This window comes from Dechloromonas sp. ARDL1 (assembly GCF_051122455.1).
Taxonomy (GTDB): domain Bacteria; phylum Pseudomonadota; class Gammaproteobacteria; order Burkholderiales; family Rhodocyclaceae; genus Azonexus.
In genome coordinates this window covers 3,148,516-3,258,840 of sequence record NZ_CP168939.1, presented here as the reverse complement: position 1 = coordinate 3,258,840, position 110,325 = coordinate 3,148,516, and the positions used below count along the sequence as shown (strand labels likewise).

Annotated in this window: 122 protein-coding genes and 6 tRNA genes (2 of these 128 cut by a window edge); 94 read left to right on the top strand and 34 right to left on the bottom strand. The window is 60.8% G+C overall.

The window, feature by feature from the left end:
- Positions 1-484, top strand: the 3' portion of a protein-coding gene (locus tag AB6Q56_RS16245; protein WP_434514093.1) for a PAS domain S-box protein. It extends 440 nt beyond the left edge of the window; 484 of the gene's 924 nt are visible here — the last part of the coding sequence; its start codon lies beyond the left edge, outside the window; the stop codon is at positions 482-484.
- On the opposite strand, the gene AB6Q56_RS16240 is transcribed toward AB6Q56_RS16245, so the two are convergent.
- The 3 genes from AB6Q56_RS16240 to lgt are packed head-to-tail and all read right to left on the bottom strand — an operon-like array spanning position 481 to position 2,548.
- Positions 481-1,233, bottom strand: a complete 753-nt coding sequence (locus AB6Q56_RS16240; protein ID WP_434514092.1) for a hypothetical protein — start codon at positions 1,231-1,233, stop codon at positions 481-483. The two genes, AB6Q56_RS16245 and AB6Q56_RS16240, sit on opposite strands and share 4 nt — an antisense overlap.
- A 6-nt stretch (positions 1,234-1,239) precedes the next feature.
- Positions 1,240-1,716, bottom strand: coding sequence for a VOC family protein (locus AB6Q56_RS16235; protein WP_434514091.1), 477 nt, complete (start codon positions 1,714-1,716; stop codon positions 1,240-1,242).
- 40 nt (positions 1,717-1,756) lie between these two features.
- Complete coding sequence (gene lgt, locus AB6Q56_RS16230) at positions 1,757-2,548, bottom strand: prolipoprotein diacylglyceryl transferase (protein WP_434514090.1); 792 nt, start codon at positions 2,546-2,548, stop codon at positions 1,757-1,759.
- A gap of 87 nt (positions 2,549-2,635) precedes the next feature.
- On the opposite strand from lgt, the gene ilvD reads away from it, so the two are divergent.
- From ilvD to istB, 51 genes are all read left to right on the top strand, one after another.
- Positions 2,636-4,492 carry a dihydroxy-acid dehydratase gene (ilvD, locus tag AB6Q56_RS16225; RefSeq protein ID WP_434514089.1) on the top strand — a complete coding sequence of 619 codons (1,857 nt, stop codon included), beginning with the start codon at positions 2,636-2,638 and terminating at the stop codon, positions 4,490-4,492.
- Positions 4,489-5,109, top strand: coding sequence for a homoserine/homoserine lactone efflux protein (gene rhtB / locus AB6Q56_RS16220; protein ID WP_434514088.1), 621 nt, complete (start codon positions 4,489-4,491; stop codon positions 5,107-5,109). Before ilvD ends, rhtB begins: the two co-directional genes overlap by 4 nt.
- A gap of 147 nt (positions 5,110-5,256) precedes the next feature.
- The gene (locus tag AB6Q56_RS16215) at positions 5,257-5,565 is read left to right on the top strand and encodes a c-type cytochrome (protein WP_434514087.1); all 309 of its coding nucleotides are present in this window, start codon (positions 5,257-5,259) and stop codon (positions 5,563-5,565) included.
- A gap of 98 nt (positions 5,566-5,663) precedes the next feature.
- Positions 5,664-5,748, top strand: a tRNA-Tyr gene (locus tag AB6Q56_RS16210).
- Between the two features lie 42 nt (positions 5,749-5,790).
- Positions 5,791-5,864: transfer RNA gene (locus tag AB6Q56_RS16205), tRNA-Gly, on the top strand.
- A gap of 30 nt (positions 5,865-5,894) precedes the next feature.
- A tRNA-Thr gene (locus AB6Q56_RS16200) sits at positions 5,895-5,969 on the top strand.
- Between the two features lie 52 nt (positions 5,970-6,021).
- On the top strand, positions 6,022-7,212 hold the full coding sequence (gene tuf, locus AB6Q56_RS16195) for an elongation factor Tu (protein ID WP_275707748.1): 1,191 nt from the start codon (positions 6,022-6,024) through the stop codon (positions 7,210-7,212).
- 63 nt (positions 7,213-7,275) lie between these two features.
- Positions 7,276-7,351: transfer RNA gene (locus AB6Q56_RS16190), tRNA-Trp, on the top strand.
- 24 nt (positions 7,352-7,375) lie between these two features.
- Entirely contained in the window at positions 7,376-7,729 is a 354-nt protein-coding gene (secE, locus tag AB6Q56_RS16185) for a preprotein translocase subunit SecE (RefSeq protein WP_434514086.1), read from the top strand.
- Positions 7,726-8,259 (top strand): transcription termination/antitermination protein NusG, encoded by a 534-nt coding sequence (nusG, locus tag AB6Q56_RS16180; protein ID WP_434514085.1) that lies wholly within the window; start codon positions 7,726-7,728, stop codon positions 8,257-8,259. Before secE ends, nusG begins: the two co-directional genes overlap by 4 nt.
- Before the next feature lie 105 nt (positions 8,260-8,364).
- Complete coding sequence (gene rplK, locus AB6Q56_RS16175; protein ID WP_434514084.1) at positions 8,365-8,796, top strand: 50S ribosomal protein L11; 432 nt, start codon at positions 8,365-8,367, stop codon at positions 8,794-8,796.
- 2 nt (positions 8,797-8,798) lie between these two features.
- A complete protein-coding gene (rplA, locus tag AB6Q56_RS16170) occupies positions 8,799-9,494 on the top strand; it encodes a 50S ribosomal protein L1 (protein ID WP_434514083.1) in 696 nt (231 codons plus the stop codon).
- A 223-nt stretch (positions 9,495-9,717) separates the two neighbouring features.
- The gene (gene rplJ, locus AB6Q56_RS16165) at positions 9,718-10,215 is read left to right on the top strand and encodes a 50S ribosomal protein L10 (RefSeq protein ID WP_150429703.1); all 498 of its coding nucleotides are present in this window, start codon (positions 9,718-9,720) and stop codon (positions 10,213-10,215) included.
- Between the two features lie 37 nt (positions 10,216-10,252).
- Positions 10,253-10,627 carry a 50S ribosomal protein L7/L12 gene (rplL, locus tag AB6Q56_RS16160; RefSeq protein ID WP_434514082.1) on the top strand — a complete coding sequence of 125 codons (375 nt, stop codon included), beginning with the start codon at positions 10,253-10,255 and terminating at the stop codon, positions 10,625-10,627.
- A gap of 209 nt (positions 10,628-10,836) precedes the next feature.
- Positions 10,837-15,120 (top strand): DNA-directed RNA polymerase subunit beta, encoded by a 4,284-nt coding sequence (rpoB, locus tag AB6Q56_RS16155; RefSeq protein ID WP_434514081.1) that lies wholly within the window; start codon positions 10,837-10,839, stop codon positions 15,118-15,120.
- A gap of 22 nt (positions 15,121-15,142) precedes the next feature.
- Positions 15,143-19,354, top strand: coding sequence for a DNA-directed RNA polymerase subunit beta' (rpoC, locus tag AB6Q56_RS16150; RefSeq protein ID WP_434514080.1), 4,212 nt, complete (start codon positions 15,143-15,145; stop codon positions 19,352-19,354).
- A 157-nt stretch (positions 19,355-19,511) separates the two neighbouring features.
- Positions 19,512-19,889 (top strand): 30S ribosomal protein S12, encoded by a 378-nt coding sequence (rpsL, locus tag AB6Q56_RS16145; RefSeq protein ID WP_011286083.1) that lies wholly within the window; start codon positions 19,512-19,514, stop codon positions 19,887-19,889.
- Positions 19,890-19,999: 110 nt separating this feature from the next.
- Positions 20,000-20,470: a 30S ribosomal protein S7 gene (gene rpsG, locus AB6Q56_RS16140; protein ID WP_434514079.1), complete on the top strand. Its 471-nt coding sequence runs from the start codon at positions 20,000-20,002 to the stop codon at positions 20,468-20,470.
- Between the two features lie 17 nt (positions 20,471-20,487).
- Positions 20,488-22,581, top strand: a complete 2,094-nt coding sequence (gene fusA, locus AB6Q56_RS16135; RefSeq protein ID WP_434514078.1) for an elongation factor G — start codon at positions 20,488-20,490, stop codon at positions 22,579-22,581.
- A 21-nt stretch (positions 22,582-22,602) separates the two neighbouring features.
- Complete coding sequence (gene tuf / locus AB6Q56_RS16130; protein WP_275707748.1) at positions 22,603-23,793, top strand: elongation factor Tu; 1,191 nt, start codon at positions 22,603-22,605, stop codon at positions 23,791-23,793.
- A 62-nt stretch (positions 23,794-23,855) separates the two neighbouring features.
- Positions 23,856-24,167, top strand: a complete 312-nt coding sequence (rpsJ, locus tag AB6Q56_RS16125) for a 30S ribosomal protein S10 (protein WP_028994183.1) — start codon at positions 23,856-23,858, stop codon at positions 24,165-24,167.
- A 110-nt stretch (positions 24,168-24,277) separates the two neighbouring features.
- Positions 24,278-24,916: a 50S ribosomal protein L3 gene (gene rplC / locus AB6Q56_RS16120; protein WP_434514077.1), complete on the top strand. Its 639-nt coding sequence runs from the start codon at positions 24,278-24,280 to the stop codon at positions 24,914-24,916.
- 9 nt (positions 24,917-24,925) lie between these two features.
- A complete protein-coding gene (gene rplD / locus AB6Q56_RS16115; RefSeq protein ID WP_434514076.1) occupies positions 24,926-25,549 on the top strand; it encodes a 50S ribosomal protein L4 in 624 nt (207 codons plus the stop codon).
- A complete protein-coding gene (gene rplW, locus AB6Q56_RS16110; protein ID WP_150429711.1) occupies positions 25,546-25,848 on the top strand; it encodes a 50S ribosomal protein L23 in 303 nt (100 codons plus the stop codon). Before rplD ends, rplW begins: the two co-directional genes overlap by 4 nt.
- On the top strand, positions 25,848-26,675 hold the full coding sequence (gene rplB / locus AB6Q56_RS16105) for a 50S ribosomal protein L2 (protein WP_434514075.1): 828 nt from the start codon (positions 25,848-25,850) through the stop codon (positions 26,673-26,675). Before rplW ends, rplB begins: the two co-directional genes overlap by 1 nt.
- Before the next feature lie 10 nt (positions 26,676-26,685).
- Positions 26,686-26,961: a 30S ribosomal protein S19 gene (gene rpsS, locus AB6Q56_RS16100; protein WP_076091637.1), complete on the top strand. Its 276-nt coding sequence runs from the start codon at positions 26,686-26,688 to the stop codon at positions 26,959-26,961.
- 9 nt (positions 26,962-26,970) lie between these two features.
- Positions 26,971-27,300 carry a 50S ribosomal protein L22 gene (rplV, locus tag AB6Q56_RS16095; RefSeq protein WP_150429713.1) on the top strand — a complete coding sequence of 110 codons (330 nt, stop codon included), beginning with the start codon at positions 26,971-26,973 and terminating at the stop codon, positions 27,298-27,300.
- A gap of 9 nt (positions 27,301-27,309) precedes the next feature.
- Positions 27,310-28,095, top strand: a complete 786-nt coding sequence (gene rpsC / locus AB6Q56_RS16090) for a 30S ribosomal protein S3 (protein ID WP_434514074.1) — start codon at positions 27,310-27,312, stop codon at positions 28,093-28,095.
- Positions 28,096-28,509 (top strand): 50S ribosomal protein L16, encoded by a 414-nt coding sequence (rplP, locus tag AB6Q56_RS16085; protein ID WP_150429715.1) that lies wholly within the window; start codon positions 28,096-28,098, stop codon positions 28,507-28,509.
- Between the two features lie 2 nt (positions 28,510-28,511).
- On the top strand, positions 28,512-28,706 hold the full coding sequence (gene rpmC, locus AB6Q56_RS16080) for a 50S ribosomal protein L29 (RefSeq protein WP_027456670.1): 195 nt from the start codon (positions 28,512-28,514) through the stop codon (positions 28,704-28,706).
- On the top strand, positions 28,703-28,969 hold the full coding sequence (gene rpsQ, locus AB6Q56_RS16075; protein ID WP_434514073.1) for a 30S ribosomal protein S17: 267 nt from the start codon (positions 28,703-28,705) through the stop codon (positions 28,967-28,969). Before rpmC ends, rpsQ begins: the two co-directional genes overlap by 4 nt.
- 152 nt (positions 28,970-29,121) lie before the next feature.
- On the top strand, positions 29,122-29,490 hold the full coding sequence (gene rplN, locus AB6Q56_RS16070) for a 50S ribosomal protein L14 (RefSeq protein WP_027456668.1): 369 nt from the start codon (positions 29,122-29,124) through the stop codon (positions 29,488-29,490).
- Between the two features lie 10 nt (positions 29,491-29,500).
- Positions 29,501-29,818, top strand: coding sequence for a 50S ribosomal protein L24 (gene rplX, locus AB6Q56_RS16065; RefSeq protein ID WP_434517170.1), 318 nt, complete (start codon positions 29,501-29,503; stop codon positions 29,816-29,818).
- Between the two features lie 9 nt (positions 29,819-29,827).
- Positions 29,828-30,367, top strand: coding sequence for a 50S ribosomal protein L5 (rplE, locus tag AB6Q56_RS16060; RefSeq protein WP_434514072.1), 540 nt, complete (start codon positions 29,828-29,830; stop codon positions 30,365-30,367).
- A 7-nt stretch (positions 30,368-30,374) separates the two neighbouring features.
- A complete protein-coding gene (gene rpsN / locus AB6Q56_RS16055) occupies positions 30,375-30,680 on the top strand; it encodes a 30S ribosomal protein S14 (RefSeq protein ID WP_150429719.1) in 306 nt (101 codons plus the stop codon).
- A 15-nt stretch (positions 30,681-30,695) separates the two neighbouring features.
- Complete coding sequence (rpsH, locus tag AB6Q56_RS16050) at positions 30,696-31,091, top strand: 30S ribosomal protein S8 (RefSeq protein ID WP_434514071.1); 396 nt, start codon at positions 30,696-30,698, stop codon at positions 31,089-31,091.
- Between the two features lie 14 nt (positions 31,092-31,105).
- Positions 31,106-31,636 carry a 50S ribosomal protein L6 gene (gene rplF / locus AB6Q56_RS16045; protein ID WP_434514070.1) on the top strand — a complete coding sequence of 177 codons (531 nt, stop codon included), beginning with the start codon at positions 31,106-31,108 and terminating at the stop codon, positions 31,634-31,636.
- A gap of 9 nt (positions 31,637-31,645) precedes the next feature.
- Entirely contained in the window at positions 31,646-32,002 is a 357-nt protein-coding gene (rplR, locus tag AB6Q56_RS16040) for a 50S ribosomal protein L18 (protein WP_434514069.1), read from the top strand.
- Between the two features lie 27 nt (positions 32,003-32,029).
- Positions 32,030-32,557 (top strand): 30S ribosomal protein S5, encoded by a 528-nt coding sequence (rpsE, locus tag AB6Q56_RS16035; RefSeq protein WP_150429723.1) that lies wholly within the window; start codon positions 32,030-32,032, stop codon positions 32,555-32,557.
- Between the two features lie 3 nt (positions 32,558-32,560).
- On the top strand, positions 32,561-32,743 hold the full coding sequence (rpmD, locus tag AB6Q56_RS16030; RefSeq protein WP_434514068.1) for a 50S ribosomal protein L30: 183 nt from the start codon (positions 32,561-32,563) through the stop codon (positions 32,741-32,743).
- A gap of 3 nt (positions 32,744-32,746) precedes the next feature.
- A complete protein-coding gene (gene rplO, locus AB6Q56_RS16025; RefSeq protein WP_434514067.1) occupies positions 32,747-33,181 on the top strand; it encodes a 50S ribosomal protein L15 in 435 nt (144 codons plus the stop codon).
- Between the two features lie 20 nt (positions 33,182-33,201).
- Positions 33,202-34,524, top strand: a complete 1,323-nt coding sequence (gene secY / locus AB6Q56_RS16020) for a preprotein translocase subunit SecY (RefSeq protein WP_434514066.1) — start codon at positions 33,202-33,204, stop codon at positions 34,522-34,524.
- A gap of 9 nt (positions 34,525-34,533) precedes the next feature.
- Positions 34,534-34,752, top strand: coding sequence for a translation initiation factor IF-1 (gene infA, locus AB6Q56_RS16015; protein WP_027456657.1), 219 nt, complete (start codon positions 34,534-34,536; stop codon positions 34,750-34,752).
- Between the two features lie 74 nt (positions 34,753-34,826).
- Entirely contained in the window at positions 34,827-34,940 is a 114-nt protein-coding gene (gene rpmJ / locus AB6Q56_RS16010; protein WP_011286109.1) for a 50S ribosomal protein L36, read from the top strand.
- A 49-nt stretch (positions 34,941-34,989) separates the two neighbouring features.
- The gene (gene rpsM, locus AB6Q56_RS16005) at positions 34,990-35,352 is read left to right on the top strand and encodes a 30S ribosomal protein S13 (RefSeq protein ID WP_150429727.1); all 363 of its coding nucleotides are present in this window, start codon (positions 34,990-34,992) and stop codon (positions 35,350-35,352) included.
- A gap of 12 nt (positions 35,353-35,364) precedes the next feature.
- On the top strand, positions 35,365-35,754 hold the full coding sequence (gene rpsK / locus AB6Q56_RS16000) for a 30S ribosomal protein S11 (RefSeq protein WP_027456655.1): 390 nt from the start codon (positions 35,365-35,367) through the stop codon (positions 35,752-35,754).
- Positions 35,755-35,766: 12 nt separating this feature from the next.
- A complete protein-coding gene (rpsD, locus tag AB6Q56_RS15995; protein WP_150429729.1) occupies positions 35,767-36,396 on the top strand; it encodes a 30S ribosomal protein S4 in 630 nt (209 codons plus the stop codon).
- A 23-nt stretch (positions 36,397-36,419) separates the two neighbouring features.
- On the top strand, positions 36,420-37,394 hold the full coding sequence (locus tag AB6Q56_RS15990) for a DNA-directed RNA polymerase subunit alpha (protein ID WP_150429730.1): 975 nt from the start codon (positions 36,420-36,422) through the stop codon (positions 37,392-37,394).
- Between the two features lie 56 nt (positions 37,395-37,450).
- Positions 37,451-37,852 carry a 50S ribosomal protein L17 gene (gene rplQ, locus AB6Q56_RS15985; RefSeq protein WP_275707796.1) on the top strand — a complete coding sequence of 134 codons (402 nt, stop codon included), beginning with the start codon at positions 37,451-37,453 and terminating at the stop codon, positions 37,850-37,852.
- 289 nt (positions 37,853-38,141) lie between these two features.
- On the top strand, positions 38,142-39,638 hold the full coding sequence (gene istA, locus AB6Q56_RS15980; protein WP_434517118.1) for an IS21 family transposase: 1,497 nt from the start codon (positions 38,142-38,144) through the stop codon (positions 39,636-39,638).
- Positions 39,628-40,428 carry an IS21-like element helper ATPase IstB gene (istB, locus tag AB6Q56_RS15975; RefSeq protein ID WP_434517117.1) on the top strand — a complete coding sequence of 267 codons (801 nt, stop codon included), beginning with the start codon at positions 39,628-39,630 and terminating at the stop codon, positions 40,426-40,428. The genes istA and istB overlap by 11 nt, the downstream gene beginning before the upstream one ends.
- A 168-nt stretch (positions 40,429-40,596) precedes the next feature.
- On the opposite strand, the gene AB6Q56_RS15970 is transcribed toward istB, so the two are convergent.
- Positions 40,597-40,935, bottom strand: coding sequence for a hypothetical protein (locus AB6Q56_RS15970; protein WP_434514065.1), 339 nt, complete (start codon positions 40,933-40,935; stop codon positions 40,597-40,599).
- A gap of 323 nt (positions 40,936-41,258) precedes the next feature.
- On the opposite strand from AB6Q56_RS15970, the gene AB6Q56_RS15965 reads away from it, so the two are divergent.
- The 7 genes from AB6Q56_RS15965 (at position 41,259) to AB6Q56_RS15935 (ending at position 49,631) form a co-directional block, all read left to right on the top strand.
- Complete coding sequence (locus AB6Q56_RS15965; protein WP_434514064.1) at positions 41,259-42,701, top strand: tyrosine-type recombinase/integrase; 1,443 nt, start codon at positions 41,259-41,261, stop codon at positions 42,699-42,701.
- 281 nt (positions 42,702-42,982) lie between these two features.
- The gene (locus AB6Q56_RS15960) at positions 42,983-43,327 is read left to right on the top strand and encodes a hypothetical protein (RefSeq protein WP_434514063.1); all 345 of its coding nucleotides are present in this window, start codon (positions 42,983-42,985) and stop codon (positions 43,325-43,327) included.
- An 89-nt stretch (positions 43,328-43,416) separates the two neighbouring features.
- On the top strand, positions 43,417-46,335 hold the full coding sequence (locus tag AB6Q56_RS15955) for a hypothetical protein (RefSeq protein ID WP_434514062.1): 2,919 nt from the start codon (positions 43,417-43,419) through the stop codon (positions 46,333-46,335).
- 271 nt (positions 46,336-46,606) lie between these two features.
- Entirely contained in the window at positions 46,607-47,005 is a 399-nt protein-coding gene (locus AB6Q56_RS15950) for an acyl-CoA thioesterase (protein ID WP_434514061.1), read from the top strand.
- A gap of 59 nt (positions 47,006-47,064) precedes the next feature.
- Positions 47,065-48,276, top strand: coding sequence for an OmpP1/FadL family transporter (locus AB6Q56_RS15945; protein WP_434514060.1), 1,212 nt, complete (start codon positions 47,065-47,067; stop codon positions 48,274-48,276).
- Between the two features lie 21 nt (positions 48,277-48,297).
- Positions 48,298-48,831, top strand: coding sequence for a DUF2802 domain-containing protein (locus AB6Q56_RS15940; RefSeq protein WP_434514059.1), 534 nt, complete (start codon positions 48,298-48,300; stop codon positions 48,829-48,831).
- 8 nt (positions 48,832-48,839) lie between these two features.
- Positions 48,840-49,631, top strand: a complete 792-nt coding sequence (locus AB6Q56_RS15935) for an SPOR domain-containing protein (RefSeq protein ID WP_434514058.1) — start codon at positions 48,840-48,842, stop codon at positions 49,629-49,631.
- Positions 49,632-49,714: 83 nt separating this feature from the next.
- Here AB6Q56_RS15935 and AB6Q56_RS15930 read toward each other — a convergent pair whose 3' ends face one another.
- A complete protein-coding gene (locus AB6Q56_RS15930) occupies positions 49,715-50,044 on the bottom strand; it encodes a hypothetical protein (protein ID WP_434514057.1) in 330 nt (109 codons plus the stop codon).
- An 88-nt stretch (positions 50,045-50,132) separates the two neighbouring features.
- Positions 50,133-50,477, bottom strand: coding sequence for a BTAD domain-containing putative transcriptional regulator (locus AB6Q56_RS15925; RefSeq protein WP_434514056.1), 345 nt, complete (start codon positions 50,475-50,477; stop codon positions 50,133-50,135).
- A 52-nt stretch (positions 50,478-50,529) separates the two neighbouring features.
- On the opposite strand from AB6Q56_RS15925, the gene AB6Q56_RS15920 reads away from it, so the two are divergent.
- A complete protein-coding gene (locus AB6Q56_RS15920) occupies positions 50,530-50,910 on the top strand; it encodes a RidA family protein (RefSeq protein ID WP_434514055.1) in 381 nt (126 codons plus the stop codon).
- A 9-nt stretch (positions 50,911-50,919) separates the two neighbouring features.
- Positions 50,920-52,959, top strand: coding sequence for an ATP-dependent DNA helicase RecG (gene recG / locus AB6Q56_RS15915; RefSeq protein ID WP_434514054.1), 2,040 nt, complete (start codon positions 50,920-50,922; stop codon positions 52,957-52,959).
- Between the two features lies 1 nt (position 52,960).
- On the opposite strand, the gene AB6Q56_RS15910 is transcribed toward recG, so the two are convergent.
- Positions 52,961-53,824, bottom strand: coding sequence for a LysR family transcriptional regulator (locus tag AB6Q56_RS15910; protein WP_434514053.1), 864 nt, complete (start codon positions 53,822-53,824; stop codon positions 52,961-52,963).
- A gap of 100 nt (positions 53,825-53,924) precedes the next feature.
- Between AB6Q56_RS15910 and AB6Q56_RS15905 the strand changes: the two genes are divergently transcribed.
- The 5 genes from AB6Q56_RS15905 (at position 53,925) to ppk2 (ending at position 58,406) form a co-directional block, all read left to right on the top strand.
- Positions 53,925-55,127, top strand: a complete 1,203-nt coding sequence (locus AB6Q56_RS15905) for a YbfB/YjiJ family MFS transporter (protein WP_434514052.1) — start codon at positions 53,925-53,927, stop codon at positions 55,125-55,127.
- Positions 55,128-55,142: 15 nt separating this feature from the next.
- A complete protein-coding gene (acuI, locus tag AB6Q56_RS15900; protein ID WP_434514051.1) occupies positions 55,143-56,126 on the top strand; it encodes an acrylyl-CoA reductase (NADPH) in 984 nt (327 codons plus the stop codon).
- Between the two features lie 11 nt (positions 56,127-56,137).
- On the top strand, positions 56,138-56,341 hold the full coding sequence (locus tag AB6Q56_RS15895) for a tautomerase family protein (RefSeq protein WP_150429745.1): 204 nt from the start codon (positions 56,138-56,140) through the stop codon (positions 56,339-56,341).
- 433 nt (positions 56,342-56,774) lie between these two features.
- Entirely contained in the window at positions 56,775-57,230 is a 456-nt protein-coding gene (locus AB6Q56_RS15890; RefSeq protein WP_434514050.1) for a SixA phosphatase family protein, read from the top strand.
- A 57-nt stretch (positions 57,231-57,287) separates the two neighbouring features.
- Positions 57,288-58,406, top strand: coding sequence for a polyphosphate kinase 2 (gene ppk2 / locus AB6Q56_RS15885; RefSeq protein ID WP_434514049.1), 1,119 nt, complete (start codon positions 57,288-57,290; stop codon positions 58,404-58,406).
- 81 nt (positions 58,407-58,487) lie between these two features.
- Here ppk2 and AB6Q56_RS15880 read toward each other — a convergent pair whose 3' ends face one another.
- Complete coding sequence (locus tag AB6Q56_RS15880) at positions 58,488-58,979, bottom strand: thioesterase family protein (RefSeq protein ID WP_434514048.1); 492 nt, start codon at positions 58,977-58,979, stop codon at positions 58,488-58,490.
- 328 nt (positions 58,980-59,307) lie between these two features.
- On the opposite strand from AB6Q56_RS15880, the gene AB6Q56_RS15875 reads away from it, so the two are divergent.
- Positions 59,308-60,939: a methyl-accepting chemotaxis protein gene (locus AB6Q56_RS15875; RefSeq protein ID WP_434514047.1), complete on the top strand. Its 1,632-nt coding sequence runs from the start codon at positions 59,308-59,310 to the stop codon at positions 60,937-60,939.
- 92 nt (positions 60,940-61,031) lie between these two features.
- Here AB6Q56_RS15875 and AB6Q56_RS15870 read toward each other — a convergent pair whose 3' ends face one another.
- Complete coding sequence (locus AB6Q56_RS15870) at positions 61,032-61,919, bottom strand: alpha/beta fold hydrolase (protein ID WP_434514046.1); 888 nt, start codon at positions 61,917-61,919, stop codon at positions 61,032-61,034.
- A gap of 6 nt (positions 61,920-61,925) precedes the next feature.
- Entirely contained in the window at positions 61,926-62,291 is a 366-nt protein-coding gene (locus AB6Q56_RS15865; RefSeq protein ID WP_434514045.1) for a response regulator, read from the bottom strand.
- 236 nt (positions 62,292-62,527) lie between these two features.
- Here AB6Q56_RS15865 and AB6Q56_RS15860 point away from each other — a divergent pair, with 236 nt between their 5' ends.
- From AB6Q56_RS15860 to AB6Q56_RS15825, 8 genes are all read left to right on the top strand, one after another.
- On the top strand, positions 62,528-63,454 hold the full coding sequence (locus tag AB6Q56_RS15860) for a VTT domain-containing protein (RefSeq protein ID WP_434514044.1): 927 nt from the start codon (positions 62,528-62,530) through the stop codon (positions 63,452-63,454).
- A gap of 532 nt (positions 63,455-63,986) precedes the next feature.
- Entirely contained in the window at positions 63,987-64,610 is a 624-nt protein-coding gene (locus tag AB6Q56_RS15855) for a hypothetical protein (RefSeq protein WP_434514043.1), read from the top strand.
- A gap of 380 nt (positions 64,611-64,990) precedes the next feature.
- Positions 64,991-65,302, top strand: coding sequence for an ArsR/SmtB family transcription factor (locus AB6Q56_RS15850; protein ID WP_434514042.1), 312 nt, complete (start codon positions 64,991-64,993; stop codon positions 65,300-65,302).
- The gene (gene aas, locus AB6Q56_RS15845) at positions 65,302-67,446 is read left to right on the top strand and encodes a bifunctional acyl-ACP--phospholipid O-acyltransferase/long-chain-fatty-acid--ACP ligase (protein WP_434514041.1); all 2,145 of its coding nucleotides are present in this window, start codon (positions 65,302-65,304) and stop codon (positions 67,444-67,446) included. The genes AB6Q56_RS15850 and aas overlap by 1 nt, the downstream gene beginning before the upstream one ends.
- Positions 67,446-68,666 (top strand): amidohydrolase family protein, encoded by a 1,221-nt coding sequence (locus AB6Q56_RS15840; protein ID WP_434514040.1) that lies wholly within the window; start codon positions 67,446-67,448, stop codon positions 68,664-68,666. The genes aas and AB6Q56_RS15840 overlap by 1 nt, the downstream gene beginning before the upstream one ends.
- Positions 68,663-70,543 carry an MFS transporter gene (locus AB6Q56_RS15835; protein ID WP_434514039.1) on the top strand — a complete coding sequence of 627 codons (1,881 nt, stop codon included), beginning with the start codon at positions 68,663-68,665 and terminating at the stop codon, positions 70,541-70,543. Before AB6Q56_RS15840 ends, AB6Q56_RS15835 begins: the two co-directional genes overlap by 4 nt.
- A 12-nt stretch (positions 70,544-70,555) precedes the next feature.
- Entirely contained in the window at positions 70,556-70,696 is a 141-nt protein-coding gene (locus tag AB6Q56_RS15830; protein WP_434514038.1) for a hypothetical protein, read from the top strand.
- A gap of 605 nt (positions 70,697-71,301) precedes the next feature.
- On the top strand, positions 71,302-71,520 hold the full coding sequence (locus AB6Q56_RS15825) for a hypothetical protein (RefSeq protein ID WP_434514037.1): 219 nt from the start codon (positions 71,302-71,304) through the stop codon (positions 71,518-71,520).
- A 23-nt stretch (positions 71,521-71,543) separates the two neighbouring features.
- Here the strand turns inward: AB6Q56_RS15825 and AB6Q56_RS15820 are convergent, their stop codons facing one another.
- Positions 71,544-71,699: a hypothetical protein gene (locus tag AB6Q56_RS15820; protein ID WP_434514036.1), complete on the bottom strand. Its 156-nt coding sequence runs from the start codon at positions 71,697-71,699 to the stop codon at positions 71,544-71,546.
- A 101-nt stretch (positions 71,700-71,800) separates the two neighbouring features.
- Here AB6Q56_RS15820 and flgB point away from each other — a divergent pair, with 101 nt between their 5' ends.
- Both flgB and gluQRS read left to right on the top strand, forming a co-directional pair.
- The gene (flgB, locus tag AB6Q56_RS15815) at positions 71,801-72,442 is read left to right on the top strand and encodes a flagellar basal body rod protein FlgB (protein ID WP_434514035.1); all 642 of its coding nucleotides are present in this window, start codon (positions 71,801-71,803) and stop codon (positions 72,440-72,442) included.
- A 205-nt stretch (positions 72,443-72,647) separates the two neighbouring features.
- On the top strand, positions 72,648-73,550 hold the full coding sequence (gluQRS, locus tag AB6Q56_RS15810; RefSeq protein ID WP_434514034.1) for a tRNA glutamyl-Q(34) synthetase GluQRS: 903 nt from the start codon (positions 72,648-72,650) through the stop codon (positions 73,548-73,550).
- On the opposite strand, the gene clsB is transcribed toward gluQRS, so the two are convergent.
- Genes clsB through AB6Q56_RS15790 form a run of 4 tightly spaced genes read right to left on the bottom strand, consistent with a single transcriptional unit; the run spans position 73,540 to position 77,072 of the window.
- Positions 73,540-74,724, bottom strand: coding sequence for a cardiolipin synthase ClsB (gene clsB / locus AB6Q56_RS15805; RefSeq protein WP_434514033.1), 1,185 nt, complete (start codon positions 74,722-74,724; stop codon positions 73,540-73,542). The two genes, gluQRS and clsB, sit on opposite strands and share 11 nt — an antisense overlap.
- On the bottom strand, positions 74,714-75,472 hold the full coding sequence (locus AB6Q56_RS15800; RefSeq protein ID WP_434517169.1) for an endonuclease/exonuclease/phosphatase family protein: 759 nt from the start codon (positions 75,470-75,472) through the stop codon (positions 74,714-74,716). Before AB6Q56_RS15800 ends, clsB begins: the two co-directional genes overlap by 11 nt.
- A 7-nt stretch (positions 75,473-75,479) precedes the next feature.
- A complete protein-coding gene (gene nadA / locus AB6Q56_RS15795; protein WP_434514032.1) occupies positions 75,480-76,577 on the bottom strand; it encodes a quinolinate synthase NadA in 1,098 nt (365 codons plus the stop codon).
- Between the two features lie 42 nt (positions 76,578-76,619).
- On the bottom strand, positions 76,620-77,072 hold the full coding sequence (locus AB6Q56_RS15790; protein WP_434514031.1) for a rhodanese-like domain-containing protein: 453 nt from the start codon (positions 77,070-77,072) through the stop codon (positions 76,620-76,622).
- Positions 77,073-77,119: 47 nt separating this feature from the next.
- On the opposite strand from AB6Q56_RS15790, the gene AB6Q56_RS15785 reads away from it, so the two are divergent.
- The 3 genes from AB6Q56_RS15785 to AB6Q56_RS15775 all read left to right on the top strand — a co-directional run bounded on the left by AB6Q56_RS15785 (position 77,120) and on the right by AB6Q56_RS15775 (position 80,446).
- On the top strand, positions 77,120-78,289 hold the full coding sequence (locus AB6Q56_RS15785) for a cation diffusion facilitator family transporter (RefSeq protein ID WP_434514030.1): 1,170 nt from the start codon (positions 77,120-77,122) through the stop codon (positions 78,287-78,289).
- Positions 78,290-78,474: 185 nt separating this feature from the next.
- The gene (gene glnA / locus AB6Q56_RS15780) at positions 78,475-79,890 is read left to right on the top strand and encodes a type I glutamate--ammonia ligase (RefSeq protein WP_434514029.1); all 1,416 of its coding nucleotides are present in this window, start codon (positions 78,475-78,477) and stop codon (positions 79,888-79,890) included.
- 106 nt (positions 79,891-79,996) lie between these two features.
- Positions 79,997-80,446: a DUF4124 domain-containing protein gene (locus AB6Q56_RS15775; protein WP_434514028.1), complete on the top strand. Its 450-nt coding sequence runs from the start codon at positions 79,997-79,999 to the stop codon at positions 80,444-80,446.
- An 87-nt stretch (positions 80,447-80,533) separates the two neighbouring features.
- Here AB6Q56_RS15775 and AB6Q56_RS15770 read toward each other — a convergent pair whose 3' ends face one another.
- A complete protein-coding gene (locus AB6Q56_RS15770; protein WP_434514027.1) occupies positions 80,534-83,677 on the bottom strand; it encodes an efflux RND transporter permease subunit in 3,144 nt (1,047 codons plus the stop codon).
- 9 nt (positions 83,678-83,686) lie between these two features.
- Positions 83,687-84,775, bottom strand: a complete 1,089-nt coding sequence (locus AB6Q56_RS15765) for an efflux RND transporter periplasmic adaptor subunit (RefSeq protein ID WP_434514026.1) — start codon at positions 84,773-84,775, stop codon at positions 83,687-83,689.
- Between the two features lie 108 nt (positions 84,776-84,883).
- Between AB6Q56_RS15765 and glnL the strand changes: the two genes are divergently transcribed.
- The 11 genes from glnL to AB6Q56_RS15710 are packed head-to-tail and all read left to right on the top strand — an operon-like array spanning position 84,884 to position 95,527.
- Positions 84,884-85,957: a nitrogen regulation protein NR(II) gene (gene glnL, locus AB6Q56_RS15760; protein ID WP_434514025.1), complete on the top strand. Its 1,074-nt coding sequence runs from the start codon at positions 84,884-84,886 to the stop codon at positions 85,955-85,957.
- A gap of 49 nt (positions 85,958-86,006) precedes the next feature.
- A complete protein-coding gene (gene ntrC / locus AB6Q56_RS15755; protein WP_434514024.1) occupies positions 86,007-87,419 on the top strand; it encodes a nitrogen regulation protein NR(I) in 1,413 nt (470 codons plus the stop codon).
- Between the two features lie 10 nt (positions 87,420-87,429).
- On the top strand, positions 87,430-88,245 hold the full coding sequence (locus tag AB6Q56_RS15750; RefSeq protein WP_434514023.1) for a biotin--[acetyl-CoA-carboxylase] ligase: 816 nt from the start codon (positions 87,430-87,432) through the stop codon (positions 88,243-88,245).
- The gene (locus AB6Q56_RS15745) at positions 88,242-88,958 is read left to right on the top strand and encodes a type III pantothenate kinase (RefSeq protein WP_434514022.1); all 717 of its coding nucleotides are present in this window, start codon (positions 88,242-88,244) and stop codon (positions 88,956-88,958) included. Before AB6Q56_RS15750 ends, AB6Q56_RS15745 begins: the two co-directional genes overlap by 4 nt.
- Positions 88,959-88,976: 18 nt before the next feature.
- Positions 88,977-89,411, top strand: a complete 435-nt coding sequence (locus tag AB6Q56_RS15740; protein ID WP_434514021.1) for a DUF3391 domain-containing protein — start codon at positions 88,977-88,979, stop codon at positions 89,409-89,411.
- A gap of 40 nt (positions 89,412-89,451) precedes the next feature.
- Positions 89,452-90,279 carry an HD-GYP domain-containing protein gene (locus tag AB6Q56_RS15735; protein ID WP_434514020.1) on the top strand — a complete coding sequence of 276 codons (828 nt, stop codon included), beginning with the start codon at positions 89,452-89,454 and terminating at the stop codon, positions 90,277-90,279.
- Positions 90,263-91,951: a putative bifunctional diguanylate cyclase/phosphodiesterase gene (locus AB6Q56_RS15730; RefSeq protein WP_434514019.1), complete on the top strand. Its 1,689-nt coding sequence runs from the start codon at positions 90,263-90,265 to the stop codon at positions 91,949-91,951. Before AB6Q56_RS15735 ends, AB6Q56_RS15730 begins: the two co-directional genes overlap by 17 nt.
- Positions 91,952-92,008: 57 nt before the next feature.
- The gene (locus AB6Q56_RS15725) at positions 92,009-92,410 is read left to right on the top strand and encodes a DUF350 domain-containing protein (RefSeq protein ID WP_434514018.1); all 402 of its coding nucleotides are present in this window, start codon (positions 92,009-92,011) and stop codon (positions 92,408-92,410) included.
- A gap of 18 nt (positions 92,411-92,428) precedes the next feature.
- Positions 92,429-93,442: an SPFH domain-containing protein gene (locus AB6Q56_RS15720; protein WP_434514017.1), complete on the top strand. Its 1,014-nt coding sequence runs from the start codon at positions 92,429-92,431 to the stop codon at positions 93,440-93,442.
- Positions 93,443-93,452: 10 nt separating this feature from the next.
- Positions 93,453-95,384 carry a DUF4178 domain-containing protein gene (locus AB6Q56_RS15715; protein WP_434514016.1) on the top strand — a complete coding sequence of 644 codons (1,932 nt, stop codon included), beginning with the start codon at positions 93,453-93,455 and terminating at the stop codon, positions 95,382-95,384.
- A complete protein-coding gene (locus tag AB6Q56_RS15710) occupies positions 95,384-95,527 on the top strand; it encodes a hypothetical protein (protein ID WP_434514015.1) in 144 nt (47 codons plus the stop codon). Before AB6Q56_RS15715 ends, AB6Q56_RS15710 begins: the two co-directional genes overlap by 1 nt.
- 27 nt (positions 95,528-95,554) lie before the next feature.
- On the opposite strand, the gene AB6Q56_RS15705 is transcribed toward AB6Q56_RS15710, so the two are convergent.
- Positions 95,555-96,202, bottom strand: coding sequence for a glycine-rich domain-containing protein (locus AB6Q56_RS15705; RefSeq protein ID WP_434514014.1), 648 nt, complete (start codon positions 96,200-96,202; stop codon positions 95,555-95,557).
- 138 nt (positions 96,203-96,340) lie between these two features.
- On the opposite strand from AB6Q56_RS15705, the gene AB6Q56_RS15700 reads away from it, so the two are divergent.
- Together AB6Q56_RS15700 and AB6Q56_RS15695 are read left to right on the top strand one after the other, a co-directional pair.
- Positions 96,341-96,841 carry a C40 family peptidase gene (locus AB6Q56_RS15700; RefSeq protein WP_434514013.1) on the top strand — a complete coding sequence of 167 codons (501 nt, stop codon included), beginning with the start codon at positions 96,341-96,343 and terminating at the stop codon, positions 96,839-96,841.
- A 99-nt stretch (positions 96,842-96,940) separates the two neighbouring features.
- Positions 96,941-97,017: transfer RNA gene (locus AB6Q56_RS15695), tRNA-Arg, on the top strand.
- Positions 97,018-97,083: 66 nt separating this feature from the next.
- Here the strand turns inward: AB6Q56_RS15695 and AB6Q56_RS15690 are convergent.
- From AB6Q56_RS15690 to AB6Q56_RS15660, 7 genes are all read right to left on the bottom strand, one after another.
- On the bottom strand, positions 97,084-97,362 hold the full coding sequence (locus tag AB6Q56_RS15690) for a type II toxin-antitoxin system HicA family toxin (RefSeq protein ID WP_434514012.1): 279 nt from the start codon (positions 97,360-97,362) through the stop codon (positions 97,084-97,086).
- 55 nt (positions 97,363-97,417) lie between these two features.
- The gene (locus AB6Q56_RS15685) at positions 97,418-97,903 is read right to left on the bottom strand and encodes a phosphatidylglycerophosphatase A family protein (RefSeq protein WP_434514011.1); all 486 of its coding nucleotides are present in this window, start codon (positions 97,901-97,903) and stop codon (positions 97,418-97,420) included.
- Positions 97,893-98,864 carry a thiamine-phosphate kinase gene (gene thiL, locus AB6Q56_RS15680; protein ID WP_434514010.1) on the bottom strand — a complete coding sequence of 324 codons (972 nt, stop codon included), beginning with the start codon at positions 98,862-98,864 and terminating at the stop codon, positions 97,893-97,895. Before thiL ends, AB6Q56_RS15685 begins: the two co-directional genes overlap by 11 nt.
- A 4-nt stretch (positions 98,865-98,868) precedes the next feature.
- Entirely contained in the window at positions 98,869-99,360 is a 492-nt protein-coding gene (gene nusB, locus AB6Q56_RS15675) for a transcription antitermination factor NusB (RefSeq protein WP_434514009.1), read from the bottom strand.
- Positions 99,357-99,830, bottom strand: coding sequence for a 6,7-dimethyl-8-ribityllumazine synthase (ribH, locus tag AB6Q56_RS15670; protein ID WP_434514008.1), 474 nt, complete (start codon positions 99,828-99,830; stop codon positions 99,357-99,359). Before ribH ends, nusB begins: the two co-directional genes overlap by 4 nt.
- A gap of 3 nt (positions 99,831-99,833) precedes the next feature.
- Positions 99,834-100,943: a bifunctional 3,4-dihydroxy-2-butanone-4-phosphate synthase/GTP cyclohydrolase II gene (gene ribBA, locus AB6Q56_RS15665; RefSeq protein ID WP_434514007.1), complete on the bottom strand. Its 1,110-nt coding sequence runs from the start codon at positions 100,941-100,943 to the stop codon at positions 99,834-99,836.
- A gap of 84 nt (positions 100,944-101,027) precedes the next feature.
- Positions 101,028-101,594, bottom strand: a complete 567-nt coding sequence (locus tag AB6Q56_RS15660; RefSeq protein ID WP_434514006.1) for a YceI family protein — start codon at positions 101,592-101,594, stop codon at positions 101,028-101,030.
- Positions 101,595-101,838: 244 nt separating this feature from the next.
- On the opposite strand from AB6Q56_RS15660, the gene AB6Q56_RS15655 reads away from it, so the two are divergent.
- Complete coding sequence (locus tag AB6Q56_RS15655) at positions 101,839-103,338, top strand: polyamine aminopropyltransferase (RefSeq protein ID WP_434514005.1); 1,500 nt, start codon at positions 101,839-101,841, stop codon at positions 103,336-103,338.
- Here AB6Q56_RS15655 and AB6Q56_RS15650 read toward each other — a convergent pair.
- From AB6Q56_RS15650 to AB6Q56_RS15610, 9 genes are all read right to left on the bottom strand, one after another.
- Entirely contained in the window at positions 103,328-105,073 is a 1,746-nt protein-coding gene (locus AB6Q56_RS15650; RefSeq protein ID WP_434514004.1) for a putative bifunctional diguanylate cyclase/phosphodiesterase, read from the bottom strand. The two genes, AB6Q56_RS15655 and AB6Q56_RS15650, sit on opposite strands and share 11 nt — an antisense overlap.
- Before the next feature lie 14 nt (positions 105,074-105,087).
- Complete coding sequence (ychF, locus tag AB6Q56_RS15645) at positions 105,088-106,179, bottom strand: redox-regulated ATPase YchF (protein ID WP_434514003.1); 1,092 nt, start codon at positions 106,177-106,179, stop codon at positions 105,088-105,090.
- An 8-nt stretch (positions 106,180-106,187) separates the two neighbouring features.
- Complete coding sequence (gene pth / locus AB6Q56_RS15640) at positions 106,188-106,766, bottom strand: aminoacyl-tRNA hydrolase (protein WP_434514002.1); 579 nt, start codon at positions 106,764-106,766, stop codon at positions 106,188-106,190.
- Positions 106,767-106,835: 69 nt separating this feature from the next.
- A complete protein-coding gene (locus AB6Q56_RS15635) occupies positions 106,836-107,438 on the bottom strand; it encodes a 50S ribosomal protein L25/general stress protein Ctc (protein ID WP_434514001.1) in 603 nt (200 codons plus the stop codon).
- 57 nt (positions 107,439-107,495) lie between these two features.
- Positions 107,496-108,446 carry a ribose-phosphate pyrophosphokinase gene (locus tag AB6Q56_RS15630; protein ID WP_434514000.1) on the bottom strand — a complete coding sequence of 317 codons (951 nt, stop codon included), beginning with the start codon at positions 108,444-108,446 and terminating at the stop codon, positions 107,496-107,498.
- A 90-nt stretch (positions 108,447-108,536) separates the two neighbouring features.
- A tRNA-Gln gene (locus tag AB6Q56_RS15625) sits at positions 108,537-108,613 on the bottom strand.
- A 74-nt stretch (positions 108,614-108,687) separates the two neighbouring features.
- Positions 108,688-109,536 (bottom strand): 4-(cytidine 5'-diphospho)-2-C-methyl-D-erythritol kinase, encoded by an 849-nt coding sequence (ispE, locus tag AB6Q56_RS15620; RefSeq protein ID WP_434513999.1) that lies wholly within the window; start codon positions 109,534-109,536, stop codon positions 108,688-108,690.
- Positions 109,533-110,105 carry a lipoprotein insertase outer membrane protein LolB gene (gene lolB / locus AB6Q56_RS15615; protein WP_434513998.1) on the bottom strand — a complete coding sequence of 191 codons (573 nt, stop codon included), beginning with the start codon at positions 110,103-110,105 and terminating at the stop codon, positions 109,533-109,535. The genes ispE and lolB overlap by 4 nt, the downstream gene beginning before the upstream one ends.
- 8 nt (positions 110,106-110,113) lie before the next feature.
- Positions 110,114-110,325: the end of a tetratricopeptide repeat protein gene (locus AB6Q56_RS15610; RefSeq protein WP_434513997.1), read on the bottom strand. It continues 1,504 nt past the right edge of the window; only the last 212 of its 1,716 coding nucleotides appear in the window; the start codon falls outside the window, past its right edge; its stop codon occupies positions 110,114-110,116.

Below are 110,325 nucleotides of genomic sequence, written 5' to 3'. Positions count from 1 at the left end.
TCTGTGCCTGGAGCAGGTCGGTACCAGGCAAGCTTGGGCTGCGGCGCATCAGATTTTTGCCCAAGCCGTGGCTAATCTGGTGACCCTGGCTCTGGTCGAATACGAGGCTGGGGAGGCCAGGCGGGAGGCGTGCGCGGCGGTCGAGCAGTTGCGAGCGGTTATCAATGCTTCGCAGGATGCCGTGTTGCTTGCCGACGCTCAGAGCGGCGAAATACTCGACGTCAATCGTCAGGCGGAGGCACTGACCGGTCGTTCGCGTGCCGAGTTGCTCGGGCGTCACCATGTCAGCCTCTATTCCGTTGAGCAGCAGTCAACCGTCACTGGCGAGGTCCGCCGAATGTTGGAAGGAGGGGGGGCAGCGGGGCGTCTGGCAGCAGAGGTTCAGCGCAGCGACGGGCAGCGGATTCCGGTTAGCGTATCGGCCGCGAGAACAGATCTCAGCGATGGCCGTCGTTTGGCACTCAGCATTCTTCGGGCCGCCTAGGCCGCCACTGCGTCAATCGTTCTTTCCAGTGTATCGAGCAGAGCTAGGAGGTCTTCCCTGGCTGCACGTTCGTCAAGTTCGTTGGCACCCTGCCTGACGGCGTTGGCAAATTGGCGGGCGAGGTGCATGACGCCCCAGATCTCCAGATTTTCAGCATCCTGCGCCAGCTTGAGCGCCTCGCTGGTCAGGACATAGGCATCGGGCGGCAAAGTTGCCAGGGCGTCGCGCAGTAGATCCAATTGTTCGTGCGCCTCGCTCACGAACAGGCGATCGAGGACAGGTGATCGCTGGCTGATATCGCTGCTGCTTGCGGCAGTTTCGAGTCGCTTGGCAAAGTGTCGGGCACGCTCGGCGAATGCATCGTGTTCCAAACCAAGCGGATCGCGTAGGCACTCGATGGTGCCGGTTAGCGCGGCGATCAGGCGGGCAGGAGGGTCCCCTTCTTCCAGTCGATCCACTGCGCCGGCCAGTGCCTCGCCAAGGCGTAGGCAATCGCTGTCGACGATTTCCAGGGCGATGGTATAGAGATTGAATACGGCAGGCCGAACGCCGTCGTCAACGGAGTCGTGCCGCTGTGACCAAGCTTCTTCCAGTCGCTTGCAGGCTTCGAGCCAGCGCTCATTCAGTTGGGTAGCGAAGCGAGGTGGGCGGGATTTCTCCACCCAGGGCAGCAGGGCGGCAGTCGCATCCAGCGTTGGCGCGAGTGCAGCCCGGGATTCCTCGAGATCGTCCTCGGGAATGTCGCCCATTTTTCCTTAGTTGCCGGCCAGTTTGGAGAAGGCCGCAACGACCTCGGGCGGGGCCTGGACCAGTTCGATCAGCACGCCTTCACCGCCGATCGGGAATTCCTCGTTCCCCTTGGGATGCAGGAAGGTGATGTCGAAGCCGGCCGCACCCTTGCGGATGCCACCCGGGGCGAAGCGCACACCGTTGGCCGACAGCCATTCAACGGCCTTGGGCAGGTCGTCGATCCACAGGCCGACGTGGTTGAGCGGGGTGGCATGCACGGCCGGCTTTTTCTCCGGATCGAGCGGCTGCATCAGGTCGACCTCGACCTTGAACGGACCGCTGCCCATGGCGCAGATGTCCTCATCGACGTTCTCGCGCTCGGAAACGAAGGTGCTGGTGATTTCCAGGCCGAATTTCTCGACCCACAACGTGCGCAGTTTTTCCTTGGAAGGGCCGCCGATGGCGATTTGCTGGATACCAAGAACCTTGAACGGGCGTGTCATGACGGGATTCCTATGGTGGATTGGATGATGTAATCCATAATTATAGGGGTTTCTTACGGTAGGCAAAGACCAGCATCGCGACGCCGGCCAGGATCATCGGCAGCGACAGCCACTGCCCCATGCTGATGATGTACGATTGCCCGAATATGCCGTGATCCGGCTCGCGGAAAAACTCGGTGATGAAGCGGAAGGCCCCGTAGCCGATCAGGAAAATGCCGGAAACCGCTGCCCGCGGCTTTGGTTGACGGCTGTACAGCCACAGGATCACGAACAGTACGACGCCTTCAAGTCCGACATGATAGAGCTGTGATGGGTGGCGCGGCTGCATGTCGCCCGACTGCGGGAAGACCATTGCCCAGGGCAGGCTCGGATCGGCTACGCGGCCCCAAAGTTCGCCGTTGATGAAATTGCCGATGCGCCCTGCGGCCAGACCCAGCGGCACCAGTGGCGCGACGAAGTCCATCACGTCGAACCAATGTTTGCCATGCTTGCGCGTCCATAAGCCCATGGCGACAAGTACGCCGAGGAAGCCGCCATGAAAGCTCATGCCGCCCTTCCAGACGGCAAGAATTTCCAGCGGATTGGCCAGGTAATAGCCGGGTTCGTAGAACAGGACCTGCCCCAGTCGGCCCCCGAGAATGACCCCCAGCATGCCGTAGAACAGGAGATCGTCGAGTTGCTCCGTGCTCAGGAAGCCGGAGCGATTCTTGATGCGTAGCCGCCCGAGCAAAATAAATTGAACGAAGGCGACCAGATACATCAAACCGTACCAGCGCACGGAGAGTGGGCCGAAAGAAAAGGCGATGGGGTCGAACTGCGGGTGTAGAAGCATTGCAGGCACAGAGTGGGCTAGAATTGCCCGATTATAGTTCGCGCCCGTGACAACACCGTGGCGTTCAGTTTCGACGGAGAGAGAGTCATGCCGCAATATCGTTCCCATACCTCCACCCACGGCCGCAACATGGCGGGTGCGCGCTCCCTGTGGCGTGCCACCGGCATGAAGGATGGCGACTTCGGCAAGCCGATTATCGCCGTGGTCAACAGCTTCACCCAATTCGTACCCGGTCATGTGCACCTCAAGGATCTAGGCCAGATGGTGGCGCGTGAGATCGAGGCGGCCGGCGGCGTGGCCAAGGAATTCAATACCATCGCTATCGACGATGGCATCGCCATGGGCCACAGCGGCATGCTCTACTCGCTGCCCAGCCGCGATCTGATCGCCGACTCGGTGGAGTACATGGTCAATGCGCACTGCGCCGATGCCATGGTCTGCATCTCCAACTGCGACAAGATCACCCCGGGCATGCTGATGGCCGCCATGCGCCTGAATATTCCCGTCGTTTTTGTTTCCGGTGGTCCGATGGAGGCTGGCAAGGTCAAGCTGCAGGACAAGATCGTACACCTCGATCTGGTCGATGCCATGGTTAAGGCGGCCGATGCCTCCGTCTCGCAGGCCGATCTCGACGAAATCGAGCGTTCCGCTTGCCCGACTTGTGGTTCGTGTTCCGGCATGTTTACCGCAAACTCGATGAACTGCCTGACCGAGGCGCTCGGTCTCAGCCTACCCGGCAATGGTACCGTCGTCGCTACACATGCCGACCGCAAGCAATTGTTCCTGCGTGCCGGCCGCCTGGCCGTCGAGCTTTGCAAGCGCTATTACGAACAGGATGACGCCTCTGTCCTGCCGCGTTCGATTGCCACCCGTGGCGCCTTCGAAAACGCCATGACGCTGGATGTTGCCATGGGCGGCTCGACTAATACCGTGCTGCACATCCTGGCTGCTGCCCAGGAAGCCGGTGTCGATTTCACGATGGCCGACATCGACCGCATTTCGCGTTCCGTGCCCTGTCTGTGCAAGGTGGCGCCGATGACTGACAAGTACCACATCGAGGATGTTCACCGCGCGGGCGGCATCATGGGCATCCTTGGCGAACTCGACCGCGCCGGCCTGTTGCATCGCGATGCGCCGACCGTTCATGCCAGGACCTTGGGCGAGGCCATCGATCGTTGGGATGTCGTGCGCGAACACGACGTAAAGGTGCACGATTTCTTCAAGGCTGCGCCGGGCGGCGTGCCGACCCAGGTTGCCTTCTCTCAGGATCGTCGTTTCAACGAACTCGATCTTGATCGTACCCAGGGCTGTATCCGCAACAAGGCCAACGCCTATTCCAAGGATGGTGGCCTTGCCGTTCTCTCTGGAAACATCGCGCTCGACGGTTGCATCGTCAAGACGGCCGGCGTCGATGAGTCGATCTGGAAATTCACCGGCCGCGCTCGCGTCTTCGAAAGCCAGGATTCGGCGGTGGAGGGCATCCTCGGTGGCCAGATCGTCGCCGGCGATGTCGTTGTCATCCGTTACGAAGGCCCGAAGGGCGGCCCTGGTATGCAGGAAATGCTCTACCCGACCTCCTACTTGAAGTCGATGGGCTTGGGGAAGGCATGCGCCCTGCTCACCGACGGCCGCTTCTCCGGTGGTACCTCTGGCCTGTCCATCGGCCATGCCTCGCCGGAAGCGGCGGACGGTGGTGCCATCGGCCTGGTCGAGGAGGGCGATACCATCGAGATCGACATCCCGAATCGTCGCATCCATCTTGCCGTCTCCGATGACGTTCTCGCCAAGCGCCGCGCCGCGATGGACGCCAAGGGGGATGCCGCCTGGAAGCCGGTCGATCGCCAGCGCACGGTTTCCGCCGCGCTGCAAGCCTACGCCCTGATGGCCACCTCGGCCGACAAGGGGGCGGTGCGCGACGTTACGCAGATCCAGCGCCGCAAATGACACTGACCGTCTGGCTCGGGTTCCTGCTGGCGGCGATCCTGATCGCCGTCACGCCCGGGCCGGGGGCCGTGATCAGTATGAGCACCGGTGTGCGGCACGGCTATGCTGCGGCTCTGGTCGTCATCCTGGGCTTGCAAGCCGCATTGCTCCTCCAGTTGTTGGTTGTTGCCCTTGGCTTAGGGGCTTTACTCGCCGCATCGGAGGCCGCCTTCTCGGTCATCAAGTTTCTCGGTGCGGCCTATTTGCTTTGGCTCGGCATTCAGAAATGGCGAGCTCCTGTGCTTCCCGTGGATAGCAAGCTGCCGGCGATTCCTCGAAAGGGATTGTTTATCCAAGGGGTGTTGGTCAACTTGACCAATCCGAAGGCGATCATCTTTATTGGTGCATTGGTCCCACAGTTTGTCGATCCGGCTTTGCCGCAGGTGGCGCAATACGGAGAGATCGCTGCTACTCTCTGCCTTACGGACGTGGTGGTGATGTCGGGATATGCCCTGGCCGCGGAACGTCTTGGTCGCTGGCTGCACGATCCGCGCAGCATACGTCTGCAAAACAGGTTTTTCGGTGGTCTGTTTGTTTCTGCTGGCGCGTTGCTGGCCATCTCTTCCCGCCCCTCTTGAGGCAGCTGTCAACCTGGTGGCGAGCGAATCGTTATCTCCCCACGGGTGTCCGAACGGCGTAGCTCTTCTCCCTGTTTGCCAGGGGCCGAAAAGGGTTTTATCATCCGATGCTGTTATTTCCACCAACCCGATGAACGGAGCGAGAGAATGAAAGCTGTTTACATTGCCATGATGGCAGCCGCAGGTGTCGTGATGGCCGGTCAGGCGCACGCCGATGAGGCGCTGGCCAAGGCCAAGAACTGCATGTCCTGCCACGCAGTCGACAAGAAGCTGGTTGGCCCGGCGTACAAGGACGTTGCCGCCAAGTACAAGGGTGATGCCAAGGCTCCGGCTGCTTTGGCTGCCAAGATCAAGGCGGGCGGCAAGGGTGCATGGGGCGAAATCCCGATGCCGCCGAATAACGTTACCGAAGACGAAGCCAAGAAACTGGCTGCCTGGGTTCTGTCCCAGAAGTAATTCAGTTTCAAATTCGCGAAAAGCCGGCTATATGCCGGCTTTTATGTTTTTGGGTGTTGACAGGGTGAGGCGTCGTCTGGATAATCTCGGGTTCTTCCGGAGGGATACCCAAGCGGTCAACGGGAACAGACTGTAAATCTGTCGGCTCAGCCTTCGAAGGTTCGAATCCTTCTCCCTCCACCAGATTTAATGCTGTAGCGGCCTGTGCTGCGGGCGTAGGGTTTTGCGGGTGTAGCTCAATGGTAGAGCTGAAGCCTTCCAAGCTTAAGACGAGGGTTCGATTCCCTTCACCCGCTCCACGACACGGTACGGCTGGAGTTTTAAGGTAGGCCCATGTGGCTCAGTGGTAGAGCACTCCCTTGGTAAGGGAGAGGTCGGCAGTTCGATCCTGCCCATGGGCACCACCGATTAGCTTGGATTCTGGATTTTTATTTATCTGATTATTGAGGAACTGGAATGGCTAAGGAAAAATTCGAGCGTACGAAACCGCACGTGAACGTTGGCACGATTGGTCACGTTGACCACGGCAAGACCACGCTGACCGCTGCGATCACGACTGTGCTGTCGGCCAAGTTTGGCGGCGCCGCCAAGAAGTACGATGAAATCGACGCTGCCCCGGAAGAAAAGGCGCGCGGCATCACCATCAACACCGCCCACGTCGAATACGAAACCGCCAACCGTCACTACGCCCACGTTGACTGCCCGGGCCACGCTGACTACGTCAAGAACATGATTACCGGTGCCGCCCAGATGGACGGCGCCATTCTGGTCTGTTCCGCCGCTGACGGCCCGATGCCGCAAACCCGTGAGCACATCCTGCTGGCTCGCCAAGTTGGCGTGCCGTACGTTCTCGTGTTCATGAACAAGTGCGACATGGTTGACGACGCCGAGCTGCTCGAGCTGGTCGAAATGGAACTGCGCGAACTGCTCTCCAAGTACGACTTCCCGGGCGACGACACCCCGATCATCCATGGCTCCGCTCTGAAGGCCCTGGAAGGCGACCAGTCCGAAATCGGCGAACCGTCCATCTTCCGCCTGGCTGATGCCCTGGACTCCTACATCCCGACCCCGGAGCGCGCAGTCGACATGCCGTTCCTGATGCCGGTCGAAGACGTCTTCTCCATCTCTGGTCGCGGCACCGTTGTGACCGGTCGTGTTGAGCGCGGCATCGTCAAGGTTGGCGAAGAAATCGAAATCGTCGGTATCCGTCCGACCCAGAAGACTACCTGTACCGGTGTGGAAATGTTCCGCAAGCTGCTCGACCAAGGTCAAGCTGGCGACAACATCGGCGCCCTGCTGCGTGGCACCAAGCGTGAAGACGTCGAGCGTGGTCAAGTCCTGTGCAAGCCGGGCTCCATCACCCCGCACACCCACTTCACGGGCGAAGTGTACGTTCTGTCCAAGGACGAAGGTGGTCGTCACACCCCGTTCTTCAACAACTACCGTCCGCAGTTCTACTTCCGTACGACCGACGTGACCGGTGCGATCTCGCTGCCGGAGGGCGTTGAAATGGTCATGCCGGGTGACAACATCCAGATGACGGTCAAGCTGATTGCACCGATCGCCATGGAAGAAGGTCTGCGCTTCGCCATCCGCGAAGGCGGTCGTACCGTCGGCGCCGGCGTCGTCGCCAAAATCATCGAGTAATCGATTGTAGTAATAGTTGCAAGAGCGCTCTGGGAAACCGGGGCGCTTTAGTGTCTCTGCAGCAGGGGTGTAGCTCAATTGGTAGAGCGCCGGTTTCCAAAACCGAAGGTCGGGGGTTCGATTCCCTCCGCCCCTGCCACTCTCTTTAAAGATCGCGAACGTCATGGCTAACAAGATCAAGTTTGCGCTAGCGCTGGTTATTCTGGCTGCTGGCGTGGCTGGCTTCTACCTGCTCTCGGAGCAGGCAATGATTTTGCGCGTCCTGGCGGTCCTCGTTGGGTTGGCGCTGGCAGTTGTCGTGGCTTGGAAAACCGAGCCGGGTCAGCGCTTTTTTGTTTTTGGCAACGAGGCGGTCGTCGAGGCCAAGAAGGTTGTCTGGCCGACGCGCAAGGAAACCATGCAAACCACCGGGGCGGTGTTCGCCTTCGTTGTGGTCATGGCGATCTTCCTGTATCTGACTGATAAGAGCCTTGAGGTTGTCCTGTACGACTGGGTGCTGGGCTGGAAGAAATCATGAGCAAACGTTGGTACGTCGTACATGCCTACTCCGGCTTCGAAAAGAGTGTGATGCGCGCCATTCAGGAGCGCATTACCCGCTTGGGTATGCAGGATAAATTTGGCCGGATTCTCGTTCCGGTTGAAGAAGTGGTTGAAATGAAGGGTGGCCAGAAGGCTATTTCCGAGCGCAAGTTCTTTCCGGGCTATGTGCTGTGCGAAATGGAGATGGATGACGATTCCTGGCATTTGGTAAAAAACACTCCGAAGGTTACGGGCTTTGTGGGCGGTACGGCCACCAAGCCGACACCGATTTCCCAGAAGGAAGTCGACAAGATCATGCAGCAGATGCAGGAGGGGGTCGAGAAGCCCCGTCCTAAGGTGCTGTTCGAAGTGGGCGAGGTCGTTCGCGTCAAGGAGGGGCCGTTTACCGACTTCCATGGCTCGGTCGAAGACGTCAACTACGAAAAGAATCGCCTGCGCGTGTCGGTGACCATTTTTGGTCGCGCTACGCCGGTCGAGCTCGAATTCGGTCAGGTTGAAAAAGCCTGATACAGGTTTAGGGTCCGCCGGAAACCTCGATTTCGGCAAGAGGAGCGTTAGTAGTCGATTGTCCTGTGATCAAAGCGCGCTACCACTCATAATTTAGGAGTAATCATGGCCAAGAAAATTGTCGGCTTTATCAAGCTGCAAGTGCCGGCCGGCAAGGCGAATCCGTCGCCCCCGATCGGTCCCGCGCTGGGTCAGCGCGGTCTGAACATCATGGAATTCTGCAAGGCGTTCAACGCCCAGACCCAAGGCGTCGAGCCGGGCCTGCCGATTCCGGTTGTCATTACCGCCTACGCGGACAAGTCCTTCACCTTCGTGATGAAGACGCCGCCGGCAACCATCCTGATCAAGAAGGCTGCCGGTATCAAGTCCGGTTCGGCTAAGCCGCATACCGACAAGGTCGGCAAGATCACCCGCGCCCAATGCGAAGAGATCGCCAAGGCCAAGATGCCTGACCTGACCGCTGCCGACATGGAAGCAGCTATTCGCACCATCGCCGGCTCCGCCCGCTCGATGGGCATCACGGTGGAGGGTCTGTAATCATGGCCAAGCTCACGAAGAAACAAAAGGCTCTGGCCGAGAAGGTTGTCGCCCAGAAGCTGTATCCGCTGCAGGAAGCTCTGACCCTGGCCAAGGAAACCGCTACCGCCAAGTTTGACGAGTCGATCGATGTCGCCGTCAATCTCGGTGTTGATGCGCGTAAATCCGACCAGGTCGTTCGCGGCTCCGTTGTTCTGCCGGCTGGTACCGGCAAGTCTGTTCGTGTTGCCGTGTTCGCCCAGGGCGACAAGGCTGAAGCTGCCAAGGCAGCAGGCGCCGAAGTTGTCGGGTTCGACGATCTGGCCGCCGAAGTCAAGGCCGGCAATCTGAACTTCGACGTCGTCATCGCTACGCCGGACGCCATGAAGGTCGTTGGTCAATTGGGCCAAATCCTCGGTCCGCGCGGTTTGATGCCGAACCCGAAGGTCGGTACGGTGACCATGGATGTCGCCACCGCCGTCAAGAACGCCAAGGCCGGTCAGGTTCAGTACCGCACCGACAAGGCCGGTATCGTTCACGCCACCATCGGTCGTGCTTCCTTCTCTGTCGAGAATCTGGAAACCAACCTGAAGGCGCTGATCGACGCATTGCAAAAGGCCAAGCCGGCTTCTTCCAAGGGTCAGTACCTGAAGAAGATCGCCGTTTCCGCCACGATGGGCCCCGGCGTTCGCGTCGATCAGGCTTCTCTGGCTGGCTAAAAGTACTTTGGGTCATGGCGGATGCTCCGGTATTCGCCATGGATCGTCAAAGACCGCAGGCGCCCCGGTAACGGGGCTTAATCGCGAAAGCACCCTGCGCAGACGGTGTCCCCGAACAAGATTTTCTGCTGACCGGTAACGGGCAGCATAGCTTCTGGTTCAGGTCGCCGTAAGGGCGATGGAATTTTTCCATCGTGTTATGACTTGAAAGGAGGAAAGACCTGTGGGTCTCAATCTGAACGACAAAAAAGCGGTTGTAGCTGAGGTGTCGGCACAAGTGGCCAACGCTCAGACCATCGTGGTCGCCGAATATCGTGGCATCGAGGTTACCGACCTCACCGTGCTGCGCAAGAAGGCACGCGAGTCTGGCGTTTACCTGCGTGTGTTGAAGAACACCCTGGTGCGTCGCGCGGTCGCGGGCACCGAGTTCGCTGGCCTGGCTGACCAAATGGTCGGACCGCTGATTTACAGCGTTTCCGCCGACCCGGTGGCCGCTGCGAAGGTCCTCGCTGACTTCGCCAAAACCAACGACAAGCTCGTCCTCAAGGCCGGTTCCTATGCCGGCAAGGTGCTCGACAAGGCTGGCGTGCAAGCGCTCGCTTCTGTACCGAGCCGCGAAGAGCTGCTCTCCAAGCTGCTGTACGTCATGCAAGCTCCGGTTGCCGGCTTCGTCCGCGGCCTGGCTGCCCTGGCTACCCAGCGCGAAGAAGCTGCCGCTTAACCGTACCGCTTACGAACTGATTTAGGAGTTATTTGAAATGGCAATTAGCAAAGAAGACATCCTGGAAGCCGTTGGCTCCCTGACCGTTATGGAACTGAATGACCTGGTCAAGGCATTCGAAGAGAAGTTTGGCGTTTCCGCCGCTGCCGTCGCCGTTGCCGGCCCGGCCGGTGGTGGCGCTGCCGCTGCTGCTGAAGAACAGACCGAATTCACCGTTGTCCTGGCTGGCGCCGGCGACAAGAAGGTTGAAGTCATTAAGGTCGTTCGTGCGGCTACCGGCTTGGGCCTGAAGGAAGCCAAGGATCTGGTTGATGGCGCTCCGAAGCCGGTCAAGGAAGGCATTGCCAAGGCCGACGCCGAAGCCCTCAAGAAGCAACTGGAAGACGCTGGCGCCAAGGTCGAAATCAAGTAATCGACTTTTGCCCTGTGGGCTGGCGGTTTTTGCCGCCAGCCCTTTTGTGTTTTGTAAAACAGCTTAGACCGAATTGCTGAAATAAGCTTGAGTACCGCCAGCCGGCAAACGCAAACCGAACTTTTCTCTTTCTGCCAAGAGAGGGGAGTCTGTTTGCGTTTGCCTGTTTCCACAAGTTTTATGTTTGATTTCATCCTCACGGAGTTACCATGACTTACTCCTTCACCGAGAAGAAACGCATCCGCAAGAGCTTCGCCAAGCGCGCGAGCGTGCTGGACGTTCCCTACTTGTTGGCGACCCAACTGCAGTCTTTCAAGGATTTCCTGCAAGACGAAGTGGCGCCCGAGAAGCGGAAGAACGAAGGCCTGCAGGCAGCGTTCACCTCGATTTTCCCGATCGTTTCGCATTCCGGCAATGCTCGTCTGGAATTCGTCAGCTACATGCTGGGCGAGCCGGCCTTCGACGTGACCGAGTGTCACCAGCGGGGCCTGACCTTCGCTTCGTCGCTGCGCGCCAAGGTCCGCCTGGTCATCATGGATCGCGAAGCGCCGGATACTGTGAAGGAAGTGAAGGAGCAGGAAGTCTACATGGGTGAAATTCCCTTGATGACGACCAATGGTTCTTTCGTGATCAACGGTACCGAACGAGTCATCGTTTCCCAGTTGCACCGCTCGCCGGGTGTGTTCTTTGAGCACGACCGCGGCAAGACTCACAGCTCGGGCAAGCTGCTCTTCTCGGCACGGGTCATTCCCTACCGCGGTTCCTGGCTGGACTTCGAGTTCGATCCGAAGGACACCCTGTTCTTCCGTGTTGACCGTCGCCGCAAGATGCCGGTCACGACGCTGCTCAAGGCCATCGGCATGTCGTCCGAGGAAATCCTGGCCCAGTTCTTCGAATTCGATACCTTCCTGCTTGCTAAGGACAAGGTCGAATTCACGCTGGTTCCGGAGCGTCTGCGCGGCGAAGTTGCGCGCTTCGACTTCGTTGCCCCGGACGGCAAGCTGATCGTTGCCAAGGACAAGCGCATCACCGCCAAGCACATTCGTGAAATTGGTGCTGCCGGCATCAAGCAGATCGCCGTGCCGGACGAGTTCCTGGTAGGCCGCGTTGTCGCCAAGAACATCATCGACAAGGCCACTGGTGAAGTGGTTGCCAACGCCAACGACGAAATCACCGAGACCCTGCTCGCCAAGCTGCGCGAAGCCGATATCTTGACCGTTGAAACGCTGTACACCAACGATCTCGACCGGGGCGCTTTCATCTCGAACACGCTGCGTGCCGATGAAACAGCTACCCGGCAGGCTGCCCGCATCGCCATCTACCGCATGATGCGTCCGGGCGAGCCGCCGACGGAAGAAGCTGTCGAAATCCTGTTCAACGGCTTGTTCTATTCCGACGAGCGCTACGACCTGTCGGGCGTCGGCCGCATGAAGTTTAACCGTCGCCTGTCGCGCCAGGACGTCATCGAGTACAAGGTGATGGTCAAGGGCCTGGCTTCCAAGGCCGAAGCCGCCCTCAAGAACCTGGCCGAAGCTTCCGGTTTCGCCCTGTCCGCGATTCAGGACCTGGTTGGTCTGCTGCCGTTCGGCGCTCGCGCCATGATCGAGAACTCGACGCAAGCCGAGGCCGAGGCGCTGGCCGCCAAGTTGAAGCCGCTGGGCGCCAACGTCGAAGTGCGCGAGCAACTGACCCTGTCGCCGCGCGATATCGTCGACGTGATCCGCATCCTGGTCGAGCTGCGCAACGGTCGCGGTGAAATCGACGATATCGACCACCTCGGTAACCGCCGCGTGCGTTCGGTTGGCGAACTGGCCGAAAACCAGTTCCGCGCTGGTTTGGTGCGTGTCGAGCGTGCCGTCAAGGAGCGTCTGTCGCAAGCTGAATCCGACAACCTGATGCCGCACGACCTGATCAACGCCAAGCCGATCAGCGCCGCGATCAAGGAATTCTTCGGCTCCAGCCAGCTGTCGCAGTTTATGGACCAGACTAACCCGCTGTCGGAAATTACCCATAAGCGCCGTGTCTCGGCTCTTGGCCCGGGTGGTCTGACCCGCGAACGCGCCGGCTTCGAAGTCCGCGACGTGCATCCGACCCACTACGGTCGTGTCTGCCCGATCGAAACACCGGAAGGCCCGAACATCGGCCTGATCAACTCCCTGGCTCTGTTCGCCCGCGTGAACAGCTATGGCTTCATCGAAACTGCCTACCGCAAGGTTGCCGACGGCAAGGTCACCAACGACATCGAATACCTGTCGGCCATCGAAGAGGGCAACTACGTCGTCGCCCAGGCCAACGCGGCTCTGGATGGCGAAGGCCGCTTGTCCGACGACCTCGTTACCTGCCGCGAGAAGGGCGAAACCATTCTCGCCGAGCCGGGCCGTGTCCAGTACATGGACGTTGCGCCGGGCCAGATTGTTTCCGTTGCTGCCTCGCTGATTCCGTTCCTTGAGCACGACGACGCGAACCGTGCCTTGATGGGCGCCAACATGCAACGCCAGGCCGTCCCCTGTCTGCGTCCGGAAAAGCCGCTGGTCGGAACCGGCATCGAACGCACTGTGGCGGTCGACTCGGGTACCGCTGTCGTTGCCCTGCGCGGCGGTAAGGTCGACTACGTCGATGCTGGCCGTGTCGTGGTCCGTGTCAATGACGACGAAACCATTGCTGGTGAAGTCGGTGTCGACATCTACAACCTGGTCAAGTACACCCGTTCCAACCAGAACACCAACATCAACCAGCGTCCGATGGTCAAGGTTGGCGACGTGATCGCGAAGGGCGACGTGGTCGCCGACGGTGCCTCCACCGACAAGGGCGAACTCGCCCTCGGCCAGAACATGCTGATCGCCTTCATGCCTTGGAACGGCTACAACTTCGAAGACTCGATCCTGATCTCCGAGCGCGTCGTCGCCGAAGACCGCTACACCTCGATCCACATCGAGGAATTGACGGTCGTTGCCCGCGATACCAAGCTCGGCCCTGAAGAAATCACGCGCGACATCGCCTCCCTTGGCGAAGCCCAGCTGTCCCGTCTGGACGATTCCGGCATCGTGTACATCGGTGCCGAAGTCGAAGCCGGCGACGTGCTGGTCGGTAAGGTTACGCCGAAGGGCGAAACCCAGCTGACGCCGGAAGAAAAGCTGCTGCGCGCCATCTTCGGCGAGAAGGCTTCCGACGTGAAGGACACCTCGCTGCGTGTGCCGTCGGGCATTGCCGGTACCGTCATCGATGTCCAGGTGTTCACCCGCGAGGGGATCGAGCGCGACAAGCGTGCCCAGTCGATCATCGACGAGCACCTGCGTCACTACAAGCTGGACCTCGCCGACCAGATGCGTATCGTCGAACGCGATGCCTTCGAGCGTGTCGGTCGCCTGATCATTGGCAAGAAGGCCAACGGCGGTCCGAAGAAGCTGGCTAAGGGCACGGTCATCGAGCAGTCCTACCTGGACGGCATGGATCCGCACCACTGGTTCGATATCCGCCTGTCCGACGACGAAGCTGCCCAGCAGCTTGAGCAGGTCAAGGAAGGCTTGGAGCAGGCTCGCAAGGACTTCGACGTCGCGTTTGAAGCGAAGCGCAAGAAGCTGACCCAGGGCGACGAACTGCCGCCGGGTGTGCAGAAGATGGTCAAGGTCTACGTGGCCGTCAAGCGCCGCCTGCAACCGGGCGACAAGATGGCCGGTCGTCACGGTAACAAGGGCGTCGTTTCGCGCATCTTGCCGGTCGAGGACATGCCGCACATGGAAGACGGCAGCCCGGTCGACATCGTGCTGAACCCGCTCGGCGTGCCGTCCCGGATGAACGTCGGTCAGATTCTCGAAGTCCACCTCGGCCTCGCCGCCAAGGGCCTCGGCCACAAGATCGGCGCCATGCTGCGCGCCCAGGCCAGCGTCAAGGAGGTCCGTGGCTTCCTCGACAAGGTCTATAACTCGAACGGCAAGGTCGAGGATCTCGACCAGCTGAACGACGGCGAAGTCATGGAAATGGCCGGCAACCTGACTTCCGGTGTGCCGTTCGCCACCCCGGTGTTCGATGGTGCCAAGGAAGAGGAAATCAAGGCCATGCTGGCCCTTGCAGGCATGCCGTCCTCGGGCCAGATGACCCTGTTCGACGGTCGTACTGGGGAAGCTTTCGAGCGCCAGGTTACGGTCGGCTACATGCATTACCTGAAGCTGCATCACTTGGTCGATGACAAGATGCACGCCCGTTCGACCGGTCCGTACTCCCTCGTTACACAGCAGCCGCTGGGTGGCAAGGCGCAGTTTGGTGGTCAGCGCTTCGGTGAAATGGAAGTGTGGGCACTCGAAGCCTACGGCGCATCCTACGTGCTGCAGGAAATGCTCACCGTCAAGTCCGATGACGTGAATGGCCGTACCAAGGTGTACGAAAACATCGTCAAGGGCGAGCACAAGATCGATGCCGGCATGCCGGAATCCTTCAACGTGCTGGTCAAGGAAATCCGTTCGCTGGCGATCGACATCGATCTGGAACGTTACTGATTCAGGGCTTAGGAGTTAAACGATGAAAGCATTGCTCGATCTGTTCAAGCAGGTAACCGCCGAGGAGGAATTCGACGCGATTACCATTGGCCTCGCCTCGCCCGAGAAGATCCGTTCCTGGTCCTACGGTGAAGTCAAGAAGCCGGAAACCATCAACTACCGTACCTTCAAGCCGGAACGCGACGGCCTGTTCTGCGCCAAGATCTTCGGCCCGATCAAGGACTATGAGTGCCTGTGCGGCAAGTACAAGCGCCTGAAGCATCGCGGCGTCATCTGCGAGAAGTGCGGCGTCGAAGTGACGCTGGCCAAGGTTCGTCGCGACCGCATGGGTCACATCGAACTGGCTTCGCCGACCGCCCACATCTGGTTCCTGAAGTCGCTGCCGTCCCGTCTGGGCATGGTGCTCGACATGACGCTGCGCGATATCGAGCGCGTCCTGTACTTCGAAGCCTATGTCGTTACCGACCCGGGCATGGTCTCCAACCTGCAGCGCAGCCAACTACTGACCGAAGACCAGTACCTGGAAATGGTCGAGGAGCATGGTGACGACTTCCAGGCCCTGATGGGCGCCGAGGGTATCCGCGAACTGCTGCGTAACCTCGAACTCAACAGCGAAGTCGAGTCCCTGCGTGCCGAACTGGAAGTGACCGGTTCCGAAGCCAAGAACAAGAAGCTGGCCAAGCGCCTGAAGATTCTCGAAGGCTTCCAGAAGTCCGGCATCAAGCCAGACTGGATGATCCTCGAAGTGCTGCCCGTCCTGCCGCCGGACCTGCGTCCGCTGGTGCCGCTCGATGGCGGCCGCTTCGCGACCTCCGACCTGAACGACCTGTATCGTCGCGTCATCAACCGTAACAACCGTCTGAAGCGTCTGCTCGAGCTCAAGGCCCCGGAAATCATCGTGCGCAACGAAAAGCGCATGCTGCAGGAAGCCGTCGACTCGCTGCTCGACAACGGCCGTCGCGGCAAGGCGATGACTGGCGCCAACAAGCGTCCGCTCAAATCGCTGGCCGACATGATCAAGGGCAAGGGCGGTCGTTTCCGTCAGAACCTGCTCGGCAAGCGCGTCGACTACTCTGGTCGTTCGGTCATCGTGGTCGGTCCGCAGCTCAAGCTGCATCAGTGCGGTCTGCCCAAGCTGATGGCGCTGGAACTGTTCAAGCCCTTCATTTTCCACAAGCTGGAAGTGCTCGGCTACGCCACGACCATCAAGCAAGCCAAGAAGATGGTCGAAGGACAGGAGCCGGTGGTGTGGGACATCCTGGAAGATGTCATCCGCGAACACCCGGTCATGCTGAACCGTGCGCCGACCCTGCACCGTCTGGGTATCCAGGCTTTCGAGCCGACCCTGATCGAAGGCAAGGCCATCCAGCTCCATCCGCTCGTCTGCGCCGCGTTCAACGCCGACTTCGACGGTGACCAGATGGCTGTTCACGTCCCGCTGTCGCTCGAAGCCCAGATGGAAGCACGAACACTGATGCTGGCCTCCAACAACGTGCTGTCGCCCGCCAACGGCGCGCCGATCATCGTGCCGTCGCAGGATATCGTTCTCGGTCTGTACTACGCGACCCGCGAAAAGATCAACGGCAAGGGTGAAGGTATGTACTTCGCCGACGTCGCCGAAGTCGAGCGTGCGCTCGCTTCCAAGGAGCTCGATATCCATTCGCGCATCTCGGTTCGCCTGCCGCAATACGAAGCCGGTGCCGTCGAGGGCGAATGGATCGAGAAGATTGTCCGTATCGAAACCACCGTCGGTCGCGCCATCCTGTCCAAGATTCTGCCCAAGGGCCTACCCTTCAAGGTCATCGACAAGGCGCTGAAGAAGAAGGAAATCTCCAAACTGATCGACGAATCGTTCCGTCGTTGCGGCCTGAAGGAAACGGTCGTCTTCGCCGACAAGCTGATGCAGAACGGCTACGCCCTCGCTACCCGCGCCGGCATCTCCTTCTGCTCGGACGACATGCGCGTCCCGGCCAAGAAATACGAAATCATCGCCGAAGCCGAAGCTGAAGTGAAGGAAATTGAGACCCAGTACACGAACGGTCTGGTCACCCAGGGAGAGCGTTACAACAAGGTCGTCGACATCTGGGGCCGTACCGGTGACCAGGTCGCCAAGGTCATGATGGACGAACTCGGCCACGAGGAAGTCGTCGACCGCCATGGCAAGAAGGTCAAGCAGGACTCCTTCAACTCCATCTATATGATGGCCGACTCCGGCGCCCGCGGTTCCGCCGCCCAGATCCGTCAGCTGGCCGGTATGCGCGGCCTGATGGCGAAGCCGGACGGCTCGATTATCGAAACGCCGATCACGACCAACTTCCGCGAAGGTCTGAACGTTCTCCAGTACTTCATTTCGACCCACGGTGCCCGTAAGGGTCTGGCCGACACCGCGCTGAAGACCGCCAACTCCGGTTACCTGACGCGCCGTCTGGTCGACGTGACCCAGGATCTGGTTATCACCGAAGACGACTGCGGTACCAAGAACGGTTTCGCCGTCAAGGCGCTGGTCGAAGGCGGTGAAGTCATCGAGCCGTTGCGCGAGCGTATCCTCGGTCGCGTGACCGTCGATGACCTGGTCGATCCGGAAACCCAGGAAACCGTCATCTTTGCCGGCACCATGCTCGACGAAGACCTGGTCGATCTGATCGATAAGCTGGGTATCGACGAAGTCAAGGTCCGCACCCCGCTGACCTGTGATACGCGTTACGGCCTGTGCGCCAAGTGCTACGGTCGTGACCTCGGTCGCGGCACCATGGTCAATGCCGGTGAATCGGTCGGCGTCATTGCCGCCCAGTCCATCGGTGAGCCGGGTACCCAGCTCACCATGCGTACCTTCCACGTCGGTGGTGCCGCTTCCCGCGCTGCCGTCGCCGACAAGATCGAAGGCAAGTCGGCCGGTACCGTCCGTTACACCTCGAACATGCGCTACGTGACCAGCGCCAAGGGCGAGAAGGTCGTCATCTCCCGCTCCGGCGAGGTGCTGATTACCGACGACCACGGTCGCGAACGCGAGCGTCACAAGGTACCGTACGGTGCCATCCTGTCCGCCGACGAAGGCAAGGCCGTCAAGGCCGGTGCCAAGCTGGCAACCTGGGATCCGCACACCCGTCCGATCATTACCGAATACGCCGGTATCGTGCGTTTCGAGAACGTCGAAGAGGGCGTTACCGTCGCCAAGCAGGTCGACGACGTGACCGGCTTGTCCACGCTGGTCGTTATCGACCACAAGCGTGGCGGCAAGGCGGCAACCAAGGGCGTTCGTCCGGTGGTCAAGCTGCTCGACGAGAGCGGCCAGGAAGTCAAGATCCACGGCAGCGATCATGCCGTTTCCATCGCCTTCCAGGTCGGCTCGATCATTTCCGTGGTCGACGGCCAACAGGTCGGCGTCGGTGATGTGCTGGCCCGTATGCCGCAGGAATCTGCGAAGACTCGCGACATTACCGGCGGTCTGCCGCGTGTTGCCGAGCTGTTCGAAGCCCGTACCCCGAAAGATGCATCCGTCCTGGCGGAAGTTACCGGGACCATCAGCTTCGGTAAGGACACCAAGGGCAAACAGCGTCTGGTCATTACCGACCTCGATGGCAATGTCCATGAGTTCCTGATCTCCAAGGACAAGCACGTTTTGGTGCACGACGGCCAAGTGGTGAACAAGGGCGAGAAGATCGTCGAAGGCGAGCCGGATCCGCACGATATCCTGCGTCTGCAGGGTGTCGAGGCGCTGGCCCGCTACATCACCGACGAAGTGCAGGACGTGTATCGTCTGCAGGGCGTCAAGATCAACGACAAGCACATCGAAGTGATCGTCCGTCAGATGCTGCGTCGCGTGACCATCGTTGAACCGGGTGACACCAAGTTCATCAAGTCCGAGCAGGTCGAGCGTGCCGAACTGCTGGCCGAAAACGATCGTGCCAATGCTGAAGGCAAGCTGCCGGCGACCTTCGACCACATGCTGCTCGGTATCACCAAGGCTTCGTTGTCGACCGATTCGTTCATCTCGGCGGCGTCGTTCCAGGAAACCACCCGCGTTCTGACCGAAGCCGCCATCATGGGCAAGCGCGACGAATTGCGTGGTCTCAAGGAAAACGTCATTGTCGGTCGTCTCATCCCGGCAGGTACCGGTCTGGCCTACCACCGCAGCCGCAAGGCCCAGGCGGCAGGCGAAGACCAGGCAGCCAATCGCCCGATCGAAGAAGCTGCTGCGGAAAATGCAACGCAGGAAGCAGATCAGGGCCTGTAAATCGTTGGGCAACCCCTGGGTCACGTTGACACGGGGGTTGATCGGCCATAGAATTTATGGTCTTTGTCGGCGGAGGCTAATCATTGTCTCCGCTTTGGATAACAAAATTGCCGTCGTGCACCCCGTTTCGGTGCCCGGCCGTTGAAGGAAGTTTGATATGCCGACCATCAACCAGCTCGTGCGCAAGCCGCGCGTCGCGGAAAAGGCCAAGAGCAAGGTTCCTGCTCTGGAAAAGTGCCCGCAGAAGCGTGGCGTTTGCACCCGCGTTTACACCACTACCCCGAAAAAACCGAACTCCGCTCTGCGTAAGGTTTGCAAGGTTCGTCTGACGAATGGCTTCGAAGTCATTTCGTATATCGGCGGTGAAGGCCACAACCTGCAGGAGCACTCTGTTGTTCTGATCCGCGGTGGTCGTGTCAAGGACTTGCCGGGTGTGCGTTACCACACCGTGCGCGGTTCCCTGGATACGCAGGGCGTCAAAGATCGTAAGCAGTCCCGTTCCAAGTACGGGGCCAAGCGTCCGAAGGCTGCCTGATCATTTAGGTGGCTTGAGTAAGTGGCCGCTCTTTTGGGCGGTCGAGAGAGCCGGGTGGGTGAAAACCCATTCCCGGCTTTTCAACTGAATCGTGTTTAATTGAGGTTAATATGCCCCGTCGTCGCGAAGTACCGAAACGTGACATTCTGCCGGATCCGAAGTTCGGCAATGTCGAAGTCTCCAAGTTCATCAACGCCATCATGCAAAGCGGCAAGAAGTCTGTCGCTGAGCGCATCGTCTATGGCGCGTTTGACATCATTACCACCAAGTCCGGCAAGGATCCGCTGGAAGTTTTTGGCTCTGCCATGGGTAACGTCAAGCCGATGGTCGAAGTGAAGTCCCGTCGTGTTGGCGGTGCCAACTACCAGGTGCCTGTTGAAGTGCGTCCGGCTCGTCGCGCTGCGCTGGCTATGCGCTGGCTGCGTGAGTCTGCCCGCAAGCGTTCCGAGAAGTCCATGGGTCAGCGTCTGGCTGCCGAAATGCTGGAAGCCGCTGAAAACCGCGGTGGCGCAGTCAAGAAGCGTGATGAAGTTCACCGCATGGCCGAAGCCAACAAGGCCTTCGCTCACTTCCGCTTCTAATTCTCAAAGGGCTTAACGTGGCACGTAAAACTCCCATCGAGCGCTACCGCAATATCGGTATCAGCGCCCACATCGACGCCGGCAAGACCACCACGACCGAGCGCATCCTGTACTACACCGGTGTTAACCACAAGATCGGTGAAGTGCACGACGGCGCCGCCACTATGGACTGGATGGAGCAGGAGCAGGAGCGTGGCATCACCATCACCTCTGCTGCTACCACCTGCTTCTGGAAGGGCATGGATAGCTCTTTCCCTGAGCATCGTTTCAATATCATCGACACTCCGGGGCACGTCGACTTCACGATCGAAGTCGAGCGCTCTATGCGCGTCCTGGACGGTGCCTGCATGGTTTACTGTGCGGTCGGTGGAGTTCAGCCTCAGTCGGAAACCGTTTGGCGTCAGGCTACTAAGTACAAGGTGCCGCGTCTCGCCTTCGTGAACAAGATGGACCGCTCTGGTGCCAACTTCTTCAAGGTCGTGGACCAGATGCGTACGCGTCTGAAGGCAAACCCGGTTCCCATCGTTATCCCCATTGGCGCCGAAGATACCTTCTCCGGCGTGGTTGACCTGCTCAAGATGAAGGCCATCATTTGGGACGAGGCTTCCCAGGGCATGAAGTTCGACTACGTCGACGTGCCGGCCGACCTGGTCGAAACCGCCCAGACCTGGCGTGAGCAGATGATCGAAGCGGCTGCCGAAGCCTCTGAAGATCTGATGAATGAATATCTGGAAAACGGTGAGCTGTCCGAGGCCAAGATCAAGGAAGGTCTGCGCCTGCGTACTTTGGCTTGCGAAATCCAGCCGATGCTGTGCGGTACTGCATTCAAGAACAAGGGTGTGCAGCGCATGCTGGATGCTGTCATCGAGTTGCTGCCGTCGCCGGTCGACATTCCGCCGGTCACAGGTGTCGATGAGCGCGAGCAGCCGGCATCCCGCAAGGCGGACGACGCCGAGAAGTTCTCGGCGCTGGCATTCAAGCTGATGACCGACCCGTTTGTCGGCCAGCTGACCTTCATTCGTGTTTACTCCGGTGTGCTCAACTCGGGCGCCACCGTGTACAACTCGGTCAAGGGCAAGAAGGAGCGTATCGGCCGTATTCTGCAGATGCACGCCAACAACCGTGAAGAAATCAAGGAGGTTCTGGCGGGTGATATTGCTGCTTGCGTCGGCCTGAAGGAAGTGACCACGGGTGAAACCCTGTGTGATCCGGATGCGCCGATCATCCTCGAACGCATGGTGTTCCCGGACCCGGTTATTCACGTTGCCGTCGAGCCGAAGACCAAGGCCGACCAGGAAAAGATGGGCATCGCGCTGGGTCGTCTGGCTGCCGAGGATCCGTCCTTCCGCGTTCGTACCGATGAAGAGTCCGGTCAGACCATCATCTCCGGTATGGGCGAGTTGCACCTCGACATCATCGTCGATCGCATGCGTCGCGAATTCAACGTCGAAGCTGCAGTTGGTGCCCCGCAAGTTGCCTACCGTGAATGCATCAAGAAGGCTGTCGAACAGGAAGGCAAGTTCGTCAAGCAGTCCGGTGGTCGCGGTCAGTTCGGTCACGTCTGGCTCAAGATTGAGCCGAACGAGCCGGGCGCTGGCTATACCTTCGTTGATGCCATCAAGGGCGGTGTCGTTCCGCGCGAATTCATTCCGGCGGTCGACAAGGGCTTGCAGGATGCCATCACGAGCGGCGTGCTGGCCGGCTTCCCGGTCGTGGACATCAAGTTCACCCTGTTCGATGGTTCCTACCACGACGTTGACTCGAACGAAAACGCGTTCCGCATGGCTGCTTCCATGGCTTTCAAGGAGGGCATGAAGAAGGCCAGCCCGACGCTGCTCGAGCCGATGATGGCCGTTGAAGTCGAGACCCCGGAAGACTACATGGGTAACGTGATGGGCGATCTCTCCTCCCGCCGTGGCATCGTCCAGGGTATGGAAGATCAGGCTGGCGGCATCAAGGTTGTCAAGGCGGAAGTGCCGCTGTCCGAAATGTTCGGCTACGCCACCTCGCTGCGCTCCTTGTCGCAAGGTCGTGCCACCTACTCGATGGAATTCAAGCACTACACGGAAGCGCCGAAGAACGTCGCTGACGCTGTCATCAACAAAAAGTAACACCTTATTGGAGAACCGATAATGGCTAAGGAAAAATTCGAGCGTACGAAACCGCACGTGAACGTTGGCACGATTGGTCACGTTGACCACGGCAAGACCACGCTGACCGCTGCGATCACGACTGTGCTGTCGGCCAAGTTTGGCGGCGCCGCCAAGAAGTACGATGAAATCGACGCTGCCCCGGAAGAAAAGGCGCGCGGCATCACCATCAACACCGCCCACGTCGAATACGAAACCGCCAACCGTCACTACGCCCACGTTGACTGCCCGGGCCACGCTGACTACGTCAAGAACATGATTACCGGTGCCGCCCAGATGGACGGCGCCATTCTGGTCTGTTCCGCCGCTGACGGCCCGATGCCGCAAACCCGTGAGCACATCCTGCTGGCTCGCCAAGTTGGCGTGCCGTACGTTCTCGTGTTCATGAACAAGTGCGACATGGTTGACGACGCCGAGCTGCTCGAGCTGGTCGAAATGGAACTGCGCGAACTGCTCTCCAAGTACGACTTCCCGGGCGACGACACCCCGATCATCCATGGCTCCGCTCTGAAGGCCCTGGAAGGCGACCAGTCCGAAATCGGCGAACCGTCCATCTTCCGCCTGGCTGATGCCCTGGACTCCTACATCCCGACCCCGGAGCGCGCAGTTGACATGCCGTTCCTGATGCCGGTCGAAGACGTCTTCTCCATCTCTGGTCGCGGCACCGTTGTGACCGGTCGTGTTGAGCGCGGCATCGTCAAGGTTGGCGAAGAAATCGAAATCGTCGGTATCCGTCCGACCCAGAAGACTACCTGTACCGGTGTGGAAATGTTCCGCAAGCTGCTCGACCAAGGTCAAGCTGGCGACAACATCGGCGCCCTGCTGCGTGGCACCAAGCGTGAAGACGTCGAGCGTGGTCAAGTCCTGTGCAAGCCGGGCTCCATCACCCCGCACACCCACTTCACGGGCGAAGTGTACGTTCTGTCCAAGGACGAAGGTGGTCGTCACACCCCGTTCTTCAACAACTACCGTCCGCAGTTCTACTTCCGTACGACCGACGTGACCGGTGCGATCTCGCTGCCGGAGGGCGTTGAAATGGTCATGCCGGGTGACAACATCCAGATGACGGTCAAGCTGATTGCACCGATCGCCATGGAAGAAGGTCTGCGCTTCGCCATCCGCGAAGGCGGTCGTACCGTCGGCGCCGGCGTCGTCGCCAAAATCATCGAGTAATCGTTCTTTTTGAAAACCGGGGTGGGTGACACTCACCCCATCGTTCTTTGGAAGCCAAGAAAATGCAAAGCCAAAAAATCCGTATCCGTCTGAAGGCCTTCGACTATCGCCTGATCGATCAATCCGCCCAGGAAATCGTCGAGACCGCCAAGCGTACCGGCGCTGTCGTTCGTGGTCCCGTTCCGCTGCCGACCCGCAAGCAGCGTTTCGACATCCTGCGTTCGCCGCACGTGAACAAGGCTTCCCGCGATCAGCTCGAGATTCGTACCCATCTACGTCTGATGGATATCGTCGATCCGACCGACAAGACTGTTGATGCCTTGATGAAGCTGGATCTGCCGGCTGGCGTCGACGTCGAGATCAAGTTGCAGTAATTGTAGTTTTGCGGATATAATCCGCGCCTTTCGGGGGTGGCCGGCAACGGCTGCCCATTTGTTGTTTTACATCGACCGGCCAATCGCAGCCGGCGATGAGGAGAATAACCATGAGTCTAGGCCTTGTTGGTCGCAAGGTTGGCATGACTCGCATTTTTGCCGAGGATGGTGCGTCCATTCCGGTAACTGTGCTTGACGTGTCCAATAACCGCGTGACCCAAGTCAAAACGCCGGAGATCGATGGCTACGCAGCCATTCAGGTCGCATTCGGCAAGCGCCGTGCCTCGCGTGTTTCCAAGCCCCTTGCTGGCCATCTGGCCAAAGCGGGCGTGGAAGCCGGGCATGTGCTCAAGGAATTCCGTATCGAAGCTGATCAGTTGGCCAATTTCAAGGCCGGCGATCAGGTCGCTGTCACTATTTTTGCCGAAGGGCAAAAGGTTGATGTGACCGGCACCTCGATCGGTAAGGGTTTCCAGGGTGGTATCAAGCGCCACAACTTCAGCTCCAACCGTGCGTCCCACGGTAACTCGGTGTCGCACAACGCGCCGGGTTCCATTGGTATGGCGCAGGATCCGGGTCGTGTTTTCCCGGGTAAGCGCATGGCCGGCCATCTGGGCGACGTGCAGTCGACCCTGCAGAGCCTGACCATCGTCCGTGTCGATGCCGATCGCCAGCTGCTGCTGGTCAAGGGCGCTGTTCCGGGTGCCAAGGGTTCTGACGTCGTCGTGCGTCCGGCAGTCAAGGCTTAAGGGGGCGACATGGAACTGAAGGTTATTAACGAACAAGGTCAGGAAGCAGCCAAGCTGCAGGCTTCCGACGTGCTGTTCGGTCGCGAATTCAATGAGGCGCTGGTGCACCAAATCGTCGTTGCCTATCAGGCGAATGCGCGTTCCGGTGACAGCAAGCAGAAGGATCGCTCCGAAGTCCGTCATACCACCACCAAGCCGTGGCGTCAGAAGGGTACCGGTCGTGCTCGCGCTGGCTCTAACGGTAGCCCGCTGTGGCGCGGAGGTGGTCGGATTTTCCCGAACTCTCCAGACCAAAATTATTCCCAGAAGGTTAACAAGAAGATGTTCCGCGCCGGCATGGCTGCGATCCTCTCCGAGTTGGCCCGTCAGGATCGTCTGGTCGTGATCGACGATCTGTCCGTCGATGCGCCGAAGACCAAGCTGTTTGCTCAGAAGTTGAAGGGCATGGGCCTGGAAGGCAATCTTCTGGTTGTTACCGACGAGCTGAACGAGAATCTCTATCTGTCGTCGCGCAACCTGCCCAATGTTCTGGTTCTGGAAGCTCAGGAGGCCGACCCGGTTTCTCTGGTTCGCTTCAACAAGGTTCTGGTGACCAAGAACGCCGTGGCCAAGTTCGAGGAGATGTGGGGATGAATCAAGAGCGTCTGATGCAGGTGCTGCTGGCACCGCAAATCTCCGAGAAGGCTACCTACGTTGCCGACAAGCATGAGCAAGTGGTTTTCCGTGTCGCATCCGATGCGACCAAGCCGGAAATCAAGGCCGCTGTCGAGCTGCTGTTCAAGGTTGAGGTTGAGGCTGTTCAGGTCGCCAACGTCAAGGGCAAGGTCAAGCGCTTCAAGGGTGCAACCGGCCGTCGCAAGGGCTGGAAAAAGGCCTATGTGAGCCTGAAGCCGGGCCAGGAAATCAATTTCGTTGAAGGGGGCAATGCATAATGGCTCTCGTTAAAGTCAAGCCGACCTCTCCGGGGCGTCGTGGCGTTGTTCAGGTTGTTAATGCCAACCTGCACAAAGGCAAGCCGTTCGCCGGTCTGGTCGAGTCGCAGTCCAAGAATTCCGGCCGCAACAACAACGGTCGTATCACCGTTCGCCATCAGGGCGGTGGTCACAAGCAGGCTTATCGGGTTGTCGATTTCAAGCGCAACAAAGATGGCATTCCGGCCAAGGTTGAGCGTCTGGAATATGATCCGAACCGCACGGCGAATATTGCCTTGGTTTGCTACGCCGACGGCGAACGCCGTTACATCATTGCCAACAAGGGCATGGTGGTCGGTCAGCAGATCATGAGCGGCTCCGAGGCTCCGATTAAGTCGGGTAACGCCTTGCCGATCCGTAACATTCCGGTTGGTACAACTATCTGCTGCGTCGAGATGATGCCGGGCAAGGGCGCACAAATCGCTCGTTCCGCTGGTACATCCGTTCAGTTGCTGGCTCGTGAAGGTTCCTATGCCCAGATTCGTCTGCGCTCCGGCGAAGTTCGCCGCGTGCACGTCGAATGCCGCGCCACCGTTGGTGAGGTCGGCAATGAGGAAAACAACCTGCGCAAGATCGGCAAGGCTGGTGCTCAGCGCTGGCGTGGTATTCGTCCGACCGTCCGTGGTACCGCGATGAACCCGATCGACCACCCGCACGGTGGTGGTGAAGGCAAGACCGGTGAAGGCCGTGTTCCGGTCAACCCGTGGGGTCAGCCCACCAAGGGTTACCGTACCCGCAGCAACAAGCGCACGAACAGCATGATCGTTCAGCGCCGTCATAAGCGTTAAGGGGTAGGAAATGGGACGTTCTCTCAAAAAGGGCCCGTTTATTGATGCGCACCTGATCGACAAGGTCGAAGCAGTTCGCGCCACCAATGACAAGCGCCCGATCAAGACCTGGTCGCGTCGTTCGACGATCCTCCCCGAGTTCATCGGCCTGACGATCGCGGTCCACAATGGTAAGCAGCATATTCCGGTGTTCGTCACCGAGAATATGGTCGGTCACAAGCTTGGCGAGTTTTCGCTGACCCGTACGTTCAAGGGTCACACCGCCGGCAAGAAGGCCAAGAAGTAAGGAGCTGACATGGAAACTCGTGCAAGTCTGCGGGGCGTACGCCTCTCTGCGCAAAAAGGCCGCCTAGTGGCGGATCTCGTGCGCGGCAAGCCGGTTGGTCAGGCTCTCAACATCCTGGCCTTTAGCCCGACTAAGGGTGCCGGTATCATCAAAAAGGTGCTGGAGTCGGCTATCGCCAACGCCGAGCACAACGACGGCGCCGATATCGACGAACTTAAGGTCAAGGTCATCTACGTCGAAAAAGGTATGGTGCTGAAGCGCTTCACGGCGCGCGCCAAGGGTCGTGGCAATCGGATCAGCAAGCCGACCTGCCATATTTATCTGACCGTTGGTAACTAAGGAAGAGCCATGGGACAGAAAATTCATCCGACTGGCTTCCGTCTGGCCGTCACCAAGAACTGGAGTTCGCGCTGGTACGCCAACAGCAAGGACTTCCCGGGCATGCTGCAAGAAGACGTCAAGGTGCGCGAGTACCTGAAGCGTAAGCTTGCGCATGCCTCGGTCGGTCGCGTTCTGATCGAACGTCCGGCCAAGAACGCCCGCGTCACCGTTTATTCCGCTCGTCCGGGCGTGGTCATCGGCAAGAAGGGCGAAGATATCGAACAGCTGCGTACGGATCTTCAGCGCATCATGGGCGTTCCCGTCCATGTGTCGATCGAAGAAATTCGCAAGCCGGAAATCGATGCCCAGCTGATCGCCGATTCGATCGCCCAGCAGCTCGAGAAACGCATCATGTTCCGTCGTGCCATGAAGCGCGCGATGCAGAACGCTATGCGCCTCGGTGCCCAGGGTATCAAGGTGATGAGCGCCGGACGTCTGAACGGTGCAGAAATCGCCCGTAGCGAGTGGTATCGCGAAGGTCGTGTGCCCCTGCACACCCTGCGCGCCGACATCGACTACGCAACTTCCGAAGCGCTGACCACCTACGGCATCATCGGTATCAAGGTCTGGGTTTACAAGGGCGACATGCTCGACCGTAACGCCCAGCCGGTCGCCGAAGAGCTGGCAGCCGAAGAGCGTCGTCCGCGTCGCGCCCCGGGTAAGCCGGAAGGCGATAAGCCGCGTACCCGTACTGTCAAGAAGGCTGACGGCGATGCTGGTGCCAAGCGCGGTGTCAGAAAGGCAGGTGCCTAAATGTTGCAACCTAATCGTCGCAAGTTCCGCAAGGAGCACAAGGGCCGCAATGAGGGTCTGGCGACTCGCGGTACGAAGGTTTCCTTCGGTGAGTGGGGTCTCAAGGCGATCGGTCGCGGTCGTCTGACGGCTCGTCAGATCGAAGCTGCCCGTCGCGCCATGACTCGTCATATCAAGCGCGGTGGCCGCATCTGGATCCGTATCTTCCCGGACAAGCCGATTTCCAAGAAGCCGGCCGAAGTTCGTATGGGTAACGGTAAGGGTAATCCGGAGTACTGGGTCGCCGAAATCCAGCCGGGCAAAGTGCTCTATGAAATGGATGGTGTCAACGAAGCGCTGGCTCGCGAGGCGTTTGCTCTCGCTGCTGCCAAGCTGCCGATTGCTACCACCTTCGTGACTCGTCATCTGGGGTAATCATGAAAGCTAGTGAATTGAGAACCAAGAGCGTGGACGAGCTCAACAAGGAATTGCTGGACCTCTTGAAGGCCCAGTTCGGTCTGCGTATGCAGCTTGCTACCCAGCAGCTGTCCAATACCAGCCAAATGTCCAAGGTGCGTCGCGATATCGCTCGCGTTCGCACGCTTATCCGTGAAAAGGCGGTGCAGCAATGAGCGAAACCACCAGCATCAAGCGCACTCTGATCGGTCGCGTTGTCAGCGACAAGATGGACAAGACGGTTACCGTCCTGGTCGAACGTAAGGTCAAGCACCCGATGTACGGCAAGGTGATGGTTCGTTCGAAAAAGTATCACGCCCATAACGAAGGCAACACCGCCAAGGCCGGCGATCTCGTCGAGATCGTCGAAACCCGCCCGGTTTCCCGCACCAAGACTTGGGCTGTGACCAGTGTTCTGGAAAAGGCGATCGTTGTATAACGAAAGTTTTTAAAAACGCTTGCGCAGTATTAAAAGAAGCCGGTATAATCCGGCTTCTTTTTTGCGGGCGCCGTCCTGGACCCGTAAAGTTGTTCGACCCGTACGGGTTCCAAGACTGACCGCGCAAGCGGATTAAGTTGGAGTTAATTTAAATGATTCAGATGCAGACGATTCTGGACGTCGCCGATAACACCGGTGCGCGTTCGGTAATGTGTATCAAAGTGCTGGGTGGCTCTAAGCGCCGCTATGCTGGTATTGGCGACATCGTCAAGGTCAGCATCAAGGACGCTGCGCCGCGCGGTCGCGTGAAGAAGGGTGATGTTTACAATGCCGTGGTGGTTCGTACCGCCAAGGGTGTGCGTCGCCCCGATGGCTCGCTGGTACGCTTTGACGGCAATGCCGCTGTCCTCCTCAACAACAAGCTCGAGCCGATCGGCACGCGCATCTTTGGCCCGGTGACCCGCGAACTGCGTACCGAGCGCTTCATGAAGATCGTGTCCCTGGCTCCAGAAGTTCTGTAAGGAGCGGATGATGGAAAAGATTCGCAAGGGCGACGAAGTCGTCGTCATTACTGGCAAGGACAAGGGCAAGCGCGGCACCGTCGTGCTCCGTGTCGATGGCGAGCATGTGGTTGTCGAAGGTGTCAATCGTGCCAAGAAGCACGTCAAGCCGAACCCGATCAAGGGTGTGGCGGGTGGCATCGTTGATAAGGACATGCCGATTCATATCTCCAATGTTGCGCTGTTCAATGCGGCAACCAAGAAGGCTGACCGTGTCGGCATCAAGGTGCTCGAAGACGGCCGCAAGGTTCGCGTGTTCAAGTCGAACGGCGAACTGGTGAACGCATAAGGAGTCGACATGGCGCGTTTGCAACAGTTTTACAAGGACACCGTTGTTTCTGATCTGGCCAAGCAGTTCGGTTACAAGTCCGTGATGGAAGTGCCCCGTATTACCAAGATCACCCTGAACATGGGTGTGGGTGAGGCGGTTGCCGATAAGAAGGTTCTGGAAAACGCCGTTGGCGACATGCAGAAGATTGCTGGTCAAAAGCCGGTTACCACGAAGGCCCGTAAGTCGATTGCCGGCTTCAAGATTCGTGATGGCTACCCGATCGGTTGCATGGTCACCTTGCGTGGTCCGCGTATGTTCGAGTTCCTTGATCGCCTGGTCACTATTGCGCTGCCGCGCGTTCGTGACTTCCGTGGTATCTCTGGCAAGGGTTTTGACGGCCAGGGCAACTACAACATGGGTGTCAAGGAACAGATTATTTTCCCGGAAATCGAGTACGACAAGATCGATGCTCTGCGGGGTATGAACATCAGCATCACCACGACCGCGAAGACCGATGCAGAAGCCAAGGCTCTGCTGGCGTCCTTCAAGTTCCCGTTCAAGAATTGAGGCAATCATGGCAAAACTTGCTCTGATCAACCGTGAAGAAAAGCGCCGCAAGCTGGTGGCTCAATACGCCAAGAAGCGCGCTGCCCTCGAGGCCATCTTCAACAACGTGAGCCTGTCGGACGAGGAGCGTTACGAAGCCCGTCTGAAGCTGCAGGCCCTGCCGCGTAACTCCAGCCCGTCGCGTCTGCGCAATCGTTGCCAGCTGACCGGCCGTCCGCGTGGCGTTTTCCGTAAATTCGGTCTGTGTCGTAACAAGATCCGTGAGCTGGCCTTCAATGGCGAGATTCCGGGTGTTGTTAAGGCTAGCTGGTAATCAGGAGATACAGAAATGGCTATGAGCGATCCGATCGCGGACATGCTGACCCGCATCCGCAACGCCCAGCTCGCCGAAAAGGCGTCTGTGTCCATGCCGTCGTCCAAGATCAAGGCTGCCATCGCTGCAGTCCTGAAGGATGAAGGCTATGTCGAAGATTTCGCTGTTCGTCAGAACGACGGCAAGGCTACCCTCGAAATCGCCCTCAAGTATTACGCTGGCCGTCCGGTCATTGAGCGTATCGAGCGCGTTTCCAAGCCTGGCCTGCGTATCTACAAGGGCTGCGAAGATATTCCGCGCGTCATGAACGGCCTGGGTGTGGCGATTGTCTCCACTCCGAAGGGTGTCATGACCGACCGCAAGGCTCGCGCTACCAAGGTTGGTGGCGAAGTCCTCTGCATCGTGGCGTAAGGAGCTGACCGATCATGTCTCGTATTGGTAAGAATCCCGTAGTGCTGCCGGCTGGCGTCGAAGTCAGCGTCGGCGAGCAAATCGTCGTCAAGGGCCCGTTGGGTACCCTGAAGACCGCTGCTCACCCGGCCGTCACCGTCGCCGTCGAAGGCCAGAGCGTTGTTGTTTCCAAGGTTGCTGGTGCCGTGAATGCGGGCGCCATGTGGGGCACCATGCGTGCCAACCTGAACAACATGGTGACTGGCGTTTCCAAGGGCTTCGAGCGCAAGCTGCAGCTGGTCGGCGTGGGCTACCGTGCCCAGGCTGCCGGCGATACGCTGAATCTCTCCCTCGGCTTTTCTCATCCGGTCGCGCACAAGATGCCGGCTGGCGTAAAGGTTGAATGCCCGACCCAGACGGAAATCGTCCTCAAGGGTGCGGACAAGCAACAAGTCGGACAGGTGGCTGCCGAAGTTCGTGCGTATCGCAAGCCGGAGCCCTACAAGGGCAAGGGCGTTCGTTACTCGGACGAAGTGGTGGTTATCAAGGAAACCAAGAAGAAGTAAGGGTGGCATATGTTTAACAAGAAGCAAGCGCGTTTGCGCCGTGCCCGCAAAACCCGGGCCAAAATCGCCGAACTCAAAGCTGTGCGTCTGTGCGTTAACCGCACGAACTGCCACATTTACGCCCAGATCATTTCGCCCTGTGGCGGCAAGGTTCTGGCTTCGGCTTCCACGCTGGACAAGAACGTTCGCGGCGATGTCGCGAATGGCGGTAACAAGGCTGCTGCCACGGCTGTTGGCAAGCTGATCGCCGAGCGCGCCAAGGCCGCCGGCATTGAGCAGGTGGCTTTTGATCGCTCCGGTCTCCAGTACCACGGTCGCATTCAGGCGTTGGCTGAAGCCGCGCGTGAAGGCGGCCTGAAGTTCTAACCGACCGCGAAAGGACGAGGTTAAGAAATGGCTAAACCTGAAAGAAACAAGAAGCCGCAGCAGGCTGAAGAGCGCGACGACGGTCTGCGCGAAAAGATGGTTGCGGTTAACCGCGTCACCAAGGTGGTGAAGGGCGGCCGTATCCTCGGCTTCGCTGCACTGACCGTGGTTGGCGACGGTGATGGCGCGATCGGCATGGGCAAGGGCAAGTCCCGCGAAGTGCCGGTTGCCGTGCAAAAGGCAATGGAAGAGGCGCGTCGCAAGATGGCCAAGGTCAGCCTGCGCAACGGTACCGTTCATCACACCGTGATGGGCCGTCATGGCGCGACTACCGTGATGATCCAGCCGGCTCCCGAAGGTACGGGCATCATCGCCGGCGGCGCCATGCGTGCCGTCTTCGAAGTTGTCGGCGTGACCAACGTTGTGGCCAAGGCTCACGGCTCCACCAATCCTTACAACATCGTGCGTGCCACCATCGACGGTCTGTCGAAGGTCAACACGCCGGCAGAAATCGCTGCCAAGCGTGGCCTGTCTGTTGATCAGATCCTGGGGTAAGTCATGGCTGACAAGAAAATCACTGTGAAGCTCGTCAAGAGCGTCATCGGCACCAAGCAGGACCATCGCGCTACCGTGCGCGGCCTGGGCCTGCGCAAGCTGAACAGCACTTCCGTTCTGGAAGACACGCCGGCTGTCCGCGGCATGATCCAGAAGGTGCAGTATCTCGTAAAGGTTGAGGGTTAAGCCATGCGTCTGAATACCATCAAACCGGGCGAAGGCTCGAAGAAGGCCGCCAAGCGCGTCGGTCGCGGTATCGGTTCCGGCCTGGGCAAAACCTGCGGTCGTGGTCACAAGGGTCAGAAGTCCCGCTCCGGCGGCTTCCACAAGGTTGGCTTCGAGGGCGGTCAAATGCCGCTGCAGCGTCGTCTGCCGAAGCGCGGTTTCAACTCGCTGACCCGCGCCCGCAACTACGAGGTTCGCCTGACTGATCTGGATCGTCTGCCGGTTGACGAAATTGACCTGCTTGCCCTGCAAGCGGCCGGTATCGTTCCGGGCGACGCACTGTCGGCCAAGGTCATCCTGTCCGGCACTATTGGCCGCAAGGTTGTCCTGAAGGGCGTTGGCGCCACCAAGGGTGCCAAGGCTGCGATCGAAGCCGCTGGCGGCTCCGTCGCTGAGTAATACAGGGAAAGGTTAGAACGTTGGCAGCAAATCCCAATACCGTAGGCAAGGGTGGCAAGTTCGGCGATCTCAAGCGCCGTCTTTGGTTCCTGCTGGGCGCTCTCGTGGTCTACCGCATCGGCGCGCACATTCCGGTTCCGGGGATTGACCCCAACGTTCTGGCTGACCTCTTCAATTCGCAACAGGGTGGCATCCTCGGCATGTTCAACATGTTCTCGGGGGGCGCCTTGTCGCGTTTCACGATTTTTGCGCTGGGGATCATGCCGTATATTTCGGCGTCGATCATCATGCAGTTGATGAGTGTTGCGAGCCCGCAGCTGGAAGCCTTGAAAAAGGAAGGTGAAGCCGGTCGCCGCAAGATCACGCAATACACTCGTTACGGCACCGTGGTTCTTGCCTTGTTCCAGGGCTTGGGTATTGCCGTCGCGCTGGAAGCTCAGGCTGGCCTGGTTAACGATCCCGGCTTCATGTTCCGCCTGACCACCGTTTCCACCCTTCTTACCGGGACCATGTTCTTGATGTGGTTGGGCGAGCAGATCACCGAGCGCGGTCTGGGTAACGGCATCTCGATCATCATCTTTGCGGGTATTGCGGCCGGTCTGCCGAACGCCATTGGCGGCCTGCTGGAATTGGTTCGTACCGGCGCCATGCACCCGCTGACGGCGCTGATCATCTGCGTTCTCGTGGTGGCAGTTACCGGTTTTGTCGTCTTCGTCGAGCGTGGCCAGCGCAAGATTCTGGTTAATTACGCCAAGCGACAGGTCGGCAACAAGATTTATGGTGGGCAGAGCTCGCATCTGCCGCTAAAGTTGAACATGTCGGGCGTTATCCCGCCGATTTTTGCATCGTCGATCATTCTTTTCCCGGCTACTGTGGCCAACTGGTTCGGTTCGAGCGAGTCGATGCTGTGGTTGAAGGACGTCGCCGCCACCTTGTCGCCGGGGCAGCCGATCTACGTCATGCTCTACGCTGCTGCAATCGTGTTTTTCTGTTTCTTCTATACCGCGCTGGTTTTCAATTCCAAGGAAACCGCCGACAACCTGAAGAAGAGCGGTGCCTTCGTCCCGGGTATCCGCCCTGGCGAGCAGACTGCGCGCTACATCGACAAGATCCTGATGCGCCTGACACTGATCGGTGCAGCCTACATCACGGTTGTTTGTCTGCTGCCCGAATTCCTGATTTTGAAGTGGAACGTGCCGTTCTACTTCGGTGGTACGTCGCTGTTGATTATCGTGGTCGTGACCATGGACTTCATGTCTCAGGTGCAGGCTTACGTAATGTCGCACCAGTATGAAAGTCTCTTGAAGAAGGCAAACTTCAAGGGTTCGCCGATGATCAAGTAATAGTTACTCATGGCAAAAGAAGATTACATCGAGATGCAGGGCGAGGTTGTCGAAAACCTCCCCAATGCGACCTTCAAGGTCAAGTTGGAAAATGGACACATCGTCCATGGCTTTATCTCCGGCAAGATGCGCATGCACTACATCCGCATCCTTCCTGGAGACAAAGTGACAGTTCAGCTGACGCCATATGATTTATCGAAAGCCCGGATCGTTTTCCGGGCCAAGTAAAAGTTCTCTACGCAATAAACCGCAGGGCAAGGAATCACGGCTGCTTCCAAGCTCTCGCAGACGAGGAGTAAAACATGAAAGTTCAACCTTCAGTGAAGCGCATCTGCCGCAACTGCAAAGTTATCCGCCGCAAGGGTGTCGTGCGCATCATTTGCAAGGATCCGCGTCACAAGCAGCGCCAGGGCTAAGCCCTGTCGAGTCGGCATTCGTTAATTTTCGAAATATTGGAGCGATAGAATGGCCCGTATTGCAGGGGTAAACATTCCGAACCATCAGCATGCTGAAATCGCGCTGACCGCGATTTACGGCATCGGCCGCACCCGCGCACAGAAAATCTGTGATGCAGCCGGCATTGGTCGTACTACCAAAATGAAGGACCTGTCCGATTCGGACATGGACCGTCTGCGTGATGAAGTGGGCAAGTTCACCGTCGAAGGTGACCTGCGCCGTGAAGTCACCATGAACATCAAGCGCCTGATGGACCTCGGTTGCTACCGTGGTCTGCGCCATCGCAAGGGTTTGCCTTGCCGCGGTCAGCGCACCCGTACCAATGCACGTACCCGTAAGGGCCCGCGCAAGGCCATCGCTGGCAAGAAGTAATAGGGACTGAACATGGCAAAGACTGCACCTAAAGTTCGCAAAAAGGTCAAGAAGAACGTAGCCGAGGGCATCGCCCACATTCACGCGTCGTTCAACAACACCATCATCACCATTACCGATCGCATGGGCAACGCGCTGTCCTGGGCGACTTCCGGTGGCGCCGGTTTCCGCGGCTCCCGCAAGTCCACCCCGTTCGCTGCCCAGGTTGCTGCCGAAGCCGCCGGCAAGGCTGCTCAAGAATGCGGTGTCAAGAATCTGGAAGTCCGCATCAAGGGCCCCGGTCCTGGCCGCGAATCTTCTGTCCGCGCCTTGAACGCGCTGGGTATCAAGATCACCGCCATTTCCGACGTGACGCCGGTGCCGCACAACGGCTGCCGTCCGCCCAAGAAGCGCCGCATCTAAGGAGAATCACACGTGGCTCGTAATCTCGATCCGAAATGCCGTCAGTGCCGCCGCGAAGGCGAAAAGCTGTTCCTGAAGGGCGAAAAGTGCTTCACCGACAAGTGCGCCATTGAGCGTCGTTCATACGCTCCGGGCCAGCACGGTCAGAAGTCTGGTGCCCGCCTGTCCGACTACGGCGTCCACCTGCGCGCAAAGCAGAAAATCCGTCGCGTTTATGGCGTCCTGGAAGGCCAGTTCCGCAAGACCTTTGCTGAAGCTGACCGCCGCAAGGGCCAGACCGGCGAAAACCTGCTGCAATTGCTGGAAGCTCGTCTGGACTCTGTCGCCTACCGCATGGGCTTTGGTGCTTCCCGCACCGAGTCGCGCCAGATCGTCCGTCACAACGGCGTTCTGGTTAACGGCAAGCGCGTCAATATCCCGTCCTACCTTGTGAAGCCGGGCGATGTTGTCCAATTGACCGACCGTGCACGCGCTTCCCTGCGCTGCAAGGCCGCTCTCGAGGCCGCCGAATCCCGCGGGTTCCCGGAGTGGATTTCGGTTGACGTCAAGGAAGGCAAGGGCACGTTCAAGGCCATGCCGCAACGTTCCGAACTGCCGGCGACCCTGAACGAAGGTCTCGTCATCGAACTTTACTCGAAGTAAGCACCGAGCAGAGGATTTAGCCCATGCAAAGTAGTGGACTTCTGAAACCCCGCATCATCGACGTGCAGAGCGTTTCGCCCGTGCAGGCCAAGGTGGTCATGGAGCCGTTCGAACGCGGCTATGGCCACACCTTGGGTAATGCACTGCGTCGCATTCTGTTGTCGTCCATGGTTGGTTACGCGCCGACCGAAGTCGGCATCGATGGCGTACTCCATGAGTACTCCACCGTTGATGGCGTGCAGGAAGATGTGGTCGATATCCTTCTGAATCTGAAGGGCATCGTCTTCAAGCTGCACAACCGCGACGTTGTCAACCTCAAGCTGGTCAAGGAAGGTGAGGGCGCCGTTCGTGCTGCTGACATCGAGTTGCCGCACGACGTCGAAATCATCAATCCGGAGCACGTGATCGCTCACCTTTCCCCTGGCGGTAAGCTCGCCATGGAAATCAAGGTTGAGAAGGGGCGCGGCTATGTGCCGGGTAACGTGCGTAATCTCGGCGATGCCAAGACCATCGGCAAGCTCGTTCTGGACGCTTCGTTCAGCCCGATTCGCCGCGTGGCCTATGCAGTCGAAAGCGCCCGTGTCGAACAGCGTACCGACCTCGACAAGCTGATCGTCGATATCGAAACCAACGGCGTCGTCGAGCCTGAAGAAGCCATTCGCTACGCTGCCCGCGTGCTGATGGAACAGCTCTCCGTCTTCGCCGATCTGGAAGGCACGGCCCCGGTGGCCGAGGCTTCCAAGCCCGCCCAAGTCGATCCGGTTCTCCTACGCCCGGTCGATGATCTCGAACTGACGGTTCGTTCCGCGAACTGCCTGAAGGCCGAGAACATCTACTATATCGGCGATCTGATTCAGCGTACCGAGAATGAACTTCTCAAGACCCCGAACCTGGGTCGTAAGTCGCTGAACGAGATCAAGGAAGTGTTGGCCGCACGCGGCTTGACGCTGGGCATGAAACTGGAAAATTGGCCGCCCGCCGGTCTGGAAAAGGCGTAAGCCTTTTCCGATCAGGGCAGTCAAGGGACGCCTGCAGAACATAGAAAGGATTAACCATGCGTCACCGCAATGGACTTCGCAAACTGAACCGCACCAGCAGCCATCGCCTGGCGATGCTGCGCAACATGACTGTTTCCCTGCTCCGCCACGAGGCCATCAAGACCACGTTGCCGAAGGCCAAGGAGCTGCGTCGTGTCGTCGAACCGATGATCACCCTCGGCAAGAACCCGACTCTCGCCAACAAGCGTCTGGCATTCGACCGCCTGCGCGACCGTGAGATCGTGGTCAAGCTGTTCGCCGAAATCGGCCCGCGCTACGCTACCCGTCCGGGTGGCTACCTGCGTATCCTGAAGTGCGGCTTCCGCGTCGGCGACAATGCGCCGATGGCGTTCGTCGAGCTGCTGGATCGCCCGGAACCGACCGAAGCCGTTGAAGTTGAGGAATCGGCTGGCGAATAAGTCAGTATTGCTTAAAAAAAAGGCCGGATGTCCCGGCCTTTTTCTTTGTCTGTCTGTCGTTTCAAGGGCAGTCTATCAACATCAGTGAAACGTCGTCGCTGGCAGGGGTTCCGGCTTGGTGTGCCTGCAGAGCGGACTCGATCTTGGCGAATCGGTCGCTCGGTGAGGTGTTGGCTGTTGACGCTCGTTGAAAACTGACCAGAAAAGTGGGGGTGTGCGCGCTGAAAATTGACCAGGGTGATTAACTCGTCCGCTCATTTTTTGAGCAGGATTTTAGGAGATGATCACCATGAAGGATCTGGGAAGGATTCGGCGGTTGTTTTATCGGGATGGCCTATCGCTGTCCGAGATTTCGCGGAAGACGGGGTATAGCCGGAACACCGTCAAACGTTGGTTACGGACACCGGAAGGGGCGGAGCCGAAGTACGAACGGCAGAACCCGAACATCAAGATTGCCCCGTATGCGGCGCGCCTGATCAAGGCACTGGAGGCGGATGCCCGCCGTCCGAAACGGGATCGGCGCACAGCACTGAAACTGTTTGGCGAATTGCAGGCCGCCGGATTCACCGGTACCTACTGCCGGGTCACCGAATTCATCCGGCGCTGGCGGGCCGATGGCGGTGCAGCCGTCAGTAAAGCCTTCGTTCCGCTCCACTTCGAGTTGGGCGAAGCCTTCCAGTTCGACTGGAGCGAAGAGCATCTGGTCATTGGCGGGGTCTGGCGCAAGATTCTCGCCTCACATCTGAAACTCTGCGCCAGTCGGGCCTTTGTCGTTCAAGCCTATCCGACGCAAGGTCACGAGATGCTGTTCGATGCCCATACCCGCTCGTTTGCGGCGCTGGGTGGCATTCCCCGGCGCGGCATCTACGACAATATGAAGACGGCCGTGGATAAGGTGCAGAAAGGCAAATCCCGCATCGTCAATTCGCGCTTCTCGGCGATGGCCTCCCACTACCTGTTTGATCCGGATTTCTGCAATGTCGCCAGCGGCTGGGAGAAAGGCGTCGTCGAGAAGAACGTCCAGGATAGTCGGCTCCGTCTCTGGCAGGATGCCGGCAAGGAGCGATTCAGTTCATTCACCGAACTGAACGTCTGGCTGCTCGAGCGCTGCCGGGGGCTGTGGCAGGAATTGCGTCATCCCGAGTACGCTGACCTGACAGTGGCCGAGATGCTCGAACACGAACAACCGAGCCTGATGCCGATGGTCGCATCCTTCGATGGCTACGTCGAAACCTTGGGCAAGGTATCGAGCACCTGCCTGGTGACGCTGGATCGCAACCGCTACTCGGTACCGTGCGAACTGGTGGGCCAAGCCGTCAGCCTGCGTCTTTATCCGGAACGGATCGACATTGTGGCGCACGATACTCGGGTGGCCAGTCATCCCCGCAACTTCAGTCGGCAGCAAACCCTCTACGACTGGCAGCACTACATCCCGCTGATCGAACGCAAGCCAGGGGCCTTGAGAAATGGCGCGCCGTTTGCCGACATGCCGGAGCCATTGCAACGATTACGCAGCTTGCTCCTGCGCCGGGAAGGTGGTGATCGGGTGATGGCCAAAGTGCTATCGGCAATTTCGCAGTTTGATCTGGAAGCGGTGCTGGTTGCCGTCGATCTGGTGCTGGAGTCCGGCCTACCCAGTGCCGAGCACATCGAGAACATGCTCAACCGCCTGAAGTCGGGTCCCATGCCGCCACCGGTGGAAACGCCACTCACCCTCAGCGAAGTACCGATTGCCGATACCGGCCGCTATGACCGCTTGCGTACCGAGGTGACTGATCATGCGTGAGCTGATGAGCGAGTTCAAGGAACTGCGTTTGCACGGCATGGCCGGTGCCTGGGAGGAGCTGACAGCCAACGGTAGCAGCCGTGTCGAAGCCTCACGTTGGCTGATCGAACATCTACTGCAAGCCGAGCATACTGATCGAGTGATGCGTTCGATTGGCTATCAGATGCATGCGGCCCGCTTCCCGGTACATCGTGATCTGGCCGGATTCGACTTCGAACAATCGAAGGTGGATCAGAAGCTGATCCGGCAACTGGCCGACCTCTCCTTTGCCGAGGAAGCCCAGAACGTCGTGTTCATTGGTGGCACGGGCACTGGCAAGACCCACCTCGCGACGGCGCTGGGTGTCTCGGGCATTACCCATCACAGCAAGCGGGTGCGTTTCTTCTCGACGGTTGATCTGGTCAATGCGCTGGAACAGGAGAAGGCTGCTGGCAAAGCCGGGCGGATTGCCTTGGGGCTGCTGCGCATGGATCTGGTCATCCTCGATGAGTTGGGCTATTTGCCGTTCAGTCAGGCCGGTGGCGCCTTGCTGTTCCACTTGCTGTCGAAACTCTACGAGCACACCAGTGTGATGATCACGACCAATCTGACCTTCGCCGAATGGCCGAGCGTCTTTGGCGATGCCAAGATGACCACTGCCTTGCTCGACCGGCTGACGCATCACTGCCATATCGTCGAGACCGGGAATGAGTCGTTTCGCTTCCGGCACAGCACGGCAACGGCCAAGTCGAGGATCAAGGCGCGGGAGCAGAGCAAGCGGGGAAATCCACCCGAAGCAGATCCGTTCTGATCGAGGCCGCGTTGGGAAATCCGTTCCGGACTCCGTCCTCCACGGCTTTCCCAACGCATTCGTCGTGGCTCGGAAATCAGTTGTTCTGAGCTACACTTATCCACAAGCCCACCTATGTCAGGTGGCTATCACACCTGGTCAAAATTCAACGCGCACAGGTGGTCAAATTTAAACGCGCGCCGACAGGTGATAGGCCTCACCGCGCAACGCCAGCACCTGCTTGCGTAAGCGTTTCCGTTCCGCCGTTGTGGCAACGTCGGCCGATGCCTGCTTTCCTTGTGCACGCCGTGATAACCACTCGTCGTAGATTGACTTGGGCAGGACTTCGCGGAATCCGAGCGCTTTTCCATAGGCAAGCAGCACCTTGGCCAGGTCGCGATTCGACATGAGCGTTAGCGCCAGAAACTCCTGAATGACCAGGGACAGCATTCTGGCCCTGGATGGTGCGTTTTTACCCGTGAGTAACTCAAGAGAAAAGTATTCACGGTTTTTATCTATGGCATTCATCTAATCGGCCTATCCATAGTCATTTTGCGAGTGTAGATCACGAACGCTGTTATTGCGATGCTCCTTGATGGTCTCCGCGGGGCGATGGCGGTTTTCGATGCGGTCCTCCGTGGGCGTAATGTCACATCGAAAATGTGCTAGCAACCCCGTTCCAGAAATTTATACACAATAAAATCATCGACTTACAAGCGAAAAAATTCAAAATCGCTGTTTTCGATGGAGGAGAAATCGGTCATCATGGCTGCCATCGATTCCTTCTTTTTTCTCCTCGATAGTCTTCATTCCTCGCCATGACATCAAGTAAACAGCTCAGCGACAGTGACGTGCTCCGCGTCGATAGCGTAAGCCGCCCTTCGGCCTCCGTGATCGATCTGGCGAGCTATCGCCAGGGGGAGAGCGGCCGTGGTGTCTCGGGCAATGTGAACACGGTTTCGGCAATGTCTAGCCGCCAACGTGCAAAGCAGCCGGCCAGCCTTCGGATCGAAAACGCGTTCCAGCACGTTACGCAATTGCCCTCTACCGTCGCTGAACAGCTTAGGGCGTACCAGTTGTCCTGGGCACGGTTTGAATCGGGGTTGGGACCAAGGCCCCAACCCCAGATTCAGATCTGCATTCCCGGCGCCCCTGACTTGGCGATCCAGGCGTACTACACGGGGGCGCTCAATTGGCGGGGGCGTCACCCCCATCCGCTGACGGGCAACTGGACAAGTTCGATTCTCGGCTCGTTGCCTGAAATGTCTTTTGCTGGGGCTGCCGCTGCGCATGCGAAGAGGCTCGACGATGTTGTCATGGGTGTTCTGCCCGGCATTGGCAATCGGATGACCCTCGATCAGGCGGTCATTGAACATGTCTTCCCGAATTGCGAACGCAACGGGAAAAAATCGCTGCGCAACGACCGTTACCGCTACACCAAGCACGTGAAACGGTTGTGGGGCTCCATGTTGTTGAATGAATTGAATGAGCGGGTCATTCGGCGTGGCGTCGATGAGATTCGCAGCCTTGAAACGCTGGCCGGCGCCGAGAAACATGTAGCCTTGATCAAGTTTATCTGCCGAGATCTGGAAGCCCTGCGCTTGCTGGCTTACAACCCCGCGGCCCGGATAAAGATGCGCCGGGTTGAAAACCCTGTTCTCGTCATCCCATCGGACGAGCAGTTGGCGAAGCTCGGCCGTGTGCTGATGTCAGGACCACCGAACATCAACAACGACTTTTTCCTGGTCCAAGCGCTCACCGGTACGCGCAGCCGGGAACTCCAGTACGCCCTGGTCAGCGACCTCGACGTCAACCGGAAAGTGTTGATCGTTCGTGAAACGAAAAGCGGCCGGATCGAAGAAGTGCACCTGTGTGATGCCGCCTTGACGGTGCTGATCCGGCGCAAGTCGCTGGCAACCGGGCGCTATCTGTTTGGCTCAAAGCGCGGTGATCGTCCGATCGGGTACCCCCGGCATGCGTTTCTCAAGCTATGCGGGCGGGCCGGTGTTACCGGCATCACGTCGCATGCATTTCGCCGAGGTTTCGCTACCGCTGTTGTTCAAGCGCCAGGCGGAACCAGCCATGACGCCAGCAAGCTGTTGCGGCATTCCAGCGTACGGACGACGGAAAAGTTCTATCTGGTGGCAACCGACAACCGCTTGCAACAGGCTGCCAACGCGGCAGGGCAGGCCATTGCGCATCGCCTTGGCCTCGACCCGAAAGGGCGGCCCTACCTCCGTCCTTCCGTGCGCAGTCTGGTGGTACCGGATCATATTCGGCTGGTGGCGGCCTGATGCTTGCCACGCGCCCATTCAGTTTTTTCAACCCGATCGAGAGGAGATCGACCATGGAGCAGGAGCTGTTCTACGACGAGCGCGACTATGAAGCCGCGAACATGGACTACTACGCCGTCATCGATGATGACGAGGACCAGGAGGTGTACGAGCACGACCAGGAAAACAACTAACCCGCGCTGATTACTCAGTTTGGTGTGGCGGGCAGCATCGGCAAGCTTCCCGGCAAGAACGGTGCCGCCGCCACGTTACAGCAAGCCATATCTTAAAGGAGATTCACCATGGCTAAACACATCCGCAGCCTGATGCTGCCCAACTACTCTGCTCTTCTCGTCATGCTGATGGCGCGTATCGCCATCTACGAAGATGGCATCGGGATTCAAAACGCCGGCGGCAAGACCATCGGCTGGATCGACATTTTGGCCGAAGATGAAGCCGTCCGTACCGAGCATTTCATGCGTACTGCAACGATCCTGAACGACATCATCAACGATCCCAAGCATGCCGTTCAGCCGGACTGGAGCTACCTGGATCAGGTCCAATCCGCTGAACCGGCTGCAACGGCAACGCAGCCTACCCGCTCGATGAAGAAGGTCGATGCCGGCGGCGAGGTGAAGTCGGCCTGATCCCCTGCAGCTGATGTAAACAAGAGCCGCCCCGTGCGGCTCTTTCTTTTTGTGACCTGGTTTCAATTCCTATACGGGGGATATGAAGCATGAAAAATGAAACCACCGTGGCTGATTCGGAGAATCCGAAGCGGGCCAGCGACGATGCGTTGCTGGCCTACTGCGACGGCTACTTTGCCGAGTTGATGGAGAACTCGCTGACCGATGAAGCACGTCAAAAACGCGGTCTGGCGCCGAAACCGGCAGCGCAGCTGACCGAGAAAGAGCGCTACCTGAAGGCCCGTCAGACGGGCAAGTTCAACCTCAACCGCGCCATGCGCCGGCGCGTCGACCGCAAGCTGGGGCCAGAACGCGGCCTCGGGGCACGGGTATTCATCGGCTTCGACGCCGAGTGGACTCGCTCACGCAAGGGGCGCAATCGCATTCTAAGCGTCCAGTTCTACCTGATCGGCCCGACCGGCGAAGTCCTGACCCTGGTCATTTACATCGAAAACGGAGACATCCTTAGCCAGCGTCCGCTCCTGGGCGACGTCATCAACGAGCTGCTGGAAGCCGCCCTGGATGATGGCACCATCGAGGAATGGCCTGCCGAGGTGGTGCTGTGCGGGTTTTTCACGAGAGCGGACATCACCGTATTCTCAGACTTCAAGCACCTGCGCCCGCAGCTCGACGGCGTGGGCGGGACGCTGGTCACCGTCGGCAAGGCTGCCAAGTTCGAGTTGCCGATGTCGGCCACGCGGCGTGCTGTGTTGAAACAGCGTTACCAGTCCGTTGTCGGTGACGAATTCGAGCCGCATCTGCTGAGTCTTCGCCTGATCGACGCCAGCCGCCTGGCACCACCCGGCAAGTCGCTGGCCAACATTGGACACTGGTTGGGGATACCCAAGATCGACTTGCCGGCTGGCTATGACAAGTCGGACATGACCCGCTTTCAGCGTGAACGGCGCGAGGAATTCGAAGCCTACGGCCTGCGCGATGCTGAAATTGCCGTCATGTACGTGCTGTGGGTCATCTGGTTCTCGACGCGCCATCTTGGCCTCGACATGCGGCACCTCTCCGCCACGGCCAGTGGCTTGGCGGTACGCATCGGCGAAAGTTGCATCCGGCGAGATGGCGTGGCGCTCAACGTGGCCTTGAATTACGAGGTCAAGCAGATCACCCGCTGGGACAACACCCGCGGTGTTCCTTACTCCCAGAAAAAGCGCATCCCGAAACAGGCCCGACGCTGGCTGGAGCCCTTCCTGGCCGATGTTTTTATTGGTGGCCACAATCAGTGTTTCGTCTATGGCCCGACGGACCGCCGGCGCTTCTACGATCCCGACCTTTCCGGCGCTTATCTGACGGCCTTGGCCTACCTGTTCGTGCTGGACTACGACGCCGTGCGCTGGACGACGAATATCGACGATTTTATCGGCCATGTCGCCGGTTTTGCCTTGGTCGAATTCGAGTTCCCTGAGGATGTGGCTTACCCCTGTCTGCCGGTATCCACGGAAGATCGTGGCCTGCTGTTTCCTCGTCGCGGCCAATCGCTTTGCACCGCCCCTGAAATCGAATTGGCGAAAGCAATGGGGGCCACGAAGCTAATCATTAAGCACGGGCTGGTCATTCCCTGGATGGCGCGCGATACGGTGTTTGCGCGTAGTGCAGACGCACCCGGTAAGCATCGTTCCAAAACCAAAGAGACACCGGGTAACGACGCGCCACAGGACGGCCTGTTGGCGACCGACAAGCAGGCGTTTCCGCCCGAGCATTACGGTGACGATGGCTATCGGCTGTTTGAAAGCTTTGCGATCTTCATCCGCGACATGCGTAGCCCGTATGCCCGTAAAACGCTGCCTTTCGAGTTCGTCAAGTTGCTCGGCAACAGCCTTTACGGCAAGACTGGCCAGGGCTTCAAGCGCAAACGCGCCTTCGGCGTTCGCGAAATGGATAGCGTTGTCGTCGGCACGTCGCGAGTGTCCGAAGCAGCTGTTGCCGCGCTGGTCTGCGGCTTCATCCGTGCTGTCATCGGTGAAATTTTGTGGAAACTCCCCAAGGGTGCGACATTAGTCAGCGCAACGACGGACGGTTTCCTCGTGGACTGCCCGATCGATCAACTGGACTTGACCGGGACGCTGTGCCGGCGCTTCCAGGCGTTGGTGGATCGCGTATCACCGGGATCGCACATGCTGGAAAACAAGCATCAGGTGATGCAACTGTTTGCCGGCCGGACGCGCCTGCAATTCACGGTCGAAGCCGATGGCGATCACAAGACGGTCACCGCCAAGGGTGGCATCAAGCCCGGGCCGGACGTGAAGGACGAAAACGCCTTCATGCTCGACTTGACCCTCAATCGCCAACCTGGCCAGAAGCTGACCTACGAGTCGTTCATGTCGATGCGCGACCAACTGCCGCTGGAACTCGATCTGCAAACGGAAACGCGGGAAACCCGGATCAACCTTGAGTACGATTTCAAGCGTCGGCCGATTCCCAGTAGCGCGCGCATGATCCCCATGGCCGGAACCGGTCAAAGCCATCTGGCATTCGATACGGAGCCCTGGAACACCGTCGACGAGGCGCTGGCGACCCGCCTGATCTTCGATGCCTGGCGGGACGATCACTGCCTGAAAACCCTCGAAGACTTCCAGGCCTGGGAGTACTACCGGGCGTTCAAGATGGCGAACCTGAAGGGGGCCAAACCGGCGGCGCCGAGTAGTGCTGAATCTGGGCCCCGGACGGGGCGGAAGAACCTGACGAAGGGGGGTTACCTAGCCGTCGCCAAGCAGCTTTTTCTGGGCGCATACCAGAAGAAGATGTGGGGGCTGGATGGTGCCGACCTCAGCCAGCGCAAACTGGCGGAATGGCTGACATTGCAGGGGTATAAGACCTCAGTTTCGGCAGTGAAGAACGGGACGCGGGAACAGCCGGTCGAGCATCTGGTGCCGGCGACAGATGAGGTTGTCGCCTTCCTGGCCAAGATGAAGGAACGTTTCCCGGGGCTGGAAGCCGCGAAATTCTTGATCCGCTAAACCTGTCAAGGATGGCTATGCGCACGTGCGCATAGCCATAAATCCTGCATTCCTCTGGTCCATTTCCGGTTTTTTTGCGCCTCCATTTCGCCATCTGGTGCTTATCTGGTCAGCCTGAATGTGGAATCTTTGAAAGCGTAATCTGTGGCAAGTAACTGATTATGCTTGGCTTGCAGGTGTGATGTGGCCACCAAAAAGTTTCCTTTCTGTAGGATATGAAAAGCACCCGCTTTACGGGAAAATCCCGCTGTATCTTCGCTATGGATAAATCATGACTTCCGCTTCCCTTGCGCTTCCCGCCAAGCACTGCACGCTGCGAGTCGTGCCGATGCCGGCAGATCTCAATCAGAACGGCGACGTATTCGGCGGCTGGGTCATGGCCCAGGTCGACGTGGCTGGCGCCATACCCGCCATGCATCGTGCCAAGGGGCGGGTGGCAACCGTTTCGGTCAATTCCTTCGTGTTCAAGCAGGCAATCTCGGTCGGCGATATCGTCAGCTTCTATGCTGATATCGTGCGTGTCGGGACGACCTCGGTCACGGTTCGCGTCGAAGTGTACGCCGAACGCAATTATGCCGAGCCGATCATCGTCAAGGTTACCGAGGCCGAACTGACTTACGTGGCAATTGACGGCAATGGCACGAAACGGAACGTTCCGCCCGAAAACTGAGCGGAAATGGTCTAAAATCCGACGGTTAATCTATCACCCGCCCGCTAGCGAGCCTCCCAATGAATAAATTCACCTTGCGTACCGCGCCGGCCTTGATGCTGCTGGCCTTTTCAAGCATGGCTTCCGCCGCTGCATTCCAGCTCTGGGAGCAAAATGCCAGTGGCCTGGGCAATGCCTACGCGGGTTCGGCGGCCGTGGCCGACAACGCCAGCACCGTCTTCTTCAATCCGGCTGGCCTGTCGCAATTGACGGGGTTCCAGTTCTCAGCCGGGGTGGCCGGGGTCGGGCCGAGCTACGAGTTTCGTGACAGCGGCACCTCGGGGGCTTTCAAGGGGAGCGGTAACGGCGGCGATGCCGGAGGCTGGCACGCGGTTCCCAATCTCTATGTGTCCGGTCGGCTGACCGATAGCCTGTCGCTCGGCTTTGGTGTTTCTGCCCCATTTGGGCTGGCGACCGAATACGACAGTGGCTGGGTTGGGCGAGTGCAGGCGATCAAATCCGAGATCAAGACGATCAATTACAACCCCTCGCTGGCCTATCGTATCAACGACAAGCTGGCTCTCGGCTTCGGTCTCAACTATCAGACCATCGATGCCGAAATGACGAGTTACACGCCGCTGGGTCTATATCGGGTCAAAGGCGACGATGCGGCATGGGGCTGGAATGCCGGGGCCCTGTTTACCCTGTCTCCGGCCATGCGTGTCGGCGTTTCCTATCGCTCGGCGATCAAATATACCCTGGAAGGGACCCGCTCGGTAGGAAGTGACTCCCGCTCGGCAACGGCTGAGATCAAGATGCCGGATACCTTCATTTTGTCCGTGTGGCAGCAGGTATCCGATCGTTGGGAAGCAATGGGCGATCTCTCTTATACCCGCTGGAGTGTGCTCGACAAACTGGATATTCGCAGTTCGGCCGGCGTCGATACCGAACTGTTCAAATACGAGAATTCGTGGCGTATTGCTTGGGGCGCAGCCTACAAGGCGAGCGATGCGCTCAAACTGAAGTTTGGCCTCGCTTATGACCGAACGCCCGTCAAGGACGATTACCGTTCCGCACGCGTACCCGACAACGACCGCTTGTGGCTGTCTCTTGGCGGTCAGTGGAATGGCGGACGTTACGGTAAGGTTGATGTGGGTTACAGCTATCTGTACGTACGGGACACCCCAATCAATCAGACCAAAGTATTGAACGGCGTTTTCAGCCACACCCTGCGCGGTGACTACACGGCGAATGCCCACATCGTCGGCGTTCAGTACTCGGTAGGCTTCTAAGCCAGAGCGGAAGCGTTCGGGGTGCCGACACTGGAGCTGGCGGGTGTGAGCTTGGGGATGCGCGAGGCGCTGATCGTCCTTATCGCACTGGTTGCCGTCTACATGCTCTTTGTGGTGCTCCGCATGCGTCATTTGCGGCGCTCGGTGCCATCAGCGCAGGCAGCGTCGGCACCGATCCTGGACGAGCTCTCCGGGAAAAAGGATGACAGCGGTCTTTCGGCCTTTCGGGATGAAGCCGCGGCTGAGGTGGATACCGATCTGCCCGAGGTGTCGCGGCATCTGGCCGAAGAGGTTCTGCGTTCCGGACTTGAGCAGGAACTGGCCCAGCTGCGCGACGAGGTGGATGCGATGCGGGGTGAGCTGGCGGCATTGCGCACCGATATGCATCAGGAACTGGCATCCTTGCGTGCCAGCCAGACGGTGTCGCCGATCTACGGCGATGCCATGCAACTGGCGGTTTCCGGGTACGATGCGGCGGCGATCGCCGAACGCTGCGGCATTGCACGCGCCGAGGCCGATCTGGTCGTGGCGCTGGCCAAGAGTCAGGCACGTTGAGGGCAGGCATGACAGAACAATCGACAGGACCGGATAACGACAACAACGCGGGCGAACTGCGTGGTCAACTGGCCAAGCGTCTCGCGGTGGCTGGCGTGCTAGTCGCCATGCTGCTGGGCGTCCTGGCCTTCTTCGATTACCTCGCCAGTCCGCCCGAGGATGCGGAGCCGGTGGTGTTTACCCGTCCAGTCCCGGTGGCCCCGCAGAAAGCGGTATCGCAGCCGGTCACCCCGGCGGAAAACCTTCCCGAGCCCCCCGCTCCCGAAAAAACCGAGGCCGCCGCCGAGCCGCCGCCGCCCAAGGTCGAGGCACAACCCGTAGTGCCGGTCGATAGCAAAACGGAGGCACGCCCCGATCAACGACCTGCGCTCCCTGTCCCTGCTCAGAAGCCGGCACCGGCGCACCACCCGGTAACGGCGACCCCGGCCCCATCCAAGTCGATTCCGGAGGGTACGGCCGAGCCATCCGCTCCGTTGCCGCGCCCGACGGCACCGCTGGAAGAGCCCCCAGCCAAGCCGCCTGCACGCCTCGTCGAGCCTCGGTCGAGTGCGCCCATCCTGCCGCCAACGGTATCCCGGCTGTTTTCCGGCTTCGTTCTGCAGGCCGGCGTGTTTTCCAGTGCCCAGCGAGCCGAGGAACTGCACGCCAAGCTGACATTGAGCGGGGTGCCATCAACGCTGGAAACCCGCGTTCAGGTCGGTCCATTCCGTACCAAACAGGAGGCGGAAGCTGCGCAGGCCAAATTGAGGGAACTCGGCGTCGAGACTATCCTGGTTCCGCCTCGGGGAAAAAACCCGTAATCTGTCCGACCGGCGAAAGCGGCGAATAAACATCCGTTTTCTTTTGCCGATGCGTGCAGCCTGTCGGGAGCACTCTTTTCCGCTCAGGGCATGCCGGGCAAGCGGGGCAGGCCGAGACTGCGGCGCACGTCGCGATGCAGTTGCAATGGCGGTGGCAACGGTGCCCCGTGGCCGCGCCGGTCGTCGTAGCCGCGATGATCGTGATGGCGATCTCCGTAACCGTCGTAGTAGCGATATCCCGATTGGTAATAGATGCTGGTCGTCGGGTAGCGGTAGACTGGATAGCTTTCAACATAGGTCGGAGGCGGCCGTTGGTAGCCAACCGGGTAGGTCGGCACGACGGTGCAGGCGCTCAGGCCGCCCAACAACAGGGTGGCGAGGCTGAGGCGGGGGATGAGCAACTTGAGTTTCATGGTGCGATATTCCGTGCATGGGTAAGGGAATAACGCAGGAGCGCCTTGTCTAGCCTACGCAAATGGCTGGCGAGCTTGTAACAATTCGTTAGGGGGCCGGGATGTCGGGTATCTCGTGCGCCTTGCGGATACGCCGGGCAAAAACCTGCATTTCCTTTGCGGCCTGGACATCCCCTTTGGCTTCGGCGACGGCAATACCCCGTTCATAGGCCGCCAGCGCGGAAAGATCGTCGCCTGACTCGGCGCGTGCCTTACCGAGCGCTTTCCAGGCCGCCGAGTAGGCAGGGTCGCGGTCCACGGCGGCCTGGAAGTTCGCGGCCGCCTTGTCCGGCGCCCCGGCCTTGAGATACTCGTTGCCGAGAGAGAAGCGGAGCAGGGCGCCGTCGCGCGGGCCATTGAGCATTTTTTCCAGGGATTCGATGCGTGGGTTCATGTCGGGTCGGGTCTAAAATAATGTTTTCGCAAAACAGGACAGGAAGTCTCTCATGGCCAAGACCATCATCGCCACGCCTCACGCTCCGGCCGCCATCGGCACCTATTCGCAAGCCGTGCGCGTCGGCGACACCGTATACCTGTCGGGGCAGATCGGCCTCGATCCGGCGTCCATGCAGATGGTAGACGGCATCGACGCGCAAATCGTTCGCGTCTTCGACAATCTCAAGGCTGTGGCCGAAGCCGCCGGTGGATCGCTGGCCGATGTCGTCAAGCTGAATGTCTTCCTGACCGATCTGGCTAACTTCGCCAAGGTCAATGAAACGATGGCCAAGTATTTCAGCGAGCCGTTCCCGGCCCGCGCTGCCGTCGGCGTCAAGGAACTACCGCGCGGCGCGCTGGTTGAGGCCGATGCCGTGATGTTCATCGGCTGATCATCGCGGATGACGACGGACGGAGCGTTGGCTCCGATTCGCGCTTCCGATGCCCTGCTGAAGAAGCTCGCCAAGATCGGCCTCCACAGCGAGGCCGATTTGCTGGTTCATCTGCCGTTGCGCTACGAGGACGAAACGCGCATCACTCCGTTGAATCGGGCATTTGGCGGCGAGCCTGTGCAGATCGAGGTCGTTGTGCACAGTAATGAAGTGCAGTTTCGCCCGCGCCGGCAGATGGTGGTGCGGGCCGGCGACGACAGCGGCGAGATCACGCTGCGCTTTTTCAGCTTCTACCCCAGCCAGCAGTCGGTGCTCAGCGAAGGTTCGCGCATCCGGGCCTTTGGCGAGGTACGTGGCGGTTTCTTCGGGGCCGAGATGGTGCATCCGCGTTTTCGCAAGGTGGCCGATGACGAGCCGCTGCCGAGCGCGTTGACGCCGATTTATCCGACCACGGCAGGGCTGGCCAATTCGGCCCTGCAAAAGCTGGTCGGTCGGGCACTGGTCGACGGCGATCTGTCGGAAACGCTACCTGACAATCTCCGCCAGCGCCTGAAGCTGCCTACTCTGGCGCGCAGCCTCAAGTTTCTGCACACCCCGCCGCCGGGAACCGACCTCGATACGCTGCATGCGCGCAATCACCCGGCGTGGCGGCGGGTCAAGTTCGACGAGGTGCTGGCGCAGCAGCTGTCCTTGCGGCGGGCTTACCTGGCCCGGCGCGAACAGGGCGCACCCGTGCTGCGGGCCCAGGATGACCTGGGAGCGCGCCTGCTCGACAGCCTGCCCTTCGGTCTGACTGGCGCGCAGGTACGGGCGATGGCGGAGATCGGCGCCGATCTGGCGCAGCCCTATCCGATGCAGCGCCTGCTGCAGGGCGACGTTGGTGCCGGCAAGACCATCGTCGCCGCGCTGGCCGCCTGCCAGGCGATCTCGGCGGGGTGGCAAGCGGCGTTCATGGCGCCGACCGAAATCCTCGCCGAGCAGCATTACCTCAAGCTGAGAGATTGGCTGGAGCCGCTCGGCGTGCGTGTCGCCTGGCTGTCGGGCAGCCTGAAGACCAAGGCGAAAAGGGCGCAGCTGGCGGCGACGGCAGCCGATGCGCAACTGGTGGTCGGCACCCACGCCCTGATCCAGGATGGCGTCGATTTCGCAAAACTGGGTCTGGCCATTGTCGACGAACAGCATCGCTTCGGCGTCGCCCAGCGCCTGGCCCTGCGCAAGAAGGGCAACAACCCGCACCAGCTGATGATGTCGGCGACGCCGATTCCCCGCACGCTGGCCATGAGCTATTACGCCGACCTCGACGTAACGGTCCTCGACGAGCTGCCGCCTGGGCGGACGCCGATCAAGACCCGGCTGGTCGCCGATAACCGGCGCAGCGACGTGGTTGGTTTCGTTCAAAAGCATGTCGAGGAAGGACGGCAGGCTTATTGGGTCTGTCCGCTGATCGAGGAGTCGGAAGCCCTGCAACTGCAGACGGCGCAGGATACCTACGAGCAGCTGTCGGCCGATTTGCCGGACCTGTGCATCGGTCTGGTGCATGGGCGGCTCAAGGCCGACGAAAAGCAGGCGGTGATGGCTGCCTTCGCCGCCGGCGACATCGATGTACTGGTGGCGACGACGGTGATCGAGGTCGGCGTCGACGTGCCGAACGCCAGCCTGATGGTCATCGAGCATGCCGAACGTTTCGGGCTGTCGCAGCTGCACCAGTTGCGCGGCCGCGTCGGGCGCGGGCAGTACGAATCGAGCTGCGTGCTGATCTATGCCGGTCCGCTTGGCGAAATCGCCCGGCAGCGGCTGAAAATCATCTTCGAGAATACCGACGGTTTCGAGATCGCGCGCCAGGATCTGGAGATACGCGGTCCCGGTGAATTTGTCGGCAGTCGGCAGAGCGGAGTGCCGCTCCTGCGCTATGCCGATCTGGAAATGGATGCCGACCTGATCGACATGGCGCGCGAGGTGGCCGAGGAAATGCTGACCGCGCATCCGGAACTCGCCGAGAAGCACCTGCAGCGCTGGCTCGGTTCGCGCGAGGAACTGCTCAAGTCCTGACTCAGGCAGCGAGTAGCGGACGGGCAGCGGCCGCCACGCCTTCGCTCAGTGTTCTCAGGGCTGGCATACTCGGTCCTTCGCGTAGTGAAATCATGCCGGTCGGCACCAGCGCGATATCGGGCGGCACGGTCTCGATTACCAGATCGGCTGCATGGGGGGACTGCTCGACCACCCGCCGCGGCATCAGTGTCCAGCCGAGGCCGACGGCAATGCAGCCGAGGATGCCATCCAGCGTGCCGAATTCCATGGCGTCGGAAATGGCGTGCCCCTGCTTGCGCTGCCAGGCGATGGCCCGGGTACGATAGGCGCAGCCTTCGCGGAACATGATCAAGGGCAGCAGCACCGGGTCGGTGCCGGCGGCGTGAACCTGGACCAGTTCCTCGACAACCAGTTCCTCGAAGTGCAGGTCGGGATGGATGACCGGGCCGGCGACAAAGGCGCAGTCCAGCTTGTGGTCAAGCACCTTCTCGGTCAGGGTGCTGGTGGTGTCCGTATAGACGCGTACTTCCACGCGCGGATGGCTGGCACGCACTGCCTTCAGGGCATTGGGCAGATGCAGGGCAGCAAAGGTTTCCATCGAGCCGATGCGTAGCTCGCCGACGCTTTCGCCGACCTGGCGGACGGCGTTGGCTGTCTGACGCTCCAGTTGCAGCATGCGTCGTGCGTAGTCAAGGAGCACCCGGCCCGAAGGGGCCAACTCCAGCCCGCGTCCCTTGCGGAAGAACAATTCGGCGCCGAGTTCATCTTCCAACCTGCGGATACGCCCGGTAACGTTGGACTGGACGGTGTTCAGCTTGCGTGATGCAGCGAGGATGCCGCCTTCTTCGACGACGGCTTGAAAGGTGCGGAGCGCGATAAGTTCCATGATATATCTCGATTAATGAACGAATTGTTCTCAACAAATCATTTGTGAAGATACTTTACGCTGTTTATCGTGTCTCCATCAATAGGCTAGGATGCCCGTCATGACTTCCCAGATCGAACGTCTCAAAGTGCTCTCTGCAGGCATCTTCAGCTTGCTGCTGGTGCTCGGGGTGGCCCGTTTTGCCTACACGCCGCTCCTGCCGATCATGCAGCAGCAGGCGGGCCTGGGGCTGGCCGAAGCCGGCTGGCTGGCAGCGCTCAATTACGCCGGTTACCTGAGCGGAGCCCTGATCGCCTCGCTGATCAGCGACCTGGTTCTCAAGGATCGCCTGTATCGCATCGGCATGGTGGTGGCCATTCTCAGCACGCTGATGATGGGCCTGACGACCGATCCCTGGTTGTGGATGTTGTCGCGCTTCATCGCCGGCCTGAGCAGTGCCGCCGGCATGCTGCTCGGTACCGGGCTGATCCTGAACTGGCTGATCCGTCATAACCATCGTCCTGAGCTGGGTATCCATTTCTCGGGCATCGGGCTGGGCATTGCCGGGTGTTCGGTCGCCGTCTGGATGATGGGTGACGTGCTCGACTGGCGGCAGCAGTGGTTTGTCTTCACGGCCATCGGTTGCCTGCTGATCGTGCCGGCGCTGGCCTGGCTGCCGGCACCCGACAACAGTGCCGTGACCAAGAGCGGTGCGGCGATGCATGACAATCCGCCGAGTCCATTGTTTCTCGGCATCTTCATGGCCTCGTATTTCTGTGCCGGTTTCGGTTACGTGATCGGTGCCACATTTATCGTGGCCATCGTCGATCAATTGCCGGGGCTGGCAGGGAAGGGCGCGCTGGCCTTCCTCGCCATCGGCTTGGCTGGCGCGCCATCCTGTTTCAACTGGGATTTGATTGCACGCTACATCGGCGACCTCAATGCGTTGATCCTGGCCGCTGCCTTGCAGATTGTCGGCATCATCCTGCCGGTGGCCATTGGCGGCTTGTGGGCGACGATGTTCGGCGCACTGCTGTTTGGCGGAACCTTCATCGGCATGGTCAGCCTGGTGCTGACCATGGCCGGACGCTATTACCCGACGCGCCCGGCGAAAATGATGGGCAAAATGACCATTTCCTACGGCGTGGCGCAGATCATCGGGCCGGCTGCGGTCGGCTGGCTGGCGACCCGCCTGGGCAACTATTCCATCGGCCTCTACCTGGCGGCTGGCGTGATGGTCGTCGGTGTCGTCCTGTTGGCTATACTCAAGCAGGTGGAACGCCGGGATGCCGGTTTGGCGATCAAGCCGGGATTGCAGACCTGACAAGGGAGAACACGCATGTTCAAGGGAATTCTGATCGAGAAGGATGAGGCCGGTTATCGCGCATCCGTGCAGGGCATCGACGACGCACGATTGCCGGAGGGCGATGTCACTGTGCGCGTCGATTACTCGTCGCTGAACTACAAGGATGGTTTGGCGATCACCGGCAAGGGGCCGGTCGTGCGCAAGTTTCCGATGGTGCCCGGCATCGATATCGCCGGTACGGTCGAGGCGAGCGCCAATCCGGACTACAAGGCCGGTGATCGTGTCGTACTCAACGGATGGGGTGTCGGTGAAACGCACTGGGGCGGCCTGGCACAAAAGGCCCGTCTCAGGGGTGAGTGGCTAGTGCCGCTGCCGGCAGCCTTCTCCGCACGTCAGGCGGTGGCCATTGGCACTGCCGGCTACACCGCCATGCTGTGCGTGATGGCCCTGGAGCGTCACGGCGTGAAACCCGGCGATGGTGAAATCGTCGTCACCGGCGCGGCCGGTGGCGTCGGCAGCGTGGCCATCGCCGTACTCGCCAAACTCGGCTACACCGTGGTCGCGGTCAGTGGTCGGCCGGAGGAGGGCGATTACCTGAAGCAACTCGGCGCAGCCGAAATTATCGATCGCAGTGCCTTCTCGGCCCCCGGCAAGCCGCTCGGCAAGGAGCGCTGGGCAGGGGCGGTCGACGTGGTCGGCAGCCATACCCTGGCTAACATCTGCGCGACGACCCGATATCGTGGGGTGGTGACCGCCTGCGGCCTGGCCGGCGGCATGGATTTCCCATCCAGCGTGGCGCCTTTCATCCTGCGCGGGGTAACGCTGATCGGCGTGGACAGCGTGATGTGTCCGCGTCCGGAGCGCCTGGTTGCCTGGGAACGTCTCGGGCGCGATCTGGATGTCGCCAAGCTGGATGTGATCACCCGCGAGGTGGCGCTGGCCGAGGCGATTCCAACCGCAGCACAGTTGATGGATGGCAAGGTGCGCGGCCGGGTCGTCGTCGATGTGAACCGCTGATCGGAGTCGCCATGCCTTACGTCAATATCAAGATTACCCGCGAAGGGGCCACCGCCGAGCAGAAGGCTCGCCTGATCCAGGGCGCGACGCAACTGCTGGTTGATGTGCTGGGCAAGAACCCGAAGACGACAGTGGTCGTCATCGATGAGGTAGATACCGACAACTGGGGTGTCGGCGGCGAATCGGTCACTGTACGCCGGGCGCGGGGGGAATGATTCCCCGGCCTTAAAAAGATCAAGGCGGTGCGGAACTTTTTTCGCAACCGCTGTCTACATCGCCTCAAATAAACCAAAACCCCAATCCTACAGAGGCATTCATGGACGATCTTTCCTATTTCGGCATCGGTTTTGCAGTGGTCATCTTCACCCTGGCTTGTTTCATGGCCTCCAAGCTGGCCTCGAAGAAGGCCTATCACTAGCTTGTGACCATTCGACGGGCTTGATGCTTGAGCCGAAATGACGCCCGATGAATTTCATCGGGCGTTTTCATTTGGCGCAGTCGTTTGCCCCGTATCGCACCTCGAGGCGATAGAGTCTTCAAGCAACGCAACGTCTTTCGGCTTTTGACTCTGGGTGTTTTTTCAAGGCGTATGCAATGCTGCAGTAATATTGTGCGGTCATCATGTCGGCTTTCGAAAGGGATGCGAACATGGATCTATTACTGTGGCGCCATGCCGAGGCGGAAGAGGGCGAGGATGATCTGAAGCGCGCCCTGACCGAGCGCGGCGAGAAGCAGGCGCGGGTCATGGGCGACTGGATTCGCCGGCATCAACCCAAGGATTTGCGGATCATCGTCAGTCCAGCCGTGCGTACCCGGCAGACAGCGGAAGCCTTGAAGCTGCCTTTCGAAACGATACGCAAGATCGGTCCCGAAGCCTGCGTTTCAGAGTTGATTGCCGCTTCCGGGTGGCCGCACGCCAAGGGCAGTGTGCTGATCGTCGGGCACCAGCCTTCGTTGGGACGATTGGCCTCGCTGCTGCTGGCGGGCCAGGAGTCGGAGTGGAGCATCAAGAAGGGGGCGTTGTGGTGGCTGAGCAACCGCGTGCGTCGCAACGAGACGCAGACTGTCCTGCGCGCAATGATTCCGGTGGAATTACTGGACTAGACAAGCTCCTCGCTTAGGCGTGAAATAGCTCTTTTCGCGTACAACGATGGAGAGAGCATGGTTACCAGAAAAAAAGCGAATTCCCCGCAGTCTCAGTCCGTCAAACCGCCGGCTTCGGCAACCCCGAGAGGAAGGCGGCGCAGCGTGGCTGCCGGTGATGTACCGCCGGTGCTGACCCCGGCGGCGATAGAAGGATTTACCGTGCACGCCTCGGTCGATGCCGCTCAGGGAACGAAACTGGGTGCCCTGCGCGATGTCGTCGCCGGGATGCCGCTCGAAGAGTCGGTCGCACTCCTGAAGGCAGTGCTCAAGCAGCAGCGGATGGCTGCCGGTGTGGCGTCTCCCAACCCCGATGATGAACTGATGGCGGATTGGCGCGAGGGCGGCTATCCCTACAAGAACCTGATGCAGCGTCGCAATTACGAACAGCAGAAATATCGCCTGCAGGTCGAATTGCTGAAGCTGCAGGCCTGGGTCAAGGAAACCGGGGCCAAGGTCGTCATCCTGTTCGAGGGGCGCGATGCGGCGGGCAAGGGCGGCACCATCAAGCGCTTCATGGAACACCTGAACCCACGGGGCGCACGCGTCGTTGCGCTGGAAAAACCGAGTGAAATCGAACGCGGGCAGTGGTATTTCCAGCGTTACGTGCAGCACCTGCCGACCAATGGCGAGATCGTGCTATTCGACCGCTCCTGGTACAACCGTGCCGGCGTCGAGCGGGTGATGGGCTTCTGCACCGACCATGAATACGCCGAGTTCGTTCGCCAGGCGCCCGAGTTCGAACGCATGCTGGTGCGCAATGGCACGCATGTCATCAAGTTCTGGTTCTCGGTCAGCCGGGAGGAGCAGCGCCGCCGTTTTCGCGAGCGCAAGGTGCACCCGCTCAAGCAGTGGAAGCTGTCGCCGATCGACATGGCGTCTCTGGACAAGTGGGACGATTACACCAAGGCCAAGGAGGCGATGTTCTTCCATACGGATACCGCCGATGCGCCATGGACGGTGATCAAGTCGAATTGCAAGAAGCGCGCGCGCCTCAATGCCATGCGCTACATCCTGCACAAGCTGCCTTACGCCAACAAGGACACCCAGCGCATCGGCAACCTTGATCCGCTCATCGTCGGTCGCGCCAACGTGGTCTATGAGCGCGGTGAGCACCAGGGGGTGCCGATTCTCTGAGCGCTCCGGCCAACCTCAACTCAGGAAGCGCGCCGCGGTTCGGGCGCGTTTTTCACATCATTCCCGGGCTGGCCGCCGCGCTCAGCTGACAACGTAAGCGGCGCTGCCGGTTGCGATCAGCAGTCCGCTCTCGTTCTCCAGCGACATCTGGACCGAGGCGATGCGGCCGCCGAGTCGGGTTACCCGGCCGGTGGCCGTAAATTTCTTGCCGATGCCTTGGTGCAGAAAGTCGGTACGCAGATCGATGGTGCCGATTCGCCCGAAGCGGTGGCCGACCTGTTCCGCGGTTTCATTGCAGAATTTTTCAGCGATACCGACGGTGACCGCAAAGCCACCCACCGTGTCGAGTGCGGCGGCGATCACCCCGCCGTGCAGGCGGCCGTGGAGGTAGTGGCCGATTAGTTCCGGGCGCATGGCAAAACTCAGTCGCGCGGCCTCCGGGGAAAAGGACTCGACCTTCAGCCCGAGCACCTCGTTGAAGCGTAGCTTGTGTTCGAACACATCGCGTAGCATGGCTTCGAGGCGGTTCTGTTCTTCGGGTGTGCGGCGTGCGTATTCCGGAGTGTGGGACATGGTTTTTGTTTAATTGGCGTCGAATCGGACAATGCGCTGATTCTAGGCCATACGGTGTCGTATCGCGTCAAAACTGGTGAGATACAAGCGTTCATCGTGTTTTCCGAGGGGCTTGGCTTGACGGTTTGCTGCGCAGGCTGGAGGCAAAGCTTTGGGTTCGGGGCAAGGCTGTTTTCTCTTGAAAAGCAAAGCGGCTTGCCCCGCAAAACTCCAAAGGCCTTATGTTTCTTCAGGGCTTTCCCTAAACAAAAAACTGGATTAGTATAAAAATCAACAATATTAAAACCAGTGATTCGGCTCGGCAATCAAGTCGTTTTCCGGAGGCAAAATGCGCAATACGTCTATCAAGGCCAGACTGGCCATCGGTTACGCCATTCTTTTGTTGCTGATCGTGATTGTCGGTGTAGCCGGCGTCAAGGCTCTGGGAACAATCAACGGCAAGTTGAGCGAAATCACCAGCATCAACGATGTCGAAAAAGATATGGCGCTGCGTCTGCGTATCAACGTCGATCTCCAGGCAATCGCAATTCGCGACATTGTCCTGGCGAATAACGTCGAAGAACGAAACAAGGCAATTGATCAGCTGAACCAACTGCGCAGCCAGTTTGCAGAGCGCCACGACAAGTTGCTCAAAATGTTCCAGGACTACCAAGGGCAACCGCAGGAGTTCGAGCAGATGAATCGAATGAAGGCAGAGAGCGAGGCTATCAAACCTTTCTTCGACAGCATTCGCGAACTGGCTCTGGCCGGAAAAACTTCGGATGCCATGGCCAAGGCGCCAGAAATACCAGGCAGATTGAAAGGTTTGCGGGCGGCGACCGACGATCTGGCGAAAATCGAGGATGAGTTGAACGCAAGCGCGATCAAGGAAGCCCAGTCTGCCTATGAAAGTGCGAAGGCCACGTTGCTTGGCGTAATGTTTGCCGCCGTGCTGCTGACGATTGGTGGCGCCTGGTTGTTGACCCGCTCGATCACGCTTCCCATGGCAGATCTGGAGTCCACCTTGAACAAGGTTGCCACCGGTGACGTGAGCCTGCAGGTGGTGCAGAGCGGACGTGATGAACTGACCCGGATGGAAAACTCTACCGCCCTGATGGTCAAGTCGTTGAGCGAGGCCATCGGGCAAGTGCGCAGTAACGCCGACAACGTGGCGGAAAATGCCGGGCTGCTCAGCGGTGCGGCCAAGCAGGTCAGAGCAAGCTCGGAGGCGCAGTCCGAGGCCTCGTCGGCGATGGCGGCGGCGCTGGAGGAAATGTCGGCGAGCATCAATCACGTTGCCAGTCTTTCTCAGGATGCGCGGCAAATGGCCCAAAACGCCAGTACGGGCGCGGACAGCGGTGCCCGGCAGGTGGCGGCCATGCTTGACGAGATCGGCCGGGTGGCGAAAACCATCGAGGAAAGCGCTGAGAGTTCGCGCGCGCTGGATCAGGAGTCGGAGAGGATTTCAACCATCGTGAGCGTGATCAAGGATGTGGCTGATCAGACCAACCTGCTGGCGCTGAACGCGGCCATTGAAGCGGCGCGTGCCGGCGAAACGGGCCGTGGTTTCGCTGTTGTGGCCGACGAGGTGCGTAAGCTGGCGGAGCGTACGTCGACTTCGGCTCAGGAAATCACCAATATGGTTACCGGCATCCAGGAGCGAGCCCGCCGGATGAGTGGCAGCATGGCCCATACCGTGGACCAGATGCGCGATGGTATGCAAATGGCCGAACAGGCCGGCGAGGTGATGAGCAGCATCAATGATGGCGCGAAGCAGGTTACGGCGGTTATCGACGACGTTGCGGTCGCCCTGAAGGAGCAGGCTACAGCCAGTCACGACCTGGCGAATCGCGTCGAACTCATCGTGCAGATGGTCGATGAAAACTCCTCGGCGGTTAGCTCGGTAGCCGGTTCGGCCGGCGAACTGGACCATCTGGCCGGCGATTTGCTGGGTGCCGTTTCACGCTTCAAGACAGCCTGAAGCAAGCCGGCGGAGCATAGTCGTCTGGCCGCCGGATGGTGGGCTGGCCTCGTCAAAAAGCCGCTTGGGAGCGGCTTTTTGCTTTTTCGGCCTCAGGCCATGAAGACCTCGATCAGGCGTGCTACTTCTTCTGGCTGGTCGTGGTGCAGCATGTGGTCGGCGTTCTCGATCCAATGCTCGCTCATATTGGCAAAACAGGCCTGGCGGGCCTCCCAGTCTCCGGGGCGCTGCTCAAAATCGCGTACTACCCAGGACTGGCGGCCGGCTACCCAGAGTACCGGGCAGCGCACCTCACGCCATATGGCCATCGATTCTTCCAGACGAAACAGGTAAGGCGAGAAATTCTTGTGCCAGGGGTCGCCATTCCAGATCACGCCGTGCCGGCTTTCGCCGGCCTTGTTCTGTCCTTCACCGATCTTGGCCAGGTGGCGGGACAGGTAATCGGCACGCTCGGCGCTCAGGAAGCGGTCGGTTTTCATCAGCCGGCGGGCGAAGTCGGCACGGTCCTTGTAGACATACAGTTTGGGGACTTCACGCGTCTGGTTCAGCCATTGCCGGTAGCGTTCCGGTGCCATGTCGGGCGTTGTTGGGGCGATGCCGAAGCCATCCAGCGTGATCAGACGTTCCACCCGTTCGGGGCGGATGCCGGCGTACAGGCAGGAGAGGATGCCGCCCATGCTGTGGCCAACCAGCCTGACCGGTGCTGCCGGTGCGTAATGGTCGAGGATGGCTTCCAGGTCGCCCATGTGTTCGGCGAAATAATAGGGGCGGTTCAGCCATTGCGAGGGGCCGAAGCCGCGCCAGTCGGGGGCGACAATGTTCCAGTCGCGCTGCAACGCGTCTACGACAAACTGGAAGGAGGCGGAAACGTCCATCCAGCCGTGCAACAGGAACAACATGGGGGCTTGCGGATCGCCCCAGCGCCGGATGTGCAGGCGGAGATCGGGAAGGTCAAGATAGTCGGAGCGGGAAGGGCGCATCGCGGATCAGTTGCCGAGCAGTTTGTTCAACGCCGTTTCCAGGCGTTCCGGGGTGAAGGGCTTGGACATCCAGCCGCTGGCGCCGGCAGCGCGAAAGGCAGATTTCATGTCGTCGGAGGTTTCTGTGGTCAGGACCAAAATGGGCACGTTCTGGTTCGTGCTGCCGCTTCGGATCGCCTTGACCATGCCCAATCCGTCGAGCCCCGGCATGTTCTGGTCGCAGATGACCAGGTCGAGTTGCTGATTCCTGACGATCTCCAGGCCGGCGCGGCCGCCAGAAGCTTCGAGGGTACGATAACCAGATGGTTCCAGCGTGGCCTTCAGCATATTGCGTATGGCGGTCGAGTCGTCGACCAGCAGGATGGTGGCCATGGCCAGGCTCCTATCGGTGTTGCGATAATTGGCAATTGTGCCATGCATGCCGGATGTGTCCCAAGTGGGAAGTCGGCGTTCCGACACCTAGTCCGGCCTTGCGCTAGACGGGGCGAGCGCTACAGTAATCGCCGTGTGCGTTAAAGTCCGTTTTCCATCGTGCGAAGCTGCACGGAAAGGAATCATGTTTTCGCCGCCCAACTTGCCCCCACCGGCCATCCGCCGTAGCTGACACCATGGATATTGCCCAGATTACCGAGACGCTGCGCCAAGATGCGGTCACCGTTGTCTTCTTCAACGTGCTGCTACAGCAGCTTGGCTTGCCGGTTCCCGCCGTGCCGACGCTGTTGCTGGCCGGTAGCCTGGTGGCGACATCGGGCAGCCTTGGCCAGGTGCTGGCCGCCGCCGTCATTGCGTCGGTGTTGGCCGATTGGTTGTGGTATGGGGCGGGCAGGATGTTCGGTTACCGGGTGTTGGCCGGTTTGTGCAAGCTGTCGATTAATCCCTCGTCCTGCGTTAGCCAGACCGAGGCTCGCTTCATTCGCTGGGGTGTTTCATCCCTGGTCGTCGCCAAGTTCATTCCCGGGTTCTCCACGGTGGCGCCGCCCATTGCCGGGGCTCTGCGCATGAGCCAGACCGGTTTTCTCCTGGCGGCCGGGGTGGGCGCCGCTTTGTGGGCTGGTGCGGCGATCGGTGCCGGGTGGCTGCTGCAGGATGCCGTCCAAGCGGCCATCGCCACGCTCGATCGCCATGCGGCACGGGCGCTGCTCGCCGTGCTGATCTTGCTGGCCTTCTGGCTGGGCTGGAAGCTGTGGCAGAAGTATCGTTTCCGGAAATTCTGCGCGGTTCCCCATGTGACTCCGGCCGAATTGCTGGCTGCGTTGGCGAGCGATTCCCCTCCGCTCGTCCTCGACCTGCGTGGCGCGACGATGATCGCGGAAACCGGACCGATTGTCGGTGCGCGTGTCGCCGAGCATGATTTTCTGCAGGAAGCCGTCGGCGACTGGCCCAAGGACAGGCCCATCGTGACCCTCTGCGCCTGCCCGGAGGATGCCGGTGCAGTCCAGGCGGCCAGGCATCTGCTTAATGCCGGCTATTTGTCGGTCAAGCCGCTCAGAGGGGGCTACGAGGCCTGGTTGGCCGCCCAGCCTCCGCTTCGCTAGCTACACCCTTGGTGTTTTCTGTACGGTCAGGATACACCGCTCTCATAGGCGATCCGCAATGACTGTCTCGGACGGGGCGGTGCCTGGCTTGTCCTCATCTCCTTGTCCCGTTGGTGGTGTTGAGGTGGTGCAGGCTTTGCATCCGGCGGCACGGTGCGGCTGCGGGTGAAATCGTCTATCGACAGGCAGATTTCGGCTTTGCTCGCCACGAGCGGGAAGGGTTTCGTTTTCTCGATGCCGTCGCCCAAGGTAACGAAGAGTGTTAGCGGGAGTATTGCTATAGGCCTTCAACAGTCCCGTAGGTTGACCAATAACGCCGCAGCCCTCTCCCGGAGTGAACGCGCTGCATGGATTCGTCAAAAAAGTCAGCAATTCGGAAGTGTTGTAATAGTTTGCAAATTTGCCCCATTTTCAATTTTGTGGGCCGATAATTTCCATGGATTTTGCAGATTAAACCCTTTCGGTTTTTGCCAACCTGTTTATCTGTCAGGAAAGCTTTGTTGATGAAACCTCTCAAGCAAAGGAGTAGCACATGTCAGTGACCAATATTCAAGGTAACAATTGGCTATCGCAGATCAGCAGCGTGAATGCCGGGCGCCCGCCGCGGGGCAATGATGGTGACGGGGACGACATGCGCGCATCCCAGGGGCGCGGTGGTGCTCTAATGGCCGCAATTGGCAATGCGCTTAGCCAGATCGGCGTTGGCAGCAGTTCGAGTGCGACAGATTCGTCGTCGGATAGCAGCGGTGCCAGTGCATCTCAGGATCCAGGCCAAGCGGTAAGCTCGTTTGTGCAGAGTCTGATGGCCGCCTTGCATGCGCAGAACTCTCAATCAAACGCATCACAAAACACTTCGGGCGGTGATGCAGACGGGGACAACGATGGCAGTACAAATGCGGCAAAAGGTCATCATCGGCACCATCACCTGCAATCTGATTTGCAGAGCTTGATTCAACAGTTGTCACCTTCCAGCACGAGCGAGTCGTCCTCGAGTTCGTCTTCCGTATCCAGCGATCTTCAGCAGAGCTTCAAGAAGATGCTAGCTGCTTTCGGCGATACCAATAGCAATGCGACGCTTCCCAACTTCCTGCAGGCACTGGGTAGTCAATTGGCGGGCGGAGGCAAAGCTGGAAATGCGGTTAGTACCAGCGTTTAGCTGATCGCCCGGTGGGATGAGGTACTGGTCGTCGTGCCGCCATTGCTTCGTCCCAGTCCGACTGCAGAGCAGCCCTGCAAAATCGCCTCAATTTTGCAGGAGGCTGCACAGCGAGTGAAATACTGATGCCAGGTTGTCTTGTTTAAGGGGGCGACGGTGTTTCGGATCGTTAATCCGCACAATCCAATGCTAGACCCCTGGCTGTCTTCCGGTGTAGTGAGCCTCGCGGCCTAACAGCTTGGTTTGTCTGGCCGCCTTGGCGAAGTGCGCTTGCCGCGCATGCTCTTCCTTTTTTTTCAGGTGTAAGGTTTCGCAGCAACTGTTGGCTTGGCAGTAATCCATGTTGACAAAGTCATGTCGATATATCTAAGATCATCGACATGAAATCCGACTACACCCAAACCATCCCGCCTGCCTGGCAGGCAATGTCCAAGATCTTCGTGGCGCTGGGCGACGAGCACCGGCAGCGCATCCTGCTCCTGTTCGAGCCGGGCGAGCGGCTGAACGTCGGGCAGATTGCCGAGGTGTCTACGCTGGCCCGGTCGACGGTGTCGCACCACCTGAAGATTCTTCATGAGTCCGGCGTGCTGGCTTCCGAGAAGATCGGCAAGGAAGTCTGGTTCTGGATTGACCGCGAGGCGCTGAGCGAAACCTTCGGCAATGTCCTCGATTACGTAAGGGATCACACCTGATGCTGCGTTCCATTCTGCGGCCGCTGTTGCGCGGCCTGGCCCGCCTGTTGTTCCGTGTCGAAGTCACTGCCCGGCAGGCCGATTTCAAGCACGACCGCCTGCTCGTCGTCGCCAACCACCAGTCCTTTCTGGACGGCCTGCTGCTCGGCCTGTTCCTGCCCATCGACCCGGTTTTCGTGGTGCATACCACTATTGCCAAAAGCTGGATGTTCCGCATCCTCCTGTCGCAGGTCGATTACCTGGCAGTTGATCCAACCAGCCCGATGGCCATGAAGAAGGTCATCCGACTGATCGAAACCGGCCGGCCGGTGGTCATCTTCCCGGAAGGGCGCATTACCCTGACCGGTTCGCTGATGAAGGTCTACGACGGCCCCGCCTTCGTCGCCGCCAAGACCGGCGCGACCGTGGTGCCGGTGCGTCTGGAAGGCGCCGAGCGCACCTATTTCTCACGCCTGTCCGGTCGTCATCCCAAGCAGCTTTTGCCAAAGATTCGTTTGTCGATCCTGGAGGCGCGCCACTTCCCGATGCCGGAGGGGGCGACCGCCAAGCTGCGTCGCCGCAAGTCCGGCGAGGCCATGCGCCGGCTGATGCAGGAGATGATCGTTGCCTCGCGCCCGCAGCAGACGTTGTATGCCGCGCTATGCGATGCCGTCGGCGTCTATGGTCGCAGCCGTCGCCTGCTGGAGGACGTGAAGCAGGTCGAGTATTCGTACAACGACCTGCTCAAGATGGCCCTGATGCTCGGCCGCCAGATCGAACGCCTGTCGCAACCCGCTGAGCGGGTCGGTCTGTTGCTGCCCAACCTCGTGCCGACCATCGGCCTGATCTTCGGCCTCAGCGCCCGGCGCCGCATTCCGGCCATGCTTAACTACACGGCCGGCGTCGAAGCCATGCAGGCTGCCTGCGATGCCGCCGAGGTGAAGACCATCGTCACCTCGCGCGCCTTCGTCGAGCAGGCCAAACTGGGCGACAAGCTGGCGGGGCTGAGCAAGGTGCAACTGGTCTACCTGGAGGACGTGCGCGAGCGTATCGGCCTCGGCGACAAGCTGTGGCTGATGCTGTGGGCGCTGCATTTCCCGCGCGCCTTCGAGCTGCCCGCGTCGCCGGAGGATGCGGCGGTGGTGCTGTTTACCTCGGGGTCGGAAGGCAAGCCCAAGGGCGTCGTGCTGCCGCACCGCGCCATCCTCGCCAATATCGCGCAAATCCGCTCGGTGATCGACTTCTCGGTCTACGACAAGGTGCTCAACGCGCTGCCCATCTTCCATTCCTTCGGCCTGACCGCCGGCGCGCTGCTGCCGGTGCTCAACGGGGCCAGTCTTTTCCTCTACCCGTCGCCGCTGCATTACCGGGTGATTCCGGAGCTGGCCTACGACCGGGGCTGTACCATTCTGTTCGGCACCTCGACCTTCCTCGCCAACTACGGCAAGTTCGCCAATCCGTACGATTTCTACCGCCTGCGCTATGTCGTGGCGGGTGCCGAAAAGCTCTCCGAGGCGGTACGCAGCCAGTGGTTCGAGAAATTCGGCCTGCGCATCTTCGAAGGCTACGGTGCTACCGAGACGGCGCCGGTGCTGGCGGTCAATACGCCGATGGCCTACCGGACGGGCACGGTCGGCAACCTGCTGCCGGGTATCGAGCACAAGCTGCTGCCGGTTCCGGGCATCCCGAATGGCGGCATCCTGCATGTGCGCGGCCCGAACGTCATGGCCGGCTACCTCAAGGCCGACAACCCCGGGGTGCTGCAACCGCCGGTGTCGGACGCCGGCGAGGGCTGGTACGAGACGGGCGACGTGGTCGAGCTGGACGAGGACGGTTTCGTGAAGATCGTCGGCCGCGTCAAGCGCTTCGCCAAGATCGCCGGCGAAATGGTCAGCCTGGAGGTGGTCGAGAAGCTGGCCACGGCCACTTCGCCGGCCATGCTTCACGCCGCCTCCAGCCAGCCCGACCCGGCCAAGGGCGAGGCGCTGGTGCTGTTCACCACCGACGGCCAGCTGACGCGCGAACTGCTCGCCGCCAAGGCCCGCGAAACAGGCGTCCCGGAACTGGCGGTGCCGCGCAAGATACACCGGGTCGAAGCGCTGCCGCTGTTGGGTACCGGCAAGGTCGATTACGTGACCTTGAAGCAACTGGCTGAGGCGGTGTGATGAATCGCCGCCGTTTCATCGGTCTGCTCGCCGGTGGTGCCGCCTTGTCGGCTGCCGGTTGGACATCGGCCAAACCGTTGCTGGTTAACAAGTGCCGCGTCGCCATCCCGGCTGGGCTGATCGATAGCCCATGGCTTCATCAGTCATGGGCGGGCATCGATCCGGCGCAGGTGTGGGACTGCCATGTGCATCTCGCCGGGCTGGGTGATGGCGGCAGCGGCATCGAGGTCGGGCCGCAGCTGTCGAGCTGGCTGCATCCGCTGCATTACGCCCAGCGCCTGTTCTACATGAACGCCGGCTGCGCCCACGATGCGCCGGGCAAGGTCGACGCGGCCTATGTCGCGCGCCTGCTCAACCTGTGCGAGGCGATGCCGGATGGCTTCAAGGTCATGCTCTTTGCCTTCGAGCGATTCCACGATGGCAGGGGCGATGCGCACCCGGAACATTCGGCCTTCTACGTGCCCAATGCCTGGGCAGCCAAGCTGGCGCGGGATTTTCCGGCACGCTTCGAGTGGGTCGCTTCGCTACACCCCTATCGGGCAGGGGCGACCGACGAGTTGCGCCTGGCCGTCGCCAACGGCGCACGGGCGGTGAAGTGGCTGCCGGCGGCGATGGGCATGGACCCGGCTGACGCCAAGTGCGATGCCTTCTATCGCGTGCTGGCCGAAACCGGCACGCCGTTGATCGTGCATTGCGGCGAGGAAAAGGCGGTCAAGGGCAGCGACACGCAGGCCTACGGCAACCCGTTACGCATGCGCCGGGCGCTCGATGCCGGCGTCAAGGTGGTGGTCGCCCATTGCGCCACGCTGGGCGACGATATCGATGACGACGGCAAGGTACGCAGCAGTTTCGACCTCTTCCTCAAACTGATGGGCGAGCCACGCGCCAAGGGGCTGCTGCATGGCGACATTTCCGCCATCACACAGCGCAACCGCAAGACAGCGGCGATCCGCACCTTGCTCGAACGCCGCGACCTGCACGACCGCCTGCTCCACGGCTCCGATTACCCGCTGCCCGGCATCGTGCCGCTGACTTCACCGGGCGCGCTGGCGCGGGCCGGCCTGCTGCCCAAGGGGGCGGTCGACGATCTCGACACCCTGCGCCAGCACAACCCCTTGCTCTTCGACTTTGCCCTCAAGCGCCTGCTCAACTGGCAGGGGCATTCCTTTTCTCCGGCGGTGTTCCATACCCGCCGCCTTTTCGCTGCGAGCCACGCATGAGCGGACAATTCGGACTTCTCAGGAAGAAACGCTTCGGCCCCTTCTTCGCCACCCAGTTCCTCGGTGCCTTCAACGACAACCTGTTCAAGAACGCGCTGATCGTCCTGCTCACCTTCCACGCCGCGCACTGGACGACGCTCAAACCGGAACTGCTGGCCAACCTGGCGGCCGGGGTTTTCATCCTGCCCTTCTTCCTGTTTTCGGCGACCGCCGGGCAGCTTGCCGACAAGTACGACAAGGCCATGCTGGCGCGGCTGGTCAAGGTGCTGGAGATGGCGATCATGGGTGTCGCTGCCGTTGGGTTCTTCATGACCAGCCTGTCGGTGCTGCTGGGCGCGCTGTTCCTGCTCGGTTGCCATTCGACGCTGTTCGGGCCGGTGAAGTACGCGATCATGCCGCAGCACCTGCGCGAGGACGAACTGGTCGGCGGCAATGCGTTGATCGAGGCCGGTACCTTCGTTGCCATCCTGGTCGGCACGCTGGCCGGCGGGCTGCTCGCCGGCTCCGTCGCGCATCCGGCGTGGATCGCCGTCGGCGGCTTCATCGTCGCGCTGGCCGGCTACCTGGCCAGCCGGGGCATTCCCGTCGCACCGCCGCCGGCGCCGATGCTCACGGTCAATCTCAACCCGCTGTCCGAAACCTGGCGCAACATCGCTTTCGCCCGGCAGAACCGCACGGTCTTCCTGTCCATTCTCGGCATTTCGTGGTTCTGGTTGTACGGGGCATTGTTCCTCGCCCAATTCCCGGCCTATGCCAAGTTCGTGCTCGGCGGCGGTGAGTCGTCGGTGACGCTGCTGCTCGCCACCTTCACGGTCGGCATCGGTGTCGGCTCCATGCTCTGCGAGCGCATGTCGGGCAAGCATGTCGAAATCGGCCTGGTGCCTTTCGGGTCCATCGGCCTGACGCTGTTCGGCGTCGATCTCTACTTTGCCTCGCCGGTCGGGCTGGCCGGTACGACGCCGCACGAACTGCTCGCCCTGCTCAGCATCCCGGATGTCTGGCGCGTGCTGTTCGACCTGATGATGCTCGGCGTTTTCGGCGGTTTCTTCATCGTGCCGCTCTATGCGCTGGTGCAGCTGCGCAGTTCGCCGGAACACCGGGCGCGCATCATTGCAGCCAACAACATCCTCAACGCGCTGTTCATGGTCGTTGGTGCGCTGGGGGCGGCCGCCATGCTCGGCGAAGGGCTGTCGATGCCGGCGCTGTTCGGCATCGCGGCGCTGCTCAATGCAGTCGTGGCGGTCTACATCTACGGGCTGGTGCCGGAATTCCTGCTCCGCTTCGTCGCCTGGCTGATGGTCAAGGCCGTGTATCGCCTGCGCACCAGCGGCCTGGAGAACATCCCGCACGAGGGTGCGGCGCTGCTCGTCGCCAATCATGTCAGCTTCGCCGACGCGGTGGTGATCATGGGCGCTTCGCCGCGCCCGATCCGCTTCGTGATGGACTACCGCATCTTCAAGACGCCGCTGCTCGGTTTCGTCTTCCGCCATTGTGGCGCCATTCCCATCGCCCCGACCAAGGAAGACCCGGTGATGATGGAGACGGCTTTCGCCGAAGTCGGCAGGGCGCTGGCAAATGGCGATCTGGTCGGCATTTTCCCGGAAGGCGGCATCACCCGAGATGGCGAAATCCAGCCTTTCCGGCCGGGCGTGACGCGCATCCTGCAGGCCAACCCGGTGCCAGTGGTGCCGATGGCCCTGTCCGGGCTATGGGGCAGCTTCTTTTCGCGCATCGACGGCGCGGCGATGAAGACACCTTTTCGGCGCGGCGTGTTTTCGGATATTGCGCTGAGAGTCGGTGCGCCGGTGCCGGCAGCGGCGGCGACGCCGGATCATTTGCATGCCAAGGTGCTGGCCTTGCGCGGCGAGCGGCGGTGAGCGACATGAAGGATGTCGTGGGCGCCGCTCGCCGTCGGTGGCGAACAGCTTGGGCAAGCTGCAGAGGCGAGCATGAAAGTACTGATTGTGCTGTTGAAGCTTGCCTTGCTGCTGCTCGGCGGCGAAGTGCTTGGTTTGCGCGGAGGGATCTAAGGGAGCGGTAAGGTTTTCATGATGGGTTTCCGGCCCGGCATGCTTGGCCTGATGCTGTTCATCTGGGTGGGCGGTAGCCTGAAAACCCAGCGCAACGATGAAGTTCTGGTGCCAACCCGATCGCCCCCCACGCATGCGGTGCGGACTTCTGCCAAGCCTACCCCAAGGGTATCCTTATTGTTGGCATCAATCTCTCGGGCGGCTCCGTACGTAGGGCTATGCCTTTCTCACGGGCCGACCGCCAAGACGCCTTTTTCGGCCATGCCGACCTGTGGAGCGCCAGCCCCGACAAATCTACCAACCGCTAAAGTCTTGATCCGTGCTGTCGAGCAGAAAGTGGAGCGTGTTGTTTCCACCGCGATAAGGGATGGTTGTCTGCGGATGCTTCTGACGGCTTGATTTCAGCGATTCGTTGTACGCCCTCCCGTTCTTCGTGTGGTAGCGCTTTCTGGGCGGCTTCGGAATCCGCAGGTTTTTTCGATTACCAAGCACCTTACAGTTCTGTAATCCGCAAGTCACGTTGTTGACAGCGATAGAAGCGCACACTGTGTCAGTCGATGCGATTCGGTCCATTGAATTTCCCCCAAAACTCAGGAGCCCATAACATGAAGATTGCCTCCTTCATTGCCAACGTTTGGCTTGCCGGTCCCGCCACGACGGATGTCGTCTACTCCGAAGGGAAGGCCGCCGCCAATTCGCACTCGCAAGCCAGAAAGAAGCCTGGTGTCCTGCAAGGCATCCCGGAAGCTAAGGCAGATAACCCGAATGCAGTGAAGGACCAGAGCAAGCATTTCCATCCGCGAGACATGAAGTATCTGGCCTGAGAAGCCTCGACAACAGGGTTTCGTCATTTCAGACCGTGGATATCCGCAAGCCAATAGGACATGGCAATCGGTGTGTGTGTCGCATTCTGGCGCTTGCTGTCGGTTGCGAGCCAAAACTGCTGAGCTACAACTACTGCCGGATGGTGCTGCAGAGACACTGGGTTGTCGAATGCGATCATGGTTGCCCGATCAGGCCGGTAGGGGGCTAGCTGAAATGGCATGATCTCGGCCAGATCGACGATGTGAAGGTCATCTTGATTGTGAATGAGTAATCAGTGCCATGGCCGACGTTCCTTCCGTTTTGTCCTTGCTAGGCAGCATTCCTTCGCTACCGGTTCAGTCTGAACAGGAGTTGCAAGGCGACTCTGAAGGCGACGCAAGCAATGGTACGTTTTCCCAGGCCCTGAATCAGGCGATTGCTCAGAAGATATACAATTCCGGGGCTAGCCGCGGTACTCATGGTGGCCTTGTCGCCGCGATGGCATCCGGTACGGTAGTTGCCCATCCCAATCACTTCTCAATCGGGCAAGATGCTCAAGCCGGTCATGATTTCCAGCAGCAAATGCTGGGGGTCCGTGCCTATCGGCAGCAACTTCTGGCCTCGAACATCGCGAATGCCGATACACCGGGCTATAAGGCTCTCGACATAGACATCGAAGAGGCTGCCCAAATCGTCAAGGGCCGATCGGCATCGCTACCGATGGCGATCACCGCTGCAGGTCATCTGGCTGCAACCATGCAGTCACCCCCGTTTCCATTGAAATTCCATCTTCCTTATCAAGCTACGGCCGATGGCAATACGGTGGAAATGGATGTCGAGCGGCAGAAATTTGCCGAGAATTCGCTGATGTACCAGTTTTCCATGGATCGCGTTAGCGGGCATTTCAGACACTTCACCGAACTGCTGCAAAATTTGAAGTGAGAGCCTTCGAATTTCCTGAAACACCACGGCAATCGCCATCTGATCCGACCCTGTGAAGCATGAATCGCGAACCGGTGGCATACTTGATGGGTGGGGCGTGGAAAACGACATGACCCGTTCGGAGACTTGTGCAAATAGCGTCACCCGAGGTTCGGCCGTGCGCTCCCCCTAAAATACGCGCTTCTCAATTTCTTTGCCGTTTCCCGTGTCCACTTCCTATCGCGGCCGTTTCGCCCCGTCGCCGACCGGCCCCTTGCATTTCGGCTCTCTGGTCGCCGCGCTCGGCAGCTGTCTCGATGCCCGCACGCAGGGCGGCGAGTGGCTGGTACGCATGGAGGATATCGACACGCCCCGCAATGTGCCGGGGGCGGCCGACGATATCCTGCGCACGCTGGATGCCTTCGGTTTTGAATGGGATGGCCTGGTGGTGTATCAGAGCAGCCGTCATGCGGCCTACGGCGAAGCACTGGAGAGCTTGCGGGCGGCCGGCAAGGTTTACGGTTGCGCCTGTTCGCGCAAGGAGATTGCCGATTCGGCCACTCTGGCGGCCATCGACGGCGGCATGGTGTATCCCGGAATCTGCCGTAGCGGCCTGCCGGTGGGGCGCTTGGCCCGAGCCTGGCGGCTGCGTGTCGATATGTCGGAGATGGCCTTCGACGACCGTTTGCAGGGCCATATCGCGCAGGTGCTGGAACGCGATGTCGGCGATTTCGTTCTGTTGCGTGCCGATGGCCTGTTCGCCTACCAGCTGGCGGTGGTCGTCGACGATGCCTGGCAGGGGATTACCGATATTGTGCGCGGTGCCGATCTGCTGGCCTCGACGCCACGTCAGATCTGGCTGCAGCGCTGCCTCGGCTGCGCCACACCAACCTACGCCCACTTGCCGGTGGCGACCAATGCGGCCGGGGAGAAGCTCTCCAAGCAGACACGCGCGGCACCGTTGAATGTTGCCGATGCTGCCGGCGAACTGGTCGCTGCGCTGCACTTTCTCGGCCAGCCCGTTTCGGCCGGGCTGGCGGCAGCCAGTGTGCGCGAGGTCTGGACTTGGGCGCTGGCGAACTGGTCATTCAGCGCCGTGCCGCGTCAAAGAGGTATTGTCATTCCCTGACGTCCTTGGCCTCCCAGTGCCGTTGGCCGTAGCCGGCCAGACCGACAGCGGCGCGGACGAGTCCGTAGGCCAGCCAACGGCTGAGGCGGATATGCCAGGGTAGGCGCGAGACGTCTTCGGGGACCACTTCCCGGGCACCCTCGGCCATCGCGGCATGCAGGCTGTCTTGCAGTTGTCCGGCGAAATGGCGGTCGCGCACCGCGAGGTTGGCTTCCTTTGCGAGCAGCAGGCTGAAGGGGTCGATGTTGGATGACCCGACCGTTGCCCATTCGCCATCCACCACCGCTACCTTGGCGTGCATGAAGCTCTTTTCGTATTCGAAGATGCGGATGCCGGCGCGCATCGCCTCGGCGTAGAGCGTCTGGGTGGCGTAGCGCAGCACCGGGTGGTCGCTCTTGCCCTGGAGCAGCACGGTGATGCGTACGCCGCGCCGGGCGGCGGCGTAGAGCGCACGGCCGAAACGCACCCCGGGCAGGAAATAGGCGTTGGCGATCAGGATTTCATGCCGGGCGCCGTCGATGGCGTCGAGGTAGGCATACAGGATGTCGTTGCGATGCCGGATGTTGTCGCGGATCAGGAAGGCGGCGGACTGCGTGCCGGCGGGAGAGCAGCAAGGACTGGCCACCGGGGCGAGGCGGAATCGGCGTTTGAAGTTTGCCCAGGCGACGATTTCCCACATCCGGCGCACCGCGCGGTGCATCTGGGCGAGGGTCGGACCCTCGACGCACACGGCGTAGTCGTAGCGGGGGCGCATTGTGGTGGGCGCATTGTTGTCGTCGACGATGTTGATGCCGCCGACGAAGGCGATGCGCGCATCGATCACCGCCAACTTGCGGTGCAGGCGGCGCAGGCGATGGCGCTTGAAGTGGAAACGGCCGATTTCCGGGCGATAGAACAGTGCCCGAACGCCGGCCGCCGTCAGCATGGGCAGGAAATCGGCAGCGAAGTTTCGGGCGCCGAAGCCGTCCACGGTGAGATTGACATGGACGCCGCGTTCAGCGGCCTGGCACAGGGCGCTAGCTACCTCGTGGCCGATTTCGTCGTTGGCGAAGATGTAGCTTTCGAGGTAGATCTCGACTTGCGCTTCAGCGATCGCGGCGAGCAGTGCAGGGAAGTATTCGGCACCCGAGTTGAGCAAGGTCAGCCGGTTGCCCGGCAGATACTCAGCGGCCATGCCTCGACAGGTGCGCCGAGAGCGCGGCGTGGTCGGAAATGTTGGACCACGGCAGGCCGTGATGCACTTCCGTCCGTTTGATGTCGAAGCCGCGCGTGTAGATGCGGTCGAGGCGGAACATCGGCATGGCGGCCGGGAAACTGCGCGCCGGCCTGCCCGCCGGGCCGCTGAACACTTCGTGCAGGTGCAGGCGGCGGGCGAGGTGCTCGCCGGCACGGTTGCCCCAGTCGTTGAAGTCGCCGGCGATGATCAGCGGTGCGTTCGGATCGGCGCTTTTTTCGAGATAGTCGGCGAGGGCGGCCATCTGCCGGCGGCGCGAGTAGCCGAACAGCGACAGATGCACGCACACGCAATGGGCAGCCGGCCCTTCCGGCAGCTTGATCTGGCAATGCAGCAGGCCGCGCTTCTCGAACTGCAGATGGGTGACATCCTGGTTGTGACTGTTGAGGATGGGGAAGCGCGACAGGATGGCGTTCCCGTGATGCCCATGGTCGTAGATCATGTTGCGGCCGTAGGCGCAGTCGGCCCAGACTTCTTCGGCGAGGAACTCGTGTTGCGGCGAGCTTGGCCAGTTGTCGTGGTTCTCAGCGTGGCCAAGATGCAGCCCCTGCACTTCCTGTAGGAACACGATGTCCGGGTTGAGGCCGCGCAACCGCTCGCGCAGCTCATGCACCATCATCCGCCGGTTGAACTGCGAAAAGCCCTTGTGGATGTTGAACGTCGTGATGTGCAACTCGGGCTTGTTCATCATCGCCTCAGGAAATCGCCAACATCCGGTCAAGGGCCAGTTTGGCGAGCTTCGCCTCGTGTTCGGGTACCCGGATGGCGTTAACCACCTTGCCCTCGGCCAGGTTTTCGAGTGTCCAGGCCAGGTGCTGCGGGTCGATGCGCTGCATGGTCGAGCACATGCAGATCGTGGTCGCCATGAACTGCACGATCTTGTTCTGCGGCAGTACTTCCTTGGCCAGGCGTTCGACCAGGTTGAGCTCAGTGCCGACCAGCCAGCGCGTGCCCTCCGGGGCTTCCTTGATAGTCTTGACGATGTGCTCGGTCGAGCCGACGTAGTCGGAGGCGGCGCACACCTCGAAATTGCATTCCGGGTGGGCGATGACCTGGCCGTCAGGATACTTGGCACGGAAGGCGTCGATGTGCGACTTCTGGAACATCTGGTGCACCGAGCAGTGCCCCTTCCATAGCAGGATGCGCGCCTTCTTGATCTGCGCCGGGGTCAGGCCGCCAAGTTCGAGGTCCGGGTCCCAGACGACCATCTCGTCCATGGCGAAGCCCATCTGGTGGCCGGTCCACCGACCGAGATGCTGGTCGGGGAAGAAGAGCACCTTCGGGCGGCGCTCGAAGGCCCACTTGGCGATGGTGCCGGCGTTCGACGAGGTGCACACGATGCCGCCATGCTCGCCGCAGAAGGCCTTCAGGTCGGCGGCCGAGTTGATGTAGGTGACCGGGGTGACTTCTTCCTCGGCGTTCAGCACCTCGTTCAGCTCGCGCCAGCAGCGCTCGACCTTGGCCAGGTTGGCCATGTCGGCCATCGAGCAGCCGGCAGCGAGGTCGGGCAAGATGGCTGTTTGGTTGGGCGCGGTCATGATGTCGGCGACTTCGGCCATGAAATGGACGCCGCAGAAGACGACATATTCCGAGTCGGTCTGCGAGGCGAGGCGCGACAGCTTCAGCGAGTCACCGGTCAGGTCGGCGTACTGGTAAACGTCGGCCCGCTGGTAATGGTGACAGAGGATCACGGCCTTCTTGCCGAGCTTGGCGCGGGCGGCGCGGATGCGCTCGTGACAGGCCTCGTCGGACAGGGCGTTGAACGGAGAGAAGGAAAGGGTGGCAGTCTGCATTGCTGATCTCTGAATGGCGCCGTTGAATTCGGTCGCGCGGTATTATCCCTGAATCCATGGCAAGCCGGCCTTGCGCCAGCCGCCGATGTGGCCGCGATGCCCGTTGGCATCCTTGTCGCCCTCGAAGCCTTCGAGGATGTTGTAGCAGTTGTTGTAGCCGGCCTCGGCGGCGGCCGTGGCGGCGCCGATGGAGCGCACGCCGCTGCGGCACAGGAAGACGACCAGCGCTTGCGGATCGACCTGGCGCTTCAGTTCGGCGACGAAGTTTGGGTTACGGACGCCGCCCGGGTATTGGTTCCACTCGATTTCAACAGCGCCGGGAACACGGCCTACCCAGTCCCACTCGGCGCGCGTGCGGACATCGACCAGCTTGGCACCAGGGGCCAGTTGCAATAATGTGTGGGCTTCCGCCGGTGTCAATTCGCCCTGGTAGGGACGTTCGAGTGCGCGGCCGCGTTCTGCGGCGAGGTTCAGGATTTCCGTTAACTTTCCCATAATGTCCAACTGCTAGAATCTCAGGCCGTTAGTATAGGGCACAGCACATGGCACAAGGGGAACACCCGGCAGCGGCATCGATGGCCGAGCGGGCTGCCGAAGCGCAGAGAGCAACCTGGGTCAGCGTTGCCGTCAACCTGCTGATGACCGTTGCCCAGCTTGTTGTCGGCTGGCTGGCGCATTCCCAGTCGTTGGTGGCGCACGGTCTGCACTCGTTTTCCGACCTGCTTTCCGATTTTCTAGTGATCTACGCCAGTCGTCAAAGCGCCCATCCGGCCGATGAGGCTCATCCGTATGGCCATGCGCGCATGGAAACCGGAGCAACGCTGGTGCTCGGGGCATCGCTGGCCCTGATCGGTGGCGGCATTCTTTGGGAATCCGGGATGCGCCTGCAGCATATCGATGCCCTTCCGGTCGTCGAGCTTTCCGCCCTTTGGGTGGCCATTGCCACCGTGGTTTCCAAGGAGGGGCTGTACCGTTACCTGATTCGCGTCGCCGAACGCCAGCGTTCCCAACTGCTGACGGCCAATGCGCTGCATACCCGGGCCGATGCGGCATCGGCGCTGGTCGTGGTGGTCGGTATCGGCGGCGCGCTGCTGGGCTGGTCCTTCCTCGATCTGCTGGCGGCGGCACTCATGGGCTTCATGATCTTGCGCATGGGGGCGGAATTGGCTTGGGGCGCCTTCAGGGAGCTGATCGATACCGGGCTCGATGCGGTGCAGGTCGAGGCCATCCGCCAGACTCTGGTGGCAACGCCGGGAGTTCTCGGTCTGCATGAGTTGCGTACGCGGCGCATGGCGCATCAGGCGCTGGTCGATGCCCATGTTCAGGTCGATGCGCGGATCAGTGTCTCCGAAGGGCATCGCATCGCCGAGTTGGCAAGAGCCCGCGTATTGAAGGAACATCCCGAAGTGCTGGATGTGCTGGTGCATATCGATCCCGAGGACGACATGGACCTCGACCTCCTTGCTCCCCGTCTGCCGTCGCGCGAAATTCTGCTCCATGAGTTGCGGCCCTTGCTGGCAGACCTGCCAGCGCCGGAGAAGGTCGTGCTGCATTACCTCAACGGAAAGGTCGAGGTTGAGGTTTTCCTGGAACATGCATTTTTCGAGAACGGCGAGACGCTCAGGCAGGCGGAAGCGGGGATTGCCGAGCGCCTGCGCAATCATGCCGTGGTGCGCAGCATCTCGCTTAATTGCATGGTTGCACCAAAGTAGTGCGTGCTTTGTGTTTTTTGCACGATTTTGGTGCGGCTATTCTCTGCTTATCGCCAGCATCTCATTGTGGCAGAATAGAAAAATTGACTTCGGCGCTTGGCATGCATTCTGCTAAAGGCTTGGGGCTGAATTATTGATTGTCGCCGGTCCTGCCGGCACCTTGTTTTCTTTGGAGACTGACTCTTATGGCAACCCCGCAAGACGTGATGAAGATGGTCAAGGAAAACGACGCCAAGTTCGTCGATTTCCGTTTCACTGACACCCGTGGCAAGGAACAGCACGTCACCGTGCCGGTTTCCCACTTCGACGAAGACAAGTTCGAGAGCGGCCACGCTTTCGACGGCTCGTCCATCGCTGGCTGGAAGGGTATTCAGGCTTCCGACATGCTGCTGATGCCGGATCCGGCCACCGCCTACGTCGACCCGTTCTTCGACGAAACCACCGTCGTTCTGACCTGCGACGTCGTTGACCCGACCGATGGCCGCGGCTACGACCGTGACCCGCGCTCCATCGCCAAGCGCGCCGAAGCCTACCTGAAGTCCTCCGGCCTGGGCGATACCGCCTACTTCGGTCCGGAACCTGAATTCTTCATCTTCGACGGCGTCGAATGGTCGGTCGATATGTCCGGCTGCCAGTTGAAGATTCACTCTGCCGAAGCCTCTTGGGGCGCTGGCGAGAAGAATGAAGGCCAGGGTGCCACTGGTCACCGTCCGGCCGTCAAGGGCGGTTATTTCCCGGTTCCGCCGGTCGACAGCCTGCACGACATCCGTTCGGCCATGGTCCTGACCCTGGAAGCCCTGGGCGTGCCGGTCGAAGTTCACCACCACGAAGTGGCCAATGCCGGCCAGTGCGAAATCGGTACCAAGTTCAGCACCCTGGTGCAGCGCGCCGACTGGACCCAGATCCAGAAGTACGTGACCCACAACGTGGCTCACCAGTACGGCAAGACCGCCACCTTCATGCCGAAGCCGATCGTTGGCGATAACGGTTCTGGCATGCACGTTCACCAGTCCGTCTGGAAGGATGGCAAGAACCTGTTCGCCGGTGACGGCTACGCTGGCCTGTCCGAATTCGCGATCTACTACATTGGCGGCATCATCAAGCACGCCAAGGCTCTGAACGCGATTACCAACCCGGGCACCAACTCCTACAAGCGTCTGGTTCCGCATTACGAAGCGCCGGTCAAGCTGGCTTACTCCGCCAAGAACCGTTCCGCTTCCATCCGTATCCCGTTCGTTGCCTCGACCAAGGGTCGTCGCGTCGAAGCCCGCTTCCCGGATCCCCTGTCCAACCCGTACCTGTGCTTCGCCGCGCTGTTGATGGCTGGCCTGGACGGTGTTCAGAACAAGATCCACCCGGGCGATCCGGCTTCCAAGAACCTGTACGACCTGCCGCCGGAAGAGGACGCACAGATCCCGACCGTTTGCGCCTCCCTCGAAGAAGCGCTGGAAAACCTGGACAAGGATCGCGAGTTCCTGACCCGCGGTGGCGTCTTCTCCAACGACTGGATTGATGCCTTCATCGACCTGAAGATGGAAGAAGTCAACAAGGTCCGCATGACGACCCATCCGGTCGAATTCGACCTGTACTACAGCCTGTAATCGGCACTGTTGCAAAAGGGCGGGTTTCCCGCCCTTTTTTTGTCCACTTTTTCATGGCCCTGGCGTTAAGTCCGGTACACTGAAAAGGTTACAAGGATCGATGACGATGACACGCAGTTCCCTTGCCTTGCTGTTTGCCTTGATTCCTTTTTCGGTTTCGGCGCAGAGCATTTATAAATGTACCGACGCCAATGGCAGCACGACCTATTCCAGTTCGCGGCTCGACAAGAACTGCAAGGTGATCTCCACTGGCCCGGAGAATTCACTGCCCGCCCCCAAGGCGAAGCCGGCGGGAGCGGCCGCAAATCCCTCGCCGAGTGGTTTTCCGCGCGTCGCAGAGGATGCCCAGAAGGCCCGCGATGGTGATCGTCGGCATATCCTCGAGCAGGAGTTGGCGGGCGAGCAGCGAAGCCTTGAGCAAGCCAAGAAGGAATTGGCAGAGCAGGAGGCTACGCGCGGCGGTCCGAGCGACCGAACCGCACCGTACCGCGACCGTGTCGGGCAGCACGAGCGGAATATCCAGGCAATCCAGAAAGAGCTGGGCGGCCTGAAGTAGTCGTTAGTTTGCTAGTTATTCGTTGTTAGCGAAGTTCGAGGGGCGCCGAGGCGCCCCTTGCTTTTGCTGGAAGCCAGCAGCTACTGACTAACTACTGCCTTTCACCTTGTACCAGGCTGCATACAGCGCCGGCAGGAAAAGCAGGGTCAGCGCGGTGGCAACGATCAGGCCGCCCATGATGGCGACGGCCATGGGGCCGAAGAAGTCGTTACGCGATAGTGGAATCATTGCCAGCACGGCAGCGGCGGCTGTCAGGACGATGGGGCGGAAGCGGCGGACGGTCGATTCGATAATGGCTTCCCGTCTGGCCTTGCCGGCAGCCAGGTCCTGCTCGATCTGGTCGACGAGGATGACTGAGTTGCGCATGATCATGCCGAACAACGCGATGGTGCCGAGCAGCGCCATGAAACCGAATGGCTTGTTGAAGACCAGCAGGAAGAGTGCGATGCCGATGATGCCCAGCGGTGCGGTCAGCAGCACCATGGTTACTCGCGAAATACTCTGCAACTGGATCATCAGGATGGTGACGACAGCTAGCACAAAGAGCGGGATGCCGGCCATGACTGAACTGGAGCCCTTGCTCGACTCCTCCACGGAGCCGCCGGCCGTGATGCGGTAGCCTGCGGGCAGCGTGGCCTGGATGGCATCGATATCGGGCTTGAGGCGGTCGACCAGGGTTGCCGGTTGCGTTTTGCCGTACAGATTGCCGCGCACCGTGATCGTCGGAAGGCGGTCGCGGCGCCAGATTAGGCCGGGCTCGAAGCCGTGCTTGAGGCGGGCGATCTGGCTGAGCGGGACGCTCTTGCCCGAACGTGTCGGAATCGACAGGTCGGGTAGTGCCGACAGATGATGGCGCTCATCCCGGTCGCCGCGCAGCACGACATCGATACTCTTCTCACCCTCGCGGAACGTGGTGATGGCGGCACCGTTCAGCGACATGTTCAGCAGGGCGGCGATGTCCTGGCTGGAAACGCCCAGCAGGCGGGCCTTGTCCTGATCGATTTCGATTTCGACCGATTTCGACAGTTCGCTCCAGTCCAGGTTGATATTGCTCAGTTCGGGCGCCTTGCGCATGGCCGCCGCGATATCGGCGGCTGTCTTGCGCAGTATCTCGATATCCTCGCCGGAAATCCGGTACTGGACCGGGTAGCCGACCGGCGGCCCGTTCTCGATGCGGCTGATGCTGGCGCGGGCCCCGAAAGCTTCGCTGTCGTACAGCCGGATCAGGCGTTCGCGCAAGGCTTCGCGGGATTCGACACTATTCGTCACGATGACGAACTGGCTGACGTTGTTCGAAGCCAGTTGCTGGTCGAGGCTCAGGTAATAGCGCGGCGTGCCGGAGCCGATATAGGCGATGTAATGTCCAAAATCGTCATGCTCGGCCTTGTCATGCTCCAGCCATTGTTCGAGGCGCCGGGTTTCGGCGTCGATGGCTGTGAGCGAAGCGCCTTCTGGCAGGCGTAGCTCGACGTTGAGTTCAAGGCGAGTCGAGTTCGGGAAGAACTGTTTCTGCACTTTCCCCATGCCGATGATGGAGAGAGCGAACAGCAAGACGGTAATGCCGATGACCAGCCAGCGGTGGCGCACGCACCAGGCGACCAGGGTGCGGAACCGGTTATAGAAAGGCGTGCCGTAAACGTCGTGGTCTTCAGTGTGCGCCGGGCCGTTGAGGCCGAGCCTGTCGATCAGTAAGGCCAGGCCGGGTGCCTTGCGTTGCAGTATGCCGGCCGGGCGGGTGGAGCGCGGGTCGGGGAGTAACTTGTAGCCGAGCCACGGAATGGCGATGACAGCAGCCAGCCACGAAATGAGCAGCGCCACGGCATTGATCTGGAAGAAGGCGAAGGCATACTCGCCGGTCGACGACTTGGCCAGGGCAATGGGGATGAAGCCGGCGACGGTGACCAGTGTGCCCGAAAGCATCGGTCCGGCCGTGCTGGTATAGGCGAAGGAGGCGGCCCGGGTGCGTTCCCAGCCCTGTTCCATTTTTACCCACATCATTTCGACGGCAATGATGGCATCGTCCACCAACAGGCCGAGGGCCAGCACCAGCGCGCCGAGCGATACCTTGTGCAGGCCGACGTTGAACCAGGACATGGCGAGAAAGGTTGCGGCCAGCACCAACGGAATGGAGATGGCGACGACCAGGCCGGTGCGCATGCCCAGGCTGATGAAGGTGACGGCCATGACGACCAGCACCGCCTCGGCCAGCGACTGAACGAACGCCTGCACCGAGCGCTTGACGGCGTCAGGCTGGCTGGCCGCCTCGCCGATCTCGACGCCGACCGGCAGGTTGGTCTGCAGGGTGGCGATCCGGGTGTTGAGATCCTTGCCAAGCTGGATGATGTCGCCGCCCTTGGCCATGGAAACTCCGATCGCCAGCGCCTGCTTGCCGCCAAAGCGGACCTGGGTGGCCGGTGGGTCGACGGTGCCGCGCCTGACGCTGGCGATGTCACCCAGCCTGAAGCTGCGATTGCCGGCGTGAATCAGCGTGTCGGACACCGCCTGAACGGAGTCGAAGGCGCCGCCCGGGCGAATCTGGATCCGCTCCTGCTGCGTTTCGAAGAAACCGCCGCCGATCATGGCGTTTTGTTGGGCCAGCGCCTGAACGATGATGGCTTGGTCGATACCCAGCGTCGCCAGCTTGCTGTTCGAGAGTTCGACGAAAATCTTTTCATCCTGCACGCCGAAGATGTCGACCTTGCCGACGTTGGGTACGCGCAGCAGTTCGTCGCGGATACGCTCGGCAAGATCCTTCAGTTGCGGGTAGTCGAAGCCGTCGCCGGTCAGCGCGTAGATGTTTCCGTAGACATCGCCGTACTCATCGTTGAAGAAAGGGCCCTGGACGCCGGCAGGCAAGGTGTGGCGGATGTCGCCGATTTTCTTGCGCACCTGGTAGAAGACGTCGGGGACGCTACCCGGGGGCGTGCTGTCCTTGGCAAAGAACAGCACGGTCGATTCGCCGGGCCGGGAAAAGCTTGATACGCGGTCGATGTAGGGCGTTTCCTGTAGTTTGCGCTCGATCTTGTCGGTCAATTGCTGTTCGACCTGGCGAGCCGTGGCACCCGGCCAAAAACTGCGTACCACCATCAGCTTGAAGGTGAAGGGGGGGTCTTCGGCTTGGCCCAGCTTGCCGTAGGCCATGATGCCCATCAGGGCGATGGCGAGCAGGAAAAAGCCGACCAAGGTGCGGTGGTGCAGGGTCCAGTCGGACAGGTTGAAGCGTTGGCTCACCGCAGCACCCTAGCGCTGCCTGTCCGGTGGCGTGGCAGCCCGAGCCTGCACTGCTTGTCCGTCGACCAGTTTGCCGGCACCGCTGACGATCACCGTGTCGCCACGTTCCAGTCCGCTGCTGACGGCAGCACCGTCTTCGCGGAATTTCGCAATCGTGACGGGGCGGGATGCCACCTTGCCATCCTTGACGACGCGGACGAACGGTCCTTGTCCGACATCGAGCACGGCGCTGAGCGGTACCAGAAGTTCGCCATTGGTAGTTTCGCCGAAGTGGACGCGGGCGGTCATGCCCAGCCGTACCTCGGGTGGTGGCGCGAGCAGGCGGATACGCGCCGCATAGGTACGAGTGGCCGGGTCGGCGGCCGGCGACAGTTCGCGCAATTCGCCGCGCAGCATCGTTTCAGGGGCAGCCCAGAGGCTGACCTGGATATTTCGCGCGGCCCGCAGTTCGGCAAGCCGGCTTTCGGGAATGGCGATGGCCACTTCCTTTTCCTCGGGGCGGGCGACGCGCAGCACCGGCTGGCCGGCGGCGACGACCTGTCCGGCATCGGCCAACATCGTTGTCACCACGGCTGGCGTCTCGCTGCTCAAGGTGCCGTAGGCCGCCTGGTTGCCGCTGATCTGGTTCTGGGCGCGGGCCTGTTCGAGGCGTGCCTGGGCGCTGTTGAAGGCGTTGTCCTTGGCCTCGAAGGCGGTCTGGCTGACGAATTTCTTCGCGACCAGGCCGGCGTAGCGTTCGCGTTCGGCGCGGGCGGTGGCCAGGTCGCTCTCGGCTGCGGCCAATTGGGCCCGCGCCCCGCTGGCTGCCAGCTGCAGGTCGCTGGGATCGAGGCGGGCCAGGGGCTGGCCGGCTTTTATTTCGGCGCCGGCATCGACGAGACGGGCTGTAATCTTGCCGCCCACGCGGAACGCGAGGTCCACTTCGTGGCGGGCGCGGATTTCGCCGGTATAGGCCGCGCTTTGGCTCGGCGCTCCGGTCGCCGGTTGTACGAGGACAATGGGCTGCGGGGCGGGGGGCGGATCGCCGCCTTGACAGCCGCCCAGCGCCATGCCGGCCACGAGCAATAACGGGGACAGAGAGGCGGGGAGCTTGTGCATCGTGATGGAGGCGAAACAAGGACGAGAGCGATTCGGCATGATAATGAACGATCGGTCATTAACGCAAGTTGTATGCGGCTGGAGGAATCGAGTCGCTACAATGGCTGCATGAATCCGACACATGCTTCCTTTGCCGGCCTCGATCTCCTGGCCTCGGCGGTACTGCTGATTGACGAGGGTCAGATCGTCCGCTACATCAACGCGGCAGGAGAAAATCTGCTGGCCGTGAGCAGTCGAGCGGTCATCGGCAAGGCGCTGGCCTCTTTCTGCACCTGTTCTGCAACCCTGCAGGGGGCGCTGGACAACGGCCTCAACAACAACTGGGGCTATACAGGACAGAACATCGAACTACGGCGCAGCGACGGTGAGACCTTGCATATCAATTGCACGGTGACGCCCCTGCGTCCCGATGTAGCGGCCGGTGTGCGCCTGCTGCTCGAATTGCAACCCATCGAACACCATCTGACGGCAACCCGTGAGGAACGTCTGATCGAGCAGCAGCAGGCTAGCCGCGAACTGATCCGCAATCTGGCGCACGAGATCAAGAATCCCCTGGGTGGAATTCGCGGTGCAGCACAGTTACTGGAGCACGAGCTGGCACATTTGGCTAACGCACCGTCGCTCAAGGAGTACACGCAGGTCATCATCAAGGAGGCCGACCGTTTGCAGGACTTGATGCAGCGCCTGCTGACCCCGCATCGTGCGATGTTGCCGGCGACCGTCAACATCCACGAAATCCTTGAGCGGGTACGCAGTCTGCTGCGTGCGGAATTCCCCGGGTCGTTGTCGGTTCGCCGGGACTACGACACCAGCCTGCCGGAACTGGTCGGCGACCGTGAACAATTGATCCAGGCTGTACTGAATATCGCGCGCAACGCAGCGCAGGCGATGCATGGCGAAGGCGAGATCATCCTGCGGACACGCTCGCTGCGTCAGGTCACGTTGGCCAAGAAACGCTATCGCCTGGCGATGGAGATCAAGGTCATCGACAACGGCCCCGGTATTTCGGAGGCGATTCGCGAACGGATGTTCTATCCGCTGGTTTCCGGGCGGGAAGGTGGCAGCGGCTTGGGGCTGACCATCGCCCAAAATTTCATCCAGCATCACCATGGCAGCATCGATTGCGCCAGCCGACCGGGCAATACCGTCTTCACGCTGCGCCTTCCCATGGAACAGGCCTGAGTCTTGCTTCGGGAAAGGCTATCCTGACAACGAAATGAGCCAATCAAACATGAAACCGGTCTGGATCGTAGATGACGATCGTTCCATCCGCTGGGTCCTGGAGAAGACCCTCTCCCGCGAGGGCATTCCGTTCAAGAGCTACGCCTCGGCCACCGAGGCCATCTCGCAGCTGGAACAGGGCATCGAGCCGCCGCAGGTGTTGCTGTCGGATATCCGCATGCCCGGGCAGTCGGGCCTGGAGTTGCTTCAGGAAGTGAAGACCCGCTTTCCGGCCGTTCCAGTCATCATCATGACCGCCTATTCCGATCTGGAGAGCGCCGTTGCCGCCTTTCAGGGGGGCGCCTTCGAGTATCTGCCGAAGCCTTTCGATGTCGATCAGGCGGTTGAACTGATTCGCCGCGCCATAGATGAATCGATGCACCAAAGCGGTGCGTCTGAGGAGGAGGGGCTGGTGCCGGAGATTCTGGGACAGGCACCCGCAATGCAGGAGGTCTTTCGCGCTATCGGTCGCCTGGCGCTGTCGCACGCCACCGTGCTCATCACCGGCGAATCCGGTTCCGGCAAGGAACTGGTTGCTCGCGCCCTGCACCGGCACAGCCCGCGTGCCGACAAGCCCTTCATCGCCATCAATACGGCGGCGATTCCAAAGGATCTGCTGGAGTCCGAACTGTTCGGTCACGAGCGCGGCGCTTTCACGGGCGCCCAGGCGCAGCGGCGCGGTCGTTTCGAGCAGGCCGAGGGCGGTACGCTGTTTCTCGACGAAATCGGCGACATGCCGTCCGAGCTGCAGACACGGCTGCTGCGCGTGTTATCCGACGGGCATTTCTACCGTGTCGGCGGTCATTCGCCGATCAAGGCCAATGTGCGTGTCATCGCGGCAACGCACCAGAACCTGGAAACCCGGGTCAAGGACGGCTTGTTCCGCGAGGATCTTTTCCATCGCCTGAACGTCATTCGTATCCGCCTGCCGGCCTTGCGCGAGCGGCGCGAGGACATTCCGCTGCTGACCAGACACTTCCTGCAGAAGAGCGCGCGCGAATTGGGGGTCGAGGCCAAGCGCCTCTCCGATGCGGCGATCAAGTACCTTGCCGGATTGGAGTTCCAGGGCAACGTCCGCCAGCTGGAAAACCTGTGCCACTGGCTGACCGTGATGGCGCCGGGGCAGCAGGTCGAGGTTGGGGATTTGCCTGTCGAATTGCGGGAAAGCAACTCCGTGGTGCTGGCAACTGATTGGGAGAGCGCCTTGCAGGGCGAGGTCGAGCGCCTGCTGGCGCGTGGCGTGCCCGATGTGCATGGTGTGCTGTCGCAGGTATTCGAGCGTATTCTCATCTCGCAAGCATTGGCGCACACCGGCGGTCGGCGGATCGAGGCCGCACAGGCGCTGGGCATCGGCCGCAACACCATTACCCGCAAGATCGCCGAATTGGGCATCGATGGCGGCAAGGAGCATGCGGCGGAGTAAAATCCGTGGCATGACCCTGATCGATCCTGTCTTGCTCAAATCCCGGCTCGGGCAACAGGCCGGGCGTTTCGACGTCGACGCGCTGCCCGAATGCGATTCCACCAGCAGCGAACTGATGCGTCGTGCCGAGCGCGGCGCGCCGGCCGGAACGGTGGTCGTCGCCGACAGGCAGCATGCCGGGCGCGGGCGGCGCGGACGCAGTTGGCTCTCCTCGCCGGAGGCCAGCCTGACCTTCTCCCTCCTGTGGCGGTTTCCCGGCGGTGCGACGCGGCTCAGCGGCCTGTCGTTGGCCGTTGGCGTGGCGCTGGCGCGAGCACTGGAAAGTCTGGGTGTGGCCGGTGTTCGCCTGAAGTGGCCGAACGACGTGCTGCTCGAGACAAATGGCGAATTCGCCAAGCTGGCCGGTATCCTGATCGAGCTGTCGTCGGATCGAAGGGGCGCGCAGATCATCGTCGGCATCGGCCTCAACCTACAGCCACCGCCACCGGGCGATTTGCCGCAGCCGGCCGTCGGCCTCTCATCGGCGGGCGTCGATGCGGATCGGCATACGATTCTGGCGGCCATCCTGGCGGAGCTGGCCGGCGTACTGGATCGCTTCGGCGAGACGGGGTTTGCCGGTCTGCGGAATGCCTGGCAGGCTTATCACGCCTGGCAGGGGCTGTCGGTACAGATACTCGGCGATGCGCAAATGTTGTGCGGGCGTTGTCTGGGGGTCGATGACGACGGCTCGCTGCTGCTGGAGACCGAAAGCGGCGTGGAGCGCATCATCTCCGGCGATGTCAGCCTGCGTCGAACAGGCGGTATCTTGGGGGCGAAAACGGCGTGATTGTCTGTCTTGACAGCGGCAATACCCAGATCAAGTGGGGGGTACATGACGGTATGCGCTGGCTGGCCCAGGGGGCGGCGATGCACGATCAGCCCGATGGGCTGATGCACTTGCTGGGCGACTGGCCGCAGCCGGAACGCGTGATGCTGGCTAATGTCGCCGGGGCAGAGGCCCATGCGCGGATTCGTCGGCAGCTCGCACCCTGGCATTCGGTGTGGTGTGACGTCCAATCTGCGCCGTCAGCGCTGGGTGTTACAAATCTTTACCAATCTCCAGAACGGCTGGGTGTGGACCGCTGGTGCGCCCTGATCGCTGCGTGGACACGGTACCGTTTGCCGGCCGTCGTGGTCATGGCCGGAACAGCGACAACGATCGATACCCTGGACGCCGATGGACGCTTTGTCGGCGGTTGCATCCTGCCGGGCGTTGGCCTGATGCTGCGCGCCCTGGCCAAGGGGACGGCCGGCCTTCCGTTTGCCGATGGGGAGTATTCTCCCTACCCGCGTTGTACCGACGATGCCATCGTCTCCGGCGTGCTCGAGGCGCAGGCGGGAGCCATCGAACGGGCCGTTTCGCGCCTGGCGGGCGCTTCTGGCATCTGCCTGCTGTCCGGCGGTTATGGAAACAGGATATCGCCTTGTCTTGCGATTCCTCATCAACTGGCCGACAATCTTCCTCTCGAAGGATTAATACAGATCGCACGTCAAGTGTGACAAAAGAACGGGAAGAGCGTGGAAATCATTTCAGTCAGCGAACTGAAAATCGGGATGTTCGTGAGCGAACCGGATTGCCCTTGGTCGGAGTTCTCCTTCGCCCTGCAGGGTTTTGTCGTTTCGACACCGGATCAGATCGATATTTTTCGCCGGAAATGCCGTTTCGTATCGATTGACCGCTCACGCTCCCTTGACGAGCATTACGCGGCGCCCAAGCACGGTCGGGATCGGCCGCTCAAGGCTGCGCCGCTGGTTGCCGCCGTGAGCGAAGAGCCGGCAACGACGAGGCGGCGCTTTCCGCCTCCACCCAATGCCGAGCCGTGCCAACTGCGTCGTCTGCGCTTCCTGAATTTCCTCCATGCCCAGCAGGAAAGCGAGCCAGCGAGGGAACTTGCCGAGGAAATCGCCTATATAGAGCCGCGCTACGAATTGCTGACCAATTCGCATCTTTGATGCCTTCGATGTTATTGCCCGGGGCAAGGATATCGATCTGGTGTCCATTCGTGCCGGTTTGCGCGATATTGCGGGCAGCCTGCAACGTAATCCGGATGCAGTGCTCTGGTTGTTGCGCCTGAAGCGGCGCGATGAATACAGTTTCGACCATGCCATGGATGTCGCGGTGACCATGTTGATGCTGGGGGCACATATCGGCTGGCGCGGGCCGCAATTGATTGATCTCGGCATGATCGGGATGTTCCAGGACGTGGGCAAGGTTGAACTGCCGGTCGACTTGCTCAACAAAAAAAGTGAGCTGAGCGAGGAAGAAAGGCTGCTGGTACGTTCGCACGTGGCCAGTTCGATGGAAATCCTGCTTTCCCAGACGGCCGTTGCGAACGAAGTGGTCCTGGCGGTCGCCCGGCATCATGAACGCTGGGATGGCAGCGGCTATCCGCAGGGACTGAAGTTCGAGCAGATCGGCAAGCCGGCCGAAATAGCCGGGTTGGCCGACTCGTTTTGCGCAATGCTGCGCGACAAGCCCTATCGCAGCGCACTCGGCCACCAGGAGGCGCTCGAGGAGTTGCACGGCCTGCGCGGCAAGCAGTTCAATGGCGCGCTGATCGAACAGTTTGTCCAGTGCGTGGGCCTCTACCCCATTGGTACCCTGGTTGAACTCAATAACGGCGAGGTCGGCGTGGTGATCCAGCAAAACCGGGTGCAGCGTTCGCGGCCGCGGATCGTCGTCATGCTGGATGCCGGCAAGGCGCGTGTCCGGAACTATCGCGTCGTCGACTTGCGCGCCGATGCCAGCGCCGAGTTGCGCATTGCCAAGGCCTTGCCACATAACGCCTATGGTTTGGCGGCCAATGACTACTATCTCTGACAACCCGGGCTATATCGACTACGCGGCCTTTTCGGTCAATGCCGATGATTTGACCTCGTTGCGGGCGCTGGTCGACATCTGGCGCCTGGCGATGGATCGGGCGGTCGTGCGTTATGCCCCGACCCGATTGCTTGGGGAGTTTGTCGAGCTGAGCAAAGCGCTGCCGCTCCGCATTGACGATATCCACTGGCAGCAGCAATGGATGCATGCGTGGCACAAGTTGAGCCGCGGTGGGTTTTCGTCGTCCGATCTCTTCGGGTTTTTCAACCACGCCATGGCCGAGGCGGAAATGGAGCTGTTCGATGGCTTGCCTCAGGTCGGGCGCATGCAGCTCAGGTTGTTCGGCATCCTGCGGCGCTGTGTCGTGGCGGCTGTCAGCTGTGCCATCGAAGTGGGCGAAGAGGCGCATGGAACGGATGCCGGATTGCCGGGGGAGTGGGCCGCAATGCGGGCCTTGCGCGAATTTGGGGAGAGCGGTCGGCAGGTGGCGGTATTGTCGGTGTCGATGATCAACCGCCATGCCCGATCGCACCTGACGGCCAGCGATTTGCAGAGTTTGCCCGCCCTGTTGTCCGAACAACTGGGGCGTCTGCTCCGGCCGCAGGATCTGGCCTTTGTCGGGCATGAGGGCGAGTGGCTGTTGTTGCTGACGGATGTCCATTCCATGGCTCAGCCCGCCCTGGCGGCAACGCAGATCGGCCGAGCCTTCGATCATCCCGTTCGTTTGTTGGGCGGCCGCGCAGTTGCGCTCGATACGGCCATCGGCATCGCCCTGTCCCCGGATCACGGCGACGATCCCGAGGAAATCGTCCAGGCGGCCCGTCTGGCACGTGCGAGCCTGATCGCCAGCGGTGACCCCTTCGCTCTGTTCGACTGGATGATGAAAGTCGATTGGCAGGTTCGCCATCAGTTGTCCGAGGAGCTTCGCGAAGCCTTGCGCACGGACCGCTTGCAGCTCTACCTGCAGCCGCAGATGGAAGTGGGTGCCGAAACGCGCTGCATCGGGGCAGAACTGTTGCTGCGCTGGCGGCGCGGCAACGGGGAGTGGGTACCGCCGCCGCTGGTCATCGAACTGATCGAGGAGTACGGTTGGCGCTCGCAACTCACCGACTGGCTGATCCGGGCCGCCCTGCGCTGCAGTGCGGAACTGGAAGCAGGTGGGGTCGAAATGCCGCTGTCGTTGAATCTGACGGCCGGTGATCTACTTGATAACGATTTGCCGGAGCTGGTCGGGCAGTGCCTGGAGACATGGCAGCTTCCGGCCGAGCGTTTCACCTTCGAATTGACCGAGTCAGCCATGATGTACGACCGGCAGCGCAGCCTGGATATCATGATGCGGCTACGCAACATGGGCATACGCTTCGCGCTTGACGATTTTGGCACCGGTTATTCGTCTTTGAGCTATCTGGCGACCTTGCCGGTTGACGAGGTCAAGATCGACCGCTCGTTCATCGACGGCATGCTGTCGTCGGCCGACAAGTTGCGCATCGTCAAGACCATCGTCGATCTGGCGCGCGATCTCGGCATGCAGTCCATCGCCGAAGGTGTCGAGGAAGTCGGGCAGTGCGACGAACTGCAGGCCCTCGGCTGCAACCGGGTGCAGGGCTATCTGTATGCTGTCCCCATGCCGATGACCGCGTTCATCGATTGGTATCGCGCTTTTCAGGCTTGAACAAAGCGCGCCCAGCGGAGACAATCCGCTGTCATTTCGCTCTCCCGGGGAGTTTTTATGTTCGATCCGGTCATCAACAGCTTGCCTGCATTCGCCGGCTACTTCGCTACCGCATTGGCCCTGCTTGCCTTGTTCGTCGTCCTCTATCTGTTCGCGACGCCTTATAACGAAATGGCCCTGATCCGCGAGGGTAACACGGCCGCCGCCGTCAGCCTGGGCGGCGCCATGATCGGCTATGCCTTGCCGATCGCGGTATCCGTCGCCACCAGCCACAACATCGCCAGCATGATCGGTTGGGGTGTGGTTGCCTGCGTCGTGCAGCTACTGGCGTATATCGTGGCGCGTTTGGTGCTGCCGCAAATCGTGCAGAACATCCCGCTCGGCAAGTTGGCCTCGGGAGTCTTCCTCGCTTCCCTTTCACTCGGCACCGGCATCCTGAATGCCGGCTGCATCATCTGATCACCCAAGGAGATAGTCATGGCACTGATGGATTTCATCAAGAAACAGTTTATCGACATCCTGCAGTGGACCGAGGATGGCGACGGCACGCTGGCCTGGCGTTTTCCGATGGCGGAGATGGAAATACAGAACGGCGCCAGCCTGACGGTGCGCGAGTCGCAGGTGGCGATGTTCGTCAACGAAGGCAAGGTCGCCGACGTGTTCGCTCCCGGCATGTACAAGCTGACGACGCAGACCCTGCCGGTCCTGACCTATTTGAAAAACTGGGACAAGCTGTTTGAATCCCCGTTCAAGAGCGATGTTTATTTCTTCTCGACGCGCACCCAGCTTGACCAGAAGTGGGGTACGCCCAACCCGATCACCATCCGCGACAAGGAATTCGGCATCGTCCGGATGCGCGCCTTCGGTATCTATTCCTATCACCTGACCGATCCCAAGGTTTTCTACCAGAAGATTTCCGGCACTCGCGATGTCTATACCCGCGAGGAACTGGAAGGTCAGCTGCGCAACACCATCGTCGCCGGCATGACCGATCTGTTCGGCGAGTCGGGCGGCTCCTTCGTCGACATGGCTGGCAACCAGGATGAATTCGGTCAGGCAATGATGTTCAAGATGAAGCCGGTGTTTGCCGAATACGGGCTGACGCTGGACTCCCTGGTCGTGCAGAACGTTTCCCTGCCCGAGGAACTGCAGAAAGTGCTCGACCAGAAGATTGGCATGAACATGGTTGGCGACATGCAGCGCTATACCCAGTACCAGGTCGCCAACAGCATTCCCGACGCGGCGAAGAACGAAGGTGGCATGGCCGCGATGGGGGTCGGGCTGGGTGCCGGCGTCGGCTTCGGCCAAGTCGTCGGGCAGGCGATGGCATCGGCCATGCAGCCGGCGGCTACGGCCACGGGAGGTGGCACGGTGTCGGCCGATGAGGTGGTCTCGACGTTGGAGAAACTGCACGGCCTGGTCGAAAAGGGCATCCTGAGCCAGGCCGAGTTCGATGCCAAGAAAGCGGAACTGCTCAAGAAACTGACCTGATCGGCGGCCGATGGCCCTGTCTGCCTCCTGTCCATCCTGCGGCGCGCCGATTGTATTCAAGTCGGCGTCGTCGGTGTTTGCCGTTTGCGAATATTGCCAGAGCACGCTGGTTCGCCATGACCAGGAACTGGAGGATATCGGCAAGATGGCGGTGCTGGTCGAGGACCGCTCGCCGCTGCAGTTGGGTTCGGAAGGGCGCTACAAGGGCGTGCATTTCGCCCTGATCGGGCGCATCCAGGTCAAGTACAGCCAGGGTACATGGAACGAATGGCATCTGCTGTTCGACGACATGCGAACCGGCTGGCTGTCGGAAGCCGCTGGCGAGTATGTGCTCACTTTCATGGCGCCGGTCAGTGAGCCGATCCCGGCATTTTCCGATCTGAAAATCGGTCAGCGGCTTCAGGTGGCGAGTCAGGCCTGGACGGTCAGCAATCTCGAAAATGCCGAGTGCGTGGCGGGGCAGGGCGAACTGCCGTTCAAGGTCGGTGCCGGCTATCCGGTTGCCGCCGCCGATCTGCGCAACGAAAGCCATTTCGCCACCCTGGATTATTCCGAGACGCCGCCTCTACTCTTTGTCGGCGAGGCTGTCGAGTTCAAGTCGCTGGGCATGACGAACCTGCGCGACGGGATGTTTGTCCAGCCTACCCCGGTCCCCGTGCAGGTGTTCCGTTGCCCAGGCTGCGGCGTGCCGATGCAGGCGCGCTCCAAGGATATCGTGGCCGTCGGGTGTGCCAGTTGCGGGACCGTGGTCGATACCGCCGACCGGAACTACAAGGTTCTCTCCAAGGCCGCGGCCATACGCGAGGCGCAATATGTCCCTCGCCTGCCGCTAGGTAGCAAAGGGCGTCTGGAGGGCAGGCCGGTCGAAGTGATCGGTTTTCTCGTCAAGCGCGGCGTGGAAGCGGGCATCAGTTACACGTGGCGTGAGTACCTGTTGGCCGGCGAAAATGGAACCTATCGCTGGCTGACCGAATACAACGGGCACTGGAATGTCGTCGATGTGCTGTCCAGGCCGCCGGCCACGACCAAGGTGCTTGAGGTCACCGGAGTCAGCTTCGGTGGCCGGCATTTCAAGCATTTTGCGACGACCGCACGGGCCGAGGTGGTCCAGGTCTGTGGCGAGTTCACCTGGCGGGTCCGGCGGGGAGAAACCAATCGTGTCGATGACTTCGTCGCGCCGCCCCTGATGCTGTCGCGGGAGGGCAGCGGCAAGGACTTGAGCTGGTCGCAGGGAGGGTACGTCGAGCCGGCCGTGATCACCGAGGCGTTCGCCCTGGCCGGCAGCCTGCCGGAGCCCATCGGCGTCTTTGCCAACCAGCCCAACCCCTGGGCTGACACGACCCGGCGCATCTGGTCGCTGTTTGCCAAGCTCCTGTTGGCGGCCATTCTGGTGCAGGCCTTCTTCATGATCGTCTCTACCGAGAAGGTGTTGTTGCGCCAGGACTTCACCTTCGAGCCGCGCAGCAACGAAGAGGTGCAAACCCGCGAATTCGAGATCAGCGGTAAGCCACGCAAGATCGCCGTCCGCCAATCCACGTCGCTTGATAACAACTGGATCGGCATCGACTTGCTGCTGGTCAACAAGTCCACCGGCACCGCCTGGCCGGCAGCGCGGGAGCTGTCTTATTACTGGGGCTACGACGACGGAAGTTGGACCGAGGGGAGCCGGGAGGATGAAGTCGTATTCCTGAATATCCCGGCCGGAACCTACTATCTGACGCTTGATCCGGACATGGCGCCCGACAAGTACGTTGCCGTGCGTGATCAGGTCGAGGTCCTTACCCCGCGCACCGGCTGGTCCAATTTCGTGCTGCTGACCCTGTTCCTGCTGGTTTTTCCGGTATTCGCGACCTTGCGTCGCGCCGCTTTCGAAACCCGGCGCTGGGCGGAAAGCGACCATGCGCCGACGGGCAGTGACGATTCGGGCGGAGACGACGACTGATGTTCGACAAATTCAACCTGATCGCCGGCATCTTTGCGGTATTGCTGTTCGCCTACGCACAGCAGCAGGGCTGGAGCCTGTTCGACAACGTGGCGAATTCCGGCCACGGCGGTTCGGGCAGCAGCCGCAGCTATCACAAGTAGACTTTCGCTGCGCCAGTCCGGCCGGTGTCAATCGCCGCCACCACAACCGCCACCGCACCCGCTACCCGCATCGCCCGAGCAGCCGTCGCTTCCACTGCCGCCGCCGCAGCCGATATGGCTCGCACAGTAGCCCGAAGCGTCACCGCCTTGCTGTGCCGCCATGCAGTCGAGTTGGTACACAAAACCACCGGCGATGCCGAGGCGGGCATCCAGTGCGAATAATCGGGGTAGCCGTTCCGGCTTCCGTGGATCGATGCCTTCGCGTTGACAAGCCAATCGCCAGGCCCGGCGAAGCCCTTGCGACGCCTGCGTGGACGAACTCATCGCTTCGGCCGGTGTGTGGTGCAGAAAACGGCCAAAGGCGCGGCGGCAGTATTTGTCGTATTGCCGCGTGAACAGGATGAATTCGTGCCAGGCGTCGTCGGCGGCCTGGGATGGCATGGCCACCATGCGGCGCCCGGCTTTGTTGCAGATGGCGAAATAGTCGAGCAGCGCGGCAAAGACCTCGCCGCGCTGCGCTTCGCTCAGTTCGGGGCGTCTGGCTGCCAGGCGCTGGTCGAGCATGCGCCGGTAGGGAAAGGCAGCGATGTAGATGTCACGGCGTTGGCGACTCCAATTGCGCCATAGCACGGCAGCGATCAACAGCAGAATGGCGATGACGATGATTTTGGCCATGCGGGGCGGGTAGCACTGAAAGGAAGCAACTTTACCGGATATCAGCCTGCAAACCGAATCGTCATCTGTGCGCTGCCCCTTGAAAAAATTAGTAAAAACGGTAAGTTATGGATTGTTTCAAGAAAGGGCTTTAGCTTGATGCCTGTGCCGTCCCGCATTTCCCTCTGCCTCGTCCTCGTTCTGCTTGCCGCCTGCAGCGGTCCCGAGCCGCGCTCGACTGCATCGAGCGACCTGACGGTGCCCGTAGCCCGTGCTGGCAGCGAAAAGGGTAACGAAATCGTTTTCTACGCCATGGGCCTGATCGATACCGGTTATCGTTTTGGTGGCAAGAATCCCGAAGCCGGGCTCGATTGCAGCGGCATGGTTAGCTACATCTACGGGCAGGCCGCCGGGCTGAAAGTTCAAGGCAGCGCGGCCGACATCGCACGCAACAGCAAGCCGGTGGATCGGCGTTCCCTGCGCCCCGGCGACCTTGTCTTTTTCAATACCTTGAACCGCTCGTTTTCCCACGTCGGTATTTATATCGGCGACACGCGCTTCATCCATGCCCCGTCCTCCAACGGCAAGGTGCGTATCGACCGCTTGAGCGACAGCTATTACGCCCAGCGTTTCGAAGCCGCCCGCACTTTCTTCGACTAGGCGTCCCTGTTCTGAAGCCCTGCGCAATCGGATCGAGGGTACGGAAAGATGCCGCCATGGACGCACGGCATCACAGCGGGTAGAATGCTCCCCTCCCAAGCGCCCATAGCTCAGCTGGATAGAGTACTGCCCTCCGAAGGCAGGGGTCGTGCGTTCGAATCGCGCTGGGCGCGCCAAGCATTTCCGAAACGGCACTTCGTCATGAAGTGCCGTTTTGCTTTCCGGGGGGGATTCCCTTGATCCTAGAGGTTGCCGCTCTCGTAGGCCGAGAGCGTTACGCCGGCGTGGGTCAGGACTTCACGGATGCTCTTGATGTCGGTCCGGCTGCAGGTGTTGCTGTTGTGCGGGTGGTGCAGGAAGGCTTCGACCTTGTTCAGCGTGATCTTGAAGCGGGCGCCGTGTGCTGGTTCGATGTCGGCGCCGAGGTGGTGGAGCAGGGATTCGATCTCGCGCCAGTGGATGTTCGCCGAGGGTGGGTCCTGGAAGATGCTGCGCATCAGATGGGCATGCTTGTGACTCATGATGAAGCTCCAAGCTGTTTGTGCCCCACCATTTTATGCCTTCGCCACCGGGGCGTCAGGCAAAAACGATTTTCAGCAGGGCCAGCGTGAGCAAAGTGTACCCGGCCGCAACAAGGTCGTCGGCCATCACGCCGAACCCGTTCTTGACGTGCTCGTCGAAGTAGCGCGCCGGCTGCGGTTTGGTGATGTCGAAGTAGCGGAAGAGCATGAAGGCGGCGAGTTGCCAGAAGAAGGTATCCGGCGTCATCAGCAGGACCAGCCAGAAGGGCACGATTTCGTCCCAGACGATGCTGCCGTGGTCGGGGTCGCCCAGTGCCTTGCCGGTGACGTCGATGAACCAGATGCCGCCGAGGTAGGCGGCAAGGAGCAGGCCGAGCAGCGGTAGTTCCTCGAAATGCGGGCGGAACAGCGCGAAGCTCAGCCACGCGAACAGCGTACCGAAGGTGCCCGGGGCCCTTGGGGCCAGTCCGCTGCCGCAGCCGAGCGCGAAAAAATGCGCCGGATGGGCGAGCAGGAAGGCGAGAGTCGGCTTACGCGACAAAGTGGTCGTATCCGTGGCGGTCGAAGCTGACCGGCTGGGCGTCCGGGTCGTAGACCGTGACTTCGCCGGCCGGCCCGGCGACGATCTCGCCGATGTGCCAGAGCGGCAGTTCGAGGCGGGCGGCGATTCGGGCGATATCCAGGCTGAGCGCGCCGGGGGCGGTGAAGCACAGCTCGTAATCGTCGCCGCCGGCGACCTGGCATTCCAGTGCGATGCGACGCAGGTCGGCGTCGTAAGTTTCGCCTTTGGGCAGGTGCGGCAGTTGTACCAGCTTGATGGCGGCGGCACAGCCCGAGCGTTCGCAGATATGGCCGAGATCGGCGAGCAGGCCGTCGGAGACATCGATGGCGGCGCTGGCGATGCCGAGCAGCGCTTGGCCGAGGGCGACCCGGGGGCGCGGTTTTTCCAGCGCGGCGACGCACAGGCGCGGCCAGGGCTCGGGTAGAGCGACCTTGCCCTGGAGGTGGGCGAGGCCCAGCGCGGCGAGGCCGGGGCGACCGGAAACCCAGATCTGGTCGCCGACCTGGGCGCCATCACGGCGCAGGGCGCGCCCTGGTTCAACTTCACCCAGGGCGGTAATGCAGACGTTGAGCGGTCCCTTGGTGGTGTCGCCGCCGATCACGTCGACGCCATATTCCCGGGCACAGGCGAAGAAACCGTCGGCGAAGGCGGCGATCCATGCTTCGTCGACGGCCGGCAGGGCGCCGGCCAGCGTCACCCAACGCGGCGTCGCGCCCATCGCGGCGAGGTCGGACAGGTTGACGGCGAGCGCCTTCCAGCCGAGGTTTCTGGGGTTGGTATCAGGCAGGAAGTGGGTGCCGGCGACCAGCATGTCGGTGGTCACCGCCAGTTGCCTGCCCGGTGTTGGCTGGAGCAGCGCACAGTCGTCGCCGGGGCCGAGAACGGCCGACGGGGTGGGCCGGGTGAAGTATTTGTCGATCAGCGCAAACTCGCCGGCCATGGGCTTACTTCCGTGCTTGCTTGCGAGCGGCTACCTCGTCCGGGCGCAGGATGGCCGCGATTTTGTCGAGCACGCCATTGACGTACTTGTGGCCGTCGGTGCCGCCGAAGGCCTTGGTCAGCTCGATGGCCTCGTTGATGATGACGCGGTACGGGGTTTCCGGATGGTTTTGCATCTCGAAGGTGCCGAGCATCATGACGCAGGCTTCGACCGGCGACAGTTCTGCAAAGGGGCGGTCGATGTGGGCGGAAATCCGCTCGACCAGCTTTTCCTGCTGGCCGATCACGCCGCGCAGCGTGCCGACGAAGAATTCACGGTCGGCCTTGGCGAAGCCTTCCATTTCCGGCGCGTAGGCTTCGATGGCGGCCTCGTCGGCGCCGCCGACACGCCACTGGTACAGGCCCTGCAGCACGAATTCGCGGGCCCGGCGGCGGGCCGACTTGGGCGGCGCCTTGACGTCTTTGGGATGTTCGCTATCGCTCTGGAAGGTGGTCATTGGTTCAGCGCCTTTTGCAAATTGGCCATTTCGACGGCAGCCTGGGCACAGTCGGTGCCCTTCGGCTGCATGCGGACTTCGGCCTGCTCGTCGGTGTCGCAGGTCAGGATGCCGTTGGCGATGGGGACACCGGTATCCAGTTGCACTTCCATGATGGCGCGGCAGGCGTCGTTCGAGACAATCTCGAAGTGATAGGTGTCGCCGCGAATGACGGCACCCAGCGCCACCAGCGCGTCGAAGCTGCCGCTCTGCGCCATGGTCTGCAGCACCAGCGGGGCTTCCAGCGCGCCGGGCACGGTGGCGATGGTCATGTCGGCATCGGCCACGCCGAGGCGCTTGAGTTCGGCGATGCAGGAGGAAAGCAGGCCTTCGCAGACCGGCAGGTTGAAGCGGCACATGACGACGCCGACCTTGAGGCCGGCACCGTTCAGGTTGCTGTCGAATTCGAAAACATTGTCGAAGCGGGACATGGTTCAGAGCTCCGCAGGAGAGGAAACGAAGCCGGTCACTTCGAGATCGAAGCCGGCCATGGAGGGCATCTTGCGCGGGCTGGAGAGCAGGCGCATCTTGGTGACGCCAAGGTCGCGCAGGATCTGCGCACCGATGCCGTAGCTGCGCGGGTCCCACTTGGCCGGGGTGGCCGGGGCGGTGCCGGTCAGGCGGGTCAGGATGGCCTCGCCATCTTCCGGGCGGTGCATCAGCACGATGACGCCGTGACCATTTCGGGCCAGCGCGGCTTGCGCCTGGTCGATGGAGAAGGCCTGGCGCTTGCTGGCCGGGTCGAGGAAATCGAGCACCGACAGCGGCTCATGCACCCGGACCAGGGTTTCGCCGCCGGCCGGGATGTCGCCCTTGACCAAGGCCAGGTGCGTGGCGCCGCTGGCCTGGTCGACGAAGGCGTGCAGTGTGAATTCGCCGTGCGCGGTGGCGATCGGCTTGCTGGTGACGCGCTTGACCAGGGTTTCCGACGAAGCGCGGTAGTGAATCAGGTCGGCGATGGTGCCGATCTTGATGCCGTGCTCCTTGGCGAACTCGATCAGTTCCGGCAGGCGGGCCATGGTGCCGTCGTCGTTCATGATTTCGCAGATGACCGAGGCGGGCTCCAGGCCGGCCATGCCGGCCAGGTCGCAGCCGGCTTCGGTGTGCCCGGCACGGACCAGCACGCCGCCTTCGCGGGCGGTGATCGGGAAGACGTGGCCGGGCTGCACGATGTCGTCGGCGACGGCGTTCTTGGCCACGGCGACCTGGATGGTTTTGGCGCGGTCGGCGGCGGAAATGCCGGTGGTGACGCCCTCGGCCGCTTCGATGGAGACGGTGAAGGCGGTACCGTAGACGGTGCCGTTGCTACGCGCCATCTGGGTCAGGCCCAGCTTCTTGCAGCGCTCGGCGGTCAGGGTCAGGCAGATCAGGCCGCGGCCGTACTTAGCCATGAAATTGATGGCTTCCGGCGTGATGTGCTCGGCGGCCATGACGAGGTCGCCTTCGTTCTCGCGGTCTTCTTCATCGACCAGCACGACCATGCGGCCGGCTTTGAGCTCGGCGACGATTTCGGCGGTGCTGGCAATGGCTTGATGGGGGGGCATGGGGGTATTCCGGGGGACAGCAGAAGGGGAGCTATTTTCGCAGAAACAGCGCGTTAGCACATGACTTTAGTACGGGATGAGCATTCATGGCAGATAGGCTTCAACCTGGATGCGCAGGCGGACCTCGTCGCCGATGAAAGGGAGGCCGTTGTTCAGGCCGAAGTCGGAACGCTTCAGGCTGCCCTGAGCATCGGCGCCGCAGCCGCGCTTGCGGTTGGCCAGGTTGAGGCCGCATTTGAAGCGAGTGATTTCCAGGCGCAGCGGGCGGATTTCGCCGCGCATGACCAACTGGCCGTCGACGGCGCTGAGTTTTTCGCCGTCGAAGATCAGCTTCTGGCTGCGAAACAGGATGTCGGGGAAGGATTTCGTATCGAACCATGCCTCGCCACGCAACACACTGTCGCGTGCCCCCAGTCCGGTGTCGAGCGATGCGGCGTCGATATGCACGTCGATACGGCCGGTCTTTTGTTCGGAGTCGAACTCGACGCTTCCGCTGCTGCGGTTGAATTGTCCGCGCTGTGTCGAAAAGCCGAGGTGGTCGATCTCGAAACTGGCATAGGTGTGGCCGGGGTCGATGACATATTCGGTGCCCTGGCTGCCGGCAGCGGCGGCGGTCAGCAGCAGGGCGGCGATCAGGCGACGAATGGGCATGGGCTGAGCAAGAAGACGGATTCTCTTCAGATCATACCGCCCCTCCAACGTTCCATGCGTTTCGGGTTAGCATCCGGGTGGTCTGCTTCGCAATTAACTGAATATGAAAGCTTGTCTTTGCTCCGCTGGCGGTGTTGCTCATCCTCGTGATAGCACCGGCTATCGCTGCAGTTCGCGCCTGGCCAGCGGCCCAAATCCTACGCTTTCACGCTATTCAGTTAATTGCGAAGCGGACCACTAACCGATGCGCCACGCCCTCCTCTTTTCCGTCTTCGTCATTGCCTCCTGCGGGCTGGCCTACGAGCTGATCGCCGGTGCCCTGTCGTCCTACCTGCTGGGCGATTCGGTAATGCAGTTCTCGACGGTGATCGGTACCTACCTGTTTGCCATGGGTGTCGGTTCGTGGCTCTCCAAGTACATTGTCCGCGACCTGATCGGCCGCTTCATCCAGATCGAGTTGATGGTCGGCCTGCTCGGTGGTTTTTCCGCGGTCGGGTTGTTCCTGGTGTTCACCTGGCTCTCGGCGCCGTTCAAGCTGGTGCTCTACCTCGTGGTGTTTGCCGTCGGCGTGCTGGTCGGCCTCGAAATCCCGCTGGTCATGCGCATACTCAAGCGCGAGCTGGCTTTCAAGGATCTGGTGTCGCAGGTGCTGACCTTCGATTATCTCGGCGCGCTGGCGGTGTCCATCCTGTTTCCGCTCATTCTGGCGCCGCACTTGGGCATGGTGCGCACCGGATTGCTTTTCGGCGTGCTCAATGTGGCGGTGGCGCTGTGGGCGCTGCATCTGTTCCGCGAGCAGTTGCCGGCTCGTCGCGCGCTGCTGGTGCAGAGCTGGGGCGTATTCGGCCTGCTGCTCGCCGGCTTTGCCGGAGCCGGTCAGCTGACGAGTCTGGCCGAGGCGCATGTCTATGCCGATGAAATCGTTCATGCCGAATCGACACCCTACCAGCGCATCGTGGTTACCCGTTGGCGCGACGATCTGCGCTTGTTCCTGAACAACAACCTGCAGTTTTCGTCGCACGACGAATATCGCTATCACGAGGCGCTGGTCCACCCTGGCCTGGCCAGCCTGCCCGGGGCGAGGCGCGTACTGGTGCTGGGCGGCGGCGATGGGCTGGCGGTGCGCGAAATCCTCAAGTATCCGGCAGTCGAGTCGGTCACCCTGGTCGACCTCGATCCCGCCATGACCGAGCTGTTCTCGACGGCTCCGGCGCTGGTGGCCTTGAACGAGGGGGCGCTGAAGGCGGATCGGGTGAGGGTCGTCAACGCCGATGCCCTGCAGTGGTTGGAGGAGAGCAGGGAGTATTTCGATTTCATCGTCATCGACTTTCCCGATCCGTCGAATTTCGCGCTCGGCAAGCTCTATACCTCGGCCTTCTATCGGTTGATTGAAAAGCGACTGTCGGCCAACGGTCTGCTGGTGGTCCAATCGACATCGCCGCTCTATGCCCGGCAGTCGTTCTGGTGCGTGGTGGCGACGCTGGAAAACGTTGGCTTCAAGACCGCGCCCTACCATGCGCAGGTGCCGTCATTCGGCGAGTGGGGCTACATCATCGCCGGGCGCCATTCCTTTGTTCCGGCGCCGGTGGCGACGCCCAAAACGCGTTACCTGACGCCGGAGAGCATTCCGGGGCTGTTTGTCTTTCCGGCGGATATGGGGCGGGTTCCCGCCGAAGTGAACCAGTTGAACAACCAGGTTCTGGTGCGTTATTTCGAAGCCGAGTGGCGCAAGGTCATCCGATGATCTCGGGGTGTGCCTTCAGGTAGACAACCACGTCCTCGAAGGGCATGGGTTTGCTGTACAGGTAGCCCTGTAGGACATCGCAGCCGAGCTGGGCCAGAAAGTCGCGCTGGGCCTCGGTCTCGACGCCTTCGGCAACGAGTTCCAGGCCCAGGCTGTGGCCCATGGCAATCGTTGCGGTACAAATGGCCGCATCGTTGACGTCTGTTTCGATGTCGGTGACGAATGAGCGGTCGAGCTTCAGGCGATTGATCGGCAGGTGCTTGAGGTAGGCCAGTGACGAATAGCCGGTACCGAAGTCGTCGATGGCCAGCATGATGCCCATGGCGGATAGCTGGTCGAGGATCGACAGCGTGATCTCCGGGTTCTGCATGGCCGTGCTTTCCGTGATTTCGAGTTCGATATCCCGCGGATTCAGTTCATAGCAGGCCAGGGCGCCCTGGATGAGCAGCAGCAGGTTTTCGTGGCGAAGTTGCTGTGCCGAAATGTTGATGGCCAGGCGAACGTCGTTGATGCCATGTTCGCGTAGTCGGCGCGTGAGCCGGCAGGCTTCCCAGATCACCCAGTCGCCCAGCGGCTGGATCAGGCCGGTTTCTTCGGCCATGGTTATGAAGCGCAGGGGGGAGACCATGCCGAAGGTCGGATTCTTCCAGCGCAGCAAGGCCTCGAGGCCGACGACGCGTTCGGTTGCCGTATCGATCTGCGGTTGCAGATGCAGCGAAAACTGGCAGTTTTCAGGGGATATGGTCGAGATCGCATGGCGAAGCTCGTTTTCCAGCTGCAGGCGTTCGCCGGCCGCTTCGTTCATTCGCGAGGCGTAGAACTGATGGTTGTTCCGGCCGGCATTCTTGGCGTGGTACATCGCCGAATCGGCGTTGCGCAGCAGCAGGCCCGGATCGCTGCCGTCGCCCGGGTAGAGGCTGATGCCGATGCTCGGCGTGGTGTACAGCAGGTGCTCACCGACCCAGTAGTTCTCGGCAACGGCCACCTGGATCTTGTTGGCGACGCGGGCTGCGGTCTGCGGCCCTTCGATCTCGGGCAGGACGACGACGAACTCATCGCCTCCCAGGCGGGCGACAAGATCGCTGGCGCGTACCGATTCGCGCAGGCGACGGGCAACCTGCTGCAACAATTCATCGCCGGTATGGTGGCCCAGGGTGTCGTTGATGTTCTTGAAATTGTCGAGGTCGATCAACATCAGGGCCAACTGGCGGCCTTCCCGCTCGCAGACGCGGAGGGCATGGGCGAGCTGGGATTCGAAGGCCAGGCGATTGGGCAGGTGGGTCAGGACGTCATGGTAGGCGAGCTGAGCCAGGCGGTCGGCCGCCTGTTTGCTGGCGCTGATGTCGGTGAAGTTGGCGACGTAGTTGCTGATCAGCCCCCGGTCATCGCGGACGACCGAGATGCATAGCCATTTGGGGTAGATGCTGCCGTCCTTGCGTCGGTCCCATATCTCGCCTTCCCAGGTGTCGTACTGGGACAGGCTCTCCCACATGGCGTTATAGAACTCCGGAGCGGCATTTCCGGAGGCCAGGATGCTGGGGTTCCGGCCGACCACTTCGGCGGCGGTGTAACCGGTCAGTCGCGTGAAAGCTTCATTGACCGCGATGATGCGGTTTGCGCCGTCGGAAACGAGCACCGCTTCGTGGCTTTGCTCGTAGGCACGCCACAAGACGGCCGATGACAGCGGAAAACCGTCGTCGGTATCGTTCGGCGGCGGGTTTTCCGAGGGCATCATCGACGGCGAGTAACTTAGACGTTGAACAGGAAATTGAGCACGTCGCCATCCTTGACGACATATTCCTTGCCTTCGGCGCGCATCTTTCCGGCTTCCTTGGCGCCCGTTTCACCTTTGTAGGTGATGAAGTCGTCGAAGGCGATGGTCTGGGCGCGGATGAAGCCGCGTTCGAAGTCGGTGTGGATGACGCCGGCCGCTTGCGGCGCGGTGTCGCCGGCGTGGATGGTCCACGCACGGACTTCCTTGACGCCCGCCGTGAAGTAGGTCTGCAGGCCGAGCAGCTTGTAGCCAGCGCGGATCAGGCGGTCGAGGCCGGCTTCGTGCAGGCCCATCGATTCCAGGAAGTCGACCTTGTCGGCGTCGTCGAGGTCGGCGATCTCCGCTTCGATCGAGGCGCAGAGGGCGACGACCTGCGAGCCTTCCTCGGCGGCGTGGGCTTCCACCTTGGCCAGCAGCGGATTGTCGGTGAAGCCGTCTTCGGCCACGTTGGCGGCGTAGAGCACCGGCTTGGCGGTGATCAGGCAGAAGGGCTTGAGGCTGGCCCACTCTTCCTTCGACAGGTCGAGGCCGCGCACGGCCTTGCCCTGGTCGAGCTGGGCGAAACATTTCTCGAGTACGGCGACCAGGATCTTGGCTTCCTTGTCGCCGGAGTTGGCCGGCCGCTTGTAGCGGTTGAGCGCCTTTTCGACAGTGGCCATGTCGGCCAGCGCGAGTTCGGTATCGATGACCTCGATGTCGCGCAGCGGATCGACGCTGCCGGACACGTGGATCACGTTCGGGTCGTCGAAACAGCGCACGACATGCACGATGGCGTCGGTCTCGCGGATGTTGGCCAGGAACTGGTTGCCCAGGCCTTCGCCCTTGGAGGCGCCGGCGACCAGGCCGGCGATGTCGACGAATTCGACGATGGCCGGCTGGATCTTCTGCGGCTTGACGATTTCGGACAGCTTGGCGAGGCGCGGATCGGGTACTTCGACGATGCCAACGTTCGGCTCAATGGTGCAGAAGGGATAGTTTTCAGCCGCAATGCCCGACTTGGTGAGGGCATTGAAGAGGGTGGATTTGCCGACATTGGGCAGGCCGACGATACCGCATTTCAGAGACATGTTTTTCCTTAGACGGCTTTGCCGTGCAACTGTTGCTGGGCGCCGGCAAAGTCCCCGGCGGCGAGTTTGGGCCAGGCCAGCTGGCAACGGTGCAGGGCCTGTTCGATGTCCGGCAATTCTTCCTTGCGCGGCTGGTGCAATACAAAATCGGCGACCTGCTGGGCCAGACCGAGGGTGCGCGGATGGCCGATGCCCAGGCGCAGGCGCCAGAAATCCGGTGTGCCGAGCTTGGCCTGGATGTCCTTCAGGCCGTTGTGGCCGCCATTGCCGCCGCCCTGCTTGAGGCGGATGCCGCCCGGTGGCAGGTCGAGCTCATCATGGACGACGAGAATCTCGGAAGGTTCGATTTTGTAGAAATTGGCCAATGCCGCTACCGCCTGGCCGGAGCGATTCATGAAAGTAGTCGGCTGCAGCAACCAGAGTTCACCGGCGCGGGCTGCCTTGCCGTAGAACTTGCCTTGTGGGGCGAGCGACACCTTCAGCTTGTCGGCCAATTGGTCGACGAACCAGAACCCGACGTTGTGACGGGTGGTTTCGTATTCAGGCCCGGGGTTGCCGAGGCCGACGATGAGGCGGGGAGAGGTCATGCGCGCAGTTGTGAAAAGGCCGCCGGGGCAAGATGCCTGCGGCGGCCAATTGCAACGAAGGGGCCCGAATTACTCGGCAGCCGCTTCGCCTTCGGTGGCCTGGGCGCCGCCCTTGCCGACGATGCTGACCACGATCGGGTCTTCGCTGCCATGCTGAACCAGCTTGACGCCCTTGGGCAGCTTGACTTGCGAAGCGTGGATGTTGTCGCCGACGTTCAGTGCGCCGAGATCAACTTCGATGAACTCCGGCAGATCCTTGGCCAGGCAGTGGATATCCAGCTCGGTGGTGACGTGGTTGACCAGACCACCGTTCAGCTTGACGCCCGGGCCGGCTTCTTCGTTGGTGAAGTGCAGCGGCACCTTGATGTGCAATTCGTGGGTGGCATCGACGCGCTGGAAGTCGACGTGCAGGATCAGCTGCTTGTAGGCGTGCGTCTGGAAGTCGCGCAGCAGGACTTGTTCCTTCTTGCCGTCAATGACGAGGTTGATGATGGAAGAATGGAAGGCTTCCTTCTTCATCTTCAGCAGCAGGTCGTTGTGGTGGGTTTCGATGGCGACCGGGGCGGCCTCACCACCGTAAACGATGCCAGGCACCGTGCCAGCGCGACGCAGGCGGCGGCTCGCACCCGTTCCCTGCAACGAACGCGCTTGGGCGATAACTTCGAATTGCATGTTGATACTCCAGAATGTTTCCCGATCCGCGACCAGAACGGGAAGGTTAAAAAAAACTTAGTCGATGAACAGCGACGAAACGGAGTCGTCGTTGCTGATGCGGCGAATCGTTTCGGCCATGATGCCGGCGACCGACAGCTGGCGAATGCGCGGCGAAGCGGCGGCATCGTCACGCAGCGGGATGGTGTCGGTAACAACCAGGGCATCGAGGTCGGAGGTGTTCACGCGCTCGACAGCCGGGCCGGACAGGACAGGGTGGGTGCAGTAGGCGACGACCTGCTTGGCGCCGTTGGCCTTGAGGGCGGTGGCGGCCTTGCACAGGGTGCCGGCGGTGTCGACCATGTCGTCCATGATGATGCAGGTACGGCCTTCAACTTCGCCGATAATGTTCATCACTTCCGAAACATTGGCCTTCGGGCGGCGCTTGTCGATGATGGCCAGGTCGCATTCGAGGCGCTTGGCCAGCGAGCGGGCGCGGACGACGCCGCCGTGGTCGGGCGAAACGACCATCGGGTTTTCGTAATTCTGCTTCTTGATGTCTTCGAGCAGGATGGGCAGGGCGTAGATGTTGTCGACTGGAATGTCGAAGAAGCCCTGGATCTGTTCGGCGTGCAGGTCCATGGTCAGCACGCGGTCGACGCCGGAGGCGACGAGCATGTTGGCGACCAGCTTGGCGGCGATGGGCACGCGCGAGGAACGCGAGCGGCGATCCTGGCGGGCATAGCCGAAATACGGGATGGCGGCGGTGATGCGGCCGGCCGACGCGCGTTTCAGCGAATCGACGATGACCAGCAGTTCCATCAGGTTATCGTTGGTCGGCGCGCAGGTCGATTGCAGCACGAAGATGTCGCGGCCGCGGACGTGTTCCTGGAGTTCGACGGAGACTTCGCCGTCGGAGAAGCGGCCGACATTGGCACGACCCAGGTCGACATTGAGCTGTTCAGCGACGTCGGCAGCCAGCTTGGGATTGGCGTTGCCGGTGAAGACCATCAGGCTGTTGTAGGCCATTTCAACATTCCTCCGGGTTCGTGCATGCGCATTGCATTCGCCCGCCACAATGAAAATCGGGCAGGCTTGTGACCTGCCCGAAGGAAGCTTTGGCTGGGGAAGAAGGATTCGAACCTTCGAATGCCGGAATCAAAATCCGGTGCCTTGACCAACTTGGCGACTCCCCAGCGGGTCGCTCGAACGGGTTCGCGTTCAAGCGAGGCGCGAATAATACAGGAGCTGTTTTCGGAAATCCAGCCTTTTATTGAATTTTTGCCAACGGATGTTCCGGAAGTCCATCGGCAACCCAGGCGCGCATGCCATCGTGAAGGGCTTCCAGGGCGCCTTCTGCCGCGCTGCGCCGGGGAAAGCCGGCGAATACGCAGGCGCCGGAGCCGGTCATCATGGCGTTCGGATTTATTGTCTTGAGCCAGGCCAGGGCTGCGGCGACCGGCGGGAAGTTGGCGCAGGCGATGGCTTCGAGATCATTATGGCCGCTGCCGTGGCGCCAGTCTCCGGGGCGGATGGCCGGCGTGTCGCGCTTCAGCTCGGGAGCGCCGAAGATGGCGGCGGTTGGAACGTGTGCTTCCGGATGTACGACCAGATAGCTTTCGGCCGGTAGCGTGACATCGGTGAAGGCTTCGCCGATGCCTTCGGCGAAGGTGTTACGGCCATGCACGAAGACCGGTACGTCGGCGCCCAGCGTCAGGCCGAGCTTTTCGAGTTGCGGTCGGGTGAGGCCGGTCTGCCACAGGTGGTTGAGGGCGAGCAGCACGGTGGCGGCGTCGGAGGAGCCGCCGCCGAGCCCGCCGCCCATCGGCAACTGCTTGTCGAGGTGGATGGTGGCGCCCCGGCGGCAGCCGGTGGCCTGTTGTAGCAAGCGCGCGGCGCGTACGGTCAGGTCGCCGTCGGCCGGGACGCCGGGAATGGGGTTGGCGAGCACGATATCCCCATCGCTACGGGGATCGAAGTGCAGCGTATCGTAGCGGTCGATGAAGCGGAAGACAGTCTGCAGCAGGTGGTAGCCGTCGTCGCGCCGCCCGACGACGTGCAGAAAGAGGTTCAGTTTGGCGGGGGCGGGCCAGTCGCTGTCCCAGGTCCGGCGGTTCATGGCGTTTCTCTCCAGTCCTCGATGCGCAGTTTGAGTTCGACTTCGCCGGGGCGGACGATGGTCAAGCGTGCGGGCAGGGCTGTGGCGCGCTCGTCGTCGTAGGTGTAATCCACCTGCCAGCCGGCTTCGCTCAATCGGGCTGGGCGGCCCTGTTCGTCGGGTTCGATGGTGGCCGAGTGACCGCTGCGGCCGAGTAGCCAGGCGGGCAGACGCGCTACCGGTAGTGGCAGGCCGGTGGCCGCGATCATGAGCTCTTCAGGGTCGGCTGATTCTCTCTCCTGGCCGTCGCCTGTGCGCAAGGTGGCGCGCTGCGGGGTGATATCGATTTCAGCCAGGCCGTAACCGAGCGGGCTGGCCAGCAGGACGCGGTCGCGTTGTTCTGTATGGACCCAGGTCAGGCGTCCGTTGGCGCTCTGGGGCGCTTGTCCGGAAGGGGTGGCGCGCAGGGCAAAGCGCGCCTCCAGCGCAAAGTCGCGGATGCTGTCGCGTGCAAGCGGTGCGGCGGGAGGGAGCGCGGCGCAACCGGCCAGCAGGCCGATGGCCAGTATCGCGATGGAGCGGAGAATCAAGGCCGGTGTTAAGGCAAGAGTTTCTTGACGGTACCGGCCAGTGCCTCATTCTCCGGATAGGCCTTGTAGGCGTCGCGCAGGATACGCCGGGCCTCGTCCTTGCGCTCCAGCGTCCACAGGACTTCACCCAGGTGGGCGGCGATTTCCGGGTCAGCCTTGATCCGGTAGGCACGCTCCAGCGTCTGCAAAGCCTCGTTGAGCTTGCCTTGGCGATAGAGTA

Bases quoted from the DNA above. Each gene is read 5' to 3' on its own strand.
- AB6Q56_RS15690 (WP_434514012.1), bottom strand. From the start codon at position 97,362: ATGAGTCACAAGCATGCCCATCTGATGCGCAGCATCTTCCAGGACCCA.
- nusG (WP_434514085.1), top strand. From the start codon at position 7,726: ATGAGCAAACGTTGGTACGTCGTACATGCCTACTCCGGCTTCGAAAAG.
- tuf (WP_275707748.1), top strand. From the start codon at position 6,022: ATGGCTAAGGAAAAATTCGAGCGTACGAAACCGCACGTGAACGTTGGC.
- rpsL (WP_011286083.1), top strand. From the start codon at position 19,512: ATGCCGACCATCAACCAGCTCGTGCGCAAGCCGCGCGTCGCGGAAAAG.
- rpoC (WP_434514080.1), top strand. From the start codon at position 15,143: ATGAAAGCATTGCTCGATCTGTTCAAGCAGGTAACCGCCGAGGAGGAA.
- ilvD (WP_434514089.1), top strand. From the start codon at position 2,636: ATGCCGCAATATCGTTCCCATACCTCCACCCACGGCCGCAACATGGCG.
- AB6Q56_RS15790 (WP_434514031.1), bottom strand. From the start codon at position 77,072: ATGGGAAAGTTAACGGAAATCCTGAACCTCGCCGCAGAACGCGGCCGC.
- AB6Q56_RS15835 (WP_434514039.1), top strand. From the start codon at position 68,663: ATGAGCGGACAATTCGGACTTCTCAGGAAGAAACGCTTCGGCCCCTTC.
- nadA (WP_434514032.1), bottom strand. From the start codon at position 76,577: ATGCAGACTGCCACCCTTTCCTTCTCTCCGTTCAACGCCCTGTCCGAC.
- AB6Q56_RS15910 (WP_434514053.1), bottom strand. From the start codon at position 53,824: ATGGAACTTATCGCGCTCCGCACCTTTCAAGCCGTCGTCGAAGAAGGC.
- AB6Q56_RS15925 (WP_434514056.1), bottom strand. From the start codon at position 50,477: ATGAACCCACGCATCGAATCCCTGGAAAAAATGCTCAATGGCCCGCGC.
- AB6Q56_RS15850 (WP_434514042.1), top strand. From the start codon at position 64,991: ATGAAATCCGACTACACCCAAACCATCCCGCCTGCCTGGCAGGCAATG.
- clsB (WP_434514033.1), bottom strand. From the start codon at position 74,724: ATGGCCGCTGAGTATCTGCCGGGCAACCGGCTGACCTTGCTCAACTCG.
- AB6Q56_RS15800 (WP_434517169.1), bottom strand. From the start codon at position 75,472: ATGAACAAGCCCGAGTTGCACATCACGACGTTCAACATCCACAAGGGC.
- acuI (WP_434514051.1), top strand. From the start codon at position 55,143: ATGTTCAAGGGAATTCTGATCGAGAAGGATGAGGCCGGTTATCGCGCA.
- AB6Q56_RS15935 (WP_434514058.1), top strand. From the start codon at position 48,840: ATGACAGAACAATCGACAGGACCGGATAACGACAACAACGCGGGCGAA.
- rpsQ (WP_434514073.1), top strand. From the start codon at position 28,703: ATGAGCGAAACCACCAGCATCAAGCGCACTCTGATCGGTCGCGTTGTC.
- AB6Q56_RS15950 (WP_434514061.1), top strand. From the start codon at position 46,607: ATGACTTCCGCTTCCCTTGCGCTTCCCGCCAAGCACTGCACGCTGCGA.
- rplP (WP_150429715.1), top strand. From the start codon at position 28,096: ATGTTGCAACCTAATCGTCGCAAGTTCCGCAAGGAGCACAAGGGCCGC.
- AB6Q56_RS15630 (WP_434514000.1), bottom strand. From the start codon at position 108,446: ATGGCCTACAACAGCCTGATGGTCTTCACCGGCAACGCCAATCCCAAG.
- ntrC (WP_434514024.1), top strand. From the start codon at position 86,007: ATGAAACCGGTCTGGATCGTAGATGACGATCGTTCCATCCGCTGGGTC.
- tuf (WP_275707748.1), top strand. From the start codon at position 22,603: ATGGCTAAGGAAAAATTCGAGCGTACGAAACCGCACGTGAACGTTGGC.
- rpsJ (WP_028994183.1), top strand. From the start codon at position 23,856: ATGCAAAGCCAAAAAATCCGTATCCGTCTGAAGGCCTTCGACTATCGC.
- AB6Q56_RS15960 (WP_434514063.1), top strand. From the start codon at position 42,983: ATGGCTAAACACATCCGCAGCCTGATGCTGCCCAACTACTCTGCTCTT.
- rplQ (WP_275707796.1), top strand. From the start codon at position 37,451: ATGCGTCACCGCAATGGACTTCGCAAACTGAACCGCACCAGCAGCCAT.
- rplW (WP_150429711.1), top strand. From the start codon at position 25,546: ATGAATCAAGAGCGTCTGATGCAGGTGCTGCTGGCACCGCAAATCTCC.
- istA (WP_434517118.1), top strand. From the start codon at position 38,142: ATGAAGGATCTGGGAAGGATTCGGCGGTTGTTTTATCGGGATGGCCTA.
- rpmC (WP_027456670.1), top strand. From the start codon at position 28,512: ATGAAAGCTAGTGAATTGAGAACCAAGAGCGTGGACGAGCTCAACAAG.
- AB6Q56_RS15920 (WP_434514055.1), top strand. From the start codon at position 50,530: ATGGCCAAGACCATCATCGCCACGCCTCACGCTCCGGCCGCCATCGGC.
- rplA (WP_434514083.1), top strand. From the start codon at position 8,799: ATGGCCAAGCTCACGAAGAAACAAAAGGCTCTGGCCGAGAAGGTTGTC.
- AB6Q56_RS15635 (WP_434514001.1), bottom strand. From the start codon at position 107,438: ATGCAATTCGAAGTTATCGCCCAAGCGCGTTCGTTGCAGGGAACGGGT.
- AB6Q56_RS15820 (WP_434514036.1), bottom strand. From the start codon at position 71,699: ATGATCGCATTCGACAACCCAGTGTCTCTGCAGCACCATCCGGCAGTA.
- AB6Q56_RS15880 (WP_434514048.1), bottom strand. From the start codon at position 58,979: ATGTCCCACACTCCGGAATACGCACGCCGCACACCCGAAGAACAGAAC.
- AB6Q56_RS15870 (WP_434514046.1), bottom strand. From the start codon at position 61,919: ATGCGCCCTTCCCGCTCCGACTATCTTGACCTTCCCGATCTCCGCCTG.
- AB6Q56_RS15865 (WP_434514045.1), bottom strand. From the start codon at position 62,291: ATGGCCACCATCCTGCTGGTCGACGACTCGACCGCCATACGCAATATG.
- AB6Q56_RS15990 (WP_150429730.1), top strand. From the start codon at position 36,420: ATGCAAAGTAGTGGACTTCTGAAACCCCGCATCATCGACGTGCAGAGC.
- rpsG (WP_434514079.1), top strand. From the start codon at position 20,000: ATGCCCCGTCGTCGCGAAGTACCGAAACGTGACATTCTGCCGGATCCG.
- AB6Q56_RS15655 (WP_434514005.1), top strand. From the start codon at position 101,839: ATGCGCCACGCCCTCCTCTTTTCCGTCTTCGTCATTGCCTCCTGCGGG.
- AB6Q56_RS15970 (WP_434514065.1), bottom strand. From the start codon at position 40,935: ATGAATGCCATAGATAAAAACCGTGAATACTTTTCTCTTGAGTTACTC.
- rplF (WP_434514070.1), top strand. From the start codon at position 31,106: ATGTCTCGTATTGGTAAGAATCCCGTAGTGCTGCCGGCTGGCGTCGAA.
- infA (WP_027456657.1), top strand. From the start codon at position 34,534: ATGGCAAAAGAAGATTACATCGAGATGCAGGGCGAGGTTGTCGAAAAC.
- AB6Q56_RS15660 (WP_434514006.1), bottom strand. From the start codon at position 101,594: ATGCCCATTCGTCGCCTGATCGCCGCCCTGCTGCTGACCGCCGCCGCT.
- ribBA (WP_434514007.1), bottom strand. From the start codon at position 100,943: ATGCCCCCCCATCAAGCCATTGCCAGCACCGCCGAAATCGTCGCCGAG.
- rplO (WP_434514067.1), top strand. From the start codon at position 32,747: ATGCGTCTGAATACCATCAAACCGGGCGAAGGCTCGAAGAAGGCCGCC.
- AB6Q56_RS15710 (WP_434514015.1), top strand. From the start codon at position 95,384: ATGTTCGACAAATTCAACCTGATCGCCGGCATCTTTGCGGTATTGCTG.
- AB6Q56_RS15705 (WP_434514014.1), bottom strand. From the start codon at position 96,202: ATGGCCAAAATCATCGTCATCGCCATTCTGCTGTTGATCGCTGCCGTG.
- rplR (WP_434514069.1), top strand. From the start codon at position 31,646: ATGTTTAACAAGAAGCAAGCGCGTTTGCGCCGTGCCCGCAAAACCCGG.
- AB6Q56_RS15730 (WP_434514019.1), top strand. From the start codon at position 90,263: ATGACTACTATCTCTGACAACCCGGGCTATATCGACTACGCGGCCTTT.
- rplN (WP_027456668.1), top strand. From the start codon at position 29,122: ATGATTCAGATGCAGACGATTCTGGACGTCGCCGATAACACCGGTGCG.
- rpsC (WP_434514074.1), top strand. From the start codon at position 27,310: ATGGGACAGAAAATTCATCCGACTGGCTTCCGTCTGGCCGTCACCAAG.
- ispE (WP_434513999.1), bottom strand. From the start codon at position 109,536: ATGAACCGCCGGACCTGGGACAGCGACTGGCCCGCCCCCGCCAAACTG.
- aas (WP_434514041.1), top strand. From the start codon at position 65,302: ATGCTGCGTTCCATTCTGCGGCCGCTGTTGCGCGGCCTGGCCCGCCTG.
- AB6Q56_RS15720 (WP_434514017.1), top strand. From the start codon at position 92,429: ATGGCACTGATGGATTTCATCAAGAAACAGTTTATCGACATCCTGCAG.
- rpoB (WP_434514081.1), top strand. From the start codon at position 10,837: ATGACTTACTCCTTCACCGAGAAGAAACGCATCCGCAAGAGCTTCGCC.
- rpsH (WP_434514071.1), top strand. From the start codon at position 30,696: ATGGCTATGAGCGATCCGATCGCGGACATGCTGACCCGCATCCGCAAC.
- thiL (WP_434514010.1), bottom strand. From the start codon at position 98,864: ATGGCCGGCGAGTTTGCGCTGATCGACAAATACTTCACCCGGCCCACC.
- AB6Q56_RS15905 (WP_434514052.1), top strand. From the start codon at position 53,925: ATGACTTCCCAGATCGAACGTCTCAAAGTGCTCTCTGCAGGCATCTTC.
- rplB (WP_434514075.1), top strand. From the start codon at position 25,848: ATGGCTCTCGTTAAAGTCAAGCCGACCTCTCCGGGGCGTCGTGGCGTT.
- AB6Q56_RS15895 (WP_150429745.1), top strand. From the start codon at position 56,138: ATGCCTTACGTCAATATCAAGATTACCCGCGAAGGGGCCACCGCCGAG.
- rhtB (WP_434514088.1), top strand. From the start codon at position 4,489: ATGACACTGACCGTCTGGCTCGGGTTCCTGCTGGCGGCGATCCTGATC.
- lgt (WP_434514090.1), bottom strand. From the start codon at position 2,548: ATGCTTCTACACCCGCAGTTCGACCCCATCGCCTTTTCTTTCGGCCCA.
- AB6Q56_RS15840 (WP_434514040.1), top strand. From the start codon at position 67,446: ATGAATCGCCGCCGTTTCATCGGTCTGCTCGCCGGTGGTGCCGCCTTG.
- rpmD (WP_434514068.1), top strand. From the start codon at position 32,561: ATGGCTGACAAGAAAATCACTGTGAAGCTCGTCAAGAGCGTCATCGGC.
- rpsK (WP_027456655.1), top strand. From the start codon at position 35,365: ATGGCAAAGACTGCACCTAAAGTTCGCAAAAAGGTCAAGAAGAACGTA.
- rplV (WP_150429713.1), top strand. From the start codon at position 26,971: ATGGAAACTCGTGCAAGTCTGCGGGGCGTACGCCTCTCTGCGCAAAAA.
- AB6Q56_RS15955 (WP_434514062.1), top strand. From the start codon at position 43,417: ATGAAAAATGAAACCACCGTGGCTGATTCGGAGAATCCGAAGCGGGCC.
- rplX (WP_434517170.1), top strand. From the start codon at position 29,501: ATGGAAAAGATTCGCAAGGGCGACGAAGTCGTCGTCATTACTGGCAAG.
- AB6Q56_RS15855 (WP_434514043.1), top strand. From the start codon at position 63,987: ATGTCAGTGACCAATATTCAAGGTAACAATTGGCTATCGCAGATCAGC.
- AB6Q56_RS15700 (WP_434514013.1), top strand. From the start codon at position 96,341: ATGCCTGTGCCGTCCCGCATTTCCCTCTGCCTCGTCCTCGTTCTGCTT.
- AB6Q56_RS15715 (WP_434514016.1), top strand. From the start codon at position 93,453: ATGGCCCTGTCTGCCTCCTGTCCATCCTGCGGCGCGCCGATTGTATTC.
- rpsE (WP_150429723.1), top strand. From the start codon at position 32,030: ATGGCTAAACCTGAAAGAAACAAGAAGCCGCAGCAGGCTGAAGAGCGC.
- ychF (WP_434514003.1), bottom strand. From the start codon at position 106,179: ATGTCTCTGAAATGCGGTATCGTCGGCCTGCCCAATGTCGGCAAATCC.
- AB6Q56_RS15785 (WP_434514030.1), top strand. From the start codon at position 77,120: ATGGCACAAGGGGAACACCCGGCAGCGGCATCGATGGCCGAGCGGGCT.
- AB6Q56_RS15830 (WP_434514038.1), top strand. From the start codon at position 70,556: ATGTCGTGGGCGCCGCTCGCCGTCGGTGGCGAACAGCTTGGGCAAGCT.
- glnA (WP_434514029.1), top strand. From the start codon at position 78,475: ATGGCAACCCCGCAAGACGTGATGAAGATGGTCAAGGAAAACGACGCC.
- pth (WP_434514002.1), bottom strand. From the start codon at position 106,766: ATGACCTCTCCCCGCCTCATCGTCGGCCTCGGCAACCCCGGGCCTGAA.
- AB6Q56_RS15765 (WP_434514026.1), bottom strand. From the start codon at position 84,775: ATGCACAAGCTCCCCGCCTCTCTGTCCCCGTTATTGCTCGTGGCCGGC.
- rpsN (WP_150429719.1), top strand. From the start codon at position 30,375: ATGGCAAAACTTGCTCTGATCAACCGTGAAGAAAAGCGCCGCAAGCTG.
- AB6Q56_RS15825 (WP_434514037.1), top strand. From the start codon at position 71,302: ATGAAGATTGCCTCCTTCATTGCCAACGTTTGGCTTGCCGGTCCCGCC.
- recG (WP_434514054.1), top strand. From the start codon at position 50,920: ATGACGACGGACGGAGCGTTGGCTCCGATTCGCGCTTCCGATGCCCTG.
- AB6Q56_RS15725 (WP_434514018.1), top strand. From the start codon at position 92,009: ATGTTCGATCCGGTCATCAACAGCTTGCCTGCATTCGCCGGCTACTTC.
- AB6Q56_RS15875 (WP_434514047.1), top strand. From the start codon at position 59,308: ATGCGCAATACGTCTATCAAGGCCAGACTGGCCATCGGTTACGCCATT.
- AB6Q56_RS15775 (WP_434514028.1), top strand. From the start codon at position 79,997: ATGACACGCAGTTCCCTTGCCTTGCTGTTTGCCTTGATTCCTTTTTCG.
- AB6Q56_RS15945 (WP_434514060.1), top strand. From the start codon at position 47,065: ATGAATAAATTCACCTTGCGTACCGCGCCGGCCTTGATGCTGCTGGCC.
- AB6Q56_RS15860 (WP_434514044.1), top strand. From the start codon at position 62,528: ATGGATATTGCCCAGATTACCGAGACGCTGCGCCAAGATGCGGTCACC.
- AB6Q56_RS16215 (WP_434514087.1), top strand. From the start codon at position 5,257: ATGAAAGCTGTTTACATTGCCATGATGGCAGCCGCAGGTGTCGTGATG.
- rpsM (WP_150429727.1), top strand. From the start codon at position 34,990: ATGGCCCGTATTGCAGGGGTAAACATTCCGAACCATCAGCATGCTGAA.
- AB6Q56_RS16240 (WP_434514092.1), bottom strand. From the start codon at position 1,233: ATGGGCGACATTCCCGAGGACGATCTCGAGGAATCCCGGGCTGCACTC.
- rplD (WP_434514076.1), top strand. From the start codon at position 24,926: ATGGAACTGAAGGTTATTAACGAACAAGGTCAGGAAGCAGCCAAGCTG.
- rplE (WP_434514072.1), top strand. From the start codon at position 29,828: ATGGCGCGTTTGCAACAGTTTTACAAGGACACCGTTGTTTCTGATCTG.
- rplC (WP_434514077.1), top strand. From the start codon at position 24,278: ATGAGTCTAGGCCTTGTTGGTCGCAAGGTTGGCATGACTCGCATTTTT.
- AB6Q56_RS15750 (WP_434514023.1), top strand. From the start codon at position 87,430: ATGACCCTGATCGATCCTGTCTTGCTCAAATCCCGGCTCGGGCAACAG.
- ribH (WP_434514008.1), bottom strand. From the start codon at position 99,830: ATGTCCCGCTTCGACAATGTTTTCGAATTCGACAGCAACCTGAACGGT.
- secE (WP_434514086.1), top strand. From the start codon at position 7,376: ATGGCTAACAAGATCAAGTTTGCGCTAGCGCTGGTTATTCTGGCTGCT.
- rpmJ (WP_011286109.1), top strand. From the start codon at position 34,827: ATGAAAGTTCAACCTTCAGTGAAGCGCATCTGCCGCAACTGCAAAGTT.
- AB6Q56_RS16235 (WP_434514091.1), bottom strand. From the start codon at position 1,716: ATGACACGCCCGTTCAAGGTTCTTGGTATCCAGCAAATCGCCATCGGC.
- AB6Q56_RS15930 (WP_434514057.1), bottom strand. From the start codon at position 50,044: ATGAAACTCAAGTTGCTCATCCCCCGCCTCAGCCTCGCCACCCTGTTG.
- rplK (WP_434514084.1), top strand. From the start codon at position 8,365: ATGGCCAAGAAAATTGTCGGCTTTATCAAGCTGCAAGTGCCGGCCGGC.
- rplL (WP_434514082.1), top strand. From the start codon at position 10,253: ATGGCAATTAGCAAAGAAGACATCCTGGAAGCCGTTGGCTCCCTGACC.
- nusB (WP_434514009.1), bottom strand. From the start codon at position 99,360: ATGACCACCTTCCAGAGCGATAGCGAACATCCCAAAGACGTCAAGGCG.
- AB6Q56_RS15650 (WP_434514004.1), bottom strand. From the start codon at position 105,073: ATGATGCCCTCGGAAAACCCGCCGCCGAACGATACCGACGACGGTTTT.
- rpsS (WP_076091637.1), top strand. From the start codon at position 26,686: ATGGGACGTTCTCTCAAAAAGGGCCCGTTTATTGATGCGCACCTGATC.
- ppk2 (WP_434514049.1), top strand. From the start codon at position 57,288: ATGGTTACCAGAAAAAAAGCGAATTCCCCGCAGTCTCAGTCCGTCAAA.
- glnL (WP_434514025.1), top strand. From the start codon at position 84,884: ATGAATCCGACACATGCTTCCTTTGCCGGCCTCGATCTCCTGGCCTCG.
- AB6Q56_RS15890 (WP_434514050.1), top strand. From the start codon at position 56,775: ATGGATCTATTACTGTGGCGCCATGCCGAGGCGGAAGAGGGCGAGGAT.
- flgB (WP_434514035.1), top strand. From the start codon at position 71,801: ATGGCCGACGTTCCTTCCGTTTTGTCCTTGCTAGGCAGCATTCCTTCG.